This is a genomic window from Blastococcus sp. KM273128 (assembly GCF_021698975.1).
Classification (GTDB): domain Bacteria; phylum Actinomycetota; class Actinomycetes; order Mycobacteriales; family Geodermatophilaceae; genus Blastococcus.
The window spans coordinates 1-115,343 of sequence record NZ_SSXA01000010.1; the positions used below are offsets into that span (position 1 = coordinate 1).

Genomic DNA, 115,343 nt, shown 5'->3' on the forward strand with positions numbered 1-115,343 from the left:
CCTCCTCGAGGTGGCGGTCGCGGCGGCCCGGGAGGCCGCCGTCCTGGTGGCCCGGGGCCGCGACTCCGCCGGGGACCGGGTGAGCACCAAGTCCAGCCCGGTCGACGTCGTCACGGCGGTGGACGCCGCCAGCGAGGAGCTGCTGGTGCGACGCCTGCTCGAGGCCCGCCCGGCGGACGGCGTGCTGGGGGAGGAGGGCGCGGCGCGGGAGGGGACCAGCGGGGTCCGGTGGATCGTCGACCCGATCGACGGCACCGTGAACTTCCTCTACGACATCCCTGCCTACGCCGTCTCCGTGGCCGCCGAGGTCGACGGCGTGGTCCGCGCCGGGGCGGTGCTCAACGTGGCGACGGGGGAGCTGTTCACCGCGACCTCGGGCGGGGGCGCGTGGCTGGCGGCTCCGGGACGGCCGGTGCGCCGGCTCGCGGTCAGCGCGCCGCCGTCCCTGGAGCAGACGATGGTCGCGACCGGTTTCGGCTACCGGGTGGAGCAGCGACGGGCGCAGGGAGCGGTCGTGGCGGAGCTCGTGACCCGGGTGCGCGACATCCGGCGGTTCGGCAGCGCGGCGCTGGACCTGTGCGCGCTGGCCGCCGGCCGGGTCGACGCCTACTACGAGCTCGACCTCAACCCCTGGGACCACGCCGCCGGCGCGCTGGTGGCCGCCGAGGCCGGAGCGGTGGTGAGCGGGCTGGACGGCGCCCCGGTGGGGGAGCCGATGGTGATCGCGGTGGCGCCCGCGGTCGCCGCGCCGTTCGCCGCGCTGGTGTCCGAGCTGCACCGCTGAGCGGTGCCTTCTCAGCAGTCGCTGGGGGCGTCCTCCGGGGCGGTCAGCGCCGCCTCGACCTCCTCGGGGGGCGCGACACCGGGGAACTCCGGGCCGAGGACCAGGTCGACCACCGCGGTGGCCCGGGTGTCGGGGTAGTAGCTGACGCCGGGTGCGTACACCCCCAGGAAGCGGGCGGCGTCCCGCCCGGGCGAGCCGTGGCGCACCTCGCCCGCGCCCTCGACCACCCGGGTGGTGGGGTCGTTGGCGACCTCGCTGATCGTGAAGCCGCGGCCGGCGAGCTCGTCGGCCACCGTCTGCGCGAGCCCGCCCTGGTCCGTGGCGTTGAACACCCGCACCGAGACCGCGGCCGGGTCCAGCGACGGCGGCGGCTCCTCGGCGGCGGCGCACTCCTCGGCCGCATCGGCGCGCCGCTCCTGGTCCTCGCGCAGCACCGTCCACCACACGGCGCCCGTGGCCAGGGCGAGGACGAGCAGGAAGATCAGCGGGGGGAGCGGACGACGTCCACTGCGCGGGCGCACCGGAGGCTGGACGGTGCGCTCGGTCACGGTGGTTCTCCTCGGCGAGGACCGGGCAGCGGGCGCGGACCGGCCGGGACGGACGGAGCGTCGCCGCGACTGCTGCGGACGGCTGTCGGTTGCGAGCTTAGGGCCGGGCTGCGCGGCTAGATCGCACCGTCGTCCAGCGCGGCGCGTCCCCGCTCGACGCACGGGTCGATCCGGTCGGCGTAGCCCGTCGTGTCCTTGCCCGCCATGGCGCCGGCGGCCGAGCGGGCGACGATGCCGGCGACGATGGCCGCGAACTTGAAGTACGCGAACCCGACGTACCAGTTGAGGTCGGAGAGGTCGAGACCGCTGCGCTCGCCGTACCGGGCCGCGACCTCCGCGCGGGTGGGGAAGCCCTCCAGCGCCGTCACCGTGCTCTGGCCGGCGACGCTGCGCTCCCCGGCCTGCGGCCAGTAGACGTGCAGCATGCCGAGGTCGGCCAGCGGGTCGCCGAGGGTCGACATCTCCCAGTCCAGCACCGCCCGCACGCGGCCGGGCACCTCCGGGTCGAGCAGGCAGTTGTCCAGCCGGAAGTCGCCGTGGACGATCCCGTGCCGCTGGGTCGTGGGCACGGTCTCCGCGAGCCGGGCGGCGAGGGCGTCCAGCCCCGGGCGGTCGCGGTCGCGGGTCGCCTCCCACTGCTGGGTCCAGCGGCGGACCTGGCGGGCCATGAAGCCCTCCGGGCGGCCGAAGTCGGCCAGGCCGACCGCGGCCGGGTCGACCGAGTGCAGGTCGGCCAGGACGTCGACCAGGCCCTCGCCGATGGCGCGCCGCTGGTCGGGCGCGTCGGCGTAGCCCTCGGGGATCCGGTCGATGACGTGCAGGCCGACGACCCGCTGCATCACGTAGAACGGCGCACCCAGCACGCCGGTGTCGGTGCACAGGTGCAGCGTCCGCGGCACGGGCACCGGCGTGGGACCCAGCGCGGAGATCACCTTGTGCTCGCGCGCCATGTCGTGCGCGGTGGCCAGCACGGCGCCCGTCGGCGGACGCCGCAGGATCACGGAGTCCCCGGCCGACCCACCCTCGGGCGTGACCACGTAGGTCAGGTTGGACATGCCGGCGGCGATCAGGTCGACGGTGACCGAGCGCCAGCGCTCGTCCCCCAACGCGGAGGCCAGATACGGCCCGACGACGGCTGGATCAGCACCTGAGGGAGTCGCCACCGGCGCAGGGTAACCTCTGGCGCTCCGCGACCCGCCCGACCGTTCCTGGTCCCGATGTGTCACCTCCCCGGAGTCGGGCACAAATCGGGGCCGGACGGCGTTGGGGGGCTGCCGGCCCCTCCGCGAGGGGAGGCCGGCGCACGTGGACGGGCGCCCGACGCGGGCCGCCCCCACACCGACCCACCGGTCGCCCACCGGCGAACGGCCAGGACGACGGCGCGCACCCTGCGCCGCGTCAGACGAGCGGGCACGACGCCCGCGGAACCCCGGAGGAGGGGCACACCCCATGGCCACCGACTACGACGCCCCGCGCCGCAACGAGACCGACGAGCTCGGCGAGGACTCGCTCGAGGAGCTCAAGGCGCGGCGGGCCGAGGCGCAGTCCTCGTCGGTCGACGTCGACGAGACGGACTTCAACGAGAACCTCGAGCTCCCCGGTGCCGACCTGTCCAACGAGGAGCTGACCGTCCGCGTGCTGCCCAAGCAGGAGGACGAGTTCACCTGCTCGCGCTGCTTCCTGGTGCAGCACCGCAGCCGGCTCGCCTCCACCCGCGGCGACCAGCTGTTCTGCCGCGACTGCGCCTGAAGGAGGACCCCCTCGCCCCCCGCCGCCCGCACGCCCGCGGCGGGGCCCCGCGAGGGGGCCGTTCCAGCGCCGCACCGTGAAGGGGACGACGGATGACCGAGGGCTCGCGCACCGGCGCACCACGTGACGTGCCGCCGCCGCGCCCCGTCGCGCAGCAGGACCCGCCGGCGGCCGAGGAGAGCTCGCTCGCCCGCGCCGGACGAGCGGTCGCCGACGCCGTGGCCGGGCTGACCGGCGGCAGCGCCGGGCGGTCGACCGGCGCGGGCCTGCGCGACGTCGTCGGTGCCGTCGCCGGGGCGGTCGCGAACGCGTTCGGCGGTGACGACCGGCCCGCGCCGAAGCCGTCCGGCCCGCAGGCGGCCGGCGGCGACGGCCGGGCACCCGGCGCGCTGCTCGGCGACCTCCTCGCGGCGGCGGCGCCGCGGCTGCCGATCCGCGACCGGGAGCGGCTGCGCGCCGCCCACCCCGGGGCGTCCGACGACGAGATCGCCGAGGCGCTCGTCCAGCGCGCGGCGCGCGTGACCTCCGGGATCGGTGCGGCCACCGGCGGGCTCTCGGCCGCGCACTGGTTCGCCCCGCCGTCACTGCTGGCGGTCCCGCTGGAGCTGGGGGCCGAGACGGTCCTGGTGGCCGCCGTGGAGGTGGTCCTCATCGGCGAGCTGCACGAGCTGCACGGCCGCCGGGCCCCGGGGGACGCCGCCGCGCGCGCCCAGGCCTACCTCGCGGCGTGGTCGGAGCAGCGTGCGGTGCGGGACGGCGGCGTCGCCGGACTGGGTGCGGTGCTGGGCGCCGCCGGCGTACGCGCTCTCCGCCGGCGGGTGACCCGCCGGCTGGCCGGGGCGCTGCCCGCGGCCGCGCCGTTCCTCGTCGGCGCGGCCCTGTCCGGCCGCGGCAACCGCCGGGCGACCGAGAGCCTGGCGCGCCGGATCCGCGACGACCTGCAGGACCCGCCAGCCTGACCCCGGTGACGGGCTCGAACGGCCTCCCTGCAGGGACCCGCCGCGAGCCTGGCGACGGCATGGAACGGCCTCCCTGCAGGGACCCGCCGCGAGCCTGGCGACGGTATGGAACGGCCTCCCTGCAGGGACCCGCCGCGAGCCTGGCGACGGTATGGAACGGCCCCGTCCCGGGCCCCGCCCTGAGCCCGGTGACGGATGGAACGGCCTCCCTGCAGGGACCCGCCGCGAGCGTGCGAGCGGTGGGGGGCAGGGAGGTCCTTATAGGGTCGCCGACGTGCCCGAGACCTCCACCGGGCCGGACGTGCCCGTCCGGCTCACCGCCCCCGACGGCGCCGTCCCGCGGTACGCCCTGGCCGGTGACGCGGGCGCCGACCTGAGCGCTGCGGAGGACGTCGAGCTGGCCCCGTTCGAGCGGCGGCTGGTGGGTACCGGTGTCGCGGTGGCGATCCCCGAGGGTTACGCCGGTTTCGTGCACCCGCGCTCGGGGCTGGCGCACCGGCTCGGCCTGAGCATGGTGAACGCCCCCGGCACCATCGACGCGGGCTACCGCGGGGAGATCATGGTCAACCTCATCAACCTGGACCCGGTGACGCCGCTGCGGCTCTCCCGCGGCGACCGCATCGCGCAGCTGGTGGTGCAGCCGGTGGCCCGCGCGCGGTTCGTGCCGGTGCGCGAGCTCCCGGCCAGCGCCCGCGGCGAGGGCGGGCACGGCTCCACCGGCGGGCACGGGGGCGCGTCGCCCGGGTCCTCCGACGCACGAGCACTCGAGGGGCAGGGCTGACATGCCGTTCGGACGGCGGCGCAACCGCATCGACCGCAGCCTGCGCGAGCGGGGCGTGCCCCCGGAGCCGCAGACCCGCATCCGGGAGGTCGAGGAGACCACCGGGCCCTGGGACGAGGCCGACGCCCCCCAGGACGGGCTGGCGCGCATCGACCTGGGCGCCATCCGGCTGCCCGCGCTCCCCGGGATGGACCTGCGGGTGGAGCTCAACCAGCAGCAGAAGGTGGTCGGCGCGACGCTGCGCCACGGCGGCTCGCTGCTGCAGGTCGCGGCCTTCGCGGCGCCCCGGGCCGCCGGCATCTGGGACGACGTCCGCGCCGAGCTGGCGCGCAGCGCCTCCGGGCAGGGCGCGTCGCTCACGGAGGTGGAGGGGCCCTTCGGCCTCGAGCTGACCGGCACCGTCGTCGCGACCGCGCCGCCGCAGCCCGGGCAGCCGGCCCCGCGGGCGACGCGGCGGCCGGCCCGCTTCCTCGGTGTCGACGGGCCGCGCTGGTTCCTGCGCGGCCTGCTGAGCGGCTCGGCCGCCGCGGACGGGGAGGCGGAGGCGCGGGCGCTGGAGGCGGCGTTCCGCGGCATCGTCGTCGTCCGGGGCTCCGAGCCCATGCCGGTGCGCGAGCCGCTGCCGCTGACCTTGCCCCCGCAGGCCGCGGCGCAGCTGGCCGCCCAGCAGCCGCCTCCGGGCGCGGGCCCGGGCCAGCCGCCGGCCGGTGGCCCGGCCGGTCCGCCCGCCTGACGACGCGACGCAGGGAACACCCGTGCGCGCCCCCGTGTGCAACCCCACGAACTACGCTGGTCCCGTGACGGAGACCCGATCGGCGGGCTGGTGGTCGCGCACGTTGCAGCGACTCACCGCCGACGACCAGACCATCGACGCCCAGGAGCTCCGTGAGGGCTCGGCCAACGCCGGCTGCGAAGCGGTCAGCGCCTGCCGCAAGGGCGAGGTCGTCACCGTCACCGGCCGGCTGAAGTCCGTCGTCTACACCCCGCGCGAGACGGTGCCCACGCTCGAGGCCGAGCTGTTCGACGGGTCGGGGTCGGTGACCCTGGTCTGGCTGGGGCGCCGGCGCATCGCGGGCATCGAACCCGGCCGCTCGCTGACCGCGCGCGGCCGGTTCGCCGCCTTCGACGGGCGGCAGGTCATCTACAACCCCTGGTACGAGCTGAGCGCCGGCTGACCGCCGCGGGGTGGCGGTCAGCCGCCACGCGCACGACCGCGAGCGAACGAGGGGGACGAGGGTGACCGCAGCCGGCCGGCCGGACGACGGCGACGGCGGGTCCGACGCCGGGGCGACCTCGCTGTTCGACCGCGACCAGCTGATGGCGCAGCTCGGCGGCTGGCGCGGCATGGTCGACGCGACGCTCCCGACCGTCGCGTTCATCGTGGCCAACGGCCTCGGTGGGCTGCGCACCGGAATCTGGGCGGCGGTGGCCGCGGCGGTCGTGGTCTTCGGCCTGCGGCTGGCCCGGCGGCAGAGCGTCCAGCAGGCGGTCAGCGGGCTGATCGGCGTCGGCATCGCGGTGGCGATCGCCGCCAACACCGGCGAGGCCCGCGACTTCTTCGTGCTCGGGATCGTGCGCAGCCTCGTGGTCGGGGTGGTCCTCCTCGGCTCCATCCCGTTCCGCTGGCCCCTCGTCGGCGTCGTCGCGGAATTCCTCGCCCCGAGCCACCTGGGGTCGATGGCCGCGCACTCCCTGCCGTGGAACCGCCGGGCGGCGCGGGGGAGCACCGAGCCGGTGGCGAGCGCGCCGGTGACGCCCGACCCGACCGCCGCACCGCAGCTGCACTGGCGTCGCGAACCGCGGCTGCTGCGCGCCTACTCGTGGCTGACCGCGCTGTGGGCCGCCTCGTTCCTCCTGCGCGCCGGTGTGCAGTGGGTGCTCTACCGCGCCGACGAGGTGGAGCTGCTGGGCACCGCCTCGGTCGTGCTGGGCCTGCCGCTCACCGCCGTCGTGCTGGTGATCACGCTGTGGGTGGTCGCCCGCCTGCACCGGCACCGCGCCCCGGGCCCGCCCGAGGCCTGAGAGGACGCCGTCCTCCGCACCCTCGGGCGGAGAACCCGGACGGGACCGCTCAGCGGCCGGCGCCGCCCGGGCCCTCCGGCGCGAACACGTACTGCAGCTCTTCCTCGGTGTCGCCGTGCGACACGAACAGCAGCTCGTCCCCGGACTCCAGCGGCTCGTCGGGCGACGGCGTGATCACCCGGTCCCCGCGGAGGATCGTGGTGAGCACCGTCTCGCGGGGCAGCGGCACCTCGCGCAGCGCGCGGCCGACCCACGGGGTGTCGTCGCCCAGCGTGATCTCCACCAGGTTGGCCGCGCCCTTGCGGAAGCTCATGAGCCGGACGACGTCGCCGACGGTCACCGCCTCCTCGACCAGGGCGGCGAGCACCCGGGGGGTGGAGACGGCGACGTCGACCCCCCACGCCTCGGTGTAGAGCCACTCGTTGCGCGGGTCCTTGACCCGGGCGACCACGCGGTTGACCGCGAACTCGGTCTTGGCCAGCAGCGACACGACCAGGTTGGCCTTGTCGTCACCGGTCGCGGCGACGACGACGTCGCAGGTGGCCAGCTGCGCCTCCTCCAGGGAGGAGACCTCGCACGCGTCGGCCTGCACCCACTCCGCGCCCGGCACCGAGCGGGTGCGGACCTTGCGGGCGTCCTTCTCGATGAGCATGACGGTGTGGCCGTTCTCCAGCAGCTCCCCGGCGATGGAGCGGCCGACCGCACCTGCTCCCACGATCGCGACGCGCATCAGTGGCCACCCTCCTGGGGGCCGCGCTCGACGACCTCGTGCACCCGCGCCGTCAGCTCGTCGGTGACGGCGACGACCAGCTGGTCGCCGTCCTGCAGCACCGTGGCCTGCGTCGGCAGCTGGGCCTCGCCGAACCGGGTCAGCCAGGCCACCCGGGCGCCGGTCGCCGTCTCGAGGGCGGCGAGTTTGCGGCCCACCCACGCGTCGCTGACCGTGACGCGCACCAGCGACACCTTCCCGGTGGGTTCTCGCCACAGCTCGCTGACCTTGACCGACAGCAGGTCGCGCAGCAGCCGGTTCACCGTCCACGGCACGGTGGCCACGCTCGGGATGCCCATGCGCTCGTAGACCTCGGCCCGCTTGGAGTCGTAGATCCGTGCGACGACGTGCTGGACGCCGAACGTCTCGCGCGCCACCCGCGCCGAGATGATGTTGGAGTTGTCGCCGCTGCTCACCGCGGCGAAGGCGCCCGCGGAGTCGATGCCGGCGTCCAGCAGCACCTGCCGGTCGAAGCCCAGGCCCTTGACCTGGCGCCCGGCGAAGTCCGGCCCCAGCCGGCGGAACGCCTCGGGGTCCTGGTCGATCACGGCCACGCTGTGCCCGATCTGCTCCAGGCGCCGGGCGATGGCCGAGCCCACACGGCCGCAGCCCATCACGACCACGTGCACGCGTCACTCCCGCAGATCCCGGTGGCGCCGGCGCCGTCCGCCCGCGCTCCACCGGCCGCGAAGCTACACCCGCCGGCCGTGCGCCAGCGCCCAGGACGCCCGTCTCACCCCGAGGGGCTGGGTGGGCCGGGTCACGCCCGCGGGGGCCCTGAGCGTCCGTACCATCGCGCCGTGCCAAGCCTGTCCGACCTCGGACAACTACCGAAACGCCTCGTCCTCGGCCGCCCCGTCCGCAGCGACCGAGCGGGGGAGTCGTTGCTCCCCAAGCGGCTCGCCCTGCCGATCTTCGCCAGCGACCCGCTCTCCTCCGTGGCCTACGCCACGCAGGAGATCCTCATCGTCCTCACCCTGGCCGGGACGGCGTTCCTCTTCTTCGCCCCCTGGATCGCCATCGGCGTCGTGGTGCTCCTCACGACGGTGGTGCTCTCCTACCGGCAGGTGGTGCGGGCCTACCCCTCAGGCGGCGGCGACTACGAGGTCGCCCTCAGGAACCACGGGCAGTGGGCCGGCGTGACGGTGGCGAGCGCGCTGCTCGTCGACTACGTCCTGACCGTCGCGGTGTCGGTGTCGGCGGGCACGGACAACATCATCTCGGCGTTCCCCGAGCTCAACGAGCACCGGGTGCCGATCGCCCTGGGCCTGGTGGCGCTGCTGGCCGCGGTCAACCTGCGCGGCGTCCGGGAGTCGGGCCGCACCTTCGCCGCACCGACCTACCTGTTCATCAGCGGCATCCTGGTCATGGTCGTCACCGGCCTGCTCCGGTACTTCGTCGCGGGCGGGGAGCTGGTGGCGGAGAGCTCGTCGTGGTCCGTGCTGCCCGAGCCGGGCTACGAGCAGGTCACCGGCCTGGCGCTGATCTTCTTCGTGCTGCGCGCCTTCGCCTCCGGGTGCACGGCGCTCACCGGTGTCGAGGCGATCGCCAACGGCGTCCCCGCCTTCCGCCCGCCCAAGAGCCGCAACGCGGCGACCACCCTGGCGCTGATGGGCGGCATCGCGGCCACCATGTTCGCCGGGGTCACCGCGCTGGCCCTGCTCGCGGACGTGAAGTACGTCGAGAACACCTGCGACCTGGTCGGGTTCCCCGGGGACTGCGAGACCGACCCGCAGCGCACGGTCATCGCCCAGCTCGCGGCGGCCACCTTCGGCGGCGACACCTCGTTCGGCTTCTTCTACGTGCAGGCGGCCACCGCGCTGGTGCTCGTCCTGGCGGCCAACACGGCGTTCAACGGGTTCCCGCTGCTGGGCAACGTGCTCGCCCAGGACCGGTTCATGCCGCGGCAGCTGCACACCCGCGGCGACAAGCTGGTCTACAGCAACGGCATCCTGCTGCTCGCCGGGTTCGCCGGGCTGCTCATCGTCGCCTTCGACGCCGACGTCAACCGGCTCATCCAGATGTACATCGTCGGCGTCTTCACCAGCTTCACGCTGGGCCAGACCGGCATGGTGCGGCACTGGAACCGCGAGCTGCGCGGGGTCGGCGACCCGGGGGTGCGGGCCCGCATCCGGCGATCCCAGGCGATCAACGCCGTCGGCGGCACGCTCACCGGCGTCGTCCTCGTGATCATCGTCGTCACCAAGTTCACCCACGGCGCGTGGCTGGTGCTGCTGGCCATGCCCGTCCTCGTCGCGCTGATGAAGGGCATCAACCGGCACTACTGCCACGTGTCCGAGCAGCTCGAGCCCGACACCGACGCGCGCACCCTGCCGAGCAAGGTGCACGCCGTCGTCCTCGTCTCCAAGGTGCACAAGCCGACGCTGCGGGCGCTGAGCTTCGCGCGGGCGACCCGACCCGACGCGCTGACCGCCCTCACGGTCAACGTCGACGACGGCGAGACCCGCGCGCTGCAGGCCGACTGGCAGCGCTACGACATCCCGGTCCCGCTCACCGTGCTCGAGTCGCCGTACCGGGAGATCACCCGTCCGGTGCTCGACTACGTGAAGGGCATCCGGCGGGACAGCCCGCGCGAGCTGGTGGTGGTCTTCGTGCCGCAGTACGTCGTCGGGCACTGGTGGGAGAACGTGCTGCACAACCAGAGCGCGCTGCGCCTGCGCGCCCGGCTGCAGTTCCAGCCCGGCGTGATGATCACGACGGTGCCGTGGCAGCTGGAGAGCTCGGTGGGTGCCGACGAGGACGGCCGCCGCGGCGGGCCGGCCCCCGGCGACCTGCGGCGCGGGTTCACCGACGACGAGGTCGACGTGACGCCCTATGGCTGAGAAGGGACCCCGTCCTCCCCGGCCCCCGCGGGCTCGCGGCGGGCCCCTGCGCCGGGGCCGTTCCAGCCCGCCACCGGACAAGGGGCTCGGGTGGGTCGGGCGGGAGTTCGAGGTCGAGGTGGGGCCGGTCGCGCACGGGGGGCACTGCGTCGCCCGGCACGAGGGCCGCGTGGTCTTCGTCCGGCACACGCTCCCCGGCGAGCGGGTGCGGGTCCGCGTCACCGAGGACCGGCACCCCGGCTTCTGCCGCGCCGACGCCGTCGAGGTGCTCGATGCCGCGCCCGCGCGGGTGGCGCGCCCCTGCCCGTACAGCGGCCCGGGGAAGTGCGGGGGCTGCGACTGGCAGCACGTGGACCCGGCCGAGCAGCGCCGGCTCAAGGCGGCGGTGGTCCGCGAGCAGCTGGTGCGCCTCGGCGGCCTGGACGAGCAGGACTCGGTGGTCTCCGGGCTCGCCGTGGAGGAGCTGCCCGGTGGCCCGCTGCGCTGGCGCTCCCGGGCCCGCTTCGCCGTCGACCGCACCGGCGCCGCGGGTCTGCGCCGGCACCGCTCGCACGACGTCGTGGTGCTCGACGACTGCCCGATCACCGTGGAGCCGGCCGCGCGGGCGGTGCTCGGCCGCCGCTGGCTCGACGCGGGCGCCGTCGACGTGTCCATCGACTCCGCCGGTGCGGTGACGACCGCCCCGCTCGACCGCCGCGGCCGCCCGCGCGCCGCCGAGGTCCGGCGGACGGGGGAGGAGCTGCCCGTGCCGGCCGGCCGTGCCGAGCGGCGCGCCGGCGGGCGGGACTGGGAGGTCGAGGGCACCGGCTTCTGGCAGGTGCACCCCGCCGCGGCCGACGCGCTGGTGGAGGCCGTCACCGGCTTCGCCGCCGCGACCGACGGGGAGACCGTGCTCGACCTGTACGCCGGCGCCGGGCTGTTCGGCGGCGCGCTCGCCCCGGCGGTGGGCGCCGGCGGCCGGGTGGTCTGCGTCGAGGCCGATCCCGGCGCCTGCGCGGCCGCGGACGCCAACCTCGCCGACCTGCCCCAGGCCGAGGTGTGGCAGGGCGAGGTGGACGCCGACGGGCTGGTCGACCTGCTCGCCGAGCTGGGGTCCGGGCCGGACGTCGTCGTCCTCGACCCGCCCCGCGCCGGCGCCGGGACGGCGGTGAGCCGCCTGCTGGCCGGGACCGGCGCGCGGGCGGTGGTCTACGTCGCCTGCGACCCCGCTGCCCTGGGCCGGGACGTCGCCGCGTTCGCCGCCGCGGGGTACCGGCTCGCCGCGCTGCGCGGGTTCGACGCCTTCCCGATGACCGCGCACGTGGAGTGCGTCGCGCTGCTCGTGCCCGCCTGAGGGGTCGCACGCACCGGTACGTGGCGGTTCGGCGACGGACGACCACTCCCGTCGCAGCAGTCACACGCGTCGACCTCCCCGGTCGTCCCCTGCGTAGCGTCCGCCGGGTGACGAAGGAGGAACCGATGCAGCGCACGACCAGTGCCCACCCGCAGGTGGCGGCGGCCCGCAAGCTCCTGGCGCTCGGGTGGTGGTTCGTCGCCGCCGGGGCCGCGCTCGCGCTGGGGCTCGAGGTGGAGGACGGCGTCGCCCTCTGACCACGGACGGCGGGCCGCCGCGCCCGCCCGGCTGCTCGCAGCGGAGCGGCCCTGGTTACGGTCAGGGGGTGCCCACGTGGGAATACGCCTCGGTCATTACCGCCAACGATGCGGAGTCGCAGCGGGCCGGCGTGAGCGTCAAGCTCCCCGGCGGTCAGCTCGAACGCCAGCAGGGCGACACCAGCTCGGTGCTCAACAAGCTCGGTGCCGAGGGGTGGGAGCTGGTCAGCTACCACTCCAGCGGCGCGGGAACCTGGGGGTTCGAGCAGTTCTGGCTCAAGCGCCAGTCCTCCTGACCCGACACGCCCCGGGATCGAACGCGTGTTCGACCCGTGGGGCAGAATGGTGCGGTGGGGACGACGCTGCCGCCGGGCTGGCCGGAGGAGGTGCGCCCGCCGGGCGCGCCCGACTGGGAGCGCACCGCCGTCGCCTGGCTGTTCGACCTGGTGCCCCCGGACTACCGCGCCCACGAGGTGCTGCGCCGGTACCCCGCGCTGCTCGCCCGGTTCGCCGGTGACCACGTCGCCGCCGGTCTGGAGGCGGCCCGCGCCGGCTGGCGCACGCTGCGGGTGGAGCTCGCCGACCAGCTGCCGCCGGAGGCGATCGAGGCGGCGATGGGCGCCTACGAGCGGGAGGGCGCCCGGCTGGCCGCAGCGGCCCGCGGGGTCGAGGTCGTCGGCGGGGCGCTGAGGGGGGAGCGCTGGGTGCCGCGGCTGTGAGCTGCATCCGCTCCACCCGTTCGACCGGAAGTGCCGGGGAACCGCAGTTACAGTGGATCGGCGGCTGCTCCCCGTCGCCGCCCGACCGAGAGGACACCGCCGCACCGTGCCGCTCCTGCGATCGCTGCAGGGCCCGGAGGACGTCAGGGCCCTCGAGTCCGAAGCGCTACCCGCCCTCGCCGCGGAGATCCGTGACGCCCTGGTCACCAGCGTGGCCCGGACCGGGGGTCACCTCGGGCCGAACCTGGGCTGCGTCGAGCTGACCATCGCCCTGCACCGGGTGTTCGACTCGCCGCGCGAGCCGATCGTCTTCGACACCGGCCACCAGTCCTACGTGCACAAGATGCTCACCGGCCGGGTCGACGGCTTCGAGCGGCTGCGCCAGCGCGGCGGCCTCTCCGGCTACCCGAGCCGGGCCGAGAGCGACCACGACTGGGTGGAGAACAGCCACGCCTCCACCTCGCTGTCCTACGCCGACGGGCTGGCCAAGGCCTTCGCGATCCGGGGCGACTCCCGCCCCGTGGTCGCCGTCATCGGCGACGGCGCGCTCACCGGGGGCATGGCGTGGGAGGCGCTGAACAACATCGCCGCCGCGCAGGACCGCCCGGTCGTCATCGTCGTCAACGACAACGGCCGCTCCTACTCGCCCACGATCGGTGGCGTCGCCGACGCGCTGGCCACCCTGCGGCTGCGCCCCGGCTACGAGAACGCGCTGCTCCAGGTGCGCCAGGCGCTGCACCGTGCCCCCGTCGTCGGCTCGGCGCTCTACGACGCGCTGCACGCCATCAAGAAGGGCCTCAAGGACGTCCTCTCGCCGCAGGGCATGTTCGAGGACCTCGGCCTGAAGTACGTCGGCCCGGTCGACGGCCACGACATCCGCGCGGTGGAGTCGGCGCTGCGCCGGGCCCGCTCCTTCGGCGGGCCGGTCATCGTGCACGCCGTCACCACCAAGGGCTACGGCTACCCGCCGGCCGAGACCGACCAGATCGACGCCTGGCACGCGACCGGGGTGTTCGACCCCGACAGCGGCGCCAGCGCACGCAAGACCGGGCTGGCCTGGACCGACGCCTTCGCCGACGAGCTGGTGCGCGTGGGCGCCGAGCGGCCCGACGTCGTCGCGATCACCGCGGCGATGCTGCACCCCACCGGTCTGGCCCCGTTCGCCGAGCGCTTCCCCGAGCGCACCTTCGACGTCGGCATCGCCGAGCAGCACGCCCTCACCTCGGCCGCCGGCCTGGCCATGGCGGGGCTGCACCCGGTCGTCGCCGTGTACTCGACGTTCCTCAACCGGGCGTTCGACCAGCTGCTCATGGACGTCGCGCTGCACCGGCAGCCGGTGACGGTGGTGCTCGACCGCGCCGGGGTCACCGGTGACGACGGCGCCTCGCACAACGGCATGTGGGACATGTCGATCCTCTCGGTGGTGCCCGGCCTCGCCCTGGCCGCGCCGCGCGACGAGGCGACCCTGCGGGAGGCGCTGCGCGAGGCGGTCGACATCACCGACGGACCGTCGGTCGTGCGCTTCCCGAAGGGCTCGCTGCCGCCGGACATCCCGGCGGTCGAGCGGCGCGGGCCGGTGGACGTGCTGCGCCGCGGGAGCCGGGCGGAGGTGCTGCTGGTCGCCGTCGGATCGATGGTCCCGATGTGCCAGGCCGTCGCCGAGCGCGCCGCGGACCACGGCATCGAGGTGACCGTCGTCGACCCGCGCTGGGTGCTGCCGGTCTCCACCGAGCTGGTCGAGCTGGCCGCCGGGCACCGGCTGGTCGTCACCGTGGAGGACGGCGGCCGCGCCGGGGGAGTGGGCACCACGCTCAGCCAGGCGCTGCAGGACCGCGACGTCGACGTGCCCGTGCGCACCCTCGGCCTGCCGCAGCAGTTCTTCGAGCACGGCAGCCGCGGGCAGGTGCTCGCCGACGCGGGGCTGACCGAGCAGGACGTCGCCCGGCGGATCGCGGAGTGGACCGCCCGGCTGACCGAGCGCGCCGGGGATGGCGTCGCCGAGGCGGCCGTCGAGGACCGGGCGTGACGGTGATAGCGGAGATCCAGGTGGCGCCCTCGCCGCCCGGCACCGCCGACGACCCGCACGCCCACGTCGAGGCGGCGATCGCCGTCATCCGGGCCTCCGGGCTGCACCACGAGGTGGGTGCCCTGGGCACCACGCTCGAGGGCGAGGCCGACGAGGTGTGGGCCACGCTGCGCGCCGCGCACGAGGCGATGCTGGCCGCCGGCGCCTCCGCCGGGCTCTCGCACATCAAGGTGGCATCGGTGAACCGGACGATGGACAGCCTCACCGCCAAGTTCCGCTGAGGACTGCCTCTCCCGCGCCGGGCAGCAGCCCACCTCGCGGTGTGCCACGAGGTGGGCTGCTGCATCGCGAGGTCGGGACCCCGTCGGTCAGCTCGCCGGGAAGGACCGCTCGGTCAGCCGCCAGACCTGCCCGTCGCTGTCGGGGGCGCCGGTGCCCGTGCCGGGCGAGAGCGAGTTGACCGCCACGTACACGTTCCCGAACGCGTCGGTGACCACGCCCGCCGGGGACGGCGCGGGCAGCGCGGCCCGCTCGCCCTTCCGCGGCACCAGCACCACCTGACCGGACCCGTCGCCGCCGAACAGCTCGCTGACGTACAGGTTGCCCGCCCGGTCCTGCGCCGCACCGGTCACCCCGGTGAAGCCCGCCCAGGTCTGCTGGACGGCCCCGGTCCGGCGGTCGAGCTCCCACACCCGGCCGGCGCCGGGCACCAGCGACCCGAGGCCGCCCACGATGACGTCGCCGTCGCGGCTGAAGCTCAGCGCCGTCGGCACCGGGTCGCAGGAGTAGCTGCCGTCCTGGTTGGGCCGGGTGTCGCAGGCACCCCCGGTGATGGTGGGCAGGACGGCGAAGACGCTGATCCGGCCGCGCTTGTCGACGGCGAGGACGGCGTTGGCCGCGGCATCGGCGACGAGCACCTTGTCGCCGACGTCGAGCACCGAGTAGGGGTTGGACTCGACACCCTGGCCGTCGGGGTCGTTCGCCGCCTCGAAGGCGCGGACGTCGGCGACGACCACGGGCGGCCGGCCCGCCGCCGCGCGCAGCAGCTTGCCCTCCTGCTCCTCCGGCAGCCCCGTGATGCCGTCCGGCACGTCGACGTCCTTGGCGATGTAGATGCGGCCCAGGGTGCGGGCGCTCGCCGCGTCGTTGCCGGTCGCCCCGGCCCCGGACGGGCCGGCCTCGGACAGCAGGCCGGTCACCACCCGCTGCGCGGTGACCCCCTCGACCTTCGCCGGGTGCCGCACGATGCTGACCGCCCCGGTGGTCCCGACGCAGACGGTCTCCTCGCCGACGTCGGCGCAGTCGTCGCCACCGGTGCCGGACTCCGCGATGACCAGGACCCCGTCACTGGTGAGGTCCAGCTGCCGCGGGTTGTCCAGGTGCCGCGCCACCGGCACCGGCGCCCACCGCGAAGCTTCGGCGGATCCCGCCGCCGGCGCGGCGGCCGCGGGAGTGATGGCCAGCGCTGTGACCGCCAGGCCGGCGGTGGCCGTTGCACACACGAGACGTCTCATCGTTTCCCCTGCCCAGTCCAGGTATCCGGACCGCGGGTACGGCCCGGTCAGGTCCCGAACCCGTCAGCGGCGCTCGAGGGGCGTCAAGATCTTCCGGCGCCGCGGGCGGGGGTGCGCCCCTGGCGGCGCCGTCCTCCCTCACCGCAGAGCGTCCTCCCTCACCGCGCACCGTGAGGGAGGACGCTCGACGATCAGCTCACCTGATCCCGGCCGGGGTCAGGCGGGGAGGGAGGCCACGCCCTCCGGGAGGAACCGGGAGCCGGTGACCCGCTCGGAGACGCCCGTCCGGTCCAGGTAGGCGGAGATGCCGCCCAGCCAGAACGGCCACCCGGCGCCGAGGATCATGCACAGGTCGATGTCCTGGACCGCCTGCACGACGCCCTCGTCCAGCATCAGCCGGATCTCCTGCGCCAGCGCGCCCAGCGCCCGCTCGCGCACCTGCTCCTCGGTGAGGGGTGAGTCGCCGGCGAAGGCGTCGGCGAGCTCCGGGTCGACGACGCCCGGCTCGACGAAGACGCTCGTCCTGCCCAGCTCGACGATCCGCTTGAGCCCCTCGCCGACGGCGAACCGGTCGGGGAACGCCTCGTGCATGCGCTCGGCGACGTGCAGCGCCACCGCGGGGCCGACGAGCGAGAGCAGCTCGAACGGCGTCATCGGCAGGCCCAGCGGGTCGAGCGCGCGCTCGGCGACCTCCACCGGCGTGCCCTGCTCCACGGCCGAGGTGACCTCGCCGAGGAAGCGGGTGAGCAGCCGGTTGACCACGAACGCCGGGGCGTCCGCGACCAGCACGCAGGACTTCTTCAGCGACTTCCCGACGGCGAAGGCGGTGGCCAGCGTCGCGTCGTCGGTCTGCTCGGCCCGGACCACCTCCAGCAGCGGGAGGACGGCGACCGGGTTGAAGAAGTGCAGCCCGACCACGCGCTCCGGGTGCTCGAGCTTGGCGGCCATCTCGGTCACCGAGAGCGCCGAGGTGTTGGTCGCCAGCACGCACGTGTCGGACACGACCGCTTCGACTTCTGAGAACACCTGCTGCTTGACCGACATCTCCTCGAAGACGGCCTCGATGACGAGGTCGGCGTCGGCGAAGGCGTCCTTGGACAGCGAGCCGGTCACCAGGCCCTTGAGCTGGTTGAGCTTGTCGGCGCTCAGCCGGCCGCGCTGGGCCAGCTTGTCCAGCTCGCCGTGGACGTAGGCCACACCCTTGTCCACGCGCGCCTGCTCGATGTCGGTGAGCACCACCGGCACCTTGAGCTGGCGGACGAACAGCATGGCCAGCTGCGAGGCCATGAGGCCGGCGCCGACGACGCCGACCTTGGTGACCTTGCGGGCCAGCGACCTGTCCGGCGCGCCGGCCGGGCGCTTGGCCCGCTTGTTGACCAGGTCGAACGAGTAGAGCGAGGCCCGCAGCGGGTCGCTCATCAGCAGCTCGGTGAGCGCGTCGTCCTCGGCCGCCGTCCCGGCGGTGAAGGCCTCGCCGTCGACGCCGGCCCGGGCCAGGTCGAGCAGCTCGACCGACCGGACGGCGCCGGGGGAGGCGTTGCGGGTGCGGCCGGCGACGATCGCCTTCGCCCGCTCGATGGCGCCGTCCCAGGCGGACCGGTCGATCTGCGGGCGGGAGACCTGCACCGAGCCGTCGAGGACGCCGACCGCCCACCCGAGCGAGCGCTCGAGGAAGTCGGCCGGCTCGAACAGCGCGTCGGCGATGCCGAGCTCCGCCGCCTTCGGGGCGGGCGTCATCTTGTTCTGCGCCAGGGCGTTCTCGACGACCACCGTGACGGCCGGGTCGATGCCGATCAGGTTCGGCAGCAGCTGCGTGCCGCCCCAGCCGGGCACCAGGCCGAGGAAGGCCTCGGGGAAGCCGACGGCGGCACCGGCGCTGATCGTCCGGTAGTGGCAGTGCAGCGCCAGCTCCAGGCCGCCGCCCAGCGCGACGCCGTTGACGAAGGCGAAGGTCGGGATCGTCGAGTCCTTGAGCCGCCGGAACACCCGGTGGCCGGTCTCGGCGATCTCCCGCGCCGCGGCGGCGTCGGTCACCGAGGGGACGCCGGAGAGGTCGGCGCCGACGGCGAAGATGAACGGCTTGCCGGTGACGGCGATCGCCGCCGGGGCGGGGGAGTGCGCCGCGATCTCGTCCAGCGCGGCGTCCAGCGAGGCCAGCCCGCCGGGACCGAAGGTGGACGGCCGGGTGTGGTCGTGGCCGTTGTCGAGCGTGATCAGCGCGATCTCGCCGACCAGGCCCGGGTAGGTCAGGAACCGCACCTTGGCGGCGGTCACGACCTCGTTCTCGAAGACGGCGCTCACTTGGTGTTGCCCTCCCAGTTCGGGTTCTCCCAGATCACGGTGGCGCCCATGCCGAGGCCCACGCACATGGCGGTGAGGCCGTAGCGGACGTCGGGGCGCTCGGCGAACTGCCGCGACAGCTGGGTCATCAGGCGGACACCCGAGGAGGCCAGCGGGTGGCCGACGGCGATGGCGCCGCCCCAGGGGTTGACCCGCTCGTCGTCGTCGGCGATGCCGAAGTGGTCGAGGAACGCCAGCACCTGGACGGCGAAGGCCTCGTTCAGCTCGAACAGGCCGATGTCTTCGATGGTCAGGCCGGTGCGGGCCAGGGCGCGCTCGGTCGAGGGGACCGGGCCGACGCCCATGACCTCGGGCTCGACGCCCACGAAGCCGTAGCCGACGAGGCGCATCCCGACGTTCAGGCCGAGCTCCTCGGCGACGTCCTCGGCGGCCAGCAGGCAGCCGGTGGCACCGTCGTTCAGCCCCGCGGCGTTGCCGGCGGTCACGTGCCCGTGCGGGCGGAACGGCGTCTTGAGGGTGGACAGGCCCTCGAGGGTGGTCTGCGGCCGGGGCGGCTCGTCGACGGTGGCCACGCCCCAGCCCTGCTCGGCCGAGCGGGTGGCGACGGGGACCAGCTCCGGCCCGATCTTGCCGTTGGCCAGCGCCTTGGCGAACTTCTGCTGGCTGGCCAGCGCGAACGCGTCGGCGCGCTCCTTGGTCAGGTGCGGGAAGCGGTCGTGCAGGTTCTCCGCGGTCGAGCCCATGACCAGCGCCGAGGGGTCGACCAGCTTCTCGCTGACGATCCGCGGGTTGGGGTCGACGCCCTCGCCCATCGGGTGGCGGCCCATGTGCTCGACGCCGCCGGCGATGGCGACGTCGTAGGCGCCGAAGGCGATGCCGCTGGCGGTGGTGGTCACGGCGGTCATCGCGCCGGCGCACATGCGGTCGATCGAGTAGCCGGGCACCGACTTCGGCAGCCCCGCCAGCAGGGCGGCGGTGCGGCCCAGGGTCAGGCCCTGGTCGCCGATCTGGGTGGTGGCGGCGATCGCCACCTCGTCGACGCGGTCGGCCGGCAGCGCCGGGTTGCGGCGCAGCAGCTCGCGGATCACGCGGACGACGAGGTCGTCGGCGCGCGTCTCGGCGTAGATGCCCTTCGGGCCGGCCTTGCCGAAGGGGGTGCGCACGCCGTCGACGAAGACGACCTCACGCAGCGAGCGGGACATGGGACCTCCGCAGGTTTCGGGACCGGGCCCGGGAGGGCGCGGCGGGCTACAAGTTACCCGCCGGTAACCGGCCGGGCCAAGCGCGGCACGGCCCCCGTTCGAGGGGGTTCCGGATCACGGTCCGGCAACGGCGCGGGGGTGTGCTTGCGGTCACAAGGAGGTGGCGCGCAAGATGACCCGCCGGAATTTCTCTGTAACCCCAACGAAATAGAGGTCCCTCTCATGGCGCGACGGCGCACGGTGACGACGGCGATCGCTGCGGCCCTGGTCTTCGGCCTGGCCGCGTGCGGCGGCGACGACAGCGACGGTGGCAACGGCGGCGGCGGTGGCGGCGGCGAGGCCGCGGCCGGCAAGGTCGGCGTGATCCTCCCCGACACCGCCTCCTCGGCCCGCTGGGAGTCGGCCGACCGCCCGCTGCTCGAGGCCGCCTTCGAGGAGGCCGGTGTCGAGTACGACATCCAGAACGCGCAGGGCGACGCCCAGCGGATGAGCACCATCGCCGAGCAGATGATCACCGAGGGCGTCACCGTCCTGGCGATCACCAACCTCGACTCGGCCTCGGGTGCGGCGATCCAGCGCCAGGCCGAGCAGCAGGGCGTGCAGACGATCGACTACGACCGGCTCACCCTGGGCGGCGAGAGCGACTACTACGTCTCGTTCGACAACACCGAGGTCGGCCGCCTGCAGGGCGAGGGCCTGGCGCAGTGCCTCGGCGACGAGCCGGCGAACATCGCCTTCCTCAACGGCTCGCCCGACGACAACAACGCCACGCTGTTCTCGCAGGGCGCGCACGAGGTCCTCGACGAGATGGACCAGTACACGCAGGTCGCCGAGCAGGCCGTGCCGGAGTGGGACAACCAGCAGGCCGCCACGATCTTCGAGCAGATGTACACCCAGGCCGGCGGTGACATCCAGGGCGTGCTCGCCGCGAACGACGGCCTGGCCAACGCCGTCGTCTCGATCCTGGCCCGCAACAACGTGGCCGGGCAGGTGCCGGTGACCGGTCAGGACGCGACGGTCGAGGGGCTGCAGAACATCCTCTCGGGCGAGCAGTGCATGACCGTCTACAAGCCGATCGCCGACGAGGCGCAGGCCCTGGCCGACCTGGCCGTGGCCCTGGTCAACGGCGAGGAGCCCGAGGTCGACGGCTCGGTCGAGGATCCTGAGGGTCAGCGCGAGGTCCCCTCGGTGCTGCTCGAGCCGGTCTCGATCTTCCGGGACAACGTGAAGCAGGTCATCGACGACGGCTACCAGACCGCCGCCGACGTCTGCACCGGTGAGTACGCCGCCGCCTGCACCGAGCTCGGCATCTCCTGAGCCATCCGGCCGGGGCACCCCTTCCGCGGGTGCCCCGGCCGCGTGCTTCCGCCCTGCCGCCCCGGCTCGCCCGGGGCCGGCAGGGCGGCCTATCGTCCCGCCACGGTCTCCACCGACCGTTCCCTGCTGGAAGGACGCAGCGGTGTCCGCACTCGAACAGACCCCTCCCACCTCCTCGACCCTCGAGCGGCCCACGCTGAGCCTGCGGGGGGTCAACAAGAGCTTCGGGGCCGTCCAGGTCCTGCACGACGTCCACCTCGACGTCTACCCCGGCAAGGTCACCGCGCTGGTCGGTGACAACGGCGCCGGCAAGAGCACGCTGATCAAGTCCATCGCCGGCATCCACCCCATCGACTCGGGCACCGTCGAGTTCGAGGGCAAGCCGGTGCAGCTCAACGGCCCCCGCGACGCCGCTCGACTGGGGATCGAGGTCGTCTACCAGGACCTCGCGCTGGCCGACAACCTCGACGTCGTCCAGAACATGTTCCTGGGCCGCGAGCGCAAGCGCGGCGTGGTCCTCGACGAGGCCTCGATGGAGGAGGCCGCGCGGGACACGCTGACCAAGCTCTCGGTGCGCACGCTGAAGTCGGTGCGCCAGCTGGTGTCCAGCCTGTCCGGTGGCCAGCGGCAGACCGTGGCGATCGCCAAGGCCGTGCTCTGGGAGTCCAAGCTCGTCATCCTCGACGAGCCGACCGCCGCGCTGGGCGTCGCCCAGACCCGGCAGGTGCTCGACCTGGTGCGGCGGCTCGCCGACACCGGTCACGCCGTCGTCTTCATCACCCACAACATGGTCGACGTCTTCGAGGTCGCCGACCGCGTCGCCGCCCTGTACCTGGGCCGCGTCGCCGCCGACGTCCCGATCTCCGAGGTCGACCGCACCCAGGTCATCGAGCTGATCACCTCCGGCCGCTCCGGCGAGCTGGGGCTCGCGTCCGACGCGCTCGAGGACTGAGAGGACCCCCATGTCGAGCAACACCCTGACCGCCGCCGAGGCCAGCGGTCCGCACAAGCCGGCCGCGGGCTTCGAGGGCGACCAGCGGGACAACACCGTCGGCGGCGCCGTCCGCGGCTACCTGAACAAGCTGCGGGCCGGCGACCTCGGCGCGCTGCCCGCCGTCCTGGGCATCGTCGTCCTGGGCATCCTGTTCACCGCGCTGCGGCCGGACACCTTCCTCACCCCGCTGAACCTGGCCAACCTGCTGGTCCAGTCGACGCCGATCATCGTGCTGGCGATGGGCCTGGTCTTCGTCCTGCTCCTGGGCGAGATCGACCTCTCCGCCGGTGTGGTCAGCGGCGTCTGCTCGGCGGTGCTGGCACAGCTCCTGGTGCAGGCCGGGGTGGCCTGGCCGATCGCCGTGCTGGGCGCGATCGGGGCCGGCGCCGTCATCGGCGTCTTTACCGGCAGCCTGGTGGGCATCGTCGGCATCCCGTCCTTCGTCGTCACCCTGGCGCTGTTCCTCGGCTTCCAGGGCGTGACCCTGCGGCTGATCGGGCAGGGCGGCACCGTGCCGGTGCGCGAGCCGGTGATCCGGGCGCTGGCCAACGAGAACCTGCCGGTCACCCTCGGCTGGATCCTGGCCGTGCTGGTCGTCGTCGCCTACGCGGCCTTCGAGCTGTGGCGCTGGCGGTCGCAGCGCGCCCGCGGCCTGGCGCACCAGCCGCTGCTCCTCGTGGTGCTGCGCATCGCGGTGATCGCCGTCGTCGTGTTCGGCGTGACGGCGATCCTGAGCGTGGACCGGGCGCTGGCCGCCGCCATCGACCTCGCCGGTATCCCGTACGCGGTGCCGCTGGTGGTCGTGCTGCTGCTGGTGCTCACCTTCGTGCTCTCGCGGACCAGCTTCGGGCGGCACGTCTACGCCGTGGGCGGCAACGCGGAGGCCGCGCGCCGGGCCGGCATCAACGTGACCCGCATCCGCGTGCTGGCGTTCGTGATCTCGTCGAGCCTCGCGGCGATCAGCGGCATCCTGGCCACCTCGCGGCTGAGCTCGGTGACGCCGGACGCCGGTGCGGGCAACACGCTGCTGTACGCGGTGGGCGCCGCCGTCATCGGTGGCACCAGCCTCTTCGGTGGCCGCGGCCGGGCCCGGGACGCCGTCCTCGGTGGTCTGGTCATCGCGATCATCGCCAACGGGCTGGGGCTGCTCGGGGTCGCGGCGTACCTGAACTTCATCATCACCGGCGGGGTGCTGCTGCTCGCCGCGAGCGTCGACGCGCTCGCCCGCCGACGGGCCGCCACCGCCCGACGATGACCCCTGCCGCCCGTCGTGCTCAGCGCCGGCGGGCGGCAGGCGACCACGCCGACGCCGGCGCCGCCCGCACCCGCGGGCGGCGCCGGCGTCGTCGTCCGTCGTCCCGTGACCCCCGCCCAGGATCTCGGCGCCCGGGGGTCCTCTTCGCGCGCGGGTGGGTTCGGCGCCCGGGGGAGCATGTCGAGCCGCGCCACCGACCGTCGAGCCGCACCAGGGCGCGGCTCGACGGTCGGTGGCGCGGCTCGACCCGCCTGGCAGCAGGTGCCGCCGACCCCCGGAGCGACCGTCGGGGTGACCGTCCCACCGGGCAGCCACCCCGCTGCCGGACCTAGGCGCGGGTGGCGGCGTCGGCGAGCAGGTCGCGGGCCAGCTCGACCTGCCACTCGCGGGCGCCCCCGGCCCGCAGCGCCTCGGCGACCGCACCCGGGTCCCGCGGCTCCGGCGGGCTCCACATGATCCGCCGCACCAGGTCGGGGGAGAGGATGTTCTCCACCGGCACCGAGTGCTTCTCCGACAGCTCGGCGAGCCCGGCCCGCGCGACCTGCAGCCGCGTGGCGGCGGCGGGGTCGCGGTCGGCCCAGCGGTTCACCGGCGGGGGCCCGTCGCCCGGCTTGCTGTGCAGCGGCAGCTCGTCCTCGGGCAGGGCCTTGCCGCGGGCGAGCGCGTCGAACCAGTGCCGCACCAGGCGGCGGTTGGCCCGGCCGCGGAACACGGGCAGCTCCAGCAGGGCGCCCTCGTTCTTCGGATCGGCCTGGACGGCGGCGACCATCGCCGAGTCGGGCAGCACCCGGCCGGGGGCGACGTCCCGCTTGCGGGCCAGCTCGTCGCGCGCCTCCCAGATGGCCCGGAGCATGCCGAGCTGCCGGCGGCTGCGCAGGCCGTGGACGCCGGACGTGCGCCGCCACGGGTCCTGCCTCGGCGCGGGCGGGCCGGCGGCGAGGATCGCCTCGAACTCCTGCCGCGCCCACTCCGCCTTGCCCTGTTCCTCGAGGATCGCGGCCAGCGCGTCGCGCAGGTCGACCAGCACCTCGACGTCGAGGGCGGCGTAGACCAGCCACTCCTCCGGCAGCGGGCGGGTGCTCCAGTCGGCGGCGGAGTGCCCCTTCTGCAACGAGTAGCCGAGCAGCGACTCGACGACGGCGCCCAGGCCCACCCGTGGCAGACCGGCGAGCCGGGCGGCCAGCTCGGTGTCGAAGATGCGGGCCGGGACCAGCCCGATCTCGGCCAGGCAGGGCAGGTCCTGGTTGGCCGCGTGCAGCACCCACTCGACGTCGGCGATCGCGGCCTGCAGCACCGAGAGGTCCGGCAGCGGGATCGGGTCGAGCAGGCCGGTGCCGGAGCCCTCGCGGCGCAGCTGCACCAGGTAGGCGCGCTGCCCGTAGCGGTAGCCGGAGGCGCGCTCGGCGTCGACGGCGACCGGGCCGGTGCCGCCGCGCAGCGCCTCGGCGTACTCGACCAGCTGCGTGGAGGTCTCGATGACCGGCGGCAGCCCGTCGCGGGGGGCCAGCAGCGGGATCGCCTCGGGGCCCTCGGGGGCCGCCGGGTCCTGCGGTGGCCGGGGAGTGGGGTCGGTGCTCAGTTGCCGTCCACCTTCTTGCCGGTCCTCGTCGTTCGGTCCACCGGCGCCCGGGCCGAGGGCCGCCGCGACGATCGCGCCGATCCGAGGGGAGCACCGGCTCAGGCGGGCTCGGTGCCGCTGTGCCGCACCGATGTTAGAGAGTCTCGCTGCCGACCCGGTCGGAGGGACCCAGCAGGTGCACGCCGGGAGGGGGCAGCCCGGCGGCGTTGCCCAGCACCTCGAGCCAGGCGGCGAGGTGCCGGTCCAGGTCGGTGCCGACGGCCGTCCAGGAGGCGCGCAGCTCGACGTCGACCGAGTGCTCGGGGCCGGCCAGCTCGCCGAACCGCGTCGACGCGGTGCGGGTGACCGTGCCGCCGACGGTGTGGTGGGTGGCGCCGCAGTCGCCCAGCGCGTCGGTCAACCAGCTCCAGGCGACCTCGGAGAACATGGCGTCGTCCACCAGCTCCTCGTCGGTCGCGGCGGAGAGGTAGCCGACGCAGCGGGTCGTGCCGTGCCAGGCCTCGTGGCCGTCGGGGTCGAACAGCACGATGAACCGGGCGCTGGCTATCTCGGCGTCGTCCTCGTCGTCGGCCTCGGGGTCGGCCACGCGGGCGCCGAGGGCGACGGCGAACGGCGCCAGGCGCTGGGGGGCCGGGATGCGGCCGAGCTCGATCTCCGGGCGCACCCGCACCGCGGCCAGCGAATCCAGGGCGGCGCGGAACGCGGCCGGGACGGCGTCGTCCCGGTCCCGGTCCCCGGCGTCGGCCAGGTTGCGCGGCTCCACGTCCGCAGCGTAGGCCGGGAGGCGGCGCGGTGACGCCGACGCGCCGCACACGGCGGCGCGGAGCCTCCCGGCGGTCTGGGAGGATCGGCGGTCGTGAGTCCCGCTCCCGCCTCGGCGTCCCCGGCCGATTCCGACCTCGTCCGCGCCGCCCGTGGCCTCCCGGTGAGCCGCACCCCGGTCTGGTTCATGCGCCAGGCCGGCCGCTCGCTGCCCGAGTACCGGGCCCTGCGCGCCGGTACCAAGATGCTCGACGCCTGCCAGGACCCCGACCTGATCACCGAGATCACGCTGCAGCCGGTCCGCCGGCACGGGGTGGACGCGGCGATCTTCTTCTCCGACATCGTGCTGCCGCTGGTGGTCGCCGGGGTCGACATCGAGATCAAGCCCGGCGTCGGCCCCGTCGTCGCGCAGCCGGTGCGGACCGTCGCCGACGTCGACGCCCTGCCCGACCTCGACCCCGACCGGCTCGGGTTCCTGGGGACGGCGGTGCGCGCGCTGGTCGCCGAGCTCGGGGCCACCCCGCTCATCGGCTTCGCCGGGGCGCCGTTCACCCTCGCCACCTACCTCATCGAGGGCGGGCCCTCCAAGGAGCACGCCCGCACCAAGGCGTTCATGTACGCCGAGCCGGAGGCGTGGTCGCGGCTGCTGGCGAAGCTCGCGGTGTCCTCGTCGACCTTCCTGCGCGCGCAGATCGACGCCGGTGCCTCGGCGGTCCAGCTGTTCGACTCGTGGGCCGGCGTGCTCTCGGCCGCCGACTACGCCGAGCGGGTGCTGCCCCACTCGCGGGCGGTGTTCGACGGGCTGGGCGAGCGGGACGTGCCGCGCATCCACTTCGGCGTGGGCACCGGCGAGCTGCTGCCGCTCATCGGGGACGCCGGCGCGGACGTCGTCGGGGTGGACTGGCGGGTGCCGCTCGACGAGGCCGCGCGCCGCGTGGGCCCGGGGCGGTCGCTGCAGGGCAACCTGGACCCCGCCGTCCTGCTGGCCGACCGGGTGACCGTCGACCGCGAGGTCCGCCGCATCGTGGAGCAGGCGAGGGCCGCCCGCGGGCACGTCTTCAACCTCGGTCACGGCGTGCTGCCCGAGACCGATCCGGACGTGCTCACCCACGTCGTCGAGCTGGTCCACGAGCTGACCGCGTCGCCCACCGCATGAGCCCCCGCCGCCTGGTCGTCGTCGGCGCCGGGATCACCGGGCTGGCCGCCGCCTTCGAGTGGCGCCGCCGGCGCCCGGACGACGAGATCGTCGTCCTGGAGGCCGGCGACCGCGTCGGCGGGAAGCTGCACCGCGTGGAGCTGGCCGGCCACTGGTACGACACCGGGCCCGAGGCTGTGCTGGCCCGGGTACCGGAGGCGGTCGCGCTGGTCGAGGCCCTGGGCTGGGGCGACCGGCTGGTCGCGCCCGCGACCACCCAGGCCGCCGTCGTGCTGCCCGAGGGCCGGTTCCCGCTGCCGGCCGGGACCGTGCTCGGCGTGCCGGCGTCCGCGGACGGGCTCGACGGGATCCTCTCGCCGGCGGGCGTCGCCCGGGTGCGGGCCGAGGCGGAGCTGCCACCCCCGGCGGTCGACGGCGACGTCGCCGTCGGCGCGCTGCTGCGCGGGCGGCTCGGCGACGAGGTGGTCGACCGGCTGGTCGAGCCGCTGCTCGGCGGGGTCTACGCCGGCCGGGCCGACGAGCTGTCCCTCCAGGCCACGATGCCGGCCCTCTTCGCCCACCTGCCCGGTTCGCCCTCCGTGCTCGCCGCCGCCGCGGCGGCCCGGGACGCCGGCACCCGCAGCCGCGGTGACGCCGACGGCCCGGTGTTCGCGACCGTCGACCAGGGCATCGGCGCGCTGCCGGCGGCCCTGGTCGCCGCGGCGCGGGCGGAGGTCCGGCTGCGCACCCCGGCCCACGGGATCCGGCGGACCGCGACGGGGCTGGAGGTCTCGGTGGGCCCGGTCGGCACGCCCGAGGTGCTGCCCGCCGACGCCGTCCTGGTCGCCGTCCCCGCAGGCAAGGCCGCCCGGCTGCTGGCCGGCGTCGCCCCCGGCGCCACGGCGCCGCTGCAGGGCATCCCGTACGCCTCGATGGCCGTCGTCGCCATGGCCTTCCCCGCCCAGCAGGTCGACGCCGGGAGCGGGCTGCTGGTGCCCCCGGTGACCGGCCGGCTGGTGAAGGGCGTGACCGTCTCGTCCAGCAAGTGGCCGCACCTGGGCGGGGACGCCCTGCTGGTGCGCTCGTCGGTGGGCCGGTTCCGCGACGAGTCGGAGCTCCAGCGCACCGACGAGGACCTCACCGCCGCGGTGGTCGCCGACGTCGCCGACCTGCTCGGCCTCGCGCGACCCGAGCCGCTGGAGACCGCCGTCGTCCGCTGGGGCGGCGGCCTGCCGCAGTACCTCGTGGGGCACCAGGCGCGGGTGGACGCCGTGCGCGCCGCCGTCGCGGAGGTGCCGGGACTGGGCATCGCGGGGGCGGCCTTCCGCGGGGTCGGCGTCCCGGCCTGCATCCGCGACGCCCAGCACGCGGTGGCGGCACTGCTCTAGGCGCCGCGCCGCAGGGTGGAGATCGCGCCCGACGCCTGGCTCAGCCCTCCCGGCCGGCGGTGAGCGGTTCCCGGGACGCCCGTGGCCGAGGCCACCTCCGGCCACGGGCATCCCGGGCGATGGCACCGCGTTGGGATCGGCGTGAACACCCGCACCACCCCGATCCACACCACGTCCCGACCGCACCGATGCCTCCGCCACCACGTCTGGATGGCTGCCTGCGACGCCTGCCGCGAGGCGCACCGCGTGCCCGCGCCGCGCCATGCCCCGTCCACCGGGGAGCGCTCCACGCGCTGACCCCGGCTTGCCGTGGGCGGCGCAGCCCCGCAGGGTCGGGGCATGACCGGCACCCTCCTCCGCGGTCTCGCGGCCGGCGCCCTGGGCACCGTGGTCCTCGACGCCGTGAACCACCTCGACATGGCCGTCCGCGGCCGACCGGCCAGCTCGGTGCCGGAGCGCACCGTCGAGGCCGCTGCGTCCGCGCTCGGCCGCGACGTGCCCGGCCGCGGGCAGGCCCGCCGGAGCCGGCTCGGCGCCCTGGGGGCGCTCGCCGGCACCGCCAACGGCCTGGCCGGCGGGCTGCTGGCCAGCGCCCTGCGCTCGGCGGGGGTGCGCTTCCCCGCGCCGGTGGGCGCGCTCGTCGCCGGCGGCACGTCGATGGCGCTCACCGACGGTGCGGTCGCCGCGCTCGGGGTCGAGGACCCGCGCACCTGGGGCAGGGAGGAGTGGCTGGCCGACGCCGTCCCGCACCTGGCCTACGGGGCCGCGGTGCAGGCGGTGCTGGAGGGCGTGCCCACCGAGGCCGAGCGCGCCGCCCCGGTCCGCCCGGCGTCGGCGGGGCTGACGGCCCGGGCGCTGCTGCTGGGCCTGGCGGCCGGTGGCCGGAGCTCCCTCGGCCTCGCCGGACCGGCGCTGACCGCGCCGACCCGGCCGGGCGCCCCCGGGCACCGCTCGCGGCCCGCCCGGCTGGTCGCGCTGGCGTCGCTGGCCGGGGAGGTCATGGCCGACAAGCAGCCGGGCACCCCCGACCGCACGCAGCCCGGCCCGCTGGTCGGTCGGCTGGCGGCCGCGGCGGCCGGCGGGCGGGCGCTGGCCGCGCGCGAGCGGGCGAACGGCGCGCTGCCCGTCCTGGCCGCGGCGGTGGGCGGCCTGGCCGGCAGCGTCGGCGGCCTGCGCTGGCGCCGCTGGGCCCTCTCCCGCATGCCCGACCTGCAGGCCGCCCTCCTCGAGGACGCCGTCGCGCTCGGCCTCGCCGCCGCAGCCTGCCTGCCCGGCCGGTCGCGGCCGCTGCTGGTCGCCGTCCCGCGGTAGATCACAGACCCTCGCGGGCTGCGGGCGCGCCGCGCGCGCGACAATGGGCGGCATGAGCGACCAGGTCGAGGAACGCAGCATCGGCAAGCGGGCCAACGAGCTCAACGCCACGATCCGCTACACGATGTGGTCGGTGTTCCGGCTGGCCCGCCCGCTGGACGACGAGCGGCGCCACCACGTCGCCGCCGAGGTGACCGAGCTGTTCACCGAGCTGGCCGGCAAGGACGTCGTCGTCCGCGGCACCTACGACGTCGCCGGCTTCCGGGCCGACGCCGACCTCATGGTGTGGTGGCACGCGCCCACCGCCGAGGCGCTGCAGGAGGCCTACACCCGGCTGCGCCGCACCACCCTGGGCCGGCACCTGGAGCCGGTGTGGTCGCAGCTGGCGCTGCACCGCCCCGCGGAGTTCAACCGCAGCCACATCCCGGCGTTCCTGGCCGAGGAGGAGCCGCGGCGCTACATCTGCGTCTACCCGTTCGTGCGTTCCTACGAGTGGTACCTGCTGCCCGACGAGGAGCGGCGGGACATGCTCAAGGAGCACGGCATGCAGGCCCGGCCGTACCCCGACGTGCGGGCCAACACCGTCGCCGCCTTCGCCCTGGGCGACTACGAGTGGATGCTCGCTTTCGAGGCCGACGAGCTGCACCGCATCGTCGACCTGATGCGCGACCTGCGGGCCAGCCGGGCCCGGCGGCACGTCCGCGAGGAGGTGCCGTTCTACACCGGCGTCCGCAAGGCCGTCGCCGAGCTGGTCCACGACCTGGCCTGATCGCCTTCCGGGGTGTTCCTCGCGCCCCGGGAGTCCTGCAGGACCCCGGGAGCACGAGGACGACCCCGGGAGCGGGCTACTCCGCGGGCTGGAGCCGGATCGAGACGCTGTTGATGCAGTAGCGGTCGCCGGTCGGCGTCTGCGGCGCGTCGTCGAACAGGTGGCCCAGGTGGCTGTGGCAGGTCGCGCACAGCACCTCGGTGCGGACCATCCCGAAGCTGCGGTCCTCGCGGAGGATCACGTTGTCCTCGGCGGAGGCCTCGTAGAACGAGGGCCAGCCGCAGTGCGAGTCGAACTTGGTCTCCGAGCGGAACAGCTCGGCACCGCAGGCGCGGCACTCGTAGACGCCGACGGTCTTGGTGTCGACGTACTCACCGGTCCAGGGCCGCTCGGTGCCGGCCTGACGCAGCACCTGGTACTCCTCCGGCGACAGCTGCGCCCGCCACTCCTCGTCGGTCTTCGTGACCTGGGGCTTCTGGGGGGAGGTCGTCATGCCTGGTCGAACGAGCGGCTCCGCGCCGCCATTCCCGGTGCTCAGCGGCCCAGCCCGGCGTCGCGGGCCCGCACGATCGCCTGGGCCCGGTCGGTGACCTGCAGCTTGGCCAGCACGTTGGAGACGTTGTTGCGCACCGTCTTGGGGGAGAGGTACAGCGCGGCGGCGATCTGCGCGTTGGAGCGCCCGGCGGCGACCAGGTCGAGCACCTCCCGCTCGCGCGCGGTCAGCTGCGGGAACGCCGTCTCCGGCCCGGACGGCCCGCCGGCGAAGAAGTCGGCGATCCGCCGGGCCAGCGCGGCGCCGAACACCGCGCCGCCCGAGGCCACCGTGGTGACCGCCCGCACGACCTCCTCCTGGTCGGCGCCCTTGAGCAGGTAGCCCCGCGCACCGGCACGGACGGCGGCGAACACGGTGCCGTCGTCCTCGCTCATGGTGAGGACGACGACGCCGACCGACGGCGACGCCGAGGTCACCCGCCGGGTCGCCTCGATCCCGTCGATGCCGGGCATCTGCACGTCCATGACGACGACGTCGGGCTGCTGCTCGAGCGCCAGGGCGACCGCCGCCTCGCCGTCGGCGGCGGCCCCCACCACGCTGATGCCCGGGACGCTGTCGAGCAGCATGGCCAGGCCGTCGCGGTAGACCGGGTGGTCGTCGGCCACGACGATCCGCAGCGGCTCGTCGTCCCGGGCGGGTTCACCCACGCTTCTCTCCTCCCTCGGCGGGCAGGACCGCCCGCACCACCGTCCCGCCGTCGGGCGGGCAGGACACCGTGCACCGGCCGCCGAGCTCGGCGGCGCGCTCGCGCAGCGACACCAGCCCCACCCCTGCCGGGGCGTCCGGCGGGATGCCGACGCCGTCGTCGGTCACGGTCAGCACCAGCGACCGGTCGCCGCCGCGGACGAGCTCCACCCGGCAGGTCGTGGCGCCGGCGTGCCGGGCGACGTTGGCCAGCGCCTCCGACGCGATGCGGTAGGCGGCGACCTCGACCGCGGCGGGGAGGTCGTCGGCGGCCGGGTCGGCCTCCACCGTGGTGACCGTGCCGGCGCCCAGCAGCCGGTCGGCCTGCTGGCGCACCGCCCCGGTCAGGCCCAGGTCGTCCAGCGCCGGCGGCCGCAGGTCGTGCACCAGCCGGCGGACGTCGCCCAGCGCGCCGGCGACGTCGTCCCGGGCCGCGCGCAGCAGCCGGTCGGCGTCCTCGGCGCGCCCCGCGGCGGTGAGGTTGCGGGCGGTGTCGATGCGCAGGACGACGGCGCCCAGGCTGGGACCCAGCCCGTCGTGCAGGTCGCGGCGCAGCCGGCGCCGCTCCTCCTCGCGCGCGGACACCAGCTCCTCCCGGCTCTGCTGCAGCTGGGCGGCGAGCGAGCTGGCCCGTGCGGCGGCCGCCGCCTGGCGCACGACGTCGGCCAGCAGCCCCTCGTCGCGGGTGACCAGGTGCGCCCGGACGCCGTCGCCGGGCAGCAGCAGGCGGCCGACCTCCTCGCCGCGGTAGGCGATCGGCAGCGACCGCACGGAGGCGGGCCGCCGGCCGTGCTCGGCCACCAGCCGCTCACCGGCCGCGTGGTCGACCTCGACCCCGACGTAGGGGGAGCGGAACGCCTCGGCGACGCCCGCCGCGATCGCCACGAGCTGGGCCTCGACGTCCTCGGACCGCTCCAGCCGCGCCGCCAGCTCCGAGACGACGCGGTAGGGGTCGTCCCGCTCGCCGAGCACCCAGCGCCGGACCAGGCGCCACAGCGGTGCGCGCAGCGGCACGTAGGCGGCCGCGACGAGCAGCAGCGTCAGCAGCGTGGCGTCCCGCTCGCCGAACCGGTCGCCGAGCAGGGCCCCCGCACCCGCGAGCACCGCGAGGTCGAGCAGCACCACGCCGATGCCGAGCACGCCGTAGACCACGGTGCCGCCGAGCAGCCGGTCGATGTCGACCGCGCGCGGGCGCAGGATGCCGAGGGTGACCGCCGTCCCGGTCAGCGCCACGGCGAGGGAGAGGGTCGCGGTGGTGGGGCCGCCCGGCAGGAGGAAGGTGGAGAGCATCACCAGCAGGTCGACGACGGCCGCCCAGAGCAGCCAGCGCATCCGGCGGCGGTCCTCACCGCGTGCCCGCCGGTAGCGGGTCACGACCGCGGCCGCGGGGAACGCGACCCCCAGCAGGGCGAGCGGGAAGGCGATCCGCAGCCCCGCCTGGGCGATCTCCGGCGGGATCGGCAGGGTGGTGAGGTCCAGGTCGATGCCCGCGTAGACGTCGGGCACGCCGGAGCCGTCCCGCGAGTAGGCGACCTCGGAGGGGACGACCAGCAGCAGGGCCGGCAGCAGCGCGCTGGAGACCAGGCTCGCGACGGACAGCCGGCGCAGCCGGCCGGCGGGCAGCCGCCCGTCGGGGTAGAGGAGCAGCAGCAGCGGCAGGCCGAGCAGCAGGAGCGCCCCGAGCCGCTCCACGGTCCAGGAGGCGAAGCCGGCACCCGCCAGCGGGGGATCGCTGCGCAGCGCATGCGTCAGCCACGACTCGGCCAGCCCGTCCGTCGCCCAGAGCACCGCCGTCGCGGCGACCACCCACGACAGGGCGTTGCGGGGCACGCGGGTGAGCAGCAGCCAGGCGGGCACGGCGAGGGCGAGGCCCGGCAGCGCGACGACCCACCCGAGCTCGGTTCCGCCGCGCGCCGCCCGGGCCGCGTCCGGGGTGCTCGCGTCGAGGACGCCGGCGGCGACCGTCGAGGCCACCACCACGGCGACGACGAGCCAGGCGGCGGCGCGCGGCCGACCGGAGCCGGGCGGGGGCGCGGCGCCGGCCTCCGGGGGCGCGGCGCCGGCCGCCTCCGCGACAGAGGTCCTCGTCTGCACGCGCAGATCCTGGCCTGCCGGTGTCCTGGACGTCACGAGGCAGGTGTCCCGGGTCTCCCGGGACAGTTCTCGGGACCGGATCCGGGGCGGCGGGCCCTGGGTGCCCGGGACGCGTCCCCGCGACGGTTCTCCCAGGCGGTGCACAGGGCACCGCACCACACCACGGGAGACGAGATGTCGCTCAGCACCACCCCCGCCCCGGCGCGCACCGACCTGGCCGCGCCCGCCGGCTCCGCACCCCGGGCCTCCGCCCTCCTGGTCCGCCGCGCCGGCGTCGCCCTCGCCGCCGGCGCCGGCAGCTGGGCGGTCGCCTGCGCGTTCCTGGGCACGACGCCGCCGGCCGGCACCTGGCAGGCCACCGTCGTCAACCTGGCCGCGGTGGCGTTCCAGATCGGCCTGATCTTCCTGGTCACCGTGCAGATGCGGACCGGCGCGATCGGCACCGGGCGGCTGGCCCGGCGGCTGCTGCACGTCGAGCACGGCCTGCTGGCGGTGGCCACGCTGTCCTCGCTCATGTGGGCGCTGACGCCCGCGCTCTACGACACCGGCTTCTTCTTCGTGATCGACCTCTTCTGGCCGCTGTCCATGCTGGGCATGGCGGCGATCGGGGTGCGGATCGCGATCGCCGGCCGCTGGACGGGCGTCGCCCGCTTCTGGCCGGCCGTCGCCGAGAGCTGGGCGCCGGTCACCGTCCCGACCGCCTTCCTGCTGCCGGAGATCACCCAGTACGTGGGTGCCGCGCACCTGCTCGTCGGGTACGTCGCGCTGGGCGTCGTCCTCGCCACGCGGCCGCACCTCACCGGCGCCCGCGGCTGCTGACGGGCCGTCCTGGCCCCGCCGCTCGCCAGCTCCCGGCGGAATGTGCACAAAAGGCCTGAGTGCCCCGCCTCCCTCCCCGGGAGGCGGGGCACCGGCGCGTCCGGGGGCCGGGGGACACTGGCGGGGTGACCTCAGCCCCCGAGCCGCCCGACGGCCTGCTGCCCGACGTCTGGTTCACCCGCGACCTGCCCGTGCTGCGGGCGATCGCCCGGCTGGTCGACGAGCCGAAGCACGGCGGCGCGCCCTACCTGCTGGGATCGGTGGTGCCGGGCAGCGGGCTGCCGAAGGCGGAGGTGATCGCGGCGGCGAAGGCGCTGGCGGCCGCCGGCTACATCGAGCCGCTCACCAACCACGCCGGCGACATCGTGCGCATCACCGCGATCTCGGCGGAGGCGCGCCGGCTCACCGGCCTCTGGCCGACCCCGCAGGGCGAGTGGGAGCGGCTGCTGGAGCAGCTGGCGGCCCGGGCCGCGAACGCGCACACCGACGTCGAGCGGCAGCGCTGGCGGGCGTTCGCCGAGGCGGCCGCCGCGGTGGGGGAGCACGACGGCGCGCTGCTCATGTCGGCGCTGATCGGCGGGTACGTACCCCGCGCCCGCTGACCGGTCCGGCCGCCCGGCAGTGCGGGCGCGGCACAGCCGGGCCCGGGAACGACGAAGCCCCCGCCCGGGAACCGGACGGGGGCCTCGTGCTGATCAGGCGATCAGAGCGGGGTGACGTTCGCAGCCTGCGGGCCCTTCTGGCCCTGCTCGATGTCGAACGCGATCCGCTGGCCTTCATCGAGCGAGCGGTACCCGCTGGTCTGGATGGCCGAGTAGTGGACGAACACGTCCGGTCCGCCGCCGTCCGGGGTGGCGAAGCCGAACCCCTTCTCCGCGTTGAACCACTTGACAGTTCCTTCGGGCATTGCTCGCTCCTAGCTGAGGTGGTGCATCGGGGTCCTGCCATAGCGCAGGGCCTTCCCGACGCGCCCACCCTAGCCGTCGATCGCCGGAAGAGAACACCGGCGCGGCTCAACTGTGACCTGCGACTCCTTCCGCGGGTCACAGCAGGCGGCCGGGCTCCTCGGGGAAGTCGGGGGCCACGCGCCGGCCGCGGCGGCCTCGAACGGGTCCGTAGGCGCCGACCGAGTACGGGTCGCGGGCGGGCGTGGCCGACGGCAGCGCCAGCGGCTCGGGCCGCCACGAGCGCACGCCGATCGGCCGCTCCGCGAGGAACACCGGGGCCGCGGGCGGGCGCAGCCGGGCGGCCGCCGCCGGCGACCAGCGGCGCAGCGCCAGGTGCCCGGCCAGCAGGACGGCGAGGGTGATCGAGACGGTGAGGAAGGCGTCGGTGACCGCCGTCGCCACGTCGAGGGCGGTGATCCGGGGCCAGCCGATCGTCTCCAGCCGGTGCCCGACCAGCTCGACGACGACGTACAGCGCGCCGTACGCCAGCAACCAGATCCTCACCCGTGCTCCTCCACCGTGGTCGACAGGTGCATCGACCACCGCTACCCCGGGCTGGAGCACCCGGCGAGGTGCGGGCACCGCCGCTCACCCGTCCGGGGGAGCGGCGCCGTCCGGGCGGAGGACGGCCGCCGGCCGCCCTGGCGACCGGCGCGGTCTTGCGGTTTTCCTGCGCTTCCCTCGGCACCGCCGTGCGGCTGCTCCCCGACGGTGGGAACTGCCGGACGGATCCGGCGCGCCACCGATCCAGGAGAACCGCCATGCAGCCGCTCGTCGCCCCGCCCGTGCCCGCCCGCACCGCCGTCCCGGCCGGTGCCGTCGTCCTGCGCGACGTGGGGGACCTGCACGACGCGGACCTGGACCAGCTCCTCGCCGAACGCCTGGCCGAGTCCGCCGACGCGCTGCGTGCCGCGGTGACCGCCGCCCGGCTGGTGCAGCAGATCGGCCGGCCGGACGCCCTGCTGGCGCACCGCCTCGACGCGGCCGCGCACCGGCTGGCCGGCTGACAGCGGACCGCACGGCGACGGGCCGCCCCTCACCCCTCCGGGTGGGGAGGCGGCCCGTTCCGGTTCTGCAGCGGCTCGTAGCTGCCGATGGGCTCCCCGCGTCGCCGGATGACCGGCGGCCCCGCCGACCTGCAGGACACGCCACCTGGGTGGACCGTTCCCGCTGGTCGCCGCGCTAGCTTCCGCGCGGGCGCAACGGCGTCCGCCCGTCCCGCACGCAGTGGAGGACCCCATGACCGAGCCGGAGCACGACCGGCCCGAGGAGAGCAGCCAGGCCGACGTCACCCTCGTGGCGCGCGGGCTCACGGCGACGGCGCAGGTGGAGGTCTCCAACGAGAACACCGTCGTCGTCCGCCCCCTCGGCGAGGGCACGGAGTGGAAGCGGGCCATCAAGCCCGGGGACCCGGTGGCCCTCTACTGGGTGAGCGGCTACGAGGAGCGCTCCCTCCCCGCGAAGATCACCAGCGTGGAGGCCGGCGACGAGCCGCTGTGGCACCTCGTGCCCACGGGACCGGCGGAACGCAGCCAGCGCCGGCGCACGGTGCGCGCCCGGGTCGAGGTCCCCGTCGTCATGCCGTGGCTCGACGGGCTGCTCGTCGGCTCGACGGTCGACCTCAGCGAGGCCGGGCTGCGCGCGCTGGTCGACGGGTGGGGGCTGCCCCCGGACCCGGGGACGCGGGCGCACATGAGCCTGACGATCGGCGACGTCACCGTCGACGTGCGCGGCGCGATCGTCCGCCAGCAGACCCAGGGTGCGCGGTGGCTGCTGTCGATGCAGTTCCACGACGTCGAGGAGAGGGACGCCGACGTGCTGCGCCGCCGGGTCTTCCAGGCGCTGCGCGAGGAGCGCGCTGCCGCGGTCGACTGAGAGTCGCTCAGTCCCCGGCGGTCGCGGGCCGGCGGGCGCGGCTGGGCTGCACCCGCATCGGCTCGCCCGGCATCTTCGGGTAGTCCGGCGGGTACGGGAGGTCGCCGAGGCCGTCGTCGGCGGCCTGGCGCTCGGCGAGCTCGAGCAGCGGCTCGATGCCGAACGCGTGGTCGGCCAGCCCGGCGTGCTTGTCACCGACCGCCCGGAACCTCTCCGGCATGGTCAGCACGGTGAAGTCGGTGGGGTGCACGTCGGGCAGTTCGTCCCAGTCGACCGGCGCGGAGACCGGGGCGTGCGGCCTGGGCCGGATGGAGTAGGCCGACGCGATGGTGCGGTCCCGGGCCATCTGGTTGTAGTCGATGAAGATCTTCTCGCCGCGCTCCTCCTTCCACCACGACATCGTCACCTGGTCAGGCAGCCGGCGTTCCAGCTCCCGGCCGAAGGCGATGACGGCGCGGCGGACGTCGGTGAAGGTCCACCGCGGCAGGATCGGCACGTAGACGTGCACCCCCCGGCCGCCGGAGGTCTTCGGCCAGCCCTCCATGCCGAACTCGTGCAGCAGCTCGCGGACGTGGGGGGCCACCCGCACCGCGTCGGAGAAGTCGGTGCCCGGCTGCGGGTCGAGGTCGATGCGGATCTGGTTCGGGGACTCGACGTCGTCCTTGCCCACCGGCCACGGGTGGAAGGTGAGCGTGCCCAGGTTCGCGCACCAGGCGACGACGGCGACCGAGTCCGGCGCGATCTCGTCGGCGGTCCGCCCGCTGGGGAACGTGATGTGCGCCGTCGGCACCCAGGCGGGAGCGTTCTTGGGCACCCGCTTCTGGTAGAACGCGTCGCCGGTGTTGTCCACCCGCGTGGAGATGCGGGCGCCCTCGAACACCCCGCCCGGCCAGCGCTCCAGCGTCGTCGGCCGGTCCCTCAGGGCGAACAGGATCCCGTCGCCCACCGCGAGGAAGTACTCGACGACGTCGATCTTGCGGATCCCGTGCTCGGCGAAGTACGGCTTCTCCGGGTTGGAGACCCGCACCTCGTGCCCGTCGACGTGCAGGACGACGGCGTCCTTGCTGCTGCTGGCCATCGCGTCGCTCCGCTCGTCGGTGGGCTGCCGAGTCTCACGCAGGACAGGTGAGCCCGTCCACGGGGACCGCCAGGTCGACGAGGTAGGCGTTGACCGCGGCCGTCACGCACTCGGTCTTCGGGTAGGCGGTGTGGCCCTGGCCCTGCCAGGTGAGCAGGACGCCGCTGTCGAGGTCCTCGGCGAGGTCGACGGCGCCGGGCAGCGGGGTCACCGGGTCACCCGAGGTGCCGACCACCAGGATCGGGGCGCTGCCCTCGGCGTCGCGCTCGGGCACCGGGGTGCGCTCGGCGTCCCAGACCGAGCAGGTGAACAGCCCGGCGGCCGCCCCGGCCCCGAACAGCGGGTACCGCTCGCCCCACTCGGCGGCGAGCTCCCGCACCCGCTCCTCGGGCACCGTCTCCTCGGTGTCGGCGCAGTTGATCGCCACGTTGGCGTCGAGCAGGTTGGAGTAGGTGCCGTCCTCGAGCCGCCCGCTGTAGTCGTCGGCCAGCGAGAACAGCAGCCGCGCGTCGCCGTTGCGCGCGGCGGCCAGGCCCTGCGCCAGCTGCGGCCAGGAGGCGGTGTCGTAGAGCGCGGCCTGCACCGCGGTGAGGATGACCCCGGGCGTGGCCTGGCGGGTCTCGCCCTCCTCGCTGCTGGGGACGGGCGTGGTCTGCGCCTGGGCCAGCAGCTCCTCGAGGAAGAGTCGGGGGTCCTCGCCCAGCGGGCAGCCGGCGACGAGGCCGCGGCAGTTCTCGGCGAAGGCGTCGAAACCGGCCTCGAACGCCGCGGCGCGGGCCTCGGCGTCGGCGACCGCGTCGACGTCGGGGTCGACGGCGGCGTCCAGCACCATCGCCCGCACCCGGTCGGGGTACAGCTCGGCGTAGGTGGAGCCCAGCGTGGTGCCGTAGGAGTAGCCGAGGTAGGTCAGCTGGTCCTCGCCGAGGGCCTGCCGCAGCTGCTCCATGTCGCGGGCGGTGTCCACGGTGTTGAAGGTGCCCAGCGCGTCGCCGTACTCCTCGGCGCAGCCCGCGGCGATCTCCTCGGAGAGCGCGAAGACGGCGTCGAGCTGCTCGTCGGTGGTCGGGCGCGGCTCCGCGGCGATCGCGCGGTCCTTGAGCTCCTGGGGGATGCACTCGACCGGCGTGGACAGGCCCACGCCGCGCGGGTCGAAACCGACGACGTCGAAGCGGCGCAGCACGTCCTCGGGGAGGGTCAGCGCCAGCCCGATGGCGGCGTCGGCGCCGGAGCCCCCCGGGCCGCCCGGGTTGACCATCAGCGAGCCGAGCTCGTCGGTCTGACCGGCCAGCGAGGCGCGGACGAGGAACAGCGGCAGCGTGGCGCCGCCGGGCTCGTCGTAGCTGATCGGCACGTCGGTGCGGCCGCACTCGAAGGCGATGTCGCGCTCGCTGCCCGGCTGCCCCTCGACGAGCGGCTGGATCTGCGCGTCACAGTCGGTCCACTCGATCGGCGCGACCTCGGGCTCGGCCGGTGCCGCCGTGGTGGTGCTCGCCGCCGGCTCCTCGTCGGTCTCGCCGAAGGAGGTGCAGCCGGTGAGCACGAGGGGCAGGGCCAGCAGCAGGCCGGACGCGGCGGCCGGGAGGCCACGGTGCAGACGCATGATCACGAGCATAAGGACCTCCCGGCCCCCCCACCGCTCGCACGCTCGCGGCGGGACCCTGCCGGGAGGCCTGCTGCGGCGCACCCTTCAGCCGTCGAGGACCTCGGCGAGGTCGTAGCGGACCGGCACGTCGAGCTGGTCGTACGTGCAGCTGCGGGGGTCCCGGTCGGGGCGCCAGCGGAGGAACTGCCCGGTGTGACGAAGTCGACGCCCCTCGAGCTGGTCGTACTTGATCTCGACGACCAGCTCGGGGCGCAGCGGCACCCACGAGAGGTCCTTCTTCGCGTTCCACCGGCTCACCGCGCCGGGCATCCGCTGCTCGCCGTCGGCCTGCACCTGGGCGTTGGCCCAGTCCTGCCACGGGTGGCCGTCCAGCGCCTCGGCGCGGTAGGGCGCGAGCTCCTCGACCAGCTCGGCCCGGCGCGCCATCGGGAAGGACGCCGCGACGCCGATGTGCTGCAGCTCCTCGCCGTCGTAGAGGCCGAGCAGCAGGGAGCCGACGATCGGCCCGCTCTTGTGCCAGCGGAAGCCGGCGACGACGCAGTCCGCCGTCCGCACGTGCTTGACCTTGGTCATCAGCCGCTGGTCGGGGCCGTAGGGCAGGTCGGCGGACTTGGCGACGACGCCGTCGAGGCCCGCGCCCTCGAATGTCTCGAACCAGCGCTCGGCGGTGGCGGCGTCCCGCGTGACGCCGGTCAGGTGCACCGGCGGGCGGGCCCCGGCGAGCGCGACCTCGAGCCGGGCGCGGCGCTCCGCGAACGGCGTCTCCAGCAGCGACTCGTCGCCGAGGGCGAGCAGGTCGAAGGCGATGAAGGAGGCCGGGGTCTGCTCGGCGAGGAGGGTGATCCGCGACTCGGCCGGGTGGATCCGCTGCAGCAGCGCCTCGAAGTGCAGCCGGTCGTCCCGCGGCACGACGATCTCGCCGTCGACGACGCACCGCTCGGGCAGGTTCTCCTTCACCGCGGCGACGACCTCGGGGAAGTAGCGGGTCAGCGGGCGCTCGTTGCGGCTGCCCAGCTCCACCTCGTCGCCGTCGCGGAAGACGATGCAGCGGAACCCGTCCCACTTCGGCTCGTAGAACCACTCGTCGCCGACCGGCACCTTGGTGGCGGCCTTCGCGAGCATCGGCTTCACCGGCGGCAGCAGCGGGAGGTCCATGCCGGTCAGTCAAGCAGCCACCGGCGGCCGCGGACCACGGTCGGGTTCCCGTCGGGTGGGGCCTGCTACGCACCCACCGCGTAGCGCGCGAAGAGCGTGCCGTCCTCCTCGAGCAGCTGCCGCAGGTCCAGCCGGACCGGGGCGGGCAGCGCGGCGTCCAGCAACCGGGTCCCGCCGCCGACCAGCGCGGGCGCGATCGACAGGTCCAGCTCGTCGACGACGCCGGCGGCCAGGGCGCTGCGCAGCAGCTGCGGCCCGCCCTCGCAGGTGACCTGCTCGAGCCCGCGGTCGGCGAGGGCGGCCAGCGCGGTGGGCAGGTCGACGTCGTCGTCGCCGCAGACCAGCACGTCCGCCCCGGCCGCGGTGAGCGCCGCGCGGCGGCCGGGCTCGGCGGCGGCGCAGGTGACGACGACGGTGGGAAAGACGGCGCCGGTGACCAGCGCCGAGGCCGGGTCCAGCGACGCCCGCCGGGTGACCACCGCGACCGGGGCGGTCGGCGGCCGGCCGATCGACGCGCGCAGCCGGCCGACGGCGGAGCCCGGCAGCACCGGCCGGTAGCCCTCGGCCGACGCCGTCCCGTGCCCGACGAGGACGACGTCGGCCAGCGCGCGCAGCACCCGGAACACCCGCCGGTCACCGGGGGAGCCCAGCCCCTCGCTCCGCCCGCCGACGGTGGTCGCACCGTCCGGCGAGGCGATGAAGTTCACCCGCAGCGAGCGGCCGGGCGGCAGCCGGTAGGCCTCGACCAGCCCGTCGTGGTCGAGCGGGGCCGGGTCGGGGAGCAGCCGGCGCACGTCAGCGGGTGGCGAGCACGGCCGCGCTCTCGGCGGGCAGGGTCACCGTCGTGCCGTCGAGCCGGGGCGCGTCACCGGTGGAGAAGACCACGCCGGTGGCCGCCCGGTCCAGGTCGACCTCCCTCGGTTGGCCGGCCAGGTTGGCCACCACCCGCAGCGAGCCGCGGTGCACCGTGATCGTGCGGTCCTCGTCGTCCCAGGCCACCTCGACGGCGCGCAGGTCGGGGTCGGCCAGCTCCGGGTGCTGCCGGCGCAGCGCCAGGAGCGTCCGCGTGACCGCCAGCAGCCCGGCGTGCGGCTCCTTCCCGGGCTCGGCCCAGTCGAGCTTGGAGCGGCGGAAGGTCTCCGGGTCCTGCGGGTCGGGCACCTCGTCGGCGTCCCACCCGTGCTCGGCGAACTCGCCCTTGCGGCCCTCCGCCGTCGCCCGTCCGATCTCCGGGTCGGTGTGGCTGGTGAAGAACTGCCACGGCGTGGACGCGCCCCACTCCTCGCCCATGAAGAGCATCGGGGTGAACGGGCTGGTGAGCACCAGGGTCGCGCCGACGCCGAGCAGGCCGGGGGAGAGGGTGGCGGAGACGCGGTCGCCGACGGCGCGGTTGCCGATCTGGTCGTGGTCCTGCAGGTAGCCGACGAACTTCCAGCCCGGCAGGTGCGCGGTGTCGACCGGCCGGCCGTGGGTGCGGCGGCGGAAGCTCGACCACGCGCCGTCGTGGAAGAAGGCGCCGGTGAGGGTCTTGGCCAGGCCGCCCAGCCCGGCCTCGGCGAAGTCGCGGTAGTAGCCCTGGCCCTCGCCGGTCAGCGTGGCGTGCAGCGCGTGGTGGAAGTCGTCGCTCCACTGGGCGTGGATGCCGGTGCCGCCGGCGATCCGCGGCGTGACCATCCGCGGGTCGTTGAGGTCGCTCTCGGCGATCAGGGTGAGCGGCCGGCCGAGGGTGGCGGAGAGCCGGTCGACCTCCTCGGCCATCTCCTCCAGCAGGTGGGTGGCCCGCTCGTCGACGAGCGCATGCACGGCGTCCAGGCGCAGCCCGTCGACGTGCATGTCGCGCAGCCACATCAGAGCGTTGTCGAGGATGTAGCGGCGCACCTCGTCGGAGTCCGGCCCCGACAGGTTCACCGACTCGCCCCAGGTGTTCGCGCCGCCCTCGCTGAAGATCGGCATGAACAGCGGGAGGTAGTTGCCGGACGGGCCGAGGTGGTTGTAGACGACGTCCTGGATGACGCCGATCCCCCGCTGGTGGCAGGCGTCGACGAACCGCTGGTAGGCCCCGGGGCCGCCGTAGGTCTCCTGCACCGCGTACCAGAGGACACCGTCGTAGCCCCAGTTGTGGGTGCCGTCGAAGCCGTTGACCGGCAGCAGCTCGACGAAGTCGACGCCGAGGGCGACCAGGTGGTCGAGCTTGCCGATCGCCGAGTCCAGCGTGCCCTCGGGCGTGAAGGTGCCGACGTGCAGCTCGTAGACCACGCCCCCCGCGAGCGGCCGGCCGGTCCAGGCGCCGTCGCCCCACGCGTGCGCCGAGGGGTCGAAGCGGCGGGAGAGGCCGTGCACGCCGTCGGGCTGGCGGCGGGAACGCGGGTCCGGGTAGGCCTTGCCGTCGTCGTCGCCGAGCAGGAAGCCGTAGTCGGCGTCGGGGCGCGCCGGCACCTCGGCGCGCCACCACCCGGCGTCGTCCCGCCGCATGTCGTGCACGGTGCCGTCGACCTGCACGCGCACCCGCTCGGGCAGCGGCGCCCAGACGGCGAATTCGACGGGTGCGGGCATGCGGGGCCTCCTGGACGGGTCGGGCGGGGGTCGGACGGTGTCCTTCCCGGACGGCGGCCGTCGAACCGTCGGCCCGGCCGTGCGAGGGGTGCCCTGCGACACTCCGGTCGTGGGCAGCGTGCCGCCGTGGGCGCCGGAGCGCACCGTGGACGCGGCCCGGGCGGCCGCGCTCGTCGGCGACCGGGTGCCCGGGCTGCGCGGCCTCGCCGTGGTGCCGCTGGACGCGGGCTGGGACAACACCGTGCACCTGCTCGGGGGGAGCTGGGTCGCCCGTTTCCCGCGCCGGGCCAGCGCGCTGCCCGGGTTCCGCCGCGAGCTGGCGGTGCTCGGGCGGATCGCCGGGCGGCTGCCCCTGCCGGTGCCCGCCCCGCGGTGGGTGGGCGCCGACGACGATCCTGCCGACCCGTGGCCGTTCACCGTCGCCCCGCTGCTCCCGGGGCGGGAGCTCGCGCGCGCGGGGGTGCGGGAGGAGCAGCGCGCCCCCGCGGCCGCGGCGGTGGGCGCCTTCCTCGCCGCGCTGCACGCGCCCGCCACGTTCGACCTGCTGGCGGGCATCGCGCTGCCGGTGGACCCGCTGGGCCGCGGCACCCCCGGCGCCCGGTCGGCCGACACCCGGGCTCAGCTCGCGGCGCTGCGGGCCGGCGGGCTGCCGGTGCCCGGGGAGGTCGGCGCCGTCCTCGACGAGGGGGAGCGGCTCGCCGCGCCTCCGGGTGGTCCCGTGCTGCTCCACGGCGACCTGCACGGCCGGCACCTGCTGGTGGACGACGACGGCGCGGCGGCGGGCGTGATCGACTGGGGGGACGTGTGCCTCGGCGACCCCGCCCTCGACCTCTCGCTCGCCTACGCCGCCTTCTCCGGGGTGGCGCGGTCGGCCCTCCTCGCCGCCTACGGGCCGGTGCCGGACGAGCGGGAGCTGCGGGCGCGCTGCCTGGCCGTGCGGCTGTGCGCGCTGCTCGCCCGGTACGCCGCCGACCACGGGGACGCCCCCCTGCTCGCCGAGTCGCTGGCCGGCCTGCACCGCGCGGCGGGGTGACCCGCCCGGCGCCCTGGGGACCGGACGGGGCGCAGCCTCCCCCGTCCGAGGGACAGCCCGGCCGTTCACCTGGCATTAACCTGCGTCCGGGACGGGATCCCGATGCCCTCGGCAGCAGCCCGCCGCCGCAGTCCCGCGCGGGAGGACCAGAGCATGCCCCGGAGCCGGCTCAACGGCGCGTTGCGCTCGCACCTGCAGCCGGCGCACCGCCGGGTGGCCGGTCTCCTGCCGCCGGCGGCGCGACGGCGCTACCTGTACCTGGCCGGCCAGGGGCGGCTGCCCCGGCTGCGGTCACCGCAGACGTTCACCGAGAAGGTCAGCTGGCGCATCCTGCGCGACCGCCGGCCGGAGCTGGCGTGGACGTGCGACAAGCTGGCGATGAAGGACCACGCCCACCGGCTGCGGGACGAGGCCGGGGTGCTGGTGCCGGAGACGCTGTGGGCCGGCGATGACCTGGCGGCGGTGGCCGGCCGGGTGTTCGACCGGCCGTGGGTGCTCAAGCCCAACCACCGCAGCGGGCTCGTGCGGTTCGGGGCCGCTTCGGACGTGGTGGACGCCGCGACGGTGGCCGCGACCCGGGACTGGCTGCGGGACGACCAGAACGCCCTGCTGGGGGAGTGGGCCTACAGCCGGGCGCGGAAGCTGTTCCTGCTCGAGGAGGCCGTCGGCGGGGGCGAGCCCCTGGACGACTACAAGTTCCTCGTGTTCGACGGCGAGGTGGCCGCGGTGCAGGTGGACCGCGGCCGCTTCACCAGCGAGCAGACGCGCTGCTACTACACGCCGGCGTGGGAGCGCATCGCCGTCGAGCTCGTCGTGCCGAGCGGGCCGCCGGTCGAGGCGCCGGCCAACCTGGCCGCGATGCTGCGCGCCGCCGAGGTGCTCGGCCGTTCCTTCGACTTCATGCGCGTCGACCTCTACACCACCGGGGACGAGGTCTGGTTCGGCGAGCTCACCCCCTACCCGAGCGGGGGCTGCATGCGGTACGAGCCCCGGGCGTTCGACGCGTGGCTGGGGGCGCACTGGACCCTGCCGGCGTCCGCACGCTGACGGCCGGGGTCTCCCTCGGGCGAGGGACGCGGAGCCGGCCACCTCCTCCCTAGCCTCACCACGACAGCGGGCCGACCGGGCCCGCATCGGCCAGCGGCCCGCCGTCGTCCCGGCGCTCACCGCAGGGAGACCCGACCATGCCCCGGAGCCCGTTGAGCTCTGTCCTCCGCTCGTACCTGCAGCCCGCGCACCGCCGGGTCGCCGGCCTGCTGCCGCCGGCCGCGCGGCGGCGCTACCTCTTCCTGGCGGGGCACCGGCAGCTGCCCGATCTGCGCGACCCGCGGACGTTCTCGGAGAAGGTGAACTGGCGGATCCACAGCCGGGCCCGCAAGCTCCTCGTCGTCGAGGAGGCCATCGGCGGGGGCGAGCCCCTGGACGACTACAAGTTCTTCGTCTTCCACGGCCAGGTGGCCGCGATCCAGGTCGACCGCGGCCGGTTCACCGCCGGCCACACGCGGACCTTCTACACCCGGGACTGGGAACCGCTGCCCGTCCAGGTGGTCGCCCCCGGCGGTCCGCCGGCGCCGGCGCCGGCGGAGCTCGCCGGGATGCTGCGCGCCGCCGAGGTGCTGGGCCGCTCCTTCGACTTCATGCGCGTCGACCTCTACTGCACGGGCGGCCAGGTCTGGTTCGGCGAGCTCACGCCCTACCCGGGCGGCGGCGTCCTGCCGTTCGAACCCCCGTCGTTCGACGCGTGGCTGGGCGCGCGGTGGACCTTGCCGGCCTCCCCGCGCCCCGTTGCCGGTGCGGCACCCGTCCTGCGGCCGGTGCGGGCGTCGCAGCTCCCGCTGCCCCGGTCCGGAGCGGCCCCGCTGGAGCCGGGTACGACGTCGGCGCCCTCTCTGCAGGGGTAGCTACCCGCGGACCGCGAGTCGGACGAGCGGGTGCTGGGATCCGAACGCGGGGTTAACGTCTTCCGGACCGTGGGGTACCCGTATCCGCACGGCCAGGAGATCGCCGGGCCCGTCGGCGTCCCGCGTAGAAGGACCTCGATGCCCCGGAGCCACCTGAATGAAGTCCTCCGTTCCCGCCTGCAGCCGGCGCACCGCCGGGTCGCCGGCCTGCTGCCGGCGGCCGCGCGGCGGCGCTACCTCTTCCTGGCGGGGCACCGGCAGCTGCCCGATCTGCGCGACCCGCGGACGTTCTCGGAGAAGGTGAACTGGCGGATCCCTTCGGACGTGGTGGACGCCGCGACGGTGGCCGCGACGCGGGACTGGCTGCGGGACGACCAGAGCGTGCTGCTGGGGGAGTGGGCCTACAGCCGGGCGCGCAAGCTCCTCGTCGTCGAGGAGGCCATCGGCGGGGGCGCGCTCCTGGACGACTACAAGTTCTTCGTCTTCGACGGCCAGGTGGCCGCGATCCAGGTCGACCGCGGCCGGTCCACGCGCCTGCACTCGCGGTCGTTCTACACCCCGGACTGGGAACCGCTACCCGTGCAGAAGACGCTGCCGGGCGGTCCGCCGACGCCGGCGCCGGCGGAGCTCGCCGGGATGCTGCGCGCCGCCGAGGTGCTGGGCCGCTCCTTCGACTTCATGCGCGTCGACCTCTACGGCACGGGCGGGCAGATCTGGTTCGGCGAGCTCACGCCCTACCCGGGCGGTAGGGTCACCCCCTTCGAGCCCGCCTCCTTCGACGCCTGGCTCGGCTCCCGGTGGGCACTGCCGGCGCTCCGGAGCTGAGCCCCGCCGCTCGCGACTCATCGACGGCGCAGCGACTCCAGGGCCGCGGCGGGCTCGCGCAGCCCCTTCCGGGTCTTGCGCGCCAGGTCGCGCGCCGCGACGAGGACGGGGTTGGCGAACCGGACCTCCTCGTCCTGCGTCAGCCGGCAGGGCCGGCACCGGCCGCAGGGCCGGCCGTCCAGCGGGCGGAAGCAGGACCAGCGCAGCACGAGGAGGTCCAGGAATCCGTGCGCCCGCGCAACCTCCCGCATCTCCTCCTTGGTCAGGTGCATGACGGGGAAGGACCAGAACCGGAAGAGCTCGGACTCCGGCGAGCCGTTGAGCCGGCCCGGGTCGTCGAACACCCTCCGCTGCCAGTCGCTGAGTCCGGACTCGTAGCGCTCGATGCAGAGCTCCACACCCGACCACCCGAGCGCCGCCGCCGGCCCGCTGAGCCACAGGTACTGGGTGCCCATGGAGGTCTCGTGGAGCAGGCGGTGGCCGATCTCGGCGTCCCGCGCCTCGGGCGCATGGTCGCTGGCGAGCACGAACGCGGTCGGGGCGAGCAGGGAAGGCTCCGCCAGCCGGGTGAGCAGCCCGGCCCGCATCGCCTCCATGGCGCGCAGCTCGAAGAGCGTGCTGGGCCGGCCGGTGTCGATCACGTAGATCGGCTGCACCGGGCGCCTCTCGACCAGCAGGAGCTGCATCAGCCGGAACGACGAGTCCCAGCCGCCGGTCCACAGCAGTTGCACCCGCTCTGCGTCGCCATGCGCGGTCATGCGGCGGGATGCTACGCAGTCCCGGCGCCCCTGCTCCCCGACAGCAGGGTGCGGGAGGGGTTCCGCGGTCGGCGGCTACAGTCGCCGGACTGACGACGACCTGCGGGTCTCGGAACGGGGGAACCCTCACGATGGTGCTGATCGGCAACGCCCGACGCCTGCTGCTCGCGCTGGGCGCGCTGGCCGTCGTCATCAACCTCGTGAGCCTGGTCCTGCGGCTGATCGCCACCGACCCGGCGATCGCTGCCGAGCTGGAGAGCGGCGCGCGACAGCCGGTGTTCTTCGGCTTCCAGGGCCTCCTCCGCATCTTCAGCGTCGACGAGGAGGCCAACCTGGCGTCCTGGTTCAACGCGGCGCTGCTCCTGCTGTCGGCCCTGGTCATCTGGGGCATCGCGGTGGACCGGCGCGCCGCGGGCGACCGGTGGGCGAGGCACTGGGCCTTCCTCGGCTTCGCCTTCGCCTATCTTTCCGCCGACGAGGCGGGGCGGCTGCACGAGTCGGCCGATGCGGTCGTCGACTCCCTCATCGAAGCCCGCGGGATCCTGTCGTTCGGCTGGATCCTGGTGGCGGCGCCGCTGGTGCTCGCCTTCGCGCTCGCCTACCTCGGCTTCCTGCGTGCGCTCCCGGCCGACGTCCGCAGGCTCGTCGTGATCGCCGCCGTCCTCTACGTCGGTGGCGCGATCGGCGTGGAGTCGCTCGGCGGCCTGGCGTACGACCTCAACGGCGGGCAGAAGGGCAGCTTGGCCTTCGTCATCGCCTCCTCGGTCGAGGAGGCCTTCGAGATGACCGGCGCGATCACCTTCCTGGCGGCGATGCTGAAGGCCTCGCGCCGGCTCGTCGGGTCCCCCCGACGAGCCGCCGGTCCGGACGAGCAGCGGTCGCTCGCCACGCCGTCCTGACGGTTGCCGGCGATCCGGACCTCCTCGCGGTGGTGCGGGACCGCGGCCCGGCACCACCGCGAGCCGCTACGCCCGTACGAGCAAGGCCACCGGCAGGCGGGTGAGCAGCGCGTCGACGGCGACCCCCGCGACGTCGGAGACCACCCGGGTGCCGGTCAGCAGGTCCTCCCAGGCGCCGTTGGGCAGCTGCAGCGCGGTGTCGCCCCAGCCGGTCGCGGCCAGCGCCGCCGGCAGCCGGGTGCCCACGACGACGACGCCGCCGCGGTCGTAGGCCACCACGTGGTCGGCCGCCGAGCCGGTGACCTCCACCGGCTCGTACCCGGCGAACCACTCCGGGTGGTCGCGCCGCGCGCGCAGGGTCCGTGAGACGACCAGCAGCTTGGCCGCCCCGGTCCCGTCCACCTCCGGCAGCTCCCCGCCGTCGAGCTGCGCGAGCAGCGTGCGTCGCAGCGCGTAGTCGACGGGCCGGCGGTTGTCCGGGTCGACCAGCGAGAGGTCCCACAGCTCGCTGCCCTGGTAGACGTCCGGGACGCCCGGCATGGTCAGCTGCAGCAGCTTCTGGGTGAGCGAGTTCGACCAGCCCAGCGGCGCGATGCGTGTGACGAACGCGTCGATCTCCGCCCGCGTGGTGGCGTCGTCGAAAGCGGCGTCGACCAGCGCGTGCAGCTGCGCCTCGAACGCCTCGTCCGGATCGGTCCAGGTGGTGGCGGTGCCCGCCTCGCGGGCGGCCTTCTCGGCGTAGGCGTGCGCGCGCTCGCGGGACAGCGGCCAGGCGCCCACGAGGTTCTGCCACACCAAGTGTGCCAGCGGGCGGTCGGCCAGCGGGTGCCGGGCGAGCCACCCGCGCACCAGCTGCGCCCACTCGGTGGGCAGCTCGGCGAGCACGGCCAGCCGCGCGCGCACGTCCTCGCTGCGCTTGGTGTCGTGGGTGGACAGCGTCGTCATCGACTCCGGCCGCACCCGCTGCCGCCGCTGCTGGGCCGCGTGGAACTGCCCGACCGTGCTGCCGAAGACCGCCGGGTCGCCGCCCACCTCGTTCAGCGCGACGAAGCGGGACCAGCGGTAGTACGCGCTGTCCTCGACGCCCTTGGCCATCACCGGTCCGCTGGTCTGCTCGAAGCGGGTGGCCGCCTCGGTGCCGGCCTGCGAGAGGACCGGGTGCAGCGCGTCCAGCGCCGGGGCCAGGTCGGGCCGCCGCTCCCGCACCGCGGCGACGGTCTCGTCGAGGTGCGCGCGACCGTCGGGCAGGTAGCTGCGGTAGACGGGGAAGCTCGCCAGCAGCTCGGCCAGCGCCTCGGTCCGCTGGGCGCGGTCGGTGCCGGGCAGCTCGCCGATCACCCGGACCAGCCGGGCCACCTCCGAGCCGAGCATGCCGTCGGTGACCTCGCGCTTGCAGTCGTGCACCAGCTGCCTGTAGTCGACGTGGTGGCCGGCCAGCTCCGTGTCCAGCTCGGTGAACGCCGCCTCCCCGGCCGGGTCGACCAGCACCTGGTCCACCTCGGCGAGCGCGTCGTAGCCGGTCGTCCCCGCCGTCGCCCAGCTCTCGGGGAGGTCCTCACCCGGCTCGAGGATCTTCTCGACGACGGTCCAGCGGCCCTCCGACGCCGTGGCCAGTCGGTCGAGGTAGCCCTTCGGGTCGGCCAGGCCGTCCGGGTGGTCGATCCGCAGCCCGTCGACGGCGCCGTCGTGGACCAGCCGGAGCACCAGCTCGTGGGTGGCGTCGAACACCGCGGGGTCCTCGACCCGCAGCCCGGCCAGGGTGTTGATGGCGAAGAAGCGCCGGTAGTTCAGGTCGGAGTCGGCGCGGCGCCAGTCGACCAGCTCGTAGTGCTGCCGGGCGTGCACCTCCTGCGGCGTCCCCTCACCGGTGCCGGGCGCGATGGGGAAGCGGTTGTCGTAGTAGCGCAGCTCCGCTGCGCCGCCCCCACCCTCCCCGCCGGGCACCACCTCCAGCTTCTCGACGTCGTCCGCCGAGCCCAGCACGGGGATGCGCACCTTTCCCCCGCCGAACTCCCAGTCGATGTCGAAGGCGCCGGCGTGGGCGCTGTCCCGCCCGTGCTGCAGCACGTCCCACCACCACGGGGCGGCCGCGGCGTCGTCGACGCCCATGTGGTTGGGCACCAGGTCCAGCACCAGCCCGAGGCCGTGCTCGTGCAGCGCGGCGACGAACCGGTCGAAGCCGGCCTGCCCGCCGCGGGCCTCGTCGACGTGCGCGTGGTCCACGGTGTCGTAGCCGTGGTTGCTGCCCTCGGCCGAGCGCAGCAGGGGGGAGGAGTAGGCGTGCGTGACCCCGAGGTCGGCGAGGTACCCGGCGACCTCGGCGGCGTCCTGGAGCGGGAAGCCGGCGTGCACCTGCAGCCGGTACGTCGCCGCCGGGGTCCCGCGGCGGCGCTCGACCCCCGGCACCTCGATCGGCTGGGTCACTGGGCCGGGCCCGTCAGCACGACGATCGACCGGCCCTGCACGGTGACCTTCTCACCCGGCTTGATCTCGACCGGCTCCACCTCGTGCATCTCGGCCGTGTCGAGCACCGGCGTCCAGCTCTGCGAGTAGTCCGAGCTGGGCAGGGCGAACTCGATCGGCTCGTGGGAGGCGTTGAAGGCCAGGTAGAAGTGGTCGTCGGAGACGTACTCGCCGCGCTCATCGGTCTCCCGGATGCCGACGCCGTTGAGGTAGACCGCCAGCGACTTGGCGTAGGCGGCGTCCCAGTCCTCGTCGGCCATCTCCTCGCCCGAGGGGGCGAGCCAGGCGATGTCGGGCACCGGGTCGCCCAGCCCGCGGCGGACGGGCCGGCCGTGGAAGAACCGGCGACGGCGGAACGTCGGGTGGTCGTGCCGCAGGCGGGTCACCTTCTTGGTGAACTCGAGCAGCCCCTCGTCCACGTTCTCCCAGTCGATCCAGGTGAGCTCGGAGTCCTGGCAGTAGCCGTTGTTGTTGCCGCCCTGCGAGCGCCCCAGCTCGTCGCCGTGCAGGAGCATCGGCACGCCCTGGCTGAGCATCATCGTGGTGATGAAGTTGCGCCGCTGCTGGGCGCGCAGCTGCAGGATCTCCGGGTCGTCGGTGGGCCCCTCGACGCCGCAGTTCCAGCTGCGGTTGTGGCTCTCGCCGTCGTTGTTGCCCTCGCCGTTGGCCTCGTTGTGCTTCTCGTTGTAGGAGACGAGGTCGTTGAGGGTGAACCCGTCGTGCGCGGTGACGAAGTTGATGCTCGCGACCGGGCGCCGGCCCGAGTGCTGGTACAGGTCCGAGGAGCCCGAGATGCGGTCGGCGAACTCGCCGATCGTGCCGCCCTCACCGCGCCAGAAGTCGCGGACGGTGTCGCGGTACTTCCCGTTCCACTCGGTCCACAGGGCCGGGAAGTTGCCGACCTGGTAGCCGCCCTCGCCGACGTCCCACGGCTCGGCGATGAGCTTGACCTGGCTGACGACCGGGTCCTGGTGGACCAGGTCGAAGAAGGTGGCCAGCCGGTCCACCGCGTGCAGCTCGCGGGCCAGCGCGGAGGCGAGGTCGAAGCGGAAGCCGTCGACGTGCATCTCGGTGACCCAGTAGCGCAGCGAGTCCATGATCAGCTGCAGCGCCTGCGGGGTGCGGACGTTGAGCGTGTTCCCGGTGCCGGTGTAGTCCATGTAGAACTGCTCGTCGCCCTCGACGAGCTTGTAGTACGCCCGGTTGTCGATGCCCTTGAACGACAGGGTGGGGCCGAGGTGGTTGCCCTCGGCGGTGTGGTTGTAGACCACGTCGAGGATGACCTCGATGCCCGCCTCGTGCAGCGCGCGCACCATCCCCTTGAACTCCTGCACCTGCTGGCCAGCCGTCGTGTCGCTGGCGTACTCGTCGTGCGGCGCGAAGAAGCCGATCGTGTTGTAGCCCCAGTAGTTGCGCAGGCCCTTCTGCTGCAGGGTGTCGTCCTGCACGAACCGGTGCACCGGCAGCAGTTCGAGGGCGGTGATGCCGAGCTCGGTGAGGTGCTCGATCGTCGCCGGGTGCGCGATGCCGGCGTAGGTGCCGCGCAGCTCCTCGGGGATCCGCGGGTTGGTCATCGTGAGGCCCTTGACGTGGGCCTCGTAGATGATCGTCTTGTTGTAGGGCGTCTTCGGCGGGCGGTCCACGCCCCAGTCGAAGTACGGGTTGACGACGACGGACTTCGGCATGTGCGGGGCCGAGTCCTCGTCGTTGCGCTCCTTGGTCTCGAAGTCGTAGCCGAAGCACGAGGGGTGCCAGGCGACCTGGCCGTCGATCGCCTTCGCGTACGGGTCGAGCAGCAGCTTGTTGGGGTTGCAGCGCAGCCCCTGCTCGGGGGCGTACGGGCCGTGGACGCGGAAGCCGTACTTCTGCCCGGCGTGCACGCCCGGGAGGAACGCGTGCCAGACGAAACCGTCCATCTCCGGCAGGCGGATGCGCTCCTCGTTGCCCTCGTCGTCGAAGAGGCACAGCTCGACCTTCTCGGCCACCTCGCTGAAGATCGCGAAATTGGTCCCGGTGCCGTCGTACGTGGCGCCGAGGGGGTAGGCGCTTCCGGGCCACACCTGGGTCATCTGGGGAGTTCCTCCTGCGCAGGGCGCCCCGGGGCTGGGGGCGGGGGACCGGCCACATGCTCGCGCGACCGGTCCGGGGGACGGACGTCGGGACCCCGGTGCCCGCGCAGGGCGCCCGCCACACCTGCGGTCGTCGTGAGCCCGCCGACAGCGGTGCCGCGGACGACGACGCCCCCCGCGGCGGACCGCAGGGGGCGTCGTGCGCAGGCCCGGCCGGGCCTCGGGCCCGTCGGGCCGGGCGCCGGGCGCGCCGGGGTCCGACCTCGCCCGGAGCTCCCGGGTGGCGCTGGTCCCTCGGCGCGGACCGCTCCTGCGACTGGGCACGCTAGGGGTGCGGGCCGGTGGGGACAAGTACCGGCCCCGTCCCTCCGCGTCCCGGCCGCCCCAGGCTGCGCGGGAGGCGCTCGCGACGCGTTCTGTCACACCGCCGACGTACCGTCGTCGCGTGCGCACGTCCACCGAGCTCAGGCCCACCCAGGGGCGCTTCCGCGTCGTCAGCGACTTCGAGCCCTCGGGTGACCAGCCGGCCGCCATCGAGGGGCTCGCCCAGCGGGTGAACGCGGGGGAGAAGGACGTCGTCCTCCTCGGCGCCACCGGTACCGGCAAGTCGGCCACGACGGCCTGGCTGATCGAGAAGGTGCAGCGCCCGACGCTGGTCATGGCGCCGAACAAGACCCTCGCCGCGCAGCTGGCCAACGAGTTCCGCGAACTGCTCCCCGACAACGCCGTGGAGTACTTCGTCTCCTACTACGACTACTACCAGCCCGAGGCCTACGTCCCGCAGACCGACACCTACATCGAGAAGGACTCCTCGATCAACGAGGAGGTCGAGCGGCTGCGGCACTCGGCGACGAACAGCCTGTTCACCCGGCGGGACGTCGTCGTGGTGGCCACCGTCTCGTGCATCTACGGCCTGGGCACGCCGCAGGAGTACGTCGAGCGGGCGCTGAAGATCCGGGTGGGGGAGGAGCGCGACCGCGACGAGCTGCTGCGCACCCTGGTCACCGAGCAGTACACCCGCAACGACCTCTCGTTCACGCGCGGCACCTTCCGGGTCCGCGGCGACACGATCGAGGTCTTCCCGGTGTACGAGGAGCTCGCCGTCCGCATCGAGATGTTCGGCGACGAGGTGGAGCGGCTCTACTACCTGCACCCGCTGACCGGCGAGGTGGTGCGCGAGGTGGAGGAGATCTTCGTCTTCCCGGCGAGCCACTACGTCGCCGGCCCCGAGCGCATGGAGCGCGCGATCGGCTCGATCGAGGCAGAGCTCGAGCAGCGGCTGGCGGAGCTGGAGAAGCAGGGCAAGCTGCTGGAAGCCCAGCGGCTGCGCATGCGCACCACCTACGACATCGAGATGATGCGCCAGGTCGGCTTCTGCTCCGGCATCGAGAACTACTCGCGGCACATCGACGGGCGCGCGCCCGGCAGCGCCGGCTCCTGCCTCCTCGACTACTTCCCCGACGACTTCCTGCTCGTGATCGACGAGTCGCACGTGACCGTGCCGCAGATCGGCGGCATGTACGAGGGCGACATGAGCCGCAAGCGCACCCTCGTCGACCACGGCTTCCGGCTGCCCTCGGCGATGGACAACCGCCCGCTCAAGTGGGAGGAGTTCACCGACCGGATCGGCCAGACGGTCTACCTGTCGGCCACGCCGGGGGACTACGAGCTGGGCCGGACGCAGGGCGAGGTGGTCGAGCAGGTCATCCGGCCGACCGGCCTGGTCGACCCCGAGGTCGTGGTGAAGCCGACCAAGGGCCAGATCGACGACCTCGTGCACGAGATCCGGCTGCGCACCGAGAAGGACGAGCGGGTCCTGGTCACCACGCTCACCAAGAAGATGGCCGAGGACCTCACCGACTACCTGCTCGAGCTCGGCATCAAGGTGCGCTACCTGCACTCCGAGGTCGACACCCTGCGGCGGGTGGAGCTGCTCCGCGAGCTGCGGCAGGGCGAGTACGACGTGCTGGTGGGCATCAACCTGCTCCGGGAGGGGCTCGACCTGCCCGAGGTGTCCCTGGTGGCGATCCTCGACGCCGACAAGGAGGGCTTCCTCCGGTCGGGCCGCTCGCTCATCCAGACCATCGGCCGCGCGGCGCGCAACGTGTCGGGTCAGGTGCACATGTACGCCGACAAGATCACCCCCTCGATGGCGCAGGCGATCGAGGAGACCAACCGGCGCCGCGAGCGGCAGATCGCCTACAACACGGAACGGGGGGTCGACCCCCAGCCGCTGCGGAAGAAGATCGTCGACATCCTCGACGGCATCTACCGGGACGCCAGCGAGGCCGAGGGGGCCACCGAGCTGCTCGGCGGCTCCGGCCGGCAGCAGTCGCGTGGCAAGTCCCCGGTCCCCGGGCTGTCGTCGAAGGCCAGGGCGAAGGCCGGCTCGATCGACGTCCAGGGCCTGCCGCGCAACGAGCTGGCGGACATGATCACGCAGATGAACGAGCAGATGCTGGCCGCCGCCCGGGAGCTGCAGTTCGAGGTCGCCGCACGCCTGCGCGACGAGCTGAACGAGCTGAAGAAGGAGCTGCGCCAGTTCGACGCCGCGCACGCCTGAGCAGGCGCCGCCGGCCCGCTCTCGAAGCCGCGCAGGGATCGGGCTTCGCCCGGGAACAACACCGCGGGCTCGCGCGTTGATGCCGGCGAACCACACGGACCGTGCGGGCGCTTCGGCGTGCGCGGTCCGGTTCGTGGAGGGGAGTATCCCCCCGCGGTCGGGTCGTCAGTACGAGTCCGGGGGAGCCCCCGCGCTCCGGCCCGCCGGCCGCCGGATCCGTCCGGTGGTGGGAGAGACCTCCGGCACTGACGTACATCCGCCAGTTCCCGGAGGTTTTCTTGGACGTCCCGTTCTGGGTGTGGGCGATCACGGTCACCGCGATCGTCGCCATGCTCGCTTTCGACTTCTTCGGCCACGTGCGCACCCCGCACGCGCCGACCCTGCGTGAATCGGCGACGTGGTCGGCGATCTACGTGGCGCTCGCCGTCGTCTTCGGCATCCTGATCTGGATCTTCTACGGCCCGACGTTCGCCGGTGAGTACTTCGCCGGCTACGTCACCGAGAAGAGTCTCTCGGTGGACAACCTCTTCGTGTTCGTCCTGATCATGGCGAGCTTCGCCGTGCCCCGGGAGCTGCAGCAGAAGGTGCTGCTGTTCGGCATCGCCTTCGCGCTGGTGCTGCGCACGATCTTCATCGCCGTGGGTGCCGCCGCGATCGAGAACTTCAGCTGGGTCTTCTACATCTTCGGCGCGATCCTCGTCTACACCGCCTGGGTGCAGGCGCGCAGCGGGGGGCACGACGACTCCGAGGAGTTCGAGGAGAACGCCGTCCTCCGGTTCGCGCGCAAGCGCCTGCGGACGACGGAGGAGTACCACTCCGACCGGATGGTGGTGATGCAGGCCGGCAAGCGGTACCTGACGCCGCTGGCCATCGCGCTGATCGCCATCGGCACGGCCGACGTCATCTTCGCGGTCGACTCGATCCCCGCCATCTTCGGCCTCACCCAGGAGGCCTACCTGGTCTTCTCGGCCAACGCCTTCGCCCTCCTCGGGCTGCGGCAGCTGTTCTTCCTGATCGACGGCCTGCTCGACCGGCTGGTCTACCTCAGCTACGGCCTCTCGGTCATCCTCGGCTTCATCGGGATCAAGCTGCTCATCCACGCGCTGCACAAGAACGAGCTGCCTTTCATCAACGGCGGTGAGCCGTGGACGGTCGTCCCCGAGGTGCCGATCTCCATCTCGCTGGCGGTCATCGGCGTCACCCTGCTGGTCACGACGGTCGCGAGCCTGGCGAAGAGCCGGCGCGACCAGGCCGAGCACGAGGCGCTGCGGGCCGGGGCGACCCCGCCGGCCCCGCACGGCCTCGCCGCCGCCGAGCGGCCCGGGGGCGGGGACCCGCAGGTGGGGCTGCACGCCCCTGACGGGGACCCGCTGGGCCAGGGCGTGGGCCGCGAGCACGCCGGCACCGACCGGCACCGCGGCGAGGGCGGCGCCGGGCGGTAGTTCCGGGGGCGCCGGGGTACGGTGAGCGCCACGTACCCCGGCGCCCGCACCCGACGGCGCGTGCTCGGCGACGGGAGCGCGTGGTGGAGGGGAGTATCCCCCCGCGGCAGCGTCGTCATCACGAGGTCCCCATGGCCTCCGGTGCTGCCGGTCGCCGGTCCCGACCGGCGGCGGGAGAGACCTCCGGTGCCAGGCGGATGGCTGCTATGCCGGAGGTTCTACTGCAATGGACGTGCCCTTCTGGGTGTGGGCGGTCACCGTCGGCGCCATCGTCGGCATGCTCGTCTTCGACTTCTACGGCCACGTGCGGACGCCGCACGCGCCGACGCTGCGGGAATCCGCCACGTGGTCGGCGATCTACGTGGGGATCGCGGTCCTCTTCGGCCTGATCGTCCTGTGGGCCTACGGCGGCACCTACGGCGGTGAGTACTTCGCCGGCTACATCACCGAGAAGAGCCTCTCGGTGGACAACCTGTTCGTCTTCGTCCTCATCATGGCGAGCTTCGCCGTGCCCCGGGCGCTGCAGCAGAAGGTGCTGCTGTTCGGCATCGCCTTCGCGCTGGTGCTGCGCACGATCTTCATCTTCGTCGGCGCGGCCGCGATCGAGAACTTCAGCTGGGTCTTCTACATCTTCGGCGGCTTCCTGATCTACACCGCGTGGGCGCAGGCCCGCAGCGGTGGCCATGACGAGGACGAGGAGTTCAAGGAGAACCTCCTCCTCCGGCTCACCCGCAAGGCCGTGCCGACGACCGACGACTACCACGGGGACCGCATGGTCACCAAGGTGCAGGGCAAGCGGTACATCACGCCGCTGGCCATCGCGCTGGTGGCCATCGGCAGCGCCGACATCCTGTTCGCGGTCGACTCCATCCCGGCGATCTTCGGGCTGACCCAGGAGACCTACCTGGTCTTCACCGCCAACGCCTTCGCGCTGCTCGGCCTGCGCCAGCTGTTCTTCCTCATCGACGGGCTGCTGGACCGGCTCGTCTACCTCGCCTACGGCCTGGCCGTGATCCTGGGCTTCATCGGCGTCAAGCTGCTCATCCACGCCCTGCACGAGAACGAGCTGCCGTTCATCAACGGCGGTGAGCACGTCACCGTCGTCCCGGAGATCCCCACCTGGCTCTCGCTGACGGTCATCCTGGTCACCCTGCTGATCACCACGGTCGCCAGCCTGGCCAAGAACCGCCGCGACCGGATCGAGGGGTACACGAGCCCGACCGGCGCCGCCGACCCGGGCGCCGACCGGACCGGGCGCAACGTCGCCGCGCCGGGCAGCCACGACGGCCTGGACACCCCCGGTCACGGCGACGGCCCGCCGGACCCCCGCAACGCGCCGGTGACCTCCCGGGACGACCGCTCCGGCGAGTGAGCCGGGGGCGGCCGGCCGTGGTCCGGCCGCCCCTGCCACCGGCCGGCCGGGGTGGGGCGCTCGGCTAGCGTCGCGGGCATGCGCCCGTCGGACCTCGCCCTCCTGCGGACGCCGGGGACGGCGACGGTCTCGCCCGACGGGCGGATCGCGGTGGTCGCCGTGCGCTGGCCCGACCCGGGGACCGACGGCTACCGGAGCCAGCTCTGGGCCGTGCCCACCGACGGCTCCGCGCCGGCCCGCCCGCTCACCACCGGCCGGCACGACACCGATCCGAGCTTCTCCCCGGACGGGCGCTGGCTGGCCTACCTCGGCACGGAGCCCGGCCGGAGCCCCCAGGTGACGGTGCTGCCGGCGGCCGGCGGGGCGCCGCGCCGGCTGACCGACCACCCGCTGGGGGCCGGGGCGCCGGCGTGGGCCCCGGACTCCCGCCGCCTCGCGTACGTGGCCCGCGTGCCCGGGCACGGGCCGGGTGGCACGGCGCCGGAGGCGGACCCGGCTGCGCAACCGCCCCGGCTGATCACCACGCTGGCGTACCGGCGCGAGGGCATCGGCTACCTGCGCGATCGGCCGGCCCAGGTCTTCGTGGTGGACCTGCCGGCCGACTTCGCCGACGACGCCGCCCCGCCACCGGCACCGGTCCAGGTGACGTCGGGCCCCGCCGACTGCGCCGACGTCGCCTGGCGCCCGGACGGCGGGGAGCTCGCCTTCGTGTCGGCGCGGCACGACCGCGCCGCAGCCGACCTGGTGCGCGACGTCCACGCCGTCCGCCCCGACGGCGCCGGGCTGCGGCGGGTGACCGACGGCCGGGGGAGCTGCTCGCGTCCGGCCTGGACCCCGGACGGCGGCTCGATCGTGCTCACCGCGGTCCCGAACCTGGGGCCTGACGGGGTGGACGTGGTGGCGCGGGCGGCCGTGCCGTGCCGCGTTCCGGCCGAGGGCGGCCCGCTCACCGCGCTCCTGGACCCGGAGCGGCACGCCCGGGGCGACGCGACCCCGGCGACCGTGCTGGCCGACGGGGCGGTGCTGGTCGGTGACCAGCGGCGGGGTTCGGTGGAGCTGCTGCGGGTGCCCCTGGACGGCGGGGCCCCGGAGACGCTGGTCGGGGGGTCGTTCACCGTGCGCGGGATCGCGGCGGCGGGCGGGGTCGTCGTCGCCACCGTGGCGCACGACCGCTCAGCCGGGGAGCTCGTGGCCCTGCGCGACGGCGGGCGCCGGCTCCTGACCGGGTTCGGCCGCGAGCTCGGCGCGACCGGGCGGCTGCACCGCATGCGCGAGTGCGCCGCCGAGGCGCCCGACGGGTACCCGGTGCACGGCTGGGTCGCCCTTCCCGCGGGGGAGGGGCCCCACCCGGTGCTGCTCGTGCTCCACGGCGGGCCCTTCCGCCAGCACGGGTGGGAGCTGGACGAGGACACCCAGGTGCTGGCCTCGGCCGGCTACGCCGTCGTGCGGTGCAACCCCCGCGGTTCGTCCGGGTACGGCGCGGCGCACGGGCGGGCGATCCGGGGCGCGTGGGGCGGTCCGGACGCCGACGACGTCCTGGCGCTCCTCGACGCGGTGCTCGCCGACCCCGCGCTGGACGCCGGCCGCGTGGGCGTCGCGGGGGGTGGCTACGGCGGTTCCCTCGCCGCGCTGCTCACCGGCCGCACGGACCGGTTCGCGGCGGCCGTCGTGGAGCGCGCGCTCACCGACCCGGCGTCCTTCACGGGCAGCTCGGACGCCGGGTGGTACCTCGTGGACGCGCACCTGGGCACCGAGCCGGAGCAGGTGCGGGCGCAGAGCCCGGTGGCCCGGGCGGGCCGGACGCCCACTCTGGTCGTCGCCGCGGAGGGGGACCTGCGCACGCCGCTGGACCAGGCGCAGCGACTGCACGTCGACCTGGTGCGCCGCGGCGTCCCCGCGGAGCTGCTCGTCTTCCCCGGCGAGGGGCACGACCTCCCGGCCGCCGGGCGGCCGCGGCACCGCGTGGCACGCCTGGAGCACCTGCTGCGGTGGTGGGAACGGTGGTTGCCGGTGCGCGCGGGGCACGCCGCTCGGGACTGAGGCCCGACACGCCGTCATGGTCGATGACCCTGCGTATCGGCCGTGCAGCGGCGTGTCGTGACGTGGATCACAGCAGATGCCCAGGTGGAACGCGGGAATGACGGCGCGTCACCGCGCGCCTGCGGAGCGGCCCCGGGGTTCCGGATCACGACCTGCCTCTATGCAAGCGGGTCGTCACTCCGGTGGAGTGCCGGTGCCGGCAACGACGCCGGCTCGCGGCCTCCGCGCCGCCGATCACCGATCGAAGGGATCGAGCGTGAACGAACGACGGACCGCGTCCGCACGACGGACGGCGGCTCGGACCATCGCACTGGGCACCAGCGGCGTCATGATCGCCCTGGCGCTCCCGGTCACCACGGCGACCGCCGCGCCCCGGGACCCGTGCGACCGACGGCACAACAACACCTACGCCAAGCTGCTCGAGTGCGTGGACCTCGAGGACGTCCTCGAGCACCAGCGGGCCTTCCAGAAGATCGCCGACGACAGCGACGACCCGGTCTACCCCGGCACCCGCGCGGCCGGCACGGACGGCTACGCCGACAGCGTCGAGTACGTCGCCGGTCTGCTGAGGGACGCCCGCATGGACGTCACGCTGGACCCGGTGGAGGTCACGTTCGCCTTCCCCGCCGTGCTGCGGCAGCTGACGCCGGAGCCCGCGGAGTACGAGACCGGGCTCTTCTCCGGCAGCGGATCGGGCACCGTCGAGGGGCAGGTCATCCCCGTCGACATCAACCTCGAGGGCGACCGGGCCTCCAGCAGCGGGTGCGAGGCGGAGGACTTCAGCGCGCTGGACTTCACCGGGGACGCGGACATCGCTCTCGTCCAGCGCGGCACCTGCAACTTCGGCGACAAGGTGGTCAACGCGGAGGCCGCGGGGGCCGAGGCGGTGATCATCTTCAACCAGGGCAGCGCGCCGGACCGTTTCGAGCTGATCGTCGCCAACGCGGCGACCCTCGGGGACGGCAGCACGGTGCAGCACGGCATCCCGGTGGTCGGCGCCAGCTTCGACCAGGGCGTGGCCCTGGCGGCGGAGGGCTCGACCGCCTTCGTCGACGGCAGGATCGAGACCCGCACCGACTACAACGTCATCGCCGAGGTGCGGGGCCGGAACAAGGACAACGTCGTCATGGCCGGCGCGCACCTCGACAGCGTCATCGAGGGCCCCGGCATCAACGACAACGGTTCGGGTTCCGCGGCGCTGCTGGAGACGGCGCTGTCGATGGCCAGCCTCAAGCCGCACAACACCCTGCGCTTCGCCTGGTGGGCGGCGGAGGAGCAGGGGCTGGTCGGCTCGAACAGCTACGTGGCGAAGCAGCCGCAGAGCGAGCTGGACCGGATCGCCCTGTACATGAACTACGACATGGTCGCCTCGCCGAACTACGTCCAGATGGTCTACGACTCGGACGAGTCGACCTGGGACGCGTCCGCCCCGATCCCCGAGGGCTCGACGGCGATCGAGGACGTCTACGAGTCCTTCTACACCAAGGTCGGCGTGCCCTACGACGACGCGGAGTACTCGGGTCGCAGCGACTACCAGGCGTTCATCAACGCGGGCATCCCCTCCGGTGGGCTCTTCACCGGCGCGGAGGTCGTCAAGACCGAGCGGCAGGCGGAGATCTGGGGCGGCCGTGCGGGCGACCAGTTCGACCCGTGCTACCACGAGGCCTGCGACACGATCGACAACCTCGCGCTGGACGCGCTGGACGTGAACAGCGACCTGATCGCCTTCGCGATGCTGACGTTCGCCTTCTCCACCGAGTCGGTGAACGGCGTGAAGGGCCGGCCGATCCCCGGGCCGGCGTTCGAGCTGCCGGCCCCGGCCGGCCCGGAGGGCACGTTCGAGGAGGCCGCCGGCGGCGGTGGCCTCGAGCACGACCACGTGCACGGTCACGACGTCCTGAGCTGACCTCTCCCCGGTGACGCGAGCCGTCGCCGACGTCCTCCCGGGGACGTCGGCGGCGGCTCGTGCCGTGCGGGGGTGCCGGCAGCGGGCGGTGGGCCTACCGTGCGCAGGATGGCGCTCATCTACCCGGTCCGGATCGACTCCCCGGAGCCCGACGAGGACGCGGCCCCCGACTTCAACGAGCTCGCCGCCGACCTGTCCGACCAGTGGCTGGTCGAGGTGGACCTGGGCGAGGACGGCGACGACGCCTGCTTCGGCCCGCTCACCCCGCGGGCGGCGTGGGACCTCGCGCTCGGCGTGGAGGACCGGCGGCCGGAGTGGACGGTCTCGGTCCTCCCGCTGCACGTGCCCGGCACCCCCGACGAGCTGGTCGCCCTCTTCGACGACGACGGCGAGGAGTAGCCGGGGCACGTGCCGGGCCGGAGGTCACCAGCCCCGTTCGCGCCACTCCGGCAGGTGCGGGCGCTCGGCGCCCAGGGTGGTGTCCGCGCCGTGCCCCGGGTAGACCCAGGTGCCGTCCGGCAGGACGGCGAACAGCCGCTGCTCGACGTCGTCGACCAGGCTGGCGAAGTCCTCCGCGGACCAGGTCCGGCCCACGCCGCCGGGGAAGAGGCTGTCGCCGGTGAACAGGTGCACGCCGGCGTCGCCCGGGCCGCGCCAGACCAGCGCGATGCTCCCCGGCGTGTGCCCGCGCAGGTGCACGATCTCGAGCACCTGCTCGCCGACGGTGACGGCGTCGCCGTGCTCGACCGGCCGCGTCACCGGCACGGGGAGGGCGGGGGCGTCCAGCGGGTGCGCCACGGTCGCCGCGCCGGTGGCGGTGACGACGTCGGGCAGCGCCCGGTGGTGGTCCCAGTGGCCGTGCGTGGTGACGACGGTGCGCAGGTCGGTGTCGCCGACCAGCGCGAGCAGGACCTCGGGCTCGTCGGCGGCGTCGACCAGCAGGCCCTGACCGGTCGCGGTGCAGCGCAGGAGGTAGGCGTTGTTGGCCATCTCGCTGACCGCCACCTTGCTCACGGTCAGCCCGGGCAGCTCGCGCACGTCGGCGGGCCCGCCGACGGCGACGTCTCCGGTGTAGGTCGGGGTGCTCATCCGGACTCCGTTCGGAAAGTGTCGGCGGGCGCCGTTACGGTCCAGGCATGGACGCTAGCGGAGGTGTCGGCACAGCTCAGGACGGTGCCGCGGGGGGCCGGGCCGGTGGGCAGCGGATCGTCGGGCTGACGGCCACGGAGATCGCCGCGCTGGTGCGGGCCGGCGAGCTCACCGCGGTCGAGGTGGTCCGCGCGCACCTCGACCACGTCGAGGCGGTGGACGCCCGGGTCGGCGCCTTCCGCGTGGTGCGGCGCGAGGCGGCGCTGGCCGAGGCCGCCGCGGTCGACGCGAGCCTCACCCGCTTCGCCCTGCCGCTGGCCGGGGTCCCCGTCGCGGTGAAGGACAACGTGCAGGTGGCGGGCGAGGTGTGCACCGACGGCTCGCCGGCCTGCGAGTCCGGGCCCGAGCGCCGCGACCACGAGGTCGTCACCCGGCTGCGCAAGGCCGGGGCGGTGGTCATCGGCATCACCCGGGTGCCCGAGCTCTGCCTGTACGCCGCCACCGACGGCCCCGGCACGGTGACGCGCAACCCATGGGACACCGCGCTCTCGCCGGCCGGCAGCTCCGGGGGCAGCGCGGCGGCGGTGGCCTCCGGCTGCGTCCCGATCGCGCACGGCAACGACGGGATGGGCTCCCTCCGGCTGCCGGCCGCCGCGTGCGGTCTGGTCACCCTCAAGCCGGGGGTCGGCGTGCTGCCCGGCGGCATCGGCGCCGACGACTGGTCGGGCATGGCGGTCAACGGTGTGCTGGCCACCACGGCGGCCGACCTCGCGGTCGCCCACGCGGTGCTGGCGGGGGAGCGGCCCACCGCGCCGGCGGCCCCCGGCCGCCCGCTGCGCATCGCCGTCAGCACCCGGTCGCCGCTGCCCGGCGTCGGTGCCGACCAGGCGACGCGGGCGGCGGTCGACGCCGTGGTCAACCAGTTGCGTGCGGCCGGGCACAGCGTGGTGCGCCGCGATCCGCCGGTCACCCCGGCGGCCGCCGCCGGGGCCCTGGCGCGGTGGATGGCCGGCGCGGAGGACGACGCGGAGTTCCTGGGGCTCGACCGCGCGCGGCTGCAGCCGCGCAGCCGCACCCACGCGCGCATCGGCCGGCTGGTGCGCCGGCTGGGGCTGGTCCGGCCACGCACCCAGGAGCGGTTCCGCCGGCGGATGACCGACTTCTTCGGCGACGTCGACGTGCTGCTCACCCCCGTCACCACCGGCCCGCCGCTGCCCGCCCGGCCCTGGCACGAGCGCGGCTTCCTGGCCAACATCACCGCCAACGCCCGCTGGGCGCCGTGGACGGCCGCCTGGAACCTGGCGGGCATCCCGGCGGCCGTCCTGCCGGCCGCCACCCGGCCCGGCGGCCCCCCGGTGCCGGTCCAGTTCGTCGGCCCGCCGGGCGCCGAGGAACGGCTACTCTGGATCGTCGGCGAGCTGGAGTCCCGCCGGCCGTGGCGCCGGTACGCGCCCGTCTTCGACCCCACCGCGACACCGGCCTGATGGCCCGGCCCGGCGGCGGCCGGCCCGGCGACCGGGCGCAGCTCACACCGTGCGGTGGACGACCGCGGGCAGCACCGGCGTTGCACCGGCTGAACCGCGACCGGACCACGACGGCCGCCGTCCAGCGCACCACCGCTCCACACACCAGCGACCGACAGGGATCACATGGACCGGCTCGTCGTCCGCGGCGCCCGCGAGCACAACCTCAAGGACGTCCACATCGACCTCCCCCGGGACGCGCTCATCGTGTTCACCGGGCTGTCGGGGTCGGGCAAGTCCAGCCTCGCCTTCGACACGATCTTCGCCGAGGGGCAGCGGCGCTACGTCGAGTCGCTCTCGGCCTACGCGCGCCAGTTCCTCGGCCAGATGGACAAGCCCGACGTCGACTTCATCGAGGGCCTCTCCCCGGCGGTGTCGATCGACCAGAAGTCGACCAACCGCAACCCGCGGTCGACCGTCGGCACCATCACCGAGGTCTACGACTACCTCCGGCTGCTCTACGCCCGGGCCGGCCAGCCGCACTGCCCGAACTGCGGCAAGCCCATCTCGCGGCAGACGCCCCAGCAGATCGTCGACCAGGTGCTGGCGATGGAGGACGGCACCCGCTTCCAGGTGCTGGCCCCCGTCGTCCGGGCCCGCAAGGGCGAGTACGTCGACCTGTTCAGCTCGCTCCAGACGCAGGGCTTCTCCCGCGTCCGCGTCGACGGCACGGTGCACCCGCTGACCGAGCCGCCGACGCTGAAGAAGCAGGAGAAGCACACGATCGAGGTGATCGTCGACCGCCTCACCGTCAAGGAGAGCGCCAAGCGCCGGCTCACCGACTCGATCGAGACCGCCCTCGGGCTCGCCGGCGGGCTGGTCGTCCTCGACTTCGTCGACCTCCCCGAGGGCGACCCGGAGCGCGAGCGCACCTTCTCCGAGCACCTGGCCTGCGTCGACGACGGGCTGTCCTTCGAGGCGCTGGAGCCGCGGTCGTTCTCGTTCAACTCGCCCTTCGGCGCGTGCGGCGAGTGCACCGGCATCGGCACCCGCAAGGAGGTCGACCCCGAGCTCGTGGTGCCCGACCCGGGCAAGAGCCTCAACCAGGGCGCGATCGCCCCGTGGTCGAGCTCGATGAGCAACGAGTACTTCACCCGGCTGCTCACCGGCCTCTCGCAGCAGATCGGCTTCTCCATGGACGACCCGTGGGAGCGGCTGCCGGCGAAGGTGCAGAAGGCGGTCCTGCACGGCTCGCCCGACCAGGTGCACGTCCGCTACAAGAACCGGTACGGCCGCGAGCGCAGCTACTACGCCGCGTTCGAGGGCGTGCTGCCGTTCCTGGAGCGCCGGCACGACGACACCGACAGCGAGTACATGCGGGACAAGTACGAGGGCTACATGCGCGACGTGCCCTGCCCCGTGTGCCACGGCACCCGCCTCAAGCCCGAGATCCTCGCCGTCAAGCTCAACGGCCGGTCCATCGCCGAGGTCACCAACCTCTCCATCGGCGAGGCGTCGCAGTGGCTGGGTGCCCTCGAGCTGGGGGAGCGGGAGAAGGCGATCGCCGACCGCGTGCTGCGCGAGATCCAGGCGCGGCTGTCCTTCCTCGTCGACGTCGGCCTGGACTACCTCTCCCTCGACCGCCCGGCGGCCACGCTGGCCGGCGGGGAGGCGCAGCGCATCCGGCTGGCCACCCAGATCGGCTCGGGGCTCGTCGGCGTCCTCTACGTGCTCGACGAGCCGTCGATCGGGCTGCACCAGCGCGACAACACCAAGCTGATCGAGACCCTGGTCCGGCTGCGCGACATGGGCAACACGCTCATCGTCGTCGAGCACGACGAGGACACGATCAAGACCGCCGACTGGGTCGTGGACATCGGCCCCGGGGCCGGCGAGCACGGCGGCGAGGTCGTCGTCAGCGGCACGGTCGAGGAGCTGCTGGCCAGCGAGCGGTCGCTGACCGGCCAGTACCTGTCCGGCCGCAAGGAGATCGCCGTCCCCGAGAAGCGGCGCGAGCCGACGCCCGGGCGGGAGCTGGTGGTGAAGGGCGCCCGCGAGAACAACCTGCGCGGCGTCGACGTGACCTTCCCGCTGGGCTGCATGGTGGCGGTCACGGGCGTGTCCGGCTCGGGCAAGTCCAGCCTGGTCAACGACATCCTCTACAGCGTGCTGGCCAACGAGCTGAACCGGGCGCGGCTGGTGCCCGGCCGGCACCGCACGGTCACCGGCCTGGAGCACCTGGACAAGGTCGTGCACGTCGACCAGTCGCCCATCGGCCGCACCCCGCGGTCGAACCCGGCCACCTACACCGGGGTGTGGGACCACGTCCGCAAGCTGTTCGCCCAGACCTCGGAGGCGAAGGTCCGCGGGTACCTCCCCGGGCGGTTCTCCTTCAACGTCAAGGGCGGCCGCTGCGAGGCGTGCTCCGGCGACGGCACGCTGAAGATCGAGATGAACTTCCTGCCCGACGTGTACGTGCCCTGCGAGGTGTGCAAGGGCGCCCGGTTCAACCGGGAGACCCTCGAGGTGCACTACAAGGGCAAGACCGTCGCCGAGGTCCTGGACATGCCGATCGAGGAGGCGGCGGACTTCTTCGCGGCCATCCCGGCGATCGCCCGCTACCTGCGGACGCTCACCGACGTGGGGCTGGGCTACGTCCGGCTCGGCCAGCCCGCCACCACGCTGTCGGGCGGGGAGGCGCAGCGCGTCAAGCTCGCCAGCGAGCTGCAGAAGCGGTCCAACGGGCGCAGCATCTACGTCCTCGACGAGCCGACCACCGGCCTGCACTTCGAGGACATCCGCAAGCTGCTGCTGGTCCTGCAGGGGCTGGTCGACAAGGGCAACTCGGTCATCGTCATCGAGCACAACCTGGACGTCATCAAGAGCGCCGACTGGCTCATCGACATGGGGCCCGAGGGCGGGTTCCGGGGCGGCACGGTCGTCGCCGAGGGGACGCCGGAGTTCGTCGCCTCGGTGCCGGAGAGCCACACCGGGCGCTACCTGGTGCCGCTGCTCGACGAGGAGGCCGTCGCCGCGGCAGCGGCCGGCCCGGTGCGGAAGCGGGTCCGCAAGAAGGCCAGCTGACCGACCGGTGCCCGACGGCGGCCCGCGCCCTCCACGGGGCGCGGGCCGCCGTCGTAGCGGCCTGCGGTTCGGGCGCCGCCCGGCAGGGGGTTGAGCGGACGGCCGACCGCCCGTACCCTCGGTGTGACCGACGTCACCTCGGATGATCTTCCGGGGTGGCGCAGTCCCTCGAGGGAGGACGGCGATGAGTGCGCTGACGCCCGACTGCGATCCCGACCTGTCGAACTGCGGCTCGCCCGTGTCCGGTGGCGGCATGCGCTCCACGGTCATCCTGCTCGCCGTGCTCGTGGCGTCCGCGAGCGCGGTCGGCAGCGGCGCGACCGGCGCCATGGCGTTCACCGCCGGTGGCGCCGCTGTCGTCTCGGCCCTGGTGCTCGGCCGCCGGGCCGTCCGCCTCGCCCAGCGGGCGACCTCCGGCCTCGTCGCGCACGCACCCTGGCGGTCCCGCCCGGTCGGCTGAGCCGAACGGTGCCAGCCCGGTCCGGTGCAGTGCCACCGGACCGGGCTCGTCGCTGCCCGGGGCCGCTGAGGCGGTTGTGGCGGACGGGTCCCGCTCGCTGACGGCGTGTCGGTGGTGCGACCTAGTGTGGGGGCATGGCCGATCCGTCCACGTACCGCCCGGCGGTCGGCTCCATCCCGGAGTCCCCGGGCGTCTACAAGTTCCGCGACCCGAACGGCCGGGTCATCTACGTCGGCAAGGCCAAGAGCCTGCGGCAGCGGCTGAACAGCTACTTCGCCGACGTCGCGGGCCTGCACCCCCGCACCCGCCAGATGGTGACGACGGCGTCCAGCGTCGAGTGGACCGTCGTCGGCACCGAGGTCGAGGCCCTCCAGCTCGAGTACAACTGGATCAAGGAGTTCGACCCGCGGTTCAACGTCCGCTACCGGGACGACAAGAGCTACCCCAGCCTCGCGGTGACCCTGAACGAGGAGTACCCGCGGCTGCAGGTGATGCGCGGGCCCAAGAAGAAGGGCGTGCGCTACTTCGGCCCCTACGCCCACGCGTGGGCGATCCGCGAGACGCTCGACACGCTGACCCGCGTGTTCCCCGCCCGCACCTGCTCCACCGGCGTCTTCAAGCGCGCCGGCCAGATCGGCCGGCCCTGCCTGCTCGGCTACATCGGCAAGTGCGCGGCCCCGTGCGTGGGCCGGGTGAGCGCCGAGGAGCACCGGCGGATCGTCGACGACTTCTGCGACTTCATGGTCGGGAAGACCGAGTCGATGATCAAGCGGCTCGAGCGCGAGATGGGCGAGGCCGCGGCGGCGATGGAGTACGAGCGGGCCGCGCGCCTGCGCGACGACATCGGCGCGCTCAAGCGGGCGATGGAGAAGCAGGCCGTCGTCCTCGGCGACGGCACCGACGCCGACGTCGTCGCCTTCGCGCAGGACGAGCTGGAGGCGGCCGTCCAGGTCTTCCACGTCCGCGGCGGCCGGGTGCGCGGCCAGCGCGGCTGGATCATCGACAAGGTCGAGGACGTCACCACCGGCGAGCTGGTGGAGCAGTTCCTCCTCCAGGTCTACGGCGGGGTCGACGAGCAGACCGGCGTCGGGGAGGCCGGCGAGGCGGTGCCGCGCGAGGTGCTCGTGCCCGAGCTCCCCGCCGACGCCGACGTCTACGTCGAGCTGCTCGAGGAGCTGCGCGGTGGCCGGGTCTCGCTGCGCGTCCCGCAGCGGGGCGACAAGCGCAGCCTCATGGAGACCGTCGAGCGCAACGCCAAGGAGGCGTTCGCCCGGCACCGGGTGAAGCGGTCCAGCGACCTCACGGCCCGCTCGCTGGCGCTCTCGGAGCTGCAGGAGGCCCTGGAGCTGCCCGACGCGCCGCTGCGCATCGAGTGCATCGACATCAGCCACGTGCAGGGCACCAACGTGGTGGCGTCCATGGTGGTGTTCGAGGACGGGCTGGCCAAGAAGGCCGACTACCGGCGGTTCTCCGTCACCGAGGGCACCGACGACACCGCGGCGATGGCGGAGGTGGTCCGCCGGCGCTTCGCCCGCCACCTCAAGGAGGAGGCGGACCGCCGCGACGGGCAGGGGGTCGCCGCCGAGGAGGGCCGGCCGCGCCGGTTCGCCTACCCGCCCAACCTGCTCGTGGTCGACGGCGGCGCCCCGCAGGTGGCCGCGGCCGCGCGCTCGCTCGAGGAGCTCGGCGTCGTCGACGTCGCGGTCTGCGGGCTGGCCAAGCGGATGGAGGAGGTGTGGCTGCCGGGGGAGACCGACCCGGTCATCCTGCCCCGCACCTCCGAGGCGCTGTACCTGCTGCAGCGGGTGCGTGACGAGGCCCACCGCTTCGCCATCACCTACCACCGGCAGAAGCGGTCCAGCAGCATGCTGGTGTCCCTGCTCGACGACGTCCCCGGGCTCGGGGAGACGCGACGGAAGGCGCTGATGAAGCAGTTCGGGTCGCTCAAGCGCCTGCGGGCCGCGACGGTGGAGGAGCTCATGGCGGTACCCGGCATCGGCCGGCGGACGGCGGAGGCGGTGCAGCTGGCGGTCGCCGAACCGGCCCCCGCGGGCGGCGGCGCGCAGCCGGCGGAGACCACCCTCGCGCCCCAGGGCCCGGCCGAGCCGGGCGCCCCGCGACCGGGCTCCGGCGGCACCGCCGAGGTCGGCCGGGTGGCCTCGTGATCGCCGGGTCGCGCACCGAGCGGGCGCCGGGCGTCGACGGGTCCGCCCGCGGGCCGGTGGGGCCGGAGGACGACGTCTCGCCGGCGGTGGACCCCGCGAGCACCGAGACGCCGCCGTTGGAGGTCGTCGTCGTCACCGGGCTCTCCGGGGCCGGGAAGAACAGCGCCGGTCGCGTGCTCGAGGACCTCGGCTGGTTCGTCGTGGACAACCTGCCGCCGGCGCTGCTGCTGCCCATGGTGGAGCTCGGCGCCCGCGGTGACCTGCGCCGGTTCGCCGCCGTCGTCGACGTCCGCAGCCGGGCGTTCTCCAGCGATCTGCAGGAGGCGATCCGGATCCTGGCGGAAGCGGGGCACCGGCCGCGCGTGGTGTACGTGCACGCCCGCGACGAGGTGCTGGTCCGCCGGTACGAGTCCAACCGGCGGGAGCACCCGCTGCAGGGCAACGGCACGCTCACCGACGGCATCACCGAGGAGCGGGCCCTGCTCACCGGCATCGCCGGGGATGCCGACCTCTGGGTCGACACCAGCGACCTCAACGTGCACCAGCTCCGCGCGACGCTGGAGAACGCCTTCGCGCGCGACGGCCGCACGCCGCCGCTCACCGCGACGGTGATGAGCTTCGGGTTCAAGTACGGCCTGCCGCTGGACGCCGACCTCGTCGTGGACGCCCGCTTCCTGCCCAACCCGCACTGGGTGCCCGAGCTGCGGGAGCACACCGGGCGCGACGCCGACGTCCGCGACTACGTCCTCGGGCAGCAGGACGCGGGGGACTTCCTCGACCGCTACACCGAGGTGCTGCGGCTGCTGCTGCCCGGCTACCGGCGCGAGGGCAAGCGCTACCTGACGCTCGCGGTCGGCTGCACCGGCGGCAAGCACCGCAGCGTCGCGATCGCCGAGGAGTTCGCCCGGCGGCTGCACGCCGAGGGCATCGCGGCCGTGGCCCGGCACCGCGACCTGGGGCGCGAGTAGTGGGGGGCACGACGGTCCCGGGGCGGGCGCCCCGGGTGGTCGCCTTCGGCGGCGGCCACGGGCTGGCCGCGGCGCTGGCGGCGTGGCGCCGGATCACCCCGGAGCTCACCGCGGTGGTCACGGTGGCCGACGACGGCGGGTCGTCGGGGCGGATCCGGCGCGAGATGCCCGTGCTGCCCCCGGGTGACCTCCGGATGGCCCTGGCCGCGCTCGCCGGTGACGCCGAGCGCGAGCAGACCCTGGCGGCGCTGTTCCAGCACCGCTTCGGCGGCAGTGGCGTGCTCGCCGGTCACCCCGTCGGCAACCTGCTCCTGACCGGCCTGACCGAGATGTACGGCGGTGACACCGTCCGGGCGCTGGACGAGCTGTGCTCGCTGGTGGGGGCCGCCGGCCGGGTGCTGCCCATGGCCGACGAGCCGCTCGACCTGGTCGCCCGGGTGGAGACCGCCGACCGGGACGACCCGGCCCGGGTGCGCACCATCCGCGGGCAGGTGGCGATCGCCGCGACACCGGGGAGGGTCCGCGAGATCCGGCTGGCGCCGGCCGACCCGGTGGTCCCGCCGGCGGTGCTCGACGCCATCGCCGCGGCCGATGTCGTCTCGCTGGGCCCCGGTTCCTGGTACACCTCTGTGCTGCCGCACCTGCTCGTGCCCCGGCTCCGCGCGGCGCTGGCCTCGTCCGGTGCGCGGGTGGTGGTGGTGCTCAACCTGGAACCGCAGCCCGGCGAGACCGACGGCTTCTCGCCGGAGGAGCACCTGGCCGTGCTGCAGGCGCATCTGGACGGAGTGGCGTTGCACACCGTGATCGCGGACGTGGAGGCGGTGGTTGACCGCCGTGGTCTGCTTGACGCGGTCCGCGGGTGCGGTGCCGAGCTGCTGCTGGCGCCGGTCGCCGAGCCGGACGGCGCGCCGCGGCACGAGCCCGGACGCCTGGCCGCGGCGCTCGCCTCCGTGGTCGGGATGCGGTGAACGGGTAGCGGCATGCGAGCGGGTACCAGCTGGACGGCCGACCGGCCGGCACGAGGGGGAGAGGGGACGGCGCACATGACGCTGACCCGGACTGCGGGGGCGGGATCTCCCGGGGGAACGTGGGGGTGGACGGCATGGCGATGACCGCCATGGTGAAGGACGAGCTCTCCCGGGTGGAGTGCACGAAGACCTCCGAGCGCAAGGCCGAGGTGACCGCGCTGCTGCGGTTCTCCGGCGGCCTGCACATCGTGGGCGGCCGCGTCGTCATCGAGGCGGAGCTGGACACCGGCTCGGTGGCCCGGCGGCTGCGCCGGGACATCAGCGAGGTCTACGGCTACACCAGCGGGGTGAGCGTGCTCGCCGGCGGCAACATCCGCCGGGGCGTGCGCTACCTGGTCCGCATCGCCAAGCACGGCGAGGGGCTGGCCCGCCAGACCGGGCTGGTCGACCAGCGCGGCCGCCCGGTGCGCGGGCTGCCGCCGGCCGTCGTCTCCGGCAGCATCAACGACGCCGAGGCGGCCTGGCGCGGCGCATTCCTGGCCCACGGCTCGCTGACCGAGCCCGGCCGCTCCTCCTCGCTGGAGGTCACCTGCCCCGGCCCCGAGGCAGCGATGGCGCTCGTCGGTGCGGCCCGCCGGCTGGGCATCGCCGCGAAGGCCCGCGAGGTGCGCGGCGCCGACCGGGTGGTCGTCCGCGACGGCGACGCGATCAGCGCGCTGCTCACCCGCATGGGGGCGCACGACGCGGTGCTGGCCTGGGAGGAGCGGCGCATGCGCCGCGAGGTGCGGGCCACCGCCAACCGCCTGGCCAACTTCGACGACGCCAACCTGCGCCGCTCCGCGCGGGCGGCCGTCGCCGCCAGCGCCCGGGTCGAGCGGGCGCTGGAGATCCTCGGCGAGGACGCGCCCGAGCACCTGCTGGTCGCCGGCCGGCTGCGCTTGGAGTTCGGGCAGGCCTCGCTGGAGGAGCTCGGCCAGCGCGCCGACCCGCCGATGACCAAGGACGCCGTCGCCGGCCGGATCCGGCGGCTCCTGGCCATGGCCGACAAGCGCGCCAAGGACCTCGGCATCCCGGACACGGAGTCCGTCGTCACCGACGACATGCTGGCCCAGTAGCGGAGCGGGACGCTTCTCCCCCGACGGGGGGAGGAGCCGGGCCCGTCGCCCTCCGGCGGTGTGCGGTCCGCGCCGATGTCCCGGTCGACGGCCCGGTACCGACCCGGCCGCCCGATCGAGGAGCCGGGATGTCCCCACAGCAGTGGGCACTGCTGTTCGCCAGCGCCGCCGTGGTCGCGCTCGTCACGGCGGGGCTGGCCTGGCAGCGTCGCGAGCGGACCCCGGCCGCGACCGCGCTGGCCGCCACGATGGCGGGCGCGGCAGGGTGGTCGGCCGTCGACGCGGTGCTGCACGGCTTGGCCTCGGACGCCGTGCGGATGCTCTACCCGCCGCTGCTCCTGGCCGCGGTCGGCGTCATCGTGGCCGGCATCCACACGCTGTCGCGGGCGGTCGCCGACCCCTCGTGGCGGCCAACCCGGCGGCGGTTCACCCTGCTCGCCGTCGAACCGGTCCTGCTGGTCGTGGCGGCGTCCCTGCCGGCCACCCGGGAGCTCGTCATCGTCGGACACGGCGCGACGGGTTCCGACCCGTTCGAGTCGATCACCCTGGGGCCGCTCTTCGAGGCTCACACGGTGTACTCCTACGTGCTCATCGCGGAGGCCTACTGGCACCTGGGTCGCCGCTGGAGGAACGCGACCGGGATCTTCCGCCGGCAGATCGGTGTCCTGCTCGGCGCCGGCGTCATCTCGACCGCCGGCAACGCGACCGCGCTCGCCCTGCAGACTGCCGGCCAGGTCGTCGACGTGACGCCGCTGTTCTTCGTGGTGACAGGGCTGATCAACTGCTGGGCCCTGCTGCGGCTGGGCCTGCTGCGGCTGGTCCCTGTCGCCCGCGATCAGGTGGTGGACACGGTGCCCGACGCGGTGCTCGTCGTGGACCCGGCCGGGATCCTGATCGACCTGAACCCGGCGGCCGGTCGGCTGCTCGCCCGCCTCCGGACCCACCTGCGGGGTCAGGAGCTGGTGGGGCGCCCGCTGGCCGACATCGCCGGGCAGCACGCCGTCGCCGTCCTCGACCGGACCGAACGGCTGGACGGGCACCGGGTGGCCGAGGTGCGGCGGGGACTGTGGCTCGACGTCCGGGACGCCGCCGTCAGCGACTCCCGCGGGCGTGCGCTGGGGCGCATCGTGGTGGTGCGCGACGTGAGCGAGCAGCAGGCCCGGCAGGCGGCGGTCGAGCAGCTGAACAGCCGCCTCGAGGAGCAGGTGCGGGAGATCGAGCGGCTGCGCGCCGAACTGGCGGAGGAGGCGGTGCGGGACCCGCTGACGGGCCTGCACAACCGGCGCCAGCTCGACCGGGCCCTCGCCGCGGACCGCCGGGTGGGCGCGGTCGACGGGGAGCTCTCGGTCGTCGTCGTCGACATCGACCACTTCAAGGCCGTGAACGACCGCTTCGGTCACGCCGCGGGCGACGACGTCCTCCGCGCCGTGGCGGGTGTGCTGCGGCGGACGGCGCGGGACGGCGACACGGTGGCGCGGATGGGTGGGGAGGAGTTCGTCCTCGTGCTGCCGGGGGTGCCCCTGGAGAGAGCCGTCGAGCGGGCCGAGCAGATCCGCCGGTCCTGCGCGCTGCTCCGGCACGAGGTCGATGGCGAGATGGTGAGCGTGAGCGTGAGCGCGGGCGTCGCCACCGGCCCGGCGGGAGGCGTCGCGTCCGACCGCCTGCTGGAGGCGGCCGACCGGGCGCTCTACACCGCGAAGGCCTCCGGGCGCGACCGGGTCGTCGCCGCGCCGGGCCGGCGGGTGGCGCTCCCGTCGCCCACCCCTGTGCGCAGCCAGGAGCTGGTCCACGGCCGCTGACCGCGATGGCGGTGGTCGCCCCGGCCGATCGCCCGGTCGTGCCCGGTGTCCCGGCTCACCGTGAGCGGTCCCGGCCCGGAGCAGGAGATGGGCCAGGGCCCCCATCGATCAGGTGACCTGGCCGACAGGGAGCGGGAGCCAGCGCCCGGCGCGACCGATAGGGTCTCCACGGAGCGAGGCCGCGCGGTCCGCGCGGCAACCGACGTGACGGTTCCCATGGGAGGTCTGCAGTGACGGTCCGGGTAGGCATCAACGGATTCGGCCGGATCGGCCGCAACTTCTGGCGGGCCGCCGCCGCCAGCGGGCAGGACATCGAGATCGTCGCGGTCAACGACCTGACCAGCAACGAGGCCCTGGCCCACCTGCTCAAGTACGACAGCATCCTGGGGGTCCTCAAGGAGGACGTCGCCGCCGACGGCGAGGGCATCAAGATCGGCGGGACGACCATGAAGGTCCTTTCCGAGCGCGACCCGGCCAACCTGCCCTGGGGCGACCTCGGCGTCGACGTCGTCGTCGAGTCGACCGGCTTCTTCACCAAGGCCGCCGACGCCCGCAAGCACGTCGACGCCGGTGGCGCCAAGAAGGTCATCATCTCCGCACCGGCCACCGACGACGACATCACCATCGTCATGGGCGTCAACGACAACCTCTACGACGGCTCGCAGACGATCATCAGCAACGCGTCGTGCACCACCAACTGCCTCGCGCCGCTGGCCAAGGTGCTCAACGACGCCTTCGGCATCGAGCGCGGCCTGATGACCACGATCCACGCCTACACCGCCGACCAGAACCTGCAGGACGGCCCGCACAAGGACCTGCGCCGCGCCCGCGCCGCCGCGCTCAACATGGTGCCGACCTCCACCGGCGCCGCGAAGGCCATCGGACTGGTCCTGCCCGAGCTGAAGGGCAAGCTCGACGGCTACGCCATCCGCGTGCCCGTCCCCACGGGCTCGGCCACCGACCTCACGGTGCAGGTCTCCCGCGAGGCCTCGGCCGACGAGATCGACGCCGCCTACCGCGAGGCCGCCGCCGGTCCGCTGGGCAAGTACCTGACCTACACCGACGCGCCGATCGTCTCCTCGGACATCGTCACCGACCCCTCGTCGTGCATCTACGACGCGAAGCTGACCAAGGTCTTCGGCCCGATGGTCAAGGTGCTGGGCTGGTACGACAACGAGTGGGGCTACTCCAACCGCCTCGTCGACCTGACCACCCTGGTGGGCAAGTCCCTCTGATGCGCTCTGTCGACGACCTCATCGCCGAGGGCGTCTCGGGTCGGCGCGTGCTGCTGCGCGCCGACCTGAACGTCCCGCTGGACAAGGAGACCGGCGCAATCACCGACGACGGCCGGATCCGCGCCAGCCTGCCCACCCTGCAGGCGCTGCGCGAGGCCGGGGCGCGGGTGCTGGTCGCCGCGCACCTCGGCCGGCCCAAGGGGCAGCCCGACCCGCGGTTCTCGCTCGCGCCGGTGGCCGCGCGCCTGGGCGAGCTGCTCGGCACGACCGTGCCCCTCGCCGCCGACGTGGCGGGGGAGGACGCCCGGGAGAAGGCGGCCGCCCTCGGGGACGGCGACGTCCTCCTGCTGGAGAACGTCCGCTTCGAGGCCGCCGAGACGAGCAAGGACGACGCCGAGCGCGCCGAGCTGGCCGACCGGCTCGCCGCGCTGGCCGACGTCTACGTGGACGATGCGTTCGGCGCCGTCCACCGGGCGCACGCGTCGGTGTTCGACGTCGCCGAGCGGATCCCGCACCACGCCGGCCGGCTCGTCGCCCGCGAGCTCGACGTGCTCACCCGGCTGACCACCGAGCCCGACCGCCCCTACGTGGTGGTGCTGGGCGGCTCGAAGGTCAGCGACAAGCTCGCCGTGATCGAGGCGCTGCTGCCCAAGGTCGACCGGCTCCTCGTCGGCGGCGGGATGTGCTTCACCTTCCTGGCCGCCCAGGGCCACGGGGTCGGGAAGTCGCTCCTGGAGGCCGACCAGGTGGAGACCTGCCGGAGGCTGCTGGCCGAGGCCGGTGACCGGATCGTCCTGCCCGTCGACGTCGTCTGCGCGCCGGAGTTCAGCGCGGACGCCCCGACCACCACGGTGCCGGTCGACGCCATCCCCGAGGACCAGATGGGCCTGGACGTCGGCCCGCGCACGGTCGAGCTGTTCGGCGCCACGCTGGGCGACGCCCGCACGGTGTTCTGGAACGGGCCGATGGGCGTCTTCGAGCTGGCCCCGTTCCAGGACGGCACCCGCGGTGTGGCCCGGGCGGTCTCCGCCGTCGACGGGCTGTCGGTCGTGGGCGGCGGGGACTCGGCGGCCGCGGTGCGGGTGCTGGGCCTCGACGAGAGCGCCTACGGGCACATCAGCACCGGTGGCGGCGCGTCGCTGGAGTACCTCGAGGGCCGGGACCTCCCGGGCCTCGCGGTGCTGGCCGACTGAGCGAGGAGCGACATGGCACGCACCCGGTCCACCCCGACCCCTGACGGGCGCCGCCCGCTGATCGCCGGCAACTGGAAGATGCACATGACCCACCTGGAGGCCATCGGGCTGGTCCAGAAGGTCGTGTTCACGCTGAAGGAGAAGGAGCTCGAGACCGCCGAGGTCGTCGTCCTCCCGCCGTTCACCGCGCTGCGCAGCGTGCAGACCCTGGTGGCCGGCGACAAGCTGGACATCGGCTACGGCGCCCAGGACATCTCCGCCCAGGACTCCGGCGCCTACACCGGCGAGGTCAGCGGCGGCATGCTCAGCGCGCTCGCCTGCGGCTACGTCACCGTCGGGCACTCCGAGCGCCGGGCGCTGCACGGGGAGGACGACGCGCTCGTCGCCGCGAAGGTCCAGGCGGCCCTCCGGCACGGCCTGGTGCCGATCCTCTGCGTGGGGGAGGGGCTCGACGTCCGCCGGGCCGGCGACCACGTCGCGCACTGCACCCGGCAGCTGGACGCCGCCCTCGAGGGGCTCACCGCCGAGCAGGTCGCCGGGCTGGTCGTCGCCTACGAGCCGGTGTGGGCCATCGGCACCGGTGAGGTGGCGACGCCGGACGATGCGCAGGAGGTCTGCGGGGCGCTGCGGGCGCGGCTCGCCGAGCGCTTCGGCGCCGAGACGGGCTCGGGCGTCCGTATCCTCTACGGCGGGTCGGTGAAGGCCGCGAACACGGCCGGGATCCTGGCCGGGGCGGACATCGACGGCGCGCTCGTCGGTGGGGCCAGCCTGGACGCCGACGAATTCGCGCAGATCTGCCGGATCGCCGCGGGCGGTAGCTGAACCCTGCTGCCCGCCCCCCGGCCGGACACGGATGGGGGTGGGCAGCAGGTGGAGCCTTCGACGGCGGAGCGCGTGGCCGACCGGCTCCCGCCCTGGGCCCGCGGCTGGTCGCGGCGGCGCCTGCTGGGTTCAGCGGCGGTCATCGCGCTGGTCGTCGTCCTCGCCGTGAGCTGCCTCGGTGGCGCGGGCGGGCGGGCCGACGTGCCCGTGCTCGCCGACGGCCCGGACGCCGGCGTCGAGGGCGTTCGGTCGCCCTCGGACGAGCGTGGCGGCACGCTGCGGGTGGTCGCGCCCACCGTGGACAGCCTGGACCCGCAGCGCTCCTACCTGCCCGGCGTGTGGAACCTGATGCGGCTCTACGCCCGCACGCTGGTGACGTTCGCCGGCGCGCCGGGCGGGACCACCGAGCTGGTGGCCGACCTCGCCACCGACCTCGGGACGGTCTCCGAGGACGGGCTGAGCTGGACCTTCACGCTCAAGGAGGGGGTCCGCTTCGAGAACGGCCGGCCCATCACCAGCGGCGACGTCAAGTACGGCATCCAGCGCTCGTTCGCCTCGGACGTGATCGTCGGCGGCCCCACCTACCTGGTCGGCCTGCTCGACGACCCCGCCAACCCCTACCCGGGGCCGTACTCCGCCGAGGAGGACGACCCGGTCCTGTCCTCGATCGAGACGCCCGACGAGCGCACGGTCGTCTTCCGGCTGCGTGCCCCGCAGCCGGACCTGCCGTACGTGCTCGCGCTGCCGTCCGCCAGCCCGGTCCCCGCCGAGGCCGACACCCGCGGCGAGTACGGCGCGGACCCGGTGTCCTCCGGCCCCTACGCGGTCTCCTCCGTGGATCCGGAGACCGGCATCCTGCTGGAGCGCAACCCCGAGTGGGACCCGGCCACCGACGAGGTGCGCACGGCGCTGCCGGACAGCGTCGTGGTGCGCACCGGGCTCTCGGGCCTCGCCCGGGACCAGGCGCTGCTCGCCGGCTCCGCGGACCTCGACATCTCCGGGACCGGTGTCGTGCCGGCGACGACGGCCCGCCTGGCCGGGGACGGCGGTGAGGAGCTGGTGGACCGGGTGGACGACGTCACCACCGGCGCCCTCCGGCTGCTCGCGCTGCCCACCGACGTCGCGCCGATGGACGACCCCGGCTGCCGTGCCGCCGTCGCCGCCGCCGTCGACCGCCGCGGAGTCCAGCAGGCCCTCGGGGGTGCGGTCGACGCGGTGCGCAGCAGCAGCCTGTGGCCGCGGGCCCTCCCCGGCGGCCCGGACACCGGGGAGCGGGAGACCGACCTGGACGCTGCCCGCGCCGCCCTCGAGGACTGCGGCCGGCCCGACGGGTTCGCCACCGTCCTGGCGGTGCCCGACGTGAGCAGCAGCGTCGACGTCGCCGAGGAGATCGCCGCCCAGCTCGCCGAGGTGGACATCGACGTCGAGGTCCGGCCGCTGGACCCAGCCACCTTCTACGCCACCGACGTCGGCAACCCCGACAACGTGGTCGCGAGCGGCTACGGGATGGTCCTCGCCACCCGCACGGCCGACTTCCCGACGCCGGGGTCGTTCCTCGTGCCGCTGGTCGACGGGCGCAGCATCGCGCGGGTCGGCAACCCGAACTACGCGCGGCTGGCCGACCCCGAGATCGACTCCCTCGTCGACCGCGCCCGGGCGGGCGACGCCCGGTGGGCCGAGGTCGCCGTCGCGGCGCAGGAGCGATCGGCCTACGTGCCGCTGGCCGAGACGCGCATCCAGCTGCTCGCGGGCCAGCGGCTGCGCAACGGGCTGGTCATGCGGCCGTACGACGGCTACGACGTCGCCACCGCGGGAGTCCGCTGACCGGCACCCGCCGCGTCCGGCCGACCCGCCGGGGTGCCGCCCGTCCCGGCAGGGCGGGACCGAGGGCCGCCGCCCGTCGGCTACCCTCGGACGGAGAGCTGGCGTCCGTCGCCGGTCGCCGACAACCTTCCGGAGAGGTCGATGGAGCTGGTCCTCAACGTGCTGCTGGTGCTCAGCAGCCTGCTGCTCGTGGTGCTCATCCTGCTGCACCGCGGCAAGGGGGGCGGTCTGTCCTCGATGTTCGGCGGCTCGGTCTCCTCCTCGCTGTCCGGGTCGTCGGTGGTCGAGAAGAACCTCAACCGGCTGACCGTGCTGACCGCGCTGGTCTGGTCCGTGTGCATCGTCGGCCTCGGCATCCTGATCAAGGTCAACCCCTGACCTGCCGGTGAGTGGGCTGCTTCACAACCGGCGCGCAATCGTGACCGGGAAGCGGCCGCCCAGGCCCTAGACTCCTCCCGCGGTGCCGGCGGCGCCGCGCCCGGACGGACGAGCAGGGGGCACACGTGGCTGGTGGGAATGCGATCCGGGGCACCCGGGTCGGGGCGGGTCCGGTCGGCGAGGTGGAGCGCGGCGAGTCCGCGCCCCGTCGGCGGATCCCCTACTGGTGCGCCAACGGGCACGAGACCCGCGTGGTGCTCGCGAGCGAGGCCGAGGTCCCCGAGCTGTGGGACTGCCCCCGCTGCGGGCTGCCCGCCGGGCAGGACAGCGCCGCCCCGCCGCCCGCACCGCGGATCGAGCCCTACAAGACCCACCTGGCCTACGTGCGCGAGCGGCGCAGCGACGCCGACGGCGACGCCCTGCTCGAGGAGGCCCTCGACCGGCTGCGCGTGCGCCGCGGCGGCTGACTCAGCCCCTGGCGCGGGGGAGGCGCGACGCGGCGTCGGCGTCCAGCAGCCAGCGGGTGGCGCGGGTGCCGCGCACCCCGGCAGCCGGGACGTCGGCCGGGTCCGCCCCCTCCAGCGCGGCGGCCACGGCCTCGGCCTTGGCCTCGCCCGTGACGAGCACCCACACCTCCTCGGCGCTGTTGATCGCCGGGTAGCCGAGGGTGACCCGGGTCGGCGGGGGCTTGGGGCAGTCGCGCACCGCGAGCACCGGGCGCTGGTCGCGCACCGCCGGCGACGCGGGGAAGATCGAGGCCGTGTGGCCCTCGGCGCCCATGCCCAGCAGCAGCACGTCGAAGCGGGGCAGGTCGGCCCCGTCGCCGGCGTGCGCCCGGAGCTCGGCGAGGTACTCCTCGGCGGCCTCCTCCGGGGAGGCGGCGGAGTCCGCGGCGGGCATCGCGTGCACCCGTGCCGGAGGCACGCCGACACGGTCCAGCAGCGCGGCGCGGGCCTGACCCTCGTTGCGCTCGGCGTCGCCGGAGGGGACGAAGCGCTCGTCGCCCCACCAGATCTCGACCGCCGTCCAGTCGACCGTCTCCCGCACCGGCTCGGCGGCCAGGCCGGCCACGCGTTCCAGCACCGCGATGCCGATGCCGCCGCCGGTGAGCACGACCGACGCGGTGCCGTGCACCGCTTGGGCCGCCGCCAGCCGGGCGACGAGCGCCTCGGCGACCGCCCGGGCCAGCCGGTCGGCGTCCGGCTCGATCACCACGTCGGGGACCTGGCCCCCCTGCAGGGCTCCGGAGGCGTCGGCGGCGAGGTCGGCGGCGACGCGGTCGCCGGGGGAGCGGGTCACGAGGTCCTCCCTGGGCGGACGTCGGCGGGCGCGGTCTCCCCGGCGTTCCGCTCCCCGTCGAGGGCGACCTCGTCGGAGTCCGCGGAGTCGCCGGGCACGGTGGGGCCGGTCGGCTCCGGCTCGTCGCCGTCGCTCTCGGCCGGGTCGAACCAGATGTGCTGGCGGGCCCGCGCCCGCTCCGCCAGCCCCTCGATGCCGGTGGCGGAGGAGAGCGCGTCGGCGTAGGGCTCGTCGGGGTCCAGCCGGCGCAGCTCCTCGCTGAGCAGGTCGCCGAGCACCCGCTCCGGGAGGGCGACGGTGGAATCGGGGCGGTAGGGCTGGGAGATGACCGCGCCGCCCCGGTGGTCGGCGGCGACCCGCACCTCCTCGTCCTGGTCCAGCTCCAGGGCCACCGCCTCCACGCCGGACGGGCCGGCGGACCGCGGCCCCGCCTCGATGTCGACCGGGCAGCCGCCCCGGGCGGACAGCCACCCGGCGAGCAGCTGCGCGGTCGGGTTCCGCGGGTCGCCCGTGAGCCGCCCGCTGCGCACCCGCACCGGTTCGCCGCGGCGGCCGGCCACGGCGTCGAGGGTGGAGGTGAGCGTGGCCCGCCAGGCGGTGCCCCGGGTCCACGCCAGGTCGGTGTCGCCGGGCACGTAGTCCTGCCCGCGCGTGCGCAGCGCCGCGAGCGGGTCCTCGGCGAGCGAGCTGTCGGTGATCCGGCGGTCGGCGACGACCGACAGCGCGTCGGTGGCCAGCTGCTCGGGCGCGGGTGCGTGCCACCAGGCGACCACGGGTGCGTCGGCGGCCAGCAGCGGGAGGACGACGGACTCGGCGTGCAGGGCCAGCCGGCCGTACATCCGCATGACCACCGCCTCGCCCGGCCCCAGCCGCCCGCCGATGACCACCTCGGCGTCGAGCCGGGGGACCGGGGCGTCGATCTGGCGGCGGACGACGACGAGCACCCGGCAGGGGTGCATCTCGGCCGCGTGGGTCGCCGCCTGCTCGGCCTCGGCCACCCGGCTCTCGTCGGCCACGACCACCAGCGTGAGCGCCACGCCGGAGAGGACGGCGCCGCCGGTGCGGCGCTGGGCGGCCAGTTCCTTGACCACCGCGGAACCGGTGGTGTCCCAGAGGGTCGTCACGGGGTCTCCTCCGCTCGCGGCTGCCGGCTGGTCGGGCGCCCGGCGATCACGGCCGCCGCCAGCGGCGGCCCTCGGCGGCCAGCATCGCGTCGGCCGCGCGCGGCCCCCACTCGCCGGCCCGGTACGGCGCGGGATCCGATCCCGCCCAGAACTCCTCCAGCGGGTCGATCACCGCCCAGGAGGCCTCCACCTCGGCGTTGCGCGGGAACAGCGTCGCGTCGCCGAGGAGCACGTCGAGCAGCAGCCGCTCGTAGGCCTCGGGGCTGGTCTCGGTGAACTGCTCGCCGTAGAGGAAGTCCATGGAGACGTCCCGGACCTCCATCACGCTGCCCGGCACCTTCGACCCGAACTTGAGGGTGACCCCCTCGTCGGGCTGGACCCGGACGACGAGCTGGTTGTTGCCCAGCTCCTCGGTGTCGGTGTCGGCGAAGGGCAGGTGCGGGGCGCGCTTGAAGACCAGGGCGATCTCGGTGACCCGGCGGGGCAGCCGCTTGCCGGTCCGGAGGTAGAAGGGCACGCCGGCCCAGCGGCGGGTCTCCACGCCGAGCCGGACGGCCGCGAAGGTCTCCGTCGTCGAGGCCGGATCGACGCCCTCCTCCTGGCGGTAGGCCTTGACGCGCTCCCCGGCGAGCCAGCCCTGCTCGTACTGCCCGCGGACCGCGAAGGTCGACAGGTCCTCGGGCAGCGACACCGCCCGCAGCACCTTGAGCTTCTCGGTGCGGATCTCCTCGGCCGAGAACTCGACCGGCTCCTCCATGGCGGTCAGCGCCAGCAGCTGCAGCAGGTGGTTCTGCAGCACGTCGCGGGCGGCGCCGGTCTTCTCGTAGAAGCCGGCGCGGCCGCCGATGCCGACGTCCTCGGCCATGGTGATCTGCACCGAGTCGACGTGGTGGCCGTTCCACACCGGCTCGAAGAGGCTGTTGGCGAACCGCAGCGCCATCAGGTTCTGGACGGTCTCCTTGCCCAGGTAGTGGTCGATGCGGAAGACGTCGTCGGCGCTGAACACCGAGTCGACGAGGGCGTTGAGCTCCCGGCTGGAGGCCAGGTCGGTCCCGAAGGGCTTCTCGACGACGACGCGGCGCCACCGGCCGGTGGTGTTCTCGGCCATGCCGGTGCGCTGCATCTGCTTGAGCACGATCGGGAACATCGCCGGGGGGATCGACAGGTAGAACGCGGCGTTCCCGCCGATGCCGTGCGTGCCCTCCAGCTCGCCCAGGGCCGCGGCGAGCTCGTCGAAGGCGGTGTCGTCGTCGAAGGACCCCTGCACGAAGTGGACACTGCCGGCCAGCCGCTCCCACACCTCCTCGCGCCACGGGGTGCGGGCGTGCTGCCGGATCGCGTCGCGCGCCAGCTCGGCGAACTCCGTGTCGCCCCAATCGCGGCGGGCGAAGCCGAGGAGGGCGAAGTTGGTGGGCAGCAGGCCCCGGTTGGCGAGGTCGTAGACGGCGGGCAGCAGCTTCTTGCGCGCCAGGTCGCCGGTGATGCCGAAGACGACCAGGGCGCACGGCGAGGGCACCCCGGGCAGCCGCCGGTCCCGGGGGTCGCGCAGCGGATTGACGATCATCGCGGACCGCGCAGCGGGGGGAGGGTCATCGTCCGTCCTCGTGGTCGGGGTCCCGCCGTCCGGCCCGGTGGACCGGACGGCGGGGTGGGTCGGGCGCGGATCGGGCGGCGCCCCGGCCGGGCCGCTGCCGCTCAGCAGCGCAACGCGGTGAGCAGCTGGTCGATGCCCGACGTCCGGTCGGTCAGGTGCAGGTGGAGCAGCGGGCGGTCGCGGTCGGAGAGCGCCTTGCGGTCGCCCGCGGCCTGCGCCGCCTGCAGGGTGCCGAAGGTGTACGGCCGGTCGGGGACCGGCAGGTCCTCGGCCAGGACGCCGGTGATCTGCAGGAAGGCGCCGACCTGCGGCCCGCCCTTGTGGTACTGCCCGGTGGAGTGCAGGAAGCGCGGGCCCCAGCCGAAGGTGACCGCCTGCTCGGTGCGCCGCGCCAGCGCGGTGCGGATCTCCGCGGCGCGGGCGTCCCGGAGCCGGTCCAGGTAGGCCATGACCGCCAGGTAGCCGCGGGGCGGGACGGCGGCCAGCAGGGCGTCCAGCGTCAGCGACAGCCCGTCGTGGGAGGAGAGGTCCACGCCCTGGAGCACGGAGGCGGTGCCGCGGATCTCCACGGCACCGACCGTGGCCTCGGCCGGCTCGTCGGGCAGCCCGGCACCGAGTATGGCCTGGGTGTTCTCCTTGCTCTCGGTCACGTTGGGCTGGTCGAAGGGGTTGATGCCCAGCACCCGCCCGGCGACGGCGGTGGCGTACTCCCAGCCCAGGAACTGCGCACCCAGCGGCCCGGTGACGCAGACCGCCGGGCCGGCGGGCGGGGAGTCGGCGCCGACCAGGCCCAGCAGCACGTCGGGCCCGGAGCTGCCCGGCGCCTCGGGGGACTCCAGCACCACGGGCAGGATGCCGCGCCCCTCCTTGCCCGTCGACTCGGCGATGAGCTGCTCGGCCCAGTCGCCGAACCCCTCGATGGGGGTCTCCCCGGCGTCGGCGAGGGCGAGCTTGTCGCGGTCGGCGCGGAACGCGGCACCGAGCGCCACGCCCAGCTCCAGCGCCGCGTTGCCCGGCTCGGCCAGCCGCTCGGCGAGCTGCTCGGCGTCGTCGACCAGCGTGGCGACGTCGGCACCGGCGAGCGCGGAGGGCACCAGCCCGAAGGCCGACAGCGCGCTGTACCGGCCGCCGACGGTGGGGTCGGCGAGGAAGACCGCCCGGGCGCCCATCTCCGAGGCCGTCTCGGCCAGCGGGGAGCCGGGGTCGGTGACGACGACGAAGCGCCGGCCGGTCTGCGCCTCGTCGAGGCCGGCGCGGGCGAACGCGGCGACGAACGCCCGGCGCTGGCTCTCCGTCTCCACCGTGCCGCCGGACTTGGAGCTGACCACCACGACGGTGCGCTCGAGCTCCGTCATGGCCGCCAGGACCTGGCCCGGGTCGGTGGTGTCGAGGACGACCAGCGGCACACCGGCGGTGCGGCAGATGACCTCGGGGGCGAGCGACGAGCCGCCCATGCCGCACAGCACGATGCGGTCCAGCCCCTCGGCGACCAGCTCGGCGCGGAGCTCGGCGAGCGAGGCGAGCAACGACCGGGAGGTGGCCGGGAGGTCCAGCCACCCCAGCCGCACCGCGGCCTCGCTCTCGGCGTCGGGCCCCCAGAGCGTGGCGTCCTTGCGCGCCAGGCGGGCGGCGACGTCGTCCCGCTCGAGCTCGGCGCGCAGCGGCCCGGGGACGTCCAGGCCGGCGCGGGTGACCTGGAGCGTCACGCCTTGTCCTCCAGCTGGGTGCGGACCGACTCGGTGAGCTCGTCCCAGGAGTCGACGAACTTCTGCACGCCCTCCTCCTCGAGCACCCGGAACACGTCGTCGAGGTCCACGCCGGCGTCGCGCACCGCCTGCATGACCGATGCGGCGTCGTCGTAGGACTTCTGCACCGGGGTGCCGGGGGTGCCGTGGTCGGCGTAGGCCATGAGCGTCTTCTCCGGCATGGTGTTGACCGTGCCCGGGGCGATCAGCTCACTGATGTACATCGTGTCCGAGTACTCGGGGTTCTTGACCCCGGTGGAGGCCCACAGCGGACGCTGCGCGACGGCGCCCTTCGCCTCGAGGGCCTTCCAGCGGTCGCTGGAGAAGACCTCCTCGTACGCCTGGTAGGCCAGCTGGGCGTTGGCCACGCCGGCCTTGCCCTTCAGCGATGCGTCCGCGCCCGCCGCGTCGAGGCGCTTGTCGATCTCGCTGTCCACCCGGGACACGAAGAACGACGCCACCGAGGCGATGCCGTCGAGCGACCCGCCCTCGGCGACCCGCTTTTCCAGCCCGGCGAGGTAGGCGTCCATGACCGCCTTGTACCGCTCGAGGCTGAAGATGAGGGTGACGTTAACGCTGATGCCGTTGGCGATCGTCTCGGTGATCGCCGGGAGCCCGGCCTCGGTGGCCGGGATCTTGATGAACAGGTTCGGTCGGTCGACCAGCCACCAGAGGTGGGCGGCCTCCGCGGCCGTGGCGTCGGTGTCGTTGGCCAGCCCGGGGGCCACCTCGAGGGAGACCCGCCCGTCCCCGGGCTGCCGCTCGGCCACCGGCCGCAGCAGGTCGCAGGCGTCGCGGACGTCGGCGGCGGTGATGGTCCGCAGCGCCTCCTCGACGCTCACCTGGCGGACGGCGAGGGCGTGCAGCTGGTCGTCGTAGGAGTCCGAGCCGCTGATCGCCGCCGCGAAGATGGTCGGGTTGGTGGTGACGCCGACGACGGAGTGCTCGTCGACCAGCGACTGCAGGTTGCCGCTGCGGATGCGGTCGCGGGAGAGGTCGTCGAGCCAGACGGCGACCCCCGCGGACGACAGCTCGGCCAGGTTCTCGTTCTGTGCCATTGTCAGGTCCCTTCTCGATGTGTGGGGGCCGCGTACGGGGCCCTACTGGTCGCCCGTGGGGTGGGGGAGGCCCCCGGTGGCGGCGACCGGACCGGCGGGGACGGCCGCTCCCGAGCGCGCCGCCTCGAGGCTCTCGCGGGCGGCGGCCACGACGGCCTCGTCGGTCAGGCCGAACTCCTCGTAGAGCACGCTGTAGGCGGCGCTGGCCCCGTAGTGGGTGAGCCCGACGATCCGGCCGGCGTCGCCCACGAACTCGCGCCAGCCCATCGGCACACCGGCCTCCACGCTGACCCGGGCGCGGACCGAGGGCGGGAGCACCTCGTCCTTGTAGGCCTGGTCCTGGTCGGCGAACCACTCCACGCAGGGCACGGAGACGACGCGGGTCGGGACGCCGTCGGCCTCCAGCCGCTCGCGCGCGGCGACGGCGATCTGCACCTCGGAGCCGGTGCCCAGCAGGATCACCTCCGGCTCACCACCGGACGCCTCTGCCAGGACGTAGGCGCCGCGGGCCACGCCCTCGGCGGAGGCCAGCTGCTCGCGGTCGAACACCGGGAGGTTCTGCCGGGACAGCAGCAGCCCGGCCGGGCGGTCGTTGTTCTCCAGGATCGTGCGCCAGGCGACGGTGACCTCGTTGGCGTCCGCGGGGCGGACGACGTCGAGCCCCGGGATGGCGCGCAGCGCGGCGAAGTGCTCGATCGGCTGGTGGGTCGGCCCGTCCTCGCCCAGCCCGATCGAGTCGTGCGTCCAGACGTAGGTGACCGGCAGCTGCATGAGCGCAGCCAGCCGCACCGCGCCGCGCATGTAGTCGGAGAAGGTGAGGAAGGTGCCGCCGTACACGCGGGTGCCGCCGTGCAGGGCGATGCCGTTCATCACCGCGCCCATGGCATGCTCGCGGACGCCGAAGTGGATGGTGCGGCCGTAGGGCCCGCCGGACCACATCTTCGTCTGGCGGTCGGCGGGCAGGAACGACGGTTCGCCCTCGACGGCGGTGTTGTTGCTCTCGGCCAGGTCGGCCGAACCGCCCCACAGCTCCGGGAGCCGCGGGTAGAGCTCGGCCAGCACCTTGCCCGAAGCCTTGCGGGTGGCCACACCCTTCTCGTCGGCGGGGAAGGTCGGCAGCCCCTCAGCCCAGCCCTCCGGCAGCCGGCGCTCGCGCATGCGGGCCAGCAGCGCGGCGCCCTCGGGGTTGGCCTGCTCCCACGCCGCGAACGCCTGGTCCCACTCCGCGCGGGCCGCCCGGCCGGTCTCGACCACCGAGCGGGCGTGGGCGAGCACCTCGTCGTCGACCTGGAAGGTCTGCTCGGGGTCGAAGCCGAGGATCTCCTTGGTCGCGCGGACCTCGTCCTCGCCCAGGGCCGATCCGTGCGAGGCCCCGGTGTTCTGCTTGTTGGGCGCGGGCCAGGCGATGATCGTGCGCAGCTGGATGAACGACGGCCGGCCGGTCTCCGCCTTGGCGGCGGCGAAGGCGGCGTCCACGGCGGCGAGGTCCTCGCCGTCGTCCACGGTCTGCACGTGCCAGCCGTAGGCCTCGTAGCGGGCCGCGACGTCCTCGGTGAAGGCGACGGTCGTGTCGTCCTCGATGGAGATGCGGTTGTCGTCGTAGACGACCACCAGGTTGCCGAGCTTCTGCGTGCCGGCCAGCGACGACGCCTCGCCGCTGACGCCCTCCTCCATGTCGCCGTCGGAGGCGAAGCACCAGACGGTGTGGTCGAAGAGGCTCTCGCCCTCGGGGGCGTCGGGGTCGAGCAGGCCGCGCTCGCGGCGGGCGGCCATGGCCATGCCGACGGCGTTGCCGACGCCCTGGCCCAGCGGGCCGGTCGTCGTCTCCACGCCCGGGGTGTGGTTGACCTCGGGGTGGCCCGGGGTCTTCGAGCCCCAGGTGCGCAGCGCCTGCAGGTCCTCGACCTCGAGGCCGTAGCCGGCGAGGAACAGCTGCACGTAGAGCGTCAGGCTGGAGTGCCCCATGGACAGCACGAACCGGTCGCGGCCGACCCAGTTCGGGTCGCTGGGGTCGTGCTGCAGCCACTTGTGGAACAGCAGGTAGGCCGTGGGGGCCATGCTCATCGCGGTGCCGGGGTGGCCGTTGCCGACCTTCTGCACGGCGTCCATCGCGAGCACGCGGGCGGTGTCGATGGCGCGGCGGTCGAGGTCCCCGAAGCCGTCGGGGAGGGTCGGCTGCGGCTGCGACGGGCTGCCGGTCGGCGCGTCGGTCGCGGCCTCGGCCGGCGCTTCCGGCCCGGTGCTGCGCGTGTCCATCTGGTCGGTTCTCCCTCGAGGTAGGCCTGACGTCGTGCCCGGGCGCGGCCGGCCGCCGGTGGGCCCGGGAGTGCGACGGCGTCGTCGGGACGGCCCCTACCCGCTGCACCGGCGGCAGCAACGTGATCAACCCTAGTCATCCGAGGTCATGCCGCGCGCCGGCCTCGGGAGGGGCCGGGGCTACAGTGGGGGAGTTCCGCCCCCAGGCTCGAAGGGATCCCGTGGTGCCCTGCTGCCCGCGCGCGACCGCGCACGAGGGCACCCGGTGACGGTGCTGTCCGAGCGCACCGCCGCCCCCGCCCCTGCCCCCCGCCTCGCCTCGCGCTTCCGGGCCCGCGTCGGCGCCTACGTCGGCCTCACCAAGCCGCGCATCATCGAGCTGCTGCTGATCACGACGGTGCCGGCGATGATGCTGGCCGACCGGGGCTGGCCGTCGCTGTCGCTGCTGTTCTGGACGCTGCTGGGCGGCACCTTCGCCGCCGGGGCGGCCAACGTCTTCAACTGCTACTTCGACCGGGACATCGACCGGTTGATGCAGCGCACGCAGAAGCGGCCGCTGGTGACCGGCGAGGTCACCCCGCGGGCGGCCCTCGTCTTCGGCTGCGTGCTCACCGTCAGCTCCATCGCGCTGCTCCTGGCGACGACGACCCCGCTGGCGGCGGTGCTCGCGGCGGCGGCGATCTTCTACTACGCCGTCCTGTACACGATGGTGTTCAAGCGGCACACCCGCCGGAGCACCGAGTGGGGGGGCGTGCCCGGCGCGGCCCCGGTGCTCATCGGCTGGGCCGCGGTGACCGGGTCGCTGGACTGGCCGGCGGTCGTCGTCTTCGGGATCGTCTTCTGCTGGCAGATGCCGCACTTCTGGGCGCTGGCCCTGCGCTTCAAGGACGACTACGCCCGCGCCGACGTCCCGATGCTGCCGGTGGTGACCACGGCGCTGTCGGTCGGCCGGCAGTCCGTGGCCTGGGCGTGGGCCACCGTCGCCGTCTCGCTGCTGCTCTGGCCGGTGGCCTCCGGCTACGGCATCGGGCTGGGGTACGCCATCCCCGCGGCGCTGCTGGGCGCCTGGTTCGTCGTCGAGTCCCACCGGCTGCTCGCCCGCATCAAGCGTGGCGGCGAGATGAAGCCGATGCAGCTGTTCCACGTCTCGATCTCGTACCTGTCGCTGCTGTCGGTCGCGATCGTCGTCGACGCCATCGTCTGAGAAAGGACCCCGTCCCCCTCATGGCGGGGCCGGCGCGGTGCCGACCGTCGCCCTGGGGTCGTCTCCAGCGCCCCGAGGGGACACCGGGCCGACGCTCGCCGACGTCGCTGACCTCGGGGCCGTGCGCCAGGTCCTCGCCCGGTCGCCGCCCTCGCTAACCTCTGGCCGTGCGCCGGGACCTCGCCGACGCCCGCATGGGCCGGCTCGTGGGTGCCGACGGGCGCACGTACTCGCCGCGCGGTGCGACGCTGCAGCGGCCGCAGGTCGAGGCGCTCGTCGAGTCCGGCAGCCCGGTCGTCACCTACCTGCCCGGCGGGCGGCTGCTCTGGTGCGACGAGGACGACGCCTGGCCGGCCTGGGCCGACGCCCGGACCGCCCCGGAGGCGGTCACGGCGTCGCGGTGGGAGTCACCGGACGGCGCGCTGCTCGTCGTGCTGGTGTGGCACGGCTGACGCCGACCGGGTGCGGCCGGCGCGGCGTCACCGGGCGGCGACCGCCGGCTGGGCGGGCGCGGTCAGCGGCAGCTCGGACGCCGGCCCGCGGACCGACCACACCAGGCGGGCGGTGCAGGCGGTGATGAGCACGGCGCCCAGCATGTGCAGGAGCACGAGCAGGACGGGAAGGCCGGTGAAGTACTGCGCGTAGCCGACCACGCCCTGGGCCAGCTGCACGACGAGCAGGTCGCGGGCGGCCCGGCGCACCCGGCCGGGGGAGTCGGTCGTGTAGAGGGCGACCAGCAGCGCGACGGTGAGCCCGACCAGGAGGAAGACGGCGTCCGCGTGCAGGTGGCTGACCAGCTCGGGGTCCAGGCCGGTGCGGCCGGCCTCCGGGTCGCCGCTGTGCGGCCCGCTGCCGGTGACGACGGTGCCCATGACCAGCACCAGAGCGGTGACGGCGGCGATCGCGCCGACCAGGAGGCGGAACGGCCGGCCCAGCAGCGGCGCGCCGACACCCGGCTCCCGCGACCGCAGCCACAGCACGGTGGTCAGCGCGACCAGGCCCATGGAGACGAGGAAGTGCGCGGCGACGGTCCACGGGTTGAGGCCCGTCAGGACGGTGATCCCCCCGACGACGCCCTGCGCGGGGATGCCCAGGAACGCCGCCACGGCCAGGGGACGCAGGTCGCGGCGCGGCGAGCGCACCACCACGACGACGAGCGAGACGGCCAGGACCGCGAGGACGAAGGTCAGCAGCCGGTTGCCGAACTCGACCACGCCGTGGATGCCCATCTCGGGCGTGGTGACGAAGCTCTCGTCGGTGCACCGGGGCCACGTCGGGCAGCCGAGCCCGGAGCCGGTGAGGCGGACGACGCCGCCGGTCAGGACGATCGCCCCGTTGGCCAGCAGGTTGGCGAACGCGACCCGCGAGATGGTCGTGGACGAGAAGGAGGCGGGCAGCACCGGCACGCCCCGATGCTAAGCCGTCGCCGGCCGCGGGCAGGGCACGTCGACCCGGCGGCTGCGCCGGACCACCGACCGGCTGCCGCAGGGACTCCGGCGGGAGCGCCGCACCCGGCCGTCCCGGGTCACGTCGCCGCCGGTCACGACCGCTCCCGCCCCGGCGGCGTGAAGCTGATCACGAACGCCGCCTCCCAGCGCCGTTCTTAGGTGGACCTTGCTTGCGAGGCCCCCGAAATAGGACACACTCGTGTTGTGGAAATTCTCGCGGCGAAGCCCCGGCCGTCGGCGTCCGCCGACGACGGGCGCACCCGCGACCGCGTGAGCGGGCTGCTGCTGGAGCACGGGCCGCAGACGGCGACCGAGCTCGCCGGCCGCCTCGGCATCTCCCCGGCGGCCGTGCGCCGCCACCTCGACGCCCTGGTCGCCACCGGCCGGGTCGAGGAGCGGCAGGTGCGCGACGCCCACCGCGGCCGCGGCCGCCCCGCCCGGCGCTTCCACCTCACCGACGCCGGCCGCTCGGCCTTCCCGCACGCCTACGACGACCTGGCGCTCACCGCGCTGCGGTACGTCGCCGCGGCGGGCGGCCCCGACGCCGTCCGGGCCGTCGCCGAGCAGCAGCTCGCCGGCCTGGAGGCGCGCGCCTCCAGCGCGGTCGAGGCCGCCACGACCGGCAGCGCCGGCGCCCCGGCCGACCGGGCCCGGGCGCTCGCCGCCGCCCTGACGGCCGAGGGCTACGCTGCCACCGCCTCGGCGCTGTCGGGCGGCGGGCAGCTCTGCCAGCACCACTGCCCGGTGGCGCACGTCGCGGCGGAGTTCCCGCAGCTGTGCGAGGCCGAGACGGCGGTGATCGGCCGGCTGGTCGGCACGCACGTCCAGCGGCTCGCCACGATCGCCCACGGCGACGGGGTGTGCACGACGCACATCCCCGGGCCGATCCGCCCCGGGCAGGCTCCTGATCACACGCGGACGGGGAACAGATCGGCCCCCGGACGCCCTGTACCGGGTGAGCGTGCAGCGCCCCACCGCGCGCGCACCCGCACGACCGAGTCCACCAGCACCGCCCCCACGAACGACCGGGAGAGGACGCCCGCATGACCAGCACCCAGCAGCCGGCCACGGCCACGCCGCTGACGCAGGACGAGCAGATCGAGCAGCTCGGCCGCTACGAGTACGGCTGGGCCGACGCCGACGTCGCCGGCGCGTCGGCGAAGCGCGGTCTGAGCGAGGACGTCGTCCGCGACATCTCGGCCCGCAAGAGCGAGCCCGAGTGGATGCTCGAGCGCCGTCTCAAGGCCCTCAAGCTGTTCGACCGGAAGCCCATGCCCGACTGGGGTTCGGACCTCTCCGAGATCGACTTCCAGAACATCAAGTACTTCGTGCGCTCCACCGAGAAGCAGGCGACGTCCTGGGAGGAGCTGCCCGAGGACATCAAGAACACCTACGACAAGCTGGGCATCCCCGAGGCGGAGAAGCAGCGGCTGGTCGCGGGTGTCGCGGCGCAGTACGAGTCCGAGGTCGTCTACCACCAGATCCGCGAGGACCTGGAGGAGCAGGGCGTCCTGTTCCTGGACACCGACACGGCGCTCAAGGAGCACCCGGAGCTGTTCCGCGAGTACTTCGGCTCGGTGATCCCCTCCGGTGACAACAAGTTCGCCGCGCTGAACACCGCCGTGTGGTCGGGTGGCTCCTTCATCTACGTGCCGCCGGGCGTGCACGTCGAGATCCCGCTGCAGGCCTACTTCCGGATCAACACCGAGAACATGGGCCAGTTCGAGCGGACGCTGATCATCGTCGACGAGGGTGCCTACGTGCACTACGTCGAGGGCTGCACCGCGCCGATCTACAAGTCGGACTCGCTGCACTCCGCGGTCGTCGAGATCATCGTCAAGAAGAACGCCCGCTGCCGGTACACGACCATCCAGAACTGGTCGAACAACGTCTACAACCTGGTCACCAAGCGGGCCGTGGCCCACGAGGGCGCGACCATGGAGTGGGTCGACGGCAACCTCGGCTCCAAGGTGACGATGAAGTACCCGGCCGTGTGGATGACCGGCGAGCACGCCAAGGGCGAGGTCCTCTCGATCGCCTTCGCGGGCGAGGGCCAGCACCAGGACGCCGGCGCCAAGATGGTGCACGCCGCGCCGCACACCTCCTCGACGATCGTGTCGAAGTCGGTGGCCCGCGGTGGTGGCCGCACCTCCTACCGCGGCCTGGTCCAGGTCGACGAGGGCGCCTACGGCTCGAAGTCCACGGTGAAGTGCGACGCGCTGCTGGTCGACACGATCAGCCGGTCGGACACCTACCCCTACGTCGACGTCCGCGAGGACGACGTCGCCATGGGTCACGAGGCGACTGTCTCGCGGGTCAGCGACGACCAGCTCTTCTACCTCATGAGCCGCGGCCTCTCCGAGGACGAGGCCATGGCGATGGTGGTGCGCGGGTTCGTCGAGCCGATCGCCCGCGAGCTGCCCATGGAGTACGCCCTCGAGCTCAACCGGCTCATCGAGCTGCAGATGGAAGGTGCCGTCGGCTGATGCCCGACCAGAACGCCCCCACCACCACCGGGCTGACCACCGAGTCGGCCACCCTCGCCGGCGAGCTGTTCGGCGACGGCGTCGGGACGCAGGCCGGTCCGCCGGCCGTCCCCGCCGCCGGCACCGGCACGGCCGGGCAGGCCGCGCCCGGTGCGCACTCGCACGGCGGGTCCACGCCGACCGGTTCTCCGGCGGAGCGGTTCACCTCGACCGACCCGGAGGCCTTCGGCGTGCCCACCGGGCGCGAGGAGACCTGGCGCTTCACCCCGATGAAGCGGGTCAGGCCGCTGCTCGACGGCGCCCCGTCCGACGCCCACCTCAGCTGGACCACCGACCTGCCCGAGGGCGTCGAGCTGACCAGCGTCGAGGCCGGCGACCCGCTGCTCAAGGGGCTGCCCGAGCCGGTCGACCGGCTGGCCGCCCTGGCCCGGCAGCGCAGCGGCGGCGCCGCGGTCGTCCGCGTGGCCAAGGAGGCCCGGCTGGACCGCCCGGTCACCCTCGGGTTGGCCGGCACCGGCTCCGAGGAGGTCGTCTGGGGCCACCTCGTCATCGAGGTCGGCGCCTTCGCCGAGGCGACGGTCGTGCTCGACCACAGCGGCCTGGCCCGTTACGCCGGGGGCGTCTCCGTCCTCGTCGGCGACGGCGCCCAGGTGAAGCTGGTGTCGGTGCAGGACTGGGCCCCCGGCGCCGTGCACGGCGGGCAGTTCGACGCCGTCGTCGGGCGGGACGCCACCTTCACCCAGGTCGTGGTGACCCTCGGCGGCGACCTCGTCCGCCTGGTCAGCAACGTGCAGTACGCCGGCCCCGGCGGCAGCGCGGAGCTGTTCGGCGTCTACTTCTCCGACGAGACCCAGCACCAGGAGCACCGCCTGTGGGTCGACCACGCGGTGCCCAACTGCACCAGCAACGTGCTCTACAAGGGCGCGCTGCAGGGCGAGGGCGCGCGCACGGTCTGGATCGGCGACGTCCGCATCCGGCCCGCCGCCACCGGCACCGAGACCTACGAGCTCAACCGCAACCTGGTGCTCACGGACGGCGCCCGCGCCGACTCGGTGCCGAACCTGGAGATCGAGACCGGCGAGATCGTCGGCGCCGGGCACGCCAGCGCCACCGGCCGGTTCGACGACGAGCAGCTGTTCTACCTCTGCTCGCGCGGCATCGACGCCGAGACCGCCCGCCGCCTGGTCGTCCGCGGCTTCTTCGCCGACGTCGTCCAGCGGATCGGCCTGGATGCGCTGCAGGACCGGCTGATGGCCTCCATCGACGAGCGCCTCGGCGCCCTGCCGGCCCTCGACGACCAGCCGGTCGAGGTGGCCTGACCATGGCGTTCGAACGCGTCTGCGCCCTCTCCGACATCAAGGAGACGGGCTCGCTGCGGGTCGAGCTGGCCGACATCGACATCGCCGTCGTCCGGTTCGAGGGCGAGGTCTACGCCCTGGAGGACCGGTGCTCGCACGCCGACGTCCCCCTGACGGACGGCGACGTCGAGACCTTCGACGGCGCCCCGACGATCGAGTGCTTCCTGCACGGGTCGTGCTTCGACCTGCGCACGGGCGAGCCCACCAACCTGCCGGCGACCGAGCCGGTCCCCGTCTACCCGGTCCGCGTGGAGGGGGAGGACGTGTACGTCGACACCGAGGCCGACGGCACCCGCCCCGCCGCGGCCGCCAACTGAGGAGCGAGAAGAAGTGTCCGTTCTGGAGATCCGCGACCTGCACGTCAGCGTGGGCGAGGGTGACGACGCCAAGGAGATCCTCCGCGGCGTCGACCTGACCGTCCGCTCCGGCGAGACGCACGCGATCATGGGCCCCAACGGCTCGGGTAAGTCCACGCTGGCCTACTCGATCGCCGGCCACCCGAAGTACACGATCACCGGGGGCAGCGTCACGCTCGACGGCGAGGACGTCCTCGAGATGGGCGTCGACGAGCGGGCCCGCGCCGGCCTGTTCCTGGCCATGCAGTACCCGGTCGAGGTGCCCGGCGTCTCGGTGTCGAACTTCCTGCGCACCGCCGCCACCGCCATCAAGGGCGAGGCGCCGAAGCTGCGCACCTGGGTCAAGGACGTCAAGAGCGAGATGGAACTGCTCGAGATGGACCCGGCCTTCGCCGAGCGCAACGTCAACGAGGGCTTCTCCGGTGGTGAGAAGAAGCGCCACGAGATCCTGCAGATGCGTCTGCTCAAGCCGGGCATCGCGATCCTCGACGAGACCGACTCCGGCCTCGACGTCGACGCGCTGCGGATCGTCTCCGAGGGCGTGAACCGCACCCGCGAGGAGGGCGACGTCGGCGTCCTGCTGATCACGCACTACACGCGGATCCTGCGCTACATCAAGCCGGACTTCGTGCACGTCTTCGTCAACGGCCGGATCGCCGAGGAGGGCGGCCCGGAGCTCGCGGAGAAGCTGGAGAACGAGGGCTACGCGGCGTACGTGAAGGGCACCCAGGAGGTCGCGAGCGCATGACCTCGACCGCCTCGCGTCCCGACACGGGGGCGCGCACCCCGCTCCCCCTGGACGTCGAGGCGATCCGGGCGGACTTCCCGATCCTGTCCCGCACCGTGCGGGACGGGAAGCGGCTGGTCTACCTCGACTCCGGGGCCACCTCGCAGAAGCCGCGCCAGGTGCTGGATGCTGAGCGCTGGTTCTACGAGAACGTGAACGCCGCGCCGCACCGGGGGGCCCACCAGCTCGCCGAGGAGGCGACCGGCGCCTACGAGGAGGCCCGGGCGAAGATCGGCGCGTTCATCGGCGCCCCCGAGAACGAGGTCGTCTTCACCCGGAACACCACCGAGGCGATCAACCTGGTCGCCTACGCCCTCTCCAACGCCGCGACGGCGAAGGAGCCGGAGTTCCGCACCTACGCGGTGGGCCAGGGTGACGAGATCGTCGTCACCGAGATGGAGCACCACGCCGACCTGGTCCCGTGGCAGCAGCTGTGCGAGCGCACCGGCGCGACCCTGCGCTGGCTCGGGCTGACCGACGACGGCCGGCTGGACCTCTCGGACCTGGCCACGGTGGTCAACGAGCGCACCAAGCTCGTCGCCGTCACCCAGCAGTCGAACATCCTCGGCACGATCAACCCGATCGCGCCGATCGTCGAGCGGGCGCACGAGGTCGGCGCGCTGGTGCTGGTCGACGGCGCGCAGTCGGTGCCGCACCAGCCCGTCGACGTCACCGAGCTGGGGGCGGACTTCCTGGTGTTCTCGGGGCACAAGATGCTCGGGCCCACCGGGGTCGGCGTGCTGTGGGGCCGCTACGAGGTGCTCGACAAGCTGCCCCCGTTCCTCACCGGTGGCTCGATGATCGAGGTCGTGCGCATGGAGGGCTCCACCTTCATGCCGCCGCCGCAGCGGTTCGAGGCCGGCGTCCCGATGACCGCGCAGGTGGTCGGGCTCGGCGCCGCCGTCGACTACCTGCAGCGCCTCGGCATGGAGAAGGTCGAGGAGCACGAGCGGGCGCTCACGGCCTACGCGCTGGAGCAGATCGCCGCGATCCCCGGCGTCACGGTGATCGGCCCGCCGGACACAGTGGCCCGCGGCGGAGCGGTCTCCTTCACCGTCGAGGGCATCCACCCGCACGACGTCGGCCAGGTGCTCGACGACCTGGGCATCGCCGTCCGCGTGGGTCACCACTGCGCGTGGCCGGTCGTGCGGCGCTACGGCGTCCCGGCGACCACCCGGGCGACGTTCTACGTGCACACGGGCTACGACGACGTCGACGCGCTGGCCGACGGAATTCGCGCGGCGCAGAAGTTCTTCGGAACGGTGTGAGGTCGATCCGCTGATGCAGCTCGAGTCGATGTACCAGGAGATCATCCTGGACCACTACAAGAACCCGCACGGACGCGGTCTGCGCGACCCGTTCGACGCCGAGGTGCACCACGTCAACCCGACGTGCGGCGACGAGGTGACCCTGCGGGTGAAGCTCGACGGGGACACCGTCGCCGACGTGTCCTACGAGGGCATGGGCTGCTCGATCAGCCAGGCGTCGGTCTCGGCGATGTACGACCTGGTGGTCGGCAAGCCGGTGGCCGAGGCGCTGGAGACCGGCGAGCACTTCATGACCCTCATGCAGGCCAAGGGCGACCCCGCCGTCGCCGAGAAGCTCGAGGACGAGCTGGAGGACGCCGTCGCGTTCGCCGGCGTCTCCAAGTACCCGGCGCGGATCAAGTGCGCGCTGATGAGCTGGATGGCCCTCAAGGACGCGTCCGCCCGAGCCCTGTCCACGACGGTGTCGGCCACCCACCCCACCACCCCGGCCGGAGGCCAGTGATGAGCGAGACCACCGAGAACGCGACCCCCGCCACCGACGGCGCCCCCGGTGACCTGCCGGCCTACAAGTCGGCGCTCATCGAGGACGTCGAGGAGGCGATGCGCGACGTCGTCGACCCCGAGCTCGGCGTGAACGTCGTCGACCTGGGCCTGGTCTACGGCCTGGACGTCGACGAGAACAACGTCGCGATCATCGACATGACGCTGACCTCGGCGGCCTGCCCGCTGACCGACGTCATCGAGGACCAGGCCCGCCAGGCGCTCACCGGCGGCCCCGGCCCCGGTCTGGTCGACGACATCCGGATCAACTGGGTCTGGATGCCGCCGTGGGGCCCGGACAAGATCACCGACGACGGCCGCGAGCAGCTGCGCGCCCTCGGCTTCCGGGTCTAGGGGAGCGCGCGTACGAGCCGTCCCGGCGCGGGGCCCGGAGGGTTCCCGGCGGGACGGCTGGACGCGATCGTCGCCGCTGGGGGACGCCTCGTGGTCGCGGTGCGGCCCGGAGGGTCCCGATGTCGGTGATCACCTCAGATCATCCAGGCGTGCGGCGAAGCCGGCGACCGGCGCGCGCTCGCGCAGCACCCCCACGAACAGCAGCACCGCGCCCACCGCCAGCGCGGCGGCCACCGGCCACGGCAGCGCGCGCACCGCGACCGCCAGCGCCAGGGCCAGCGCCGACCCCGCCCCGACCAGGATCGGCGCGCGGACGCCGGCCCGGCTCCCGGCCACCATCGCGATGCCGGCGGCCGCGAGCACCAGCACGGGGCGCGGTGTGTCGGGGGAGAAGGCGGCCAGCGCGGTCGAGGGCACGGCCGCCACCAGCAGGCCCGGCCCCCACGACGGCCAGGACGGCTCGCGCTCCAGCGCCCGCCCGGCCGCCAGCCACAGACCGCCCGCGGCCGGGAGCGTGTAGGTCTCCACCGTGCTCGTGCCGGCGAGCGCGGCCCCGATCCAGCAGGCGAGCACCAGCTGCACCGCGCCCGCCCGCCAGGCGGCCGTGGCGTCGGCCGCGGTGCCCCGTCCCGTCGTCCGCCCCGTCCACCAGGCCCACGCCAGCGTCGCCACGCCCTGCACCGCCAGGTGGGCCAGCAGCTGGGGGCGTTCCCCCTGGAGGACGAGGAGCAGCACGGCCAGGGCGGCGACGACCGCGGCGGAGACGACCGTGGCCCGCCGGGAGTCGCGGTCCAGCGCAGCGGCGGTGCCGAGCGCGAGCAGGTACAGCGCGGTCAGCAGGACGGCGGCGCCGGCGGGGGAGGCCCAGCCGTCGGGGAGCCCCAGCAGCGCGGCCCCGGCCAGGCAGCCCACCGCCGTCGGCGCGGCCACGGGGCGGTCCTCGGGGCGCAGCGCCGCCACCCACACCGTGGGGGCCGCGGTCAGGAGCAGCAGCAGCGCCAGTGCTGACCAGTGCGTGCCCGCGACCAGGCGCAGCACCGACAGGGCGGCCAGCAGCACCCCGCCGGTCAGCGCCGCCGGCAGCAGCAGGCCGCGGCGCCAGCCGTCGAGCACGCCGGCCGCCACGGTCGCGACCAGGACGCCGACGAACCCGGCCACGGCGACGACGACCGGGCCCCCGGCCGACGACGCCCCGGCGACCGCGGCCCCGGGAAGGGCACCGGAGACGACGGGGACCAGGCGCGGGGGTCCGAGCAGCACGTCCAGCGGCGCCCGCAGCCGGGCCAGCAGCAGCCCGCCCGCGGCGGCCGCCACCAGCGCGGCCGCCGACCACCGCCCGCCCGCGGCGTCGGTCCAGGACTCCTGCAGGCCGGCCAGCGCGCCGGCCGCGAACCAGGGGCCGGTCGTCACGAGCACCGCCCGGGCGACCAGGGGGCGGGCGAACAGCGCCACCACCAGCCCGGCCAGCGCGACGCCCAGCAGGAACTCGGTCCGCACCGGCGCGGCGACGCCGTCCACCAGTCGCAGGACGGCGAGCTGCAGCCCGGCCCACGCCGCGAGCGGCCAGGCGGCCGTCGCGGGGCAGGTGCGGTGCAGCAGGACGAACGCGCCGGCGAGCACCAGCGGCAGCAGCGGCTCGCCGGTGCGCGGGGCGCCGACGTCACCGGTGGCGAGTGCGAGGCCCGCGGAGGTGGCCGCGAAGGTCTCCGCCGAGCTGCCCAGCCGCGCGCGGGCGGCCCGCACGGAGGCGACCGCGGCGACGGCCGCGGGCACCAGGAGTGCGCCCCGGACCAGCGGCCCGCCCCGGAGGGAGGCCAGCGCCGCGGCGCCGCTCACCAGCAGCACCGCGCCCACGGCGAGGAGCACCTGCGGCGGGCGCGCCGCGTACGGGAACGGCGGCACCGGCGTCGGCGCTCCCGGCCGGGTCGTCCGCGCCTCCGGGGTCACCGCAGCACCGTGCCCGCGCCCGTGCCGCCCGAATCACCGTGAATCCGCTCGGATGCACGCGCTGGAGCGCCTACCCTGGGTTCAGTGATCACGACGACCGGCCTCGAGCTGCGCGCCGGCGCCCGCATCCTCATCAGCGAGGCCACCCTGCGGGTGCAGCCCGGTGACCGCATCGGGCTCGTCGGGCGCAACGGCGCCGGCAAGACCACCACGCTCACCACCCTGGCCGGCGAGCGCCTCCCGCACGCCGGGAAGGTGGAGGTGTCCGGCGAGATCGGCTACCTGCCGCAGGACCCGCGCAGCGGCGACCTCGACATCACCGCCAGCGACCGCGTGCTCTCCGGCCGCGGGCTCGACGTCCTGAAGGCGCAGCTGGTCAAGGCGCAGGTGGCCATGGCCGAGCCCGCGGACGACGACGAGCGCGACCGGGCCGTCCGCCGCTACGGCCGGCTGGAGGACCAGTTCGCCGCGCTCGGCGGGTACGCCGCGGAGAGCGACGCCGCCCGGATCTGCACCAACCTGGGCCTGCCCGACCGGGTGCTCGCGCAGCCGCTGCGCACCCTGTCCGGTGGGCAGCGGCGCCGGGTCGAGCTCGCCCGCATCCTGTTCTCCGACGCCGAGACGCTGCTCCTCGACGAGCCGACCAACCACCTCGACGGCGACTCGATCACCTGGCTCAAGGGCTTCCTGGCCGGCCACAAGAGCGGGTTGATCGTCATCAGCCACGACGTCGAGCTGCTGGACGCCGTCGTCAACAAGGTGTGGCACCTGGACGCCAACCGGGCCACGGTCGACGTCTACAACCTCGGCTGGAAGCCCTACCTGGCCCAGCGCGAGACCGACGAGCGGCGCCGCAAGCAGGAGCGGGCGAACACCGAGCGCAAGATCGACACCCTCAACGCCCAGGCCGACAAGATGCGCGCCAAGGCGACCAAGGCCAAGGCCGCGAAGAGCATGGACAAGCGGGCCGAGCGGCTGGCCGCCGGCCTGGCCGACGTGCGGGTGCAGGACAAGGTCGCCAAGCTCCGGTTCCCCACGCCGGCCGCGTGCGGGAAGACGCCGCTCACCGCCGAGGGGCTGTCCAAGAGCTACGGCTCGCTGGAGATCTTCACCGACGTCGACCTCGCCGTGGACCGCGGCGCCCGCGTCGTCGTCCTGGGCCTGAACGGTGCCGGGAAGACGACGCTGCTGCGGATGCTCGCGGGCACCGAGTCGCCGGACACCGGGGAGGTGAAGCCCGGGCACGGGCTGCGCGTGGGCTACTACGCGCAGGAGCACGAGACGCTCGACATGGACCGCACGCTGCTGGAGAACATGCGGTCGTCGGCGCCCGACAGCACCGACACCGAGCTGCGCCGCATCCTGGGCGCCTTCCTCTTCTCGGGGGAGACGGTCGACCAGCGGACCGGCACGCTCTCCGGTGGCGAGCGCACCCGGCTGGCGATGGCGACGCTGGTCGTCTCCGGCGCGAACGTGCTGCTGCTCGACGAGCCGACCAACAACCTGGACCCGGCCAGCCGCGAGCAGGTGCTCGAGGCGCTGCGCACCTACACCGGGGCGATCGTGCTGGTCACCCACGACGAGGGCGCCGTGCGGGCGCTGGACCCCGACAAGGTCATCCTGCTGCCCGACGGCACCGAGGACGCCTGGAGCGAGGACCTCGCCGACCTGGTCGAGCTGGCGTAGCACCCGGCCGGTTGACCCCTGAGCCCCGCCACGGCCCCATTCGGACCGGCCGCCTCCGTTCACATGGCCGACGTCCCCCGTCTGGGTGATCATGGGTCGGAGGTAGCCGTGGTCGACCGGACGGCGGCACCAGGGACGGACAAACCAGACGACGGGCCGTCGCGCGCCGGCACCTCCGTGCCGGTGGGCCGGTGGCCGACACGGAGGGCAGCCATGGCCGACCAGAGCACCGCGGACCTCGGCAAGGGCAAGCGCATCACCGGTGGTGACCGGTCGTCGCTCGCCGACGAGCTGCGCAAGCGGTACGACGAGGGCGAGAGCATCCGGTCGCTGGCCACCTCGACGAACCGGTCCTACGGCTTCGTGCACCGGCTGCTGTCGGAGTCCGGGGCCTCGCTGCGCAGCCGCGGCGGGGCCAACCGGAATAGTAAGAAGGCGTGAGCGCAGACCCCACCAGTTCCCCTCCGCCCGGCTGGGTGCGGACGAGCCGCGACGGCGCCGTCCTCACCGTCACCCTCGACCGGCCCGACCAGCTCAACGCGCAGACGCCGGAGACCTGGGCGGCCCTGGCCGACGTCGGGGCGTCGCTCGGCGACGACGTGCGTGTCGTCGTCCTGCGCGGCTCGGGCCGCTCCTTCTCGGCCGGGCTGGACCGCAGCATGTTCGACACCGGCTCGGCCGCCGGCGGCGGGCTCGGCGAGCTCGTCCGGCTCCCGGTCGAGGAGGCGGAGGAGCGGATCCGCGGATACCAGGCCGGCTTCCGCTGGCTGCGCTCGCCGGGGGTGGTCTCGATCGCCGCCGTGCAGGGCCACGCCATCGGCGCCGGCGCTCAGCTGGCCCTCGCCTGCGACCTGCGCGTGTTCAGCGACGACGCGCAGCTGAGGCTCCCCGAGGTGACGCTCGGCCTGGTCCCCGACCTGACCGGCACCAGCACGCTGGTGGAGCTGGTGGGCTACGCGCGGGCGCTGGAGCTGTGCCTGACCGGTCGCGCCGTCGGCGCCGCCGAGGCCCACGCCATCGGCCTGGCTACCGCCGCGGTCCCGCGGGCGGAGCTGGACGACGCCGTCGCCGACCTGACCGCGGCCCTGCTGGCCCCGCCCGTGGGTGCGAGCCGGGCCACCGCGGCGCTGGTCCGCTCCGCCGTCCGCAACGACGCCGGGACCCAGGACGCCGCCGAGCGCGCCGCCCAGGTGCAGCGGCTGCACGATCTCGTCAGCGGTCGCTGAGAGGGTCCCAGGAACAAGCGCGGTCGCGCCCGGGTTGCAGCAGCCGCCGGGGCCGACCGGCGGGACGAGGGAGGTGGCGTGGACGTGAACCAGTCCATGACCTCCATGGCCGCCATGCGCTCGTTCAAGCGCGACCCGGCGGTGACCGCCCGCCGGCTCCCGCCCGGCACCGTCCGGCGGATCGTCGGCATCGCCCGGCCCTACCGCCGGGAGCTGACCTTCTTCCTGGTGCTGGTGATCGGCTCGTCGGTCATCGGCGTCATCACCCCGCTGCTGGCCGGCGACATCGTCAACCGGATCGCCGGGCTCGAGGGCACCGCGGGCGACATCGTGCAGATCGCGCTGGTCATCGCCGGCCTGGCGGTCCTCGACGCGGCGATCTCGCTCGGCACGCGCTGGTACTCCGCGCGGATCGGCGAGGGGGTCATCTACGACCTGCGCAGCCAGGTCTTCGAGCACGTCCAGCGGATGCCGGTCGCCTTCTTCACGCGCACCCAGACCGGGGCGCTGGTGAGCCGGCTCAACAACGACGTCGTGGGCGCGCAGCAGGCGTTCACCTCGACGCTCTCCGGCGTGGTCAGCAACGTCATCGGGCTGGTGCTCACCGCTGGCGTGATGCTGACCCTCTCCTGGCAGATCACGCTGCTGTCGCTGGTGCTCGTGCCGCTGTTCGTCCTGCCCGCCCGCCGCATCGGCCGCCGGCTGCAGGAGATCACGCGGGAGTCCTACGCGCTCAACGCGTCTATGAACGCCACGATGACCGAGCGGTTCAACGTCGCCGGCGCGCTGCTGGTGAAGCTGTTCGGCCGGCCGGCGGTCGAGGCGGAGTCCTTCCGCGGCCGCGCCGCCCGCGTGCGCGACATCGGCGTCCTCTCGGCCATGTACGGCCGCACCTTCTTCACCGCGCTGACGCTGGTGGCGGCGCTGGCGACCGCGCTGGTGTACGGCCTGGGCGGCTGGCTGGCCTTCACCGGTGAGCTCAGCCCCGGCGACGTGGTGGCGCTCGCGCTGCTGCTGTCGCGGCTCTACGGGCCGCTGACCGCGCTGTCCAACATCCGCGTGGACGTGATGAGCGCGATGGTCAGCTTCGACCGCGTCTTCGAGGTGCTCGACCTCCCGCCGATGATCCGCCAGGCCCCCGACGCCGTCCCCGTGCCGGCCGGGGACCGGTCCATCGAGTTCGACCACGTCTCCTTCAGCTACCCGTCCGGCGCCGACGTCTCGCTGCCGTCGCTGGAGGAGGTGTCGCTGCCCGAGCACGGCGGCCCGGTCGACGTCCTGCACGACGTCTCCTTCCGCGTGGAGCCCGGCCACCTGGTCGCGCTGGTCGGGCACTCGGGCGCGGGCAAGTCGACGATCGCCCACCTGGTGCCCCGGCTGTACGACGCGACCGGTGGGACGGTGCGCGTCGGAGGGGTGGACGTGCGGCAGGCGACGCTCGAGTCGCTGCGCGACGCGGTCGGCGTCGTCAGCCAGGACGCGCACCTGTTCCACGACACGATCGGCGCCAACCTGCGCTACGCGCGCCCGGAGGCCACCGACGAGCAGGTGTGGGAGGCGCTCACCGGCGCCCGGATCGCCGACCTCGTGCGCTCGCTGCCCGAGGGGCTGGAGACGGTGGTCGGGGACCGCGGCTACCGCCTCTCGGGTGGGGAGAAGCAGCGGCTGGCGATCGCCCGGGTCCTGCTCAAGGCGCCGGGCATCGTCATCCTCGACGAGGCGACGGCGCACCTGGACAGCGAGTCCGAGGCCGCCGTGCAGCACGCGCTCGACACCGCGCTGGCCGGTCGCACCTCGCTGGTCATCGCGCACCGGCTCTCCACCATCCGCAGCGCCGACCAGATCCTGGTCGTCGACGAGGGCCGGATCGTCGAGGCGGGGACGCACGAGGAGCTGCTGGCGCGCGGCGGCCGGTACGCCGACCTGCACCGCACCCAGTTCGCGCAGGAGGAGCGCCGGTCCGCGGTCGTCGGGTGACCGCAACGATGGCGGTGCGCGCCTGGTCGAGCACGCACCGTGGTGGGCGCTCGGGGAGGGCGGAGAAGTGCCGGTCCGGACGGCGGAGAACTCCGGCGAGCATCGGACGCGTTGGTCACCGGGACCACTAGCGTCACACCTGTCCCGGGCGGCCGCAGCCCGGGGCACGTGGCCGGGCTGGCGCGGCCGCGCAGGACAGCAGCACGCGTCGGGACGCACCGACGACCGCCAGCGAGGAGGAGACGTGACCGCAGCCCACCCGCAGGACGCCCAGATCCAGGCGCTCTACGCCGAGTTCATCGACGGCTGGAACCGGCGCAGCGGCGCGGCGGTGGCGGCCGGCTTCGCCGACGACGGTGACATCATCGGGTTCGACGGCAGCCACCACCGCGGCCGGCTGTCCATCGCGGCGGACCTCCGCCAGGTGTTCTCGTCGCACCAGACACCCGCCTACGTCGCGGTGGTCCGCTCGGTCCGGCCCGTCGGTGAGGGCGTGGCGATGCTGACCGCGCACGCCGGCATGATCCCGGCCGGCGGGAGCGACCTCGACCCCGCGCTGAACGCCGTCCACACGATGATCGCCGTCGACGAGGGCCGCGGTCGCTGGCGCATCTCGCTGTTCCAGGCCACCCCGGCCGCCTGGCACCAGCACCCCGAGGCGCGGGAGGCCCTGACCGAGGAGCTGCGGGGGCTGCTCATCCCGCAGTGAGCCCGGGTCAGCCGACCGTGGCGTCCACCTGCACGTCGTCGAGCTGCTCCACCCGCACCCGCGCACCCGTCCGGCCCAGGTCGGCGACCACCCCGCCGGCGACCGAGAGGGCGACCTCCATCTCGGCCGGGGGGCCGACGGCGCGGAACTCGTAGGGGGAGGTCAGCAGCTCGCCATCGATGCGCAGCGCGCCGGGAGAGCCGGTCACGGCGCTGGACGCGACGACCCGCACCCCGTCGACCTGCAGGGCTTCCGCGCCGGCGCCGCGCAGCTCCTGGACGGCGCCGAGCACGACCGAGGCGGGGACGGCGCCGTCGGGGTCCTGCACCGTCATCCGCAACCCGGGGCCGCGGGCCGGCAGGGTGCCGGCGAGGATGCCGATGGCCTCCGCGCGCGACCGCGCCTCCTCGAGCGCGCTGCCGGACTCCTCCGACCCGCTGCCCAGCTCCTCGACGGTCTGCCGGGTGCGGCTGATCTCCTCGCGCAGCGTCTCCTCGCGCGCGTTGAGCTCGTCGAGCAGGACCACCAGGTCGGCCTCGCTGCGCACGTCCTGCTCGGCCGGCTGGTCGGTGCTGCGGATCTGCACGACCAGCGCGAAGCCCAGCACGACGGTCAGGGCCGCGGTCGCGGCGACGGCGACCGGCCTGCTCCACGACCGGATCGACCCTGACTGTGAAGTAGAGGTCGAGATCAGCTCGGCGGGTTGGTCCTGCCCACCAGGACCGTCGTCCTCGGCGCGCACGGCCTGGACGGCCGGCGGGATCCCCGGGGTGTCGGGGCGGCCGTCCTCGGGAGCGGCCGGCTGACCGTGCTCCGGGCCCTCTCGTGCGTCGCCGTCCATCGACGCCCACAGTAGGTCAGCGCCCGGGCCCGGTGGCGGTGGTCGGCCGGTCGCGTCGCGCCCGTCCGGTCACGTCGTTGCAGCCGCTGCAACGACAGCTCAGCCGGCCGGACGGTAGGGGGGAGCGGCTCCTGCGGCGGCACGCTGCTCGGCGGCATGGGTGCGCAGCGCGTGCAGCACCGCCCGGTTCACCACCCAGTACAGGACGTAGAGGAAGAGGCCGACGAGGACGAGGTACGTGGCCAGGCCGATCAGCGACATCACCGCTGTGACGCTAACGGCCCGGGAACTCCGCGCCGAGCACGGCGTCGTAACGGTCGAGCAGGACGGCCGCGATCCGCTCGTCGGGCAGCAGCGGTGCGGTGACGACGTCGGCGCCCGCGCCGGTGAGCTTGTCGTGGAAGTGCCCCGGGGCGAGCAGGTACGAGGCGATGACCACGCGCCGGGCGCCCCGCTCCCGCGCGGCCGCGACCGCGTCGGGCACCGGGGGCTGGGCGGCCGAGCCGTAGCCCGTGGTCACCGGCCCGGCCCACGACTCCTGCAGCAGCGCGGCCGTCCGGTCGACGTCGGCCACCGACCGGGCGTCGCTGGACCCGGCGGCGGCCAGCACGACCGCGGTGGCGGGGTCGGCCGGGTCTGCGCCGGCCTCCACCAGCCGGGCGTGCAGCACCTCGGCCAGCCGGGGGTCGGGCCCCAGCGGCCGGGCCGCGACCGCGGAAGCATGCGCGGCGACGGCCCCGGCGATGTCGACGTGCACGTGGTAGCCGCCGGAGAGCAGCAGCGGGACGACGACGGCGGGGCGGCCCTCGGCGGCCAGCCCGGCGACGACGTCGACGACGGTCGGTGGCTGGACGTCGACGAACGCCGCGGTGGTGACCAGCCCGGGGCGCAGCGCCCGGGCGGCGAGCGCCAGCTCGGCGATGAGCCGGCGGCCGGTCGGGTTGCGGGTGCCGTGCGCGCAGGCGACCAGGACGGGGGCTGGGGGAGCGGTCACCGGGCGCGGGGGGAGTCGAGGGCGTGCATGGCTCCGGTCAGGTGGTCGGTGGCGAGGGAGCCCGGCGGCCCGGGCCCTCGACGACGGAGGCCCGGGCGGCCGCGGCCCCTGCCCCCCGGCTCGCGCCGGTGAGCAGGGATCCGCGACCGCCCGGGCCCAGGTTCGCGTGCGTCGTGCGGAGGGTCAGCTCTGCCGCAGCGACCGCAGCACGTACTGCATGATGCCGCCGTTGCGGTAGTAGTTCGCCTCGCCGGGGGTGTCGATCCGGACGCGGGCGTCGAACTCGACGTCACCGGCCTTGACCTTCACCGTCCGCGGGGTCTCGCCGTCGTTGAGGGCGGTGATCCCGGTGATGGTGAACTCCTCGTCGCCGGTGAGGCCGAGCGACTCGCGGTTCTGGCCCTCGGGGAACTGCAGCGGCAGGACGCCCATGCCGATGAGGTTGGAGCGGTGGATCCGCTCGTAGCTCTCGGCGATGACGGCCTTGACGCCGAGCAGCGCGGTGCCCTTGGCGGCCCAGTCGCGCGACGAGCCCGAGCCGTACTCCTTGCCGGCCAGCACGACCAGCGGGATGCCGGCCTCCTGGTAGGCCTGGGAGGCGTCGTAGATCGTCGTCGTCTCGCCGGTCAGGTGGTTCTTGGTGACGCCACCCTCGGTGCCCGGCACCAGCTGGTTGCGCAGCCGGATGTTGGCGAAGGTGCCGCGGATCATGACCTCGTGGTTCCCGCGGCGCGAGCCGTAGGAGTTGAAGTCGCGGCGGTCCACGCCGTGCTCGCGGAGGTACTTCCCGGCGGGGCTGTCGGCCTTGATCGAGCCGGCCGGCGAGATGTGGTCGGTGGTCACCGAGTCGCCGAGCACCGCGAGGGTGCGGGCGCCGGTGATGTCCTCGACCGGGGCCGGCTCGGCCGGCATGCCCTCGAAGTACGGGGGACGCCGGACGTAGGTGCTCTCCTCCGCCCAGTCGAAGGTGTCACCGGTCGGCGTGGGCAGGTTCTGCCACTGCTCGGTGCCGGCGAACACGTCCTCGTAGCTGCGGCCGAACTGCTCGGCAGAGACCGCCTGGTCGATGACCCGCTGGACCTCCTGCGGCGAGGGCCAGATGTCGCGCAGGAAGACGTCGTTGCCGTCGGCGTCCTGACCCAGGGGGTCGTTGTTCAGGTCGATGTCCATGGACCCGGCCAGCGCGTAGGCGATGACCAGCGGCGGCGACGCCAGGTAGTTCATCTTCACGTCGGGGTTGATGCGGCCCTCGAAGTTCCGGTTGCCCGAGAGCACCGAGACGACGGCGAGGTCGGCCTCGTTGACCGCGTTGGACACCGGCTCGGGGAGCGGGCCGGAGTTGCCGATGCAGGTGGTGCAGCCGTAGCCGACCAGGTAGAAGCCCAGCTTCTCCAGGTACGGGGTGAGCTCGGCCTTCTCGTAGTAGTCCATGACGACCTTGGACCCGGGGGCCAGCGTCGTCTTGACCCACGGCTTGGTGGCCAGGCCGCGCTCGACGGCGTTCTTGGCCAGCAGCGCGGCGCCGATCATCACCTGCGGGTTCGAGGTGTTGGTGCAGGAGGTGATCGCGGCGATGACCACGTGGCCGTGGTCGACCTCGGTCTCGGTGCCGTCCTCCATGACCACGCGGGTCGGCTTGGAGGGCCGGTCGCCGACCGGGCCGCCGTCGTAGTGGTGCGGCTTGCCGGCCTCGCCGTTGCCGTGCGTCTCGGCGATCGGGTCGGACGCCGGGAAGGTCTCGGCGACGGCCTCGTCGACGGCGGAGGTGACGCCGTAGGGCTTCTCCTGCGCCGGGACGCCGGGCTTGCGGTCCTCGCCGCCGGTCTCGTCGGCCTGCACGTAGTCGGCCAGCGCCTCGCGGAACGCGGGCTTGGCCTCGGTGATGGCCACGCGGTCCTGCGGGCGCTTCGGCCCGGCGATGCTGGGGACGACGGTGGCGAGGTCGAGCTCGAGGTACTCGGAGAACTGCAGCTCGCGCGACGGGTCGTGCCAGAGGCCCTGCTCCTTGGCGTAGGCCTCGACCAGCTTGACCTGCTCCTCGCTGCGGCCGGTGAGCTGCAGGTAGGTGATGGTCTCCTCGTCGATGGGGAACATCGCCGCGGTGGAGCCGAACTCGGGGCTCATGTTGCCGATCGTGGCGCGGTTGGCCAGCGGCACCGCCGAGACGCCCTCGCCGTAGAACTCGACGAACTTCCCGACCACGCCGTGCTGGCGCAGCATCTCGGTGATGGTGAGCACCAGGTCGGTGGCGGTGGCGCCGTCGGGGAGCTGGCCGGAGAGCTTGAAGCCCACCACGCGGGGGATGAGCATCGAGACCGGCTGGCCGAGCATCGCGGCCTCGGCCTCGATGCCGCCGACGCCCCAGCCCAGCACGCCCAGGCCGTTGACCATCGTGGTGTGGCTGTCGGTGCCCACGCAGGTGTCGGGGTAGGCGATCGTGCGGTCGCCCTCCTGGCGCGGGAAGACCACGCGGGCCAGGTGCTCGATGTTGACCTGGTGGACGATGCCGGTGCCCGGGGGGACGACCTTGAAGTCGCTGAACGCGCCTTGGCCCCAGCGCAGGAACTGGTAGCGCTCGCCGTTGCGCTCGTACTCGATCTCGACGTTGCGCTCGAAGGACTCCGGCGTGCCGAAGACGTCGGCGATCACCGAGTGGTCGATGACCAGTTCGGCCGGGGCGAGCGGGTTGATCTTCTGCGGGTCGCCGCCGAGCTCGGCCATGGCCTCGCGCATCGTGGCGAGGTCGACGATGCAGGGGACGCCGGTGAAGTCCTGCATCACCACGCGGGCGGGGGTGAACTGGATCTCCTGGTCGGGCTCGGCCGACGGGTCCCAGTTCGCCAGCGCCCGGATGTGGTCGGCGGTGATGTCCGCGCCGTCCTCGGTGCGCAGCAGGTTCTCGAGGAGGACCTTCAGGCTGAAGGGCAGCTTCTCCGCGCCCTCCACCGCGTCGAGCCGGTAGATGTCGTACTCGGTGCCGTCGACGGAGAGCGTCGACCGGGCTCCGAAGCTGTCCTTGCTGGCTGCCACTTCTCTGCGCCTACCCCTCGTGGTTCATCACGCGTCGTTGACCACCCCCGATCATCCCAGCCCGTGGCCGGGAGCACCGAGTCAGGCGACCCTTCCCTCACCCGGTGACCTCCGTCACGGGTGCCGAAACGCGGGCGAGGGCGCATCCCTCCCACCCGGGCAGGCGCAGCAGCCCCACCGCTCGCCGGCGGACGGCGTGCCGGGTCGGGGTGCCGCCCCCGATCGCGGGAGCGCCGTTACGGTCCCGCCTCATGACCGCGCTCGACCCGTCGGCACCCGCTTCCGCGGCCGCCCCGCCCGCCCTGCGGGTGGCCGCGAACGCGACGCGGGGGCGTGTGGTGACCGCCGTCCTCTGGGTGGCGCTGGCCCTGGCGTTCGCGGCCACCTGCGCCGTGCGCGGCCTGCCGACCGACCGGGTCGTCCTGCTCGGCTGGGTGCTCGCCGGGCTGGCCGTCACCTCGGTGACGCACGGCTGGCGGCGCCTGGTGCGGCTGCTGGCCGACTGGCTGCCGCTGGTCGCGGTGCTGCTGGCCTACGACGCCACCCGCGGCCTGGCCGACGGCCTGGGCGTGCCGGTGGCCGTGGCGGAGGTGGCCGACGCCGACCGCTGGCTCACCGGTGGGGTGCTGCCCACCGTCTGGCTGCAGGAGCACGTGCAGGCCGACTGGTGGAAGGCCGTGGCGACGCTGGTCTACAGCAGCCACTTCGTCCTCACCCCCGTCGTCCTCGCGGTGCTGTGGCTGCGCGACCGCGCCCGCTGGGCGCACTGCGCCCGCCTGGTGGTGGCGCTGTCCCTGGCCGGGCTGGCCACCTACGTGCTCTACCCGGCGGCCCCGCCGTGGCTGGCGGCCAAGCAGGGGGTGATCGAGCCGGTCGCGCGGAGCAGCAGCGCCGGGTGGGAGGTGCTGGGGCTGCCGCGGGCCGGGGTGCTGCTCGACGCCGGGCAGGGGCAGGTGAACCTGGTCGCCGCCGTCCCCTCGCTGCACACCGCGTTCGCCGTGCTCATGTGCACCGTGCTGCTCCCGCTGGCGCGGCACGCCTGGCAGCGCGTGGGGCTGGTCGCCTACGCGGTCCTCATGCCCGTCGTCCTGGTCTGGTCGGGGGAGCACTACGTCGTGGACACGCTGCTCGGCGCCGCGTACGCCTGCGCCGTCGTCCTGCTCGCGCCGCCGGCCGGGCGGGCGCTGCGGGCGGCGGCCCGGGCCGCCGGGCCCCTACCGTGGCGGGCGTGACCGGCACCGTCCCCGACCCGCTGCCCGGCTGGCTGACCGCCGCCCGCCGCATCACCGCGCTCACCGGTGCGGGCATCTCCACCGACAGCGGCATCCCCGACTACCGCGGGCCGAACGGCGTCTGGACCCGCGACCCCGACGCCGAGAAGCTCGTGACCCTCTCCTACTACGTCGCCGACCCCGACATCCGGCGCCGGGCCTGGCTGATGCGGCGGGACATGGGCGCGTTCGACGTGCGCCCCAACCCCGGGCACGCCGCGCTGGTCGACCTCGAGCGGCAGGGCCGTCTGCGGGCGCTGGTCACCCAGAACGTCGACGGGCTGCACCAGGCGGCGGGGTCGGACCCGGCGCGGGTGGTGGAGATCCACGGCACCGTGCACGAGGTCGAGTGCCTCGGCTGCCGCGCCCGGACGACGATGGCCGAGGCGCTGGAGCGGGTGGCCGCGGGGGAGCCGGACCCGCCCTGCCTCGACTGCGGCGGCATCCTCAAATCGGCGACGATCAGCTTCGGGCAGCTGCTGGAGCCCGACGTCGTCGAGGCCGCGGTGGACGCCGCGCGCGACTGCGACGTGCTGCTCGCGGTGGGCACGTCGCTGCAGGTGCACCCGGCGGCGGGGCTGGTCGACGTCGCCGTCGGCCACGGGGCCCGGGTGGTGGTGGTCAACGCCGAGCCGACGCCCTACGACGACGTCGCCGACCTCGTCGTCCGCGATCCGATCGGGACGGCGCTGCCGCGGCTGGTCGCCGCCGGCTGACGCCTTCCTCCCTCACCGCGGAGCGTCCTCCCTCGCCGCGCACCGTGAGGGAGGACCCTCGACGATCAGGTGCCCCGATCCCGGCGGAGAGGGGCAGCGCCGTGCCGCGCCGCTCGTCGCCGTCCCCGCCGACCGATAGCGTGACGGGGACCACTCGACGGCCGGCCCCGCACCGGCCCAGCACCCCCCGGGAGCCGGCATGCGCGTACCCCTCACCAGTCGCGACTTCCTCGACCGCGCGGAGCTCGTCTACGGCGACCGCGTCGGCATCGTCGACGAGCCGGCGCAGCCCGCGCCGTCGCTGGGCGAGGTCTCCTACCGGGAGGTGGCCCGGCGCGGCCGCGCGCTGCAGGCGGGCCTGGACGAGCTGGGTGTCGGCGAGGGCGAGCGGGTGGCGATCGTCAGCCACAACTCCGCGCGGCTGCTCGAGCTGCTGCTGGCGGTGCCCTCCTCCGGCCGGGTCGCGGTGCCGATCAACTTCCGGCTGCAGCCCGAGGAGGTCGAGTACATCGTCGGCCACTCCGGCGCTCGGGTGCTGCTGGTCGACCCGGAGCTGG

103 protein-coding genes (1 of these 103 running past the window's edge) are annotated in these 115,343 nt (G+C 74.4%); 68 read left to right on the forward strand and 35 right to left on the reverse strand.

Features of this window, described 5'->3' with window-relative positions:
- On the forward strand, positions 1 to 784 hold a 784-nt coding region (locus E9529_RS04640; protein WP_236829933.1), incomplete at its 5' end, for an inositol monophosphatase family protein.
- An 11-nt stretch (positions 785 to 795) separates the two neighbouring features.
- On the opposite strand, the gene E9529_RS04645 is transcribed toward E9529_RS04640, so the two are convergent.
- Positions 796 to 1,332: a LytR C-terminal domain-containing protein gene (locus E9529_RS04645; RefSeq protein ID WP_236829934.1), complete on the reverse strand. Its 537-nt coding sequence runs from the start codon at positions 1,330 to 1,332 to the stop codon at positions 796 to 798.
- Between the two features lie 116 nt (positions 1,333 to 1,448).
- Positions 1,449 to 2,495, reverse strand: a complete 1,047-nt coding sequence (locus E9529_RS04650; protein WP_236829935.1) for a phosphotransferase family protein — start codon at positions 2,493 to 2,495, stop codon at positions 1,449 to 1,451.
- Positions 2,496 to 2,781: 286 nt separating this feature from the next.
- Between E9529_RS04650 and E9529_RS04655 the strand changes: the two genes are divergently transcribed.
- The 6 genes from E9529_RS04655 to E9529_RS04680 all read left to right on the forward strand — a co-directional run bounded on the left by E9529_RS04655 (position 2,782) and on the right by E9529_RS04680 (position 6,843).
- The gene (locus E9529_RS04655) at positions 2,782 to 3,081 is read left to right on the forward strand and encodes a DUF4193 domain-containing protein (protein ID WP_091930594.1); all 300 of its coding nucleotides are present in this window, start codon (positions 2,782 to 2,784) and stop codon (positions 3,079 to 3,081) included.
- Positions 3,082 to 3,173: 92 nt separating this feature from the next.
- Positions 3,174 to 4,040 (forward strand): hypothetical protein, encoded by an 867-nt coding sequence (locus E9529_RS04660; RefSeq protein WP_236829936.1) that lies wholly within the window; start codon positions 3,174 to 3,176, stop codon positions 4,038 to 4,040.
- A 274-nt stretch (positions 4,041 to 4,314) separates the two neighbouring features.
- Positions 4,315 to 4,821 (forward strand): dUTP diphosphatase, encoded by a 507-nt coding sequence (gene dut, locus E9529_RS04665; protein ID WP_236829937.1) that lies wholly within the window; start codon positions 4,315 to 4,317, stop codon positions 4,819 to 4,821.
- A 1-nt stretch (position 4,822) separates the two neighbouring features.
- A complete protein-coding gene (locus tag E9529_RS04670; protein WP_236829938.1) occupies positions 4,823 to 5,554 on the forward strand; it encodes a DUF3710 domain-containing protein in 732 nt (243 codons plus the stop codon).
- Between the two features lie 64 nt (positions 5,555 to 5,618).
- Positions 5,619 to 5,996 carry an OB-fold nucleic acid binding domain-containing protein gene (locus tag E9529_RS04675; protein ID WP_236829939.1) on the forward strand — a complete coding sequence of 126 codons (378 nt, stop codon included), beginning with the start codon at positions 5,619 to 5,621 and terminating at the stop codon, positions 5,994 to 5,996.
- Positions 5,997 to 6,057: 61 nt separating this feature from the next.
- Positions 6,058 to 6,843 carry a DUF3159 domain-containing protein gene (locus E9529_RS04680; protein ID WP_236829940.1) on the forward strand — a complete coding sequence of 262 codons (786 nt, stop codon included), beginning with the start codon at positions 6,058 to 6,060 and terminating at the stop codon, positions 6,841 to 6,843.
- Positions 6,844 to 6,892: 49 nt separating this feature from the next.
- On the opposite strand, the gene E9529_RS04685 is transcribed toward E9529_RS04680, so the two are convergent.
- Positions 6,893 to 7,573 carry a TrkA family potassium uptake protein gene (locus E9529_RS04685; RefSeq protein ID WP_236829941.1) on the reverse strand — a complete coding sequence of 227 codons (681 nt, stop codon included), beginning with the start codon at positions 7,571 to 7,573 and terminating at the stop codon, positions 6,893 to 6,895.
- A complete protein-coding gene (locus E9529_RS04690) occupies positions 7,573 to 8,241 on the reverse strand; it encodes a TrkA family potassium uptake protein (RefSeq protein ID WP_236829942.1) in 669 nt (222 codons plus the stop codon). The genes E9529_RS04685 and E9529_RS04690 overlap by 1 nt, the downstream gene beginning before the upstream one ends.
- 171 nt (positions 8,242 to 8,412) lie before the next feature.
- On the opposite strand from E9529_RS04690, the gene E9529_RS04695 reads away from it, so the two are divergent.
- From E9529_RS04695 to E9529_RS04725, 7 genes are all read left to right on the forward strand, one after another.
- On the forward strand, positions 8,413 to 10,455 hold the full coding sequence (locus E9529_RS04695) for an APC family permease (RefSeq protein WP_236829943.1): 2,043 nt from the start codon (positions 8,413 to 8,415) through the stop codon (positions 10,453 to 10,455).
- Positions 10,448 to 11,788, forward strand: a complete 1,341-nt coding sequence (locus E9529_RS04700) for a class I SAM-dependent RNA methyltransferase (protein WP_236829944.1) — start codon at positions 10,448 to 10,450, stop codon at positions 11,786 to 11,788. The genes E9529_RS04695 and E9529_RS04700 overlap by 8 nt, the downstream gene beginning before the upstream one ends.
- A 107-nt stretch (positions 11,789 to 11,895) precedes the next feature.
- A complete protein-coding gene (locus E9529_RS04705; protein ID WP_236829945.1) occupies positions 11,896 to 12,045 on the forward strand; it encodes a hypothetical protein in 150 nt (49 codons plus the stop codon).
- 68 nt (positions 12,046 to 12,113) lie between these two features.
- The gene (locus E9529_RS04710; RefSeq protein ID WP_236825064.1) at positions 12,114 to 12,341 is read left to right on the forward strand and encodes a DUF4177 domain-containing protein; all 228 of its coding nucleotides are present in this window, start codon (positions 12,114 to 12,116) and stop codon (positions 12,339 to 12,341) included.
- A 54-nt stretch (positions 12,342 to 12,395) separates the two neighbouring features.
- Positions 12,396 to 12,764, forward strand: a complete 369-nt coding sequence (locus E9529_RS04715) for a hypothetical protein (protein WP_236829946.1) — start codon at positions 12,396 to 12,398, stop codon at positions 12,762 to 12,764.
- A 106-nt stretch (positions 12,765 to 12,870) separates the two neighbouring features.
- Positions 12,871 to 14,790: a 1-deoxy-D-xylulose-5-phosphate synthase gene (gene dxs / locus E9529_RS04720; RefSeq protein ID WP_236829947.1), complete on the forward strand. Its 1,920-nt coding sequence runs from the start codon at positions 12,871 to 12,873 to the stop codon at positions 14,788 to 14,790.
- Positions 14,787 to 15,071 carry an MTH1187 family thiamine-binding protein gene (locus E9529_RS04725; RefSeq protein WP_236829948.1) on the forward strand — a complete coding sequence of 95 codons (285 nt, stop codon included), beginning with the start codon at positions 14,787 to 14,789 and terminating at the stop codon, positions 15,069 to 15,071. Before dxs ends, E9529_RS04725 begins: the two co-directional genes overlap by 4 nt.
- 87 nt (positions 15,072 to 15,158) lie before the next feature.
- Here E9529_RS04725 and E9529_RS04730 read toward each other — a convergent pair whose 3' ends face one another.
- The 3 genes from E9529_RS04730 to E9529_RS04740 form a co-directional block, all read right to left on the reverse strand.
- Positions 15,159 to 16,292, reverse strand: coding sequence for a ScyD/ScyE family protein (locus E9529_RS04730; RefSeq protein ID WP_236829949.1), 1,134 nt, complete (start codon positions 16,290 to 16,292; stop codon positions 15,159 to 15,161).
- 228 nt (positions 16,293 to 16,520) lie between these two features.
- Positions 16,521 to 18,605 (reverse strand): 3-hydroxyacyl-CoA dehydrogenase NAD-binding domain-containing protein, encoded by a 2,085-nt coding sequence (locus E9529_RS04735; RefSeq protein ID WP_236829950.1) that lies wholly within the window; start codon positions 18,603 to 18,605, stop codon positions 16,521 to 16,523.
- The gene (locus tag E9529_RS04740) at positions 18,602 to 19,807 is read right to left on the reverse strand and encodes a thiolase family protein (RefSeq protein ID WP_236829951.1); all 1,206 of its coding nucleotides are present in this window, start codon (positions 19,805 to 19,807) and stop codon (positions 18,602 to 18,604) included. Before E9529_RS04740 ends, E9529_RS04735 begins: the two co-directional genes overlap by 4 nt.
- 222 nt (positions 19,808 to 20,029) lie before the next feature.
- Between E9529_RS04740 and E9529_RS04745 the strand changes: the two genes are divergently transcribed.
- The 3 genes from E9529_RS04745 (at position 20,030) to E9529_RS04755 (ending at position 23,373) form a co-directional block, all read left to right on the forward strand.
- Positions 20,030 to 21,124: a sugar ABC transporter substrate-binding protein gene (locus tag E9529_RS04745; protein ID WP_236829952.1), complete on the forward strand. Its 1,095-nt coding sequence runs from the start codon at positions 20,030 to 20,032 to the stop codon at positions 21,122 to 21,124.
- A 142-nt stretch (positions 21,125 to 21,266) separates the two neighbouring features.
- On the forward strand, positions 21,267 to 22,076 hold the full coding sequence (locus tag E9529_RS04750; protein ID WP_236825075.1) for an ATP-binding cassette domain-containing protein: 810 nt from the start codon (positions 21,267 to 21,269) through the stop codon (positions 22,074 to 22,076).
- A gap of 10 nt (positions 22,077 to 22,086) precedes the next feature.
- Entirely contained in the window at positions 22,087 to 23,373 is a 1,287-nt protein-coding gene (locus E9529_RS04755; RefSeq protein WP_236829953.1) for a sugar ABC transporter permease, read from the forward strand.
- A 328-nt stretch (positions 23,374 to 23,701) separates the two neighbouring features.
- On the opposite strand, the gene E9529_RS04760 is transcribed toward E9529_RS04755, so the two are convergent.
- Positions 23,702 to 24,952: a ribonuclease D gene (locus tag E9529_RS04760; RefSeq protein ID WP_374201312.1), complete on the reverse strand. Its 1,251-nt coding sequence runs from the start codon at positions 24,950 to 24,952 to the stop codon at positions 23,702 to 23,704.
- A gap of 133 nt (positions 24,953 to 25,085) precedes the next feature.
- Complete coding sequence (locus E9529_RS04765) at positions 25,086 to 25,715, reverse strand: DUF3000 domain-containing protein (RefSeq protein ID WP_236829954.1); 630 nt, start codon at positions 25,713 to 25,715, stop codon at positions 25,086 to 25,088.
- A gap of 93 nt (positions 25,716 to 25,808) precedes the next feature.
- Between E9529_RS04765 and hemE the strand changes: the two genes are divergently transcribed.
- From hemE to hemQ, 4 genes are all read left to right on the forward strand, one after another.
- Entirely contained in the window at positions 25,809 to 26,870 is a 1,062-nt protein-coding gene (gene hemE / locus E9529_RS04770; RefSeq protein WP_236829955.1) for a uroporphyrinogen decarboxylase, read from the forward strand.
- A complete protein-coding gene (gene hemG, locus E9529_RS04775) occupies positions 26,867 to 28,237 on the forward strand; it encodes a protoporphyrinogen oxidase (RefSeq protein WP_236829956.1) in 1,371 nt (456 codons plus the stop codon). Before hemE ends, hemG begins: the two co-directional genes overlap by 4 nt.
- 339 nt (positions 28,238 to 28,576) lie before the next feature.
- A complete protein-coding gene (locus tag E9529_RS04780; RefSeq protein WP_236829957.1) occupies positions 28,577 to 29,548 on the forward strand; it encodes a hypothetical protein in 972 nt (323 codons plus the stop codon).
- Between the two features lie 52 nt (positions 29,549 to 29,600).
- On the forward strand, positions 29,601 to 30,317 hold the full coding sequence (gene hemQ, locus E9529_RS04785; protein WP_236829958.1) for a hydrogen peroxide-dependent heme synthase: 717 nt from the start codon (positions 29,601 to 29,603) through the stop codon (positions 30,315 to 30,317).
- 76 nt (positions 30,318 to 30,393) lie between these two features.
- Here the strand turns inward: hemQ and msrB are convergent, their stop codons facing one another.
- From msrB to E9529_RS22565, 3 genes are read right to left on the reverse strand one after another with little or no spacing between them, the layout of a single operon-like run.
- Positions 30,394 to 30,810 (reverse strand): peptide-methionine (R)-S-oxide reductase MsrB, encoded by a 417-nt coding sequence (gene msrB, locus E9529_RS04790; RefSeq protein ID WP_236829959.1) that lies wholly within the window; start codon positions 30,808 to 30,810, stop codon positions 30,394 to 30,396.
- Positions 30,811 to 30,851: 41 nt separating this feature from the next.
- Entirely contained in the window at positions 30,852 to 31,517 is a 666-nt protein-coding gene (locus E9529_RS04795) for a response regulator transcription factor (RefSeq protein WP_236829960.1), read from the reverse strand.
- Positions 31,510 to 33,648, reverse strand: coding sequence for a sensor histidine kinase (locus E9529_RS22565; RefSeq protein ID WP_236829961.1), 2,139 nt, complete (start codon positions 33,646 to 33,648; stop codon positions 31,510 to 31,512). Before E9529_RS22565 ends, E9529_RS04795 begins: the two co-directional genes overlap by 8 nt.
- Positions 33,649 to 33,822: 174 nt before the next feature.
- Here E9529_RS22565 and E9529_RS04805 point away from each other — a divergent pair, with 174 nt between their 5' ends.
- Together E9529_RS04805 and E9529_RS04810 are read left to right on the forward strand one after the other, a co-directional pair.
- Positions 33,823 to 34,467 carry a hypothetical protein gene (locus tag E9529_RS04805; protein WP_236829962.1) on the forward strand — a complete coding sequence of 215 codons (645 nt, stop codon included), beginning with the start codon at positions 33,823 to 33,825 and terminating at the stop codon, positions 34,465 to 34,467.
- Positions 34,468 to 34,592: 125 nt separating this feature from the next.
- Positions 34,593 to 35,069 carry a hypothetical protein gene (locus E9529_RS04810; RefSeq protein ID WP_236829963.1) on the forward strand — a complete coding sequence of 159 codons (477 nt, stop codon included), beginning with the start codon at positions 34,593 to 34,595 and terminating at the stop codon, positions 35,067 to 35,069.
- Between the two features lie 101 nt (positions 35,070 to 35,170).
- Here E9529_RS04810 and E9529_RS04815 read toward each other — a convergent pair whose 3' ends face one another.
- Positions 35,171 to 35,374 carry a cold-shock protein gene (locus E9529_RS04815; protein ID WP_040339721.1) on the reverse strand — a complete coding sequence of 68 codons (204 nt, stop codon included), beginning with the start codon at positions 35,372 to 35,374 and terminating at the stop codon, positions 35,171 to 35,173.
- Between the two features lie 136 nt (positions 35,375 to 35,510).
- Complete coding sequence (locus E9529_RS04820) at positions 35,511 to 35,918, reverse strand: hypothetical protein (RefSeq protein WP_236829964.1); 408 nt, start codon at positions 35,916 to 35,918, stop codon at positions 35,511 to 35,513.
- A 257-nt stretch (positions 35,919 to 36,175) separates the two neighbouring features.
- Between E9529_RS04820 and E9529_RS04825 the strand changes: the two genes are divergently transcribed.
- Both E9529_RS04825 and E9529_RS04830 read left to right on the forward strand, forming a co-directional pair.
- A complete protein-coding gene (locus E9529_RS04825) occupies positions 36,176 to 36,421 on the forward strand; it encodes a hypothetical protein (protein ID WP_236829965.1) in 246 nt (81 codons plus the stop codon).
- Positions 36,422 to 36,653: 232 nt separating this feature from the next.
- Entirely contained in the window at positions 36,654 to 37,289 is a 636-nt protein-coding gene (locus E9529_RS04830) for a PilZ domain-containing protein (RefSeq protein ID WP_236829966.1), read from the forward strand.
- 7 nt (positions 37,290 to 37,296) lie between these two features.
- Here the strand turns inward: E9529_RS04830 and E9529_RS04835 are convergent, their stop codons facing one another.
- From E9529_RS04835 to treZ, 5 genes are all read right to left on the reverse strand, one after another.
- Complete coding sequence (locus tag E9529_RS04835) at positions 37,297 to 38,367, reverse strand: DNA polymerase domain-containing protein (RefSeq protein WP_236829967.1); 1,071 nt, start codon at positions 38,365 to 38,367, stop codon at positions 37,297 to 37,299.
- 34 nt (positions 38,368 to 38,401) lie between these two features.
- Positions 38,402 to 39,967, reverse strand: coding sequence for an alpha/beta hydrolase (locus E9529_RS04840; protein ID WP_236829968.1), 1,566 nt, complete (start codon positions 39,965 to 39,967; stop codon positions 38,402 to 38,404).
- 87 nt (positions 39,968 to 40,054) lie between these two features.
- Positions 40,055 to 41,125, reverse strand: coding sequence for an ATP-dependent DNA ligase (locus tag E9529_RS04845; protein ID WP_236829969.1), 1,071 nt, complete (start codon positions 41,123 to 41,125; stop codon positions 40,055 to 40,057).
- Positions 41,126 to 41,190: 65 nt separating this feature from the next.
- The gene (locus tag E9529_RS04850) at positions 41,191 to 41,919 is read right to left on the reverse strand and encodes a dihydrofolate reductase family protein (RefSeq protein WP_236829970.1); all 729 of its coding nucleotides are present in this window, start codon (positions 41,917 to 41,919) and stop codon (positions 41,191 to 41,193) included.
- A gap of 1 nt (position 41,920) precedes the next feature.
- Complete coding sequence (gene treZ / locus E9529_RS04855) at positions 41,921 to 43,678, reverse strand: malto-oligosyltrehalose trehalohydrolase (RefSeq protein WP_236829971.1); 1,758 nt, start codon at positions 43,676 to 43,678, stop codon at positions 41,921 to 41,923.
- Between the two features lie 109 nt (positions 43,679 to 43,787).
- Here treZ and E9529_RS04860 point away from each other — a divergent pair, with 109 nt between their 5' ends.
- The 4 genes from E9529_RS04860 to E9529_RS04875 all read left to right on the forward strand — a co-directional run bounded on the left by E9529_RS04860 (position 43,788) and on the right by E9529_RS04875 (position 47,437).
- The gene (locus E9529_RS04860; RefSeq protein WP_236829972.1) at positions 43,788 to 44,711 is read left to right on the forward strand and encodes a phosphotransferase; all 924 of its coding nucleotides are present in this window, start codon (positions 43,788 to 43,790) and stop codon (positions 44,709 to 44,711) included.
- Between the two features lie 153 nt (positions 44,712 to 44,864).
- On the forward strand, positions 44,865 to 45,758 hold the full coding sequence (locus E9529_RS04865) for an ATP-grasp fold amidoligase family protein (protein ID WP_236829973.1): 894 nt from the start codon (positions 44,865 to 44,867) through the stop codon (positions 45,756 to 45,758).
- A 152-nt stretch (positions 45,759 to 45,910) separates the two neighbouring features.
- Positions 45,911 to 46,612: an ATP-grasp fold amidoligase family protein gene (locus tag E9529_RS04870; protein WP_236829974.1), complete on the forward strand. Its 702-nt coding sequence runs from the start codon at positions 45,911 to 45,913 to the stop codon at positions 46,610 to 46,612.
- A 138-nt stretch (positions 46,613 to 46,750) separates the two neighbouring features.
- Positions 46,751 to 47,437 carry an ATP-grasp fold amidoligase family protein gene (locus E9529_RS04875; protein ID WP_236829975.1) on the forward strand — a complete coding sequence of 229 codons (687 nt, stop codon included), beginning with the start codon at positions 46,751 to 46,753 and terminating at the stop codon, positions 47,435 to 47,437.
- A 17-nt stretch (positions 47,438 to 47,454) separates the two neighbouring features.
- Here the strand turns inward: E9529_RS04875 and E9529_RS04880 are convergent, their stop codons facing one another.
- Entirely contained in the window at positions 47,455 to 48,195 is a 741-nt protein-coding gene (locus tag E9529_RS04880) for a hypothetical protein (RefSeq protein ID WP_236829976.1), read from the reverse strand.
- Between the two features lie 134 nt (positions 48,196 to 48,329).
- On the opposite strand from E9529_RS04880, the gene E9529_RS04885 reads away from it, so the two are divergent.
- Positions 48,330 to 49,094: a hypothetical protein gene (locus E9529_RS04885; protein ID WP_236829977.1), complete on the forward strand. Its 765-nt coding sequence runs from the start codon at positions 48,330 to 48,332 to the stop codon at positions 49,092 to 49,094.
- Between the two features lie 66 nt (positions 49,095 to 49,160).
- On the opposite strand, the gene treY is transcribed toward E9529_RS04885, so the two are convergent.
- Together treY and glgX are read right to left on the reverse strand one after the other, a co-directional pair.
- Entirely contained in the window at positions 49,161 to 51,518 is a 2,358-nt protein-coding gene (treY, locus tag E9529_RS04890) for a malto-oligosyltrehalose synthase (protein ID WP_236829979.1), read from the reverse strand.
- A complete protein-coding gene (gene glgX, locus E9529_RS04895) occupies positions 51,515 to 53,626 on the reverse strand; it encodes a glycogen debranching protein GlgX (protein ID WP_236829981.1) in 2,112 nt (703 codons plus the stop codon). The genes treY and glgX overlap by 4 nt, the downstream gene beginning before the upstream one ends.
- Positions 53,627 to 54,071: 445 nt before the next feature.
- Between glgX and uvrB the strand changes: the two genes are divergently transcribed.
- The 6 genes from uvrB (at position 54,072) to E9529_RS04925 (ending at position 63,348) form a co-directional block, all read left to right on the forward strand.
- Positions 54,072 to 56,189, forward strand: coding sequence for an excinuclease ABC subunit UvrB (gene uvrB / locus E9529_RS04900; protein ID WP_236829982.1), 2,118 nt, complete (start codon positions 54,072 to 54,074; stop codon positions 56,187 to 56,189).
- Positions 56,190 to 56,467: 278 nt separating this feature from the next.
- On the forward strand, positions 56,468 to 57,631 hold the full coding sequence (locus E9529_RS04905) for a TerC family protein (RefSeq protein WP_236829983.1): 1,164 nt from the start codon (positions 56,468 to 56,470) through the stop codon (positions 57,629 to 57,631).
- A 226-nt stretch (positions 57,632 to 57,857) separates the two neighbouring features.
- Positions 57,858 to 59,003, forward strand: a complete 1,146-nt coding sequence (locus tag E9529_RS04910) for a TerC family protein (protein ID WP_236829984.1) — start codon at positions 57,858 to 57,860, stop codon at positions 59,001 to 59,003.
- A 78-nt stretch (positions 59,004 to 59,081) separates the two neighbouring features.
- Complete coding sequence (locus E9529_RS04915) at positions 59,082 to 61,043, forward strand: S9 family peptidase (RefSeq protein ID WP_236829986.1); 1,962 nt, start codon at positions 59,082 to 59,084, stop codon at positions 61,041 to 61,043.
- A gap of 256 nt (positions 61,044 to 61,299) precedes the next feature.
- The gene (locus tag E9529_RS04920; RefSeq protein ID WP_236829987.1) at positions 61,300 to 62,949 is read left to right on the forward strand and encodes a M28 family peptidase; all 1,650 of its coding nucleotides are present in this window, start codon (positions 61,300 to 61,302) and stop codon (positions 62,947 to 62,949) included.
- 108 nt (positions 62,950 to 63,057) lie between these two features.
- A complete protein-coding gene (locus tag E9529_RS04925) occupies positions 63,058 to 63,348 on the forward strand; it encodes a hypothetical protein (protein WP_236829989.1) in 291 nt (96 codons plus the stop codon).
- A gap of 24 nt (positions 63,349 to 63,372) precedes the next feature.
- Here E9529_RS04925 and E9529_RS04930 read toward each other — a convergent pair whose 3' ends face one another.
- Complete coding sequence (locus E9529_RS04930) at positions 63,373 to 64,038, reverse strand: MBL fold metallo-hydrolase (protein WP_236829990.1); 666 nt, start codon at positions 64,036 to 64,038, stop codon at positions 63,373 to 63,375.
- A 47-nt stretch (positions 64,039 to 64,085) separates the two neighbouring features.
- Here E9529_RS04930 and E9529_RS04935 point away from each other — a divergent pair, with 47 nt between their 5' ends.
- The 14 genes from E9529_RS04935 to E9529_RS05000 all read left to right on the forward strand — a co-directional run bounded on the left by E9529_RS04935 (position 64,086) and on the right by E9529_RS05000 (position 81,979).
- Positions 64,086 to 65,522, forward strand: a complete 1,437-nt coding sequence (locus E9529_RS04935; protein WP_236829991.1) for an amidase — start codon at positions 64,086 to 64,088, stop codon at positions 65,520 to 65,522.
- Between the two features lie 165 nt (positions 65,523 to 65,687).
- Complete coding sequence (uvrA, locus tag E9529_RS04940; protein ID WP_236829992.1) at positions 65,688 to 68,585, forward strand: excinuclease ABC subunit UvrA; 2,898 nt, start codon at positions 65,688 to 65,690, stop codon at positions 68,583 to 68,585.
- A 184-nt stretch (positions 68,586 to 68,769) separates the two neighbouring features.
- The gene (locus E9529_RS04945) at positions 68,770 to 69,045 is read left to right on the forward strand and encodes a hypothetical protein (protein WP_236829993.1); all 276 of its coding nucleotides are present in this window, start codon (positions 68,770 to 68,772) and stop codon (positions 69,043 to 69,045) included.
- Positions 69,046 to 69,179: 134 nt separating this feature from the next.
- Positions 69,180 to 71,210: an excinuclease ABC subunit UvrC gene (gene uvrC / locus E9529_RS04950; RefSeq protein WP_236829994.1), complete on the forward strand. Its 2,031-nt coding sequence runs from the start codon at positions 69,180 to 69,182 to the stop codon at positions 71,208 to 71,210.
- On the forward strand, positions 71,207 to 72,178 hold the full coding sequence (gene rapZ, locus E9529_RS04955; protein WP_236829995.1) for an RNase adapter RapZ: 972 nt from the start codon (positions 71,207 to 71,209) through the stop codon (positions 72,176 to 72,178). The genes uvrC and rapZ overlap by 4 nt, the downstream gene beginning before the upstream one ends.
- Positions 72,178 to 73,146 (forward strand): uridine diphosphate-N-acetylglucosamine-binding protein YvcK, encoded by a 969-nt coding sequence (gene yvcK / locus E9529_RS04960; protein WP_236829996.1) that lies wholly within the window; start codon positions 72,178 to 72,180, stop codon positions 73,144 to 73,146. Before rapZ ends, yvcK begins: the two co-directional genes overlap by 1 nt.
- Before the next feature lie 134 nt (positions 73,147 to 73,280).
- Positions 73,281 to 74,261 (forward strand): DNA-binding protein WhiA, encoded by a 981-nt coding sequence (whiA, locus tag E9529_RS04965; RefSeq protein WP_091930636.1) that lies wholly within the window; start codon positions 73,281 to 73,283, stop codon positions 74,259 to 74,261.
- A 128-nt stretch (positions 74,262 to 74,389) separates the two neighbouring features.
- Positions 74,390 to 76,060, forward strand: coding sequence for a diguanylate cyclase (locus E9529_RS04970; protein WP_236829997.1), 1,671 nt, complete (start codon positions 74,390 to 74,392; stop codon positions 76,058 to 76,060).
- A gap of 230 nt (positions 76,061 to 76,290) precedes the next feature.
- The gene (gene gap / locus E9529_RS04975; RefSeq protein WP_236829998.1) at positions 76,291 to 77,295 is read left to right on the forward strand and encodes a type I glyceraldehyde-3-phosphate dehydrogenase; all 1,005 of its coding nucleotides are present in this window, start codon (positions 76,291 to 76,293) and stop codon (positions 77,293 to 77,295) included.
- Entirely contained in the window at positions 77,295 to 78,488 is a 1,194-nt protein-coding gene (gene pgk / locus E9529_RS04980) for a phosphoglycerate kinase (protein WP_236830000.1), read from the forward strand. The genes gap and pgk overlap by 1 nt, the downstream gene beginning before the upstream one ends.
- A 12-nt stretch (positions 78,489 to 78,500) precedes the next feature.
- Positions 78,501 to 79,310, forward strand: coding sequence for a triose-phosphate isomerase (tpiA, locus tag E9529_RS04985; RefSeq protein ID WP_236830001.1), 810 nt, complete (start codon positions 78,501 to 78,503; stop codon positions 79,308 to 79,310).
- Positions 79,311 to 79,358: 48 nt separating this feature from the next.
- Positions 79,359 to 81,134 carry an ABC transporter substrate-binding protein gene (locus E9529_RS04990; protein ID WP_236830002.1) on the forward strand — a complete coding sequence of 592 codons (1,776 nt, stop codon included), beginning with the start codon at positions 79,359 to 79,361 and terminating at the stop codon, positions 81,132 to 81,134.
- A gap of 141 nt (positions 81,135 to 81,275) precedes the next feature.
- A complete protein-coding gene (gene secG, locus E9529_RS04995; RefSeq protein WP_236830004.1) occupies positions 81,276 to 81,512 on the forward strand; it encodes a preprotein translocase subunit SecG in 237 nt (78 codons plus the stop codon).
- Between the two features lie 125 nt (positions 81,513 to 81,637).
- Complete coding sequence (locus E9529_RS05000; RefSeq protein ID WP_236826702.1) at positions 81,638 to 81,979, forward strand: RNA polymerase-binding protein RbpA; 342 nt, start codon at positions 81,638 to 81,640, stop codon at positions 81,977 to 81,979.
- A gap of 1 nt (position 81,980) precedes the next feature.
- Here E9529_RS05000 and pgl read toward each other — a convergent pair whose 3' ends face one another.
- From pgl to tkt, 6 genes are all read right to left on the reverse strand, one after another.
- Entirely contained in the window at positions 81,981 to 82,811 is an 831-nt protein-coding gene (pgl, locus tag E9529_RS05005; RefSeq protein WP_236830005.1) for a 6-phosphogluconolactonase, read from the reverse strand.
- Positions 82,808 to 83,935 carry a glucose-6-phosphate dehydrogenase assembly protein OpcA gene (locus E9529_RS05010; RefSeq protein ID WP_236830006.1) on the reverse strand — a complete coding sequence of 376 codons (1,128 nt, stop codon included), beginning with the start codon at positions 83,933 to 83,935 and terminating at the stop codon, positions 82,808 to 82,810. Before E9529_RS05010 ends, pgl begins: the two co-directional genes overlap by 4 nt.
- A 46-nt stretch (positions 83,936 to 83,981) precedes the next feature.
- The gene (zwf, locus tag E9529_RS05015) at positions 83,982 to 85,499 is read right to left on the reverse strand and encodes a glucose-6-phosphate dehydrogenase (RefSeq protein WP_236830008.1); all 1,518 of its coding nucleotides are present in this window, start codon (positions 85,497 to 85,499) and stop codon (positions 83,982 to 83,984) included.
- A gap of 131 nt (positions 85,500 to 85,630) precedes the next feature.
- Positions 85,631 to 87,235, reverse strand: a complete 1,605-nt coding sequence (locus E9529_RS05020) for a glucose-6-phosphate isomerase (RefSeq protein ID WP_236830010.1) — start codon at positions 87,233 to 87,235, stop codon at positions 85,631 to 85,633.
- Complete coding sequence (gene tal / locus E9529_RS05025; protein ID WP_236830012.1) at positions 87,232 to 88,332, reverse strand: transaldolase; 1,101 nt, start codon at positions 88,330 to 88,332, stop codon at positions 87,232 to 87,234. Before tal ends, E9529_RS05020 begins: the two co-directional genes overlap by 4 nt.
- Before the next feature lie 42 nt (positions 88,333 to 88,374).
- The gene (tkt, locus tag E9529_RS05030; protein WP_236830013.1) at positions 88,375 to 90,588 is read right to left on the reverse strand and encodes a transketolase; all 2,214 of its coding nucleotides are present in this window, start codon (positions 90,586 to 90,588) and stop codon (positions 88,375 to 88,377) included.
- Between the two features lie 265 nt (positions 90,589 to 90,853).
- Here tkt and E9529_RS05035 point away from each other — a divergent pair, with 265 nt between their 5' ends.
- Positions 90,854 to 91,792, forward strand: a complete 939-nt coding sequence (locus E9529_RS05035) for a heme o synthase (protein WP_236830014.1) — start codon at positions 90,854 to 90,856, stop codon at positions 91,790 to 91,792.
- 167 nt (positions 91,793 to 91,959) lie between these two features.
- Positions 91,960 to 92,244, forward strand: coding sequence for a hypothetical protein (locus E9529_RS05040; RefSeq protein WP_236830015.1), 285 nt, complete (start codon positions 91,960 to 91,962; stop codon positions 92,242 to 92,244).
- Between the two features lie 27 nt (positions 92,245 to 92,271).
- On the opposite strand, the gene E9529_RS05045 is transcribed toward E9529_RS05040, so the two are convergent.
- On the reverse strand, positions 92,272 to 93,198 hold the full coding sequence (locus E9529_RS05045) for a heme A synthase (RefSeq protein WP_236830016.1): 927 nt from the start codon (positions 93,196 to 93,198) through the stop codon (positions 92,272 to 92,274).
- A gap of 246 nt (positions 93,199 to 93,444) precedes the next feature.
- Here E9529_RS05045 and E9529_RS05050 point away from each other — a divergent pair, with 246 nt between their 5' ends.
- The 8 genes from E9529_RS05050 to E9529_RS05085 are packed head-to-tail and all read left to right on the forward strand — an operon-like array spanning position 93,445 to position 100,389.
- The gene (locus tag E9529_RS05050; RefSeq protein WP_236830017.1) at positions 93,445 to 94,287 is read left to right on the forward strand and encodes a helix-turn-helix domain-containing protein; all 843 of its coding nucleotides are present in this window, start codon (positions 93,445 to 93,447) and stop codon (positions 94,285 to 94,287) included.
- The gene (sufB, locus tag E9529_RS05055) at positions 94,284 to 95,726 is read left to right on the forward strand and encodes a Fe-S cluster assembly protein SufB (RefSeq protein WP_236830018.1); all 1,443 of its coding nucleotides are present in this window, start codon (positions 94,284 to 94,286) and stop codon (positions 95,724 to 95,726) included. The genes E9529_RS05050 and sufB overlap by 4 nt, the downstream gene beginning before the upstream one ends.
- Positions 95,726 to 97,045 carry a Fe-S cluster assembly protein SufD gene (gene sufD, locus E9529_RS05060; RefSeq protein WP_236830019.1) on the forward strand — a complete coding sequence of 440 codons (1,320 nt, stop codon included), beginning with the start codon at positions 95,726 to 95,728 and terminating at the stop codon, positions 97,043 to 97,045. Before sufB ends, sufD begins: the two co-directional genes overlap by 1 nt.
- Positions 97,046 to 97,047: 2 nt before the next feature.
- Positions 97,048 to 97,401 (forward strand): non-heme iron oxygenase ferredoxin subunit, encoded by a 354-nt coding sequence (locus E9529_RS05065; RefSeq protein ID WP_236830020.1) that lies wholly within the window; start codon positions 97,048 to 97,050, stop codon positions 97,399 to 97,401.
- A 13-nt stretch (positions 97,402 to 97,414) separates the two neighbouring features.
- A complete protein-coding gene (gene sufC, locus E9529_RS05070) occupies positions 97,415 to 98,188 on the forward strand; it encodes a Fe-S cluster assembly ATPase SufC (RefSeq protein WP_236830021.1) in 774 nt (257 codons plus the stop codon).
- Positions 98,185 to 99,495 (forward strand): cysteine desulfurase, encoded by a 1,311-nt coding sequence (locus tag E9529_RS05075; protein ID WP_236830022.1) that lies wholly within the window; start codon positions 98,185 to 98,187, stop codon positions 99,493 to 99,495. The genes sufC and E9529_RS05075 overlap by 4 nt, the downstream gene beginning before the upstream one ends.
- A 13-nt stretch (positions 99,496 to 99,508) precedes the next feature.
- Positions 99,509 to 99,997 (forward strand): Fe-S cluster assembly sulfur transfer protein SufU, encoded by a 489-nt coding sequence (sufU, locus tag E9529_RS05080; RefSeq protein ID WP_236830023.1) that lies wholly within the window; start codon positions 99,509 to 99,511, stop codon positions 99,995 to 99,997.
- The gene (locus E9529_RS05085; protein WP_236826719.1) at positions 99,997 to 100,389 is read left to right on the forward strand and encodes a metal-sulfur cluster assembly factor; all 393 of its coding nucleotides are present in this window, start codon (positions 99,997 to 99,999) and stop codon (positions 100,387 to 100,389) included. Before sufU ends, E9529_RS05085 begins: the two co-directional genes overlap by 1 nt.
- A 129-nt stretch (positions 100,390 to 100,518) precedes the next feature.
- On the opposite strand, the gene E9529_RS05090 is transcribed toward E9529_RS05085, so the two are convergent.
- Positions 100,519 to 102,336, reverse strand: coding sequence for an SCO7613 C-terminal domain-containing membrane protein (locus tag E9529_RS05090; protein WP_236830024.1), 1,818 nt, complete (start codon positions 102,334 to 102,336; stop codon positions 100,519 to 100,521).
- Positions 102,337 to 102,420: 84 nt separating this feature from the next.
- Here E9529_RS05090 and E9529_RS05095 point away from each other — a divergent pair, with 84 nt between their 5' ends.
- From E9529_RS05095 to E9529_RS05115, 5 genes are all read left to right on the forward strand, one after another.
- Positions 102,421 to 104,022 (forward strand): ABC-F family ATP-binding cassette domain-containing protein, encoded by a 1,602-nt coding sequence (locus tag E9529_RS05095; RefSeq protein WP_236830025.1) that lies wholly within the window; start codon positions 102,421 to 102,423, stop codon positions 104,020 to 104,022.
- 213 nt (positions 104,023 to 104,235) lie between these two features.
- Entirely contained in the window at positions 104,236 to 104,463 is a 228-nt protein-coding gene (locus E9529_RS05100; RefSeq protein WP_236830026.1) for a helix-turn-helix domain-containing protein, read from the forward strand.
- On the forward strand, positions 104,460 to 105,248 hold the full coding sequence (locus tag E9529_RS05105) for an enoyl-CoA hydratase/isomerase family protein (RefSeq protein WP_236830027.1): 789 nt from the start codon (positions 104,460 to 104,462) through the stop codon (positions 105,246 to 105,248). Before E9529_RS05100 ends, E9529_RS05105 begins: the two co-directional genes overlap by 4 nt.
- 78 nt (positions 105,249 to 105,326) lie before the next feature.
- Entirely contained in the window at positions 105,327 to 107,225 is a 1,899-nt protein-coding gene (locus E9529_RS05110; RefSeq protein ID WP_236830028.1) for an ABC transporter ATP-binding protein, read from the forward strand.
- 244 nt (positions 107,226 to 107,469) lie between these two features.
- Positions 107,470 to 107,934 (forward strand): SgcJ/EcaC family oxidoreductase, encoded by a 465-nt coding sequence (locus tag E9529_RS05115; protein WP_236830029.1) that lies wholly within the window; start codon positions 107,470 to 107,472, stop codon positions 107,932 to 107,934.
- Between the two features lie 7 nt (positions 107,935 to 107,941).
- Here the strand turns inward: E9529_RS05115 and E9529_RS05120 are convergent, their stop codons facing one another.
- The 4 genes from E9529_RS05120 to E9529_RS05135 form a co-directional block, all read right to left on the reverse strand.
- Positions 107,942 to 108,775 (reverse strand): DUF881 domain-containing protein, encoded by an 834-nt coding sequence (locus E9529_RS05120; protein WP_236830030.1) that lies wholly within the window; start codon positions 108,773 to 108,775, stop codon positions 107,942 to 107,944.
- A gap of 99 nt (positions 108,776 to 108,874) precedes the next feature.
- Complete coding sequence (locus tag E9529_RS05125) at positions 108,875 to 109,039, reverse strand: hypothetical protein (protein WP_236830031.1); 165 nt, start codon at positions 109,037 to 109,039, stop codon at positions 108,875 to 108,877.
- A 10-nt stretch (positions 109,040 to 109,049) separates the two neighbouring features.
- Positions 109,050 to 109,769, reverse strand: coding sequence for a sirohydrochlorin chelatase (locus E9529_RS05130; protein WP_236830033.1), 720 nt, complete (start codon positions 109,767 to 109,769; stop codon positions 109,050 to 109,052).
- A gap of 183 nt (positions 109,770 to 109,952) precedes the next feature.
- Positions 109,953 to 112,799: an aconitate hydratase gene (locus tag E9529_RS05135; protein WP_236830035.1), complete on the reverse strand. Its 2,847-nt coding sequence runs from the start codon at positions 112,797 to 112,799 to the stop codon at positions 109,953 to 109,955.
- A gap of 251 nt (positions 112,800 to 113,050) precedes the next feature.
- On the opposite strand from E9529_RS05135, the gene E9529_RS05140 reads away from it, so the two are divergent.
- The 3 genes from E9529_RS05140 to E9529_RS05150 form a co-directional block, all read left to right on the forward strand.
- Positions 113,051 to 114,031 (forward strand): phosphatase PAP2 family protein, encoded by a 981-nt coding sequence (locus tag E9529_RS05140; protein WP_236830036.1) that lies wholly within the window; start codon positions 113,051 to 113,053, stop codon positions 114,029 to 114,031.
- The gene (locus E9529_RS05145) at positions 114,028 to 114,786 is read left to right on the forward strand and encodes an NAD-dependent deacylase (protein ID WP_236830037.1); all 759 of its coding nucleotides are present in this window, start codon (positions 114,028 to 114,030) and stop codon (positions 114,784 to 114,786) included. The genes E9529_RS05140 and E9529_RS05145 overlap by 4 nt, the downstream gene beginning before the upstream one ends.
- Positions 114,787 to 114,985: 199 nt before the next feature.
- A protein-coding gene (locus E9529_RS05150) for a long-chain-fatty-acid--CoA ligase (protein ID WP_236830039.1) crosses the window boundary here: on the forward strand, positions 114,986 to 115,343 show its 5' portion. 1,178 nt of this gene lie beyond the right edge of the window; only the first 358 of its 1,536 coding nucleotides appear in the window; the start codon lies at positions 114,986 to 114,988; its stop codon lies beyond the right edge, outside the window.

Coding starts and splice junctions, on each gene's coding strand:
- sufB (WP_236830018.1), top strand. CDS start 94,284: ATGACCAGCACCCAGCAGCCGGCCACGGCCACGCCGCTGACGCAGGAC.
- pgk (WP_236830000.1), top strand. CDS start 77,295: ATGCGCTCTGTCGACGACCTCATCGCCGAGGGCGTCTCGGGTCGGCGC.
- sufU (WP_236830023.1), top strand. CDS start 99,509: ATGCAGCTCGAGTCGATGTACCAGGAGATCATCCTGGACCACTACAAG.
- E9529_RS04700 (WP_236829944.1), top strand. CDS start 10,448: ATGGCTGAGAAGGGACCCCGTCCTCCCCGGCCCCCGCGGGCTCGCGGC.
- E9529_RS04930 (WP_236829990.1), bottom strand. CDS start 64,038: ATGAGCACCCCGACCTACACCGGAGACGTCGCCGTCGGCGGGCCCGCC.
- whiA (WP_091930636.1), top strand. CDS start 73,281: ATGGCGATGACCGCCATGGTGAAGGACGAGCTCTCCCGGGTGGAGTGC.
- tpiA (WP_236830001.1), top strand. CDS start 78,501: ATGGCACGCACCCGGTCCACCCCGACCCCTGACGGGCGCCGCCCGCTG.
- hemG (WP_236829956.1), top strand. CDS start 26,867: ATGAGCCCCCGCCGCCTGGTCGTCGTCGGCGCCGGGATCACCGGGCTG.
- E9529_RS04970 (WP_236829997.1), top strand. CDS start 74,390: ATGTCCCCACAGCAGTGGGCACTGCTGTTCGCCAGCGCCGCCGTGGTC.
- E9529_RS04910 (WP_236829984.1), top strand. CDS start 57,858: ATGGACGTGCCCTTCTGGGTGTGGGCGGTCACCGTCGGCGCCATCGTC.
- sufD (WP_236830019.1), top strand. CDS start 95,726: ATGCCCGACCAGAACGCCCCCACCACCACCGGGCTGACCACCGAGTCG.
- E9529_RS04655 (WP_091930594.1), top strand. CDS start 2,782: ATGGCCACCGACTACGACGCCCCGCGCCGCAACGAGACCGACGAGCTC.
- hemQ (WP_236829958.1), top strand. CDS start 29,601: ATGAGCGACCAGGTCGAGGAACGCAGCATCGGCAAGCGGGCCAACGAG.
- tkt (WP_236830013.1), bottom strand. CDS start 90,588: ATGGACACGCGCAGCACCGGGCCGGAAGCGCCGGCCGAGGCCGCGACC.
- E9529_RS05075 (WP_236830022.1), top strand. CDS start 98,185: ATGACCTCGACCGCCTCGCGTCCCGACACGGGGGCGCGCACCCCGCTC.
- uvrA (WP_236829992.1), top strand. CDS start 65,688: ATGGACCGGCTCGTCGTCCGCGGCGCCCGCGAGCACAACCTCAAGGAC.
- E9529_RS04845 (WP_236829969.1), bottom strand. CDS start 41,125: ATGGACCTCCCGCTGCTGCCGCCGGTGAAGCCGATGCTCGCGAAGGCC.
- E9529_RS04840 (WP_236829968.1), bottom strand. CDS start 39,967: ATGCGTCTGCACCGTGGCCTCCCGGCCGCCGCGTCCGGCCTGCTGCTG.
- E9529_RS04875 (WP_236829975.1), top strand. CDS start 46,751: ATGCCCCGGAGCCACCTGAATGAAGTCCTCCGTTCCCGCCTGCAGCCG.
- E9529_RS04935 (WP_236829991.1), top strand. CDS start 64,086: ATGGACGCTAGCGGAGGTGTCGGCACAGCTCAGGACGGTGCCGCGGGG.
- E9529_RS05100 (WP_236830026.1), top strand. CDS start 104,236: ATGGCCGACCAGAGCACCGCGGACCTCGGCAAGGGCAAGCGCATCACC.
- E9529_RS04880 (WP_236829976.1), bottom strand. CDS start 48,195: ATGACCGCGCATGGCGACGCAGAGCGGGTGCAACTGCTGTGGACCGGC.
- E9529_RS04685 (WP_236829941.1), bottom strand. CDS start 7,573: ATGCGCGTCGCGATCGTGGGAGCAGGTGCGGTCGGCCGCTCCATCGCC.
- E9529_RS04915 (WP_236829986.1), top strand. CDS start 59,082: ATGCGCCCGTCGGACCTCGCCCTCCTGCGGACGCCGGGGACGGCGACG.
- E9529_RS05085 (WP_236826719.1), top strand. CDS start 99,997: ATGAGCGAGACCACCGAGAACGCGACCCCCGCCACCGACGGCGCCCCC.
- E9529_RS04835 (WP_236829967.1), bottom strand. CDS start 38,367: ATGGCCAGCAGCAGCAAGGACGCCGTCGTCCTGCACGTCGACGGGCAC.
- uvrC (WP_236829994.1), top strand. CDS start 69,180: ATGGCCGATCCGTCCACGTACCGCCCGGCGGTCGGCTCCATCCCGGAG.
- E9529_RS04660 (WP_236829936.1), top strand. CDS start 3,174: ATGACCGAGGGCTCGCGCACCGGCGCACCACGTGACGTGCCGCCGCCG.
- secG (WP_236830004.1), top strand. CDS start 81,276: ATGGAGCTGGTCCTCAACGTGCTGCTGGTGCTCAGCAGCCTGCTGCTC.
- E9529_RS04670 (WP_236829938.1), top strand. CDS start 4,823: ATGCCGTTCGGACGGCGGCGCAACCGCATCGACCGCAGCCTGCGCGAG.
- msrB (WP_236829959.1), bottom strand. CDS start 30,810: ATGACGACCTCCCCCCAGAAGCCCCAGGTCACGAAGACCGACGAGGAG.
- E9529_RS05120 (WP_236830030.1), bottom strand. CDS start 108,775: ATGGACGGCGACGCACGAGAGGGCCCGGAGCACGGTCAGCCGGCCGCT.
- E9529_RS04740 (WP_236829951.1), bottom strand. CDS start 19,807: ATGTCCCGCTCGCTGCGTGAGGTCGTCTTCGTCGACGGCGTGCGCACC.
- E9529_RS04755 (WP_236829953.1), top strand. CDS start 22,087: ATGTCGAGCAACACCCTGACCGCCGCCGAGGCCAGCGGTCCGCACAAG.
- E9529_RS04865 (WP_236829973.1), top strand. CDS start 44,865: ATGCCCCGGAGCCGGCTCAACGGCGCGTTGCGCTCGCACCTGCAGCCG.
- E9529_RS05065 (WP_236830020.1), top strand. CDS start 97,048: ATGGCGTTCGAACGCGTCTGCGCCCTCTCCGACATCAAGGAGACGGGC.
- glgX (WP_236829981.1), bottom strand. CDS start 53,626: ATGACCCAGGTGTGGCCCGGAAGCGCCTACCCCCTCGGCGCCACGTAC.
- E9529_RS05140 (WP_236830036.1), top strand. CDS start 113,051: ATGACCGCGCTCGACCCGTCGGCACCCGCTTCCGCGGCCGCCCCGCCC.
- E9529_RS04780 (WP_236829957.1), top strand. CDS start 28,577: ATGACCGGCACCCTCCTCCGCGGTCTCGCGGCCGGCGCCCTGGGCACC.
- E9529_RS04815 (WP_040339721.1), bottom strand. CDS start 35,374: ATGCCCGAAGGAACTGTCAAGTGGTTCAACGCGGAGAAGGGGTTCGGC.
- treZ (WP_236829971.1), bottom strand. CDS start 43,678: ATGCCCGCACCCGTCGAATTCGCCGTCTGGGCGCCGCTGCCCGAGCGG.
- E9529_RS04745 (WP_236829952.1), top strand. CDS start 20,030: ATGGCGCGACGGCGCACGGTGACGACGGCGATCGCTGCGGCCCTGGTC.
- E9529_RS04925 (WP_236829989.1), top strand. CDS start 63,058: ATGGCGCTCATCTACCCGGTCCGGATCGACTCCCCGGAGCCCGACGAG.
- E9529_RS04830 (WP_236829966.1), top strand. CDS start 36,654: ATGACCGAGCCGGAGCACGACCGGCCCGAGGAGAGCAGCCAGGCCGAC.
- E9529_RS04825 (WP_236829965.1), top strand. CDS start 36,176: ATGCAGCCGCTCGTCGCCCCGCCCGTGCCCGCCCGCACCGCCGTCCCG.
- E9529_RS04805 (WP_236829962.1), top strand. CDS start 33,823: ATGTCGCTCAGCACCACCCCCGCCCCGGCGCGCACCGACCTGGCCGCG.
- E9529_RS04945 (WP_236829993.1), top strand. CDS start 68,770: ATGAGTGCGCTGACGCCCGACTGCGATCCCGACCTGTCGAACTGCGGC.
- tal (WP_236830012.1), bottom strand. CDS start 88,332: ATGGCACAGAACGAGAACCTGGCCGAGCTGTCGTCCGCGGGGGTCGCC.
- zwf (WP_236830008.1), bottom strand. CDS start 85,499: ATGATCGTCAATCCGCTGCGCGACCCCCGGGACCGGCGGCTGCCCGGG.